Below are 115,343 nucleotides of genomic sequence, written 5' to 3'. Positions count from 1 at the left end.
GCAGGAAGTGGAATACGGTGCCGGTTATTCAGCCATCGCTCAGAATGACATTCAGTGGATGGCCGTCAGCTGGGACCCGCTGCACAATGCGACCTATAAAAACTCCGGCGGTGATGAAAAATTCGTTAAAAAGGGCTACTACATTACCGGTGCGGCGCAAGGCTATCTGATGGATAAAGCCACGGCCGAGAAATATAAAATCGACAGCATCGATGATCTGAAAGATCCGGAAATTGCCAGGCTGTTTGATGTCAGCGGTGACGGTAAAGCGGATCTGACCGGTTGTCAGCCAGGTTGGGGTTGTGAAAAAGTAATCAACCACCAACTGGATGCTTTTGAACTGCGTGATACCGTCAACCATGTACAGGGTTCTTACGCTGCGATTATTTCTGACACGATTACCCGCTACAAAGCCGGTGAGCCGATTCTGTATTACACCTGGACGCCGTATTGGGTATCCGGTGTGCTGGTTCCGGGGCAGGATGTGGTCTGGCTGGAGGTTCCGCGTTCTGAACATCCACAAGGCATTGATACCCGGTTACCGAATGGTAAAAATTATGGTTTCAGTGTGAACAGTGAACGTATTGTTGCTAATCGCAGCTTTGCCGAAGCCAATCCGGCGGCGGCCAAACTGTTCGAGGTGGCGACCCTGGACATTAATGCGGTGTCGGCGCAGAACAAACTGGTCGCCGACGGTGAAAATACCGAAGCGGATATCCAGCGCCATGCCGATAACTGGATTAAAAACAACCAGCAGGCATTTGACAGCTGGTTACAGCAGGCGCGTGCTGCAGCGCAGTAAATCAGCGTTACAGATACAACAAAGCCATTACCCGTTGCCGGGTAATGGCTTTTTTTATGCGTGCTTTTCGCGCTGTTCGGCTAAACGCAGCGATGGTTAACGGCTGGCCAGCTGTACCCGGTTACGGCCACGTTTTTTCGCTTCGTATAAGGCGTCATCTGCGCGTTTGAATAACTGTTCGATGGTTTCTCCGCGGCGTTTCTGTGCCACACCAAAACTCATGGTTACATGTAATGCTGCGCCGTTTTGGGTGTTATTTTTACGCTGTTTTTCACCTTGTTCATTGGAGGCCGGGCGATTCTTTTTATTACGCATAACCAGTGGATAAGCAGCGATACGTTCACGCAGTTCCTCAACAAAATCCTGGCAGCGGACGTCATCGGCGAGGGGAAAAATCAGTGTAAATTCTTCACCGCCATAGCGGTAAGCTTTGCCACGCCCTCCGGCTTTACTTAATTGTCGCGCCACAACCCGTAACACATCATCACCGACATCATGGCCGTAGCTGTCGTTAAATTGTTTAAAGTGATCGACGTCAGCCATTACCAGGCAATAACTGCCGATGCGGTGGCTGAGGTCGTTCATCAGTGCCCGGCGGGCAGGTAATTCGGTCAGTTCGTCTTTAAAGGCCAGGCGATGGTTATTGATCAGCAGAGTGACGAACAATAACGCCATGGCCGTCACGGTAATCAAGACCGATATATACGGCGTGGAAAAGTTATAAAACAATACGCCGTACATCAGGCTGAGTGCCAGCATCGCCAGATCGTTATTCCACGGCGGACGGATTAATAAAGCCGCCAGAAACATGCTCAGACTTAAGGAGATTAGCGGAATTAAACCGAGGTGGCCCTGTTGTAAAAAATGCTGTAAGCCGGGAGGTAAATCGGATTGCCAGCGAATGTCGCTGGCCCATAAATTCTGCAGCGCTGCGAACGGTTCCAGCAGTGCGGGTAACTGATTCAGCAGAGTGGCCTGCAGTAACAATAACAGCGGGTAACTCAGTCCCGCCAGTGACAGCGGCCGGCGGTCGGGTAATAAGCGGATCAATACCAGATTGGCCGGCAACAATACCGAAAACCAATAATACACTTCATAGTGCTGGGCAACCTGGCCGGCGCCGCCGAGGACGTTCTGGATAAAACCATAAGCGGCGGTAAACAGAATTGCCAGATTGGCCAGTCGCCCCTGGTTAAACACCTGGGCCAGGGTAATCAGCACGCCGGCCATCATATAGGGCAGCTGCTGGAACAGCGGCCAGTAGTCTTCGCTCCAGCCAGCCATTACCGGCACACAGAGGAGGGCGAATAATACCGCACTGATCGGCGCAATCGCCGATGAAACCCAAAGCTGCAAAGGATAGAACAAAGTGAAATCACTGACTCTTGTTATTGATTGCATTATTCATACTTAACGATCGTTATGCAAAAGACCGTTGTTGTTAACCTGTATCAGAATTGTTGTGTTATTTATCTGTGAATCGCGTGTGCCTGTCTTCGCTGTCGTTGTCCTGCCGCAGCGGGTTACCGGCCTGCGAGCCAATAAAACCGTGCTCTGCAGGGGAGCTGAACAAAATCCGGACAGTTGTATTTCAGCATGAATGAAATACGTCAGTTAGCGACTGGTAACGGCAATAGTTATGAAATAACGCGCAAAAATGTCTAAGCCTGTCATAGACTCAGATCAACTTTTGGCGCTATTTGTCGTCTTTTTGGTGTTGCTCGGAATAGCGAAAAAACGGCGTTGTCAGTGATCTGGCAACAATTTTTTGTAATTCTCTGTATCTGCTTGTAACGGACAGGCAGCAACGGCTGCGCAGTTGATGTGTTGCCGACACAAAAACGCCCGCATGCAATTGCGGGCGTTTTTTCGTTTATGGTCGCTCAGGTGCGCAGGGCATTGAGTTGCTGGTCGAGTACATCCAGCTGTTTGGTAACGTGATTACTGCTGTTGCTGGCGTCCTGCGCCAGACCCGCCAGTACCTGAGTGGCATCACCGATATTGGTCAGATGGCGCGAGATTTCTTCACTGACCGAACTCTGTTCTTCGGCGGCGGTGGCCACCTGGCTGATATGGTCGGTGATTTCGGTAATTGCCTGTACCACCTCATGTAATGACTGGTGAGCCTGACGGGTGGTTTCCATACTGCTGCTGGCCTGGTTACTGCCATCTTCAATAATCGCTACCGCTTTTTTCACTTCGTCCTGCAGGTTGACGATCATGCCGTCGATTTCTTCGGTGGATTCCTGAGTCTTGGACGCCAGGGTACGTACTTCATCGGCGACCACCGCAAAACCACGACCCTGTTCGCCGGCCCGGGCGGCTTCAATCGCGGCGTTCAGAGCGAGCAGGTTGGTTTGTTCAGCGATGGAGCGAATCACCACCATAATGCGGCTGATATCGTCGGAGCGTGCGGCAACCTGAGTAATGGATTCGCTGGCGGTGTTCATGCTGCTGGATAACTCCAGCACACTGTCGACTGCGGTGGATAAATTATGCTGCGAATCAAGCACGGTACTTTGGATGTTCTGAGCGCGGCCGGAGGCGTCCTGTGCGATCTGGGACACTTCCATCGCAGTGGCCGACATTTCCTGGGTGGCGGTTACCACGTTATCAATTTCGTGTTGCTGGTTGTCGGTATTCTGCCGGGTAGTGGCACTGATCGACTGATTGTTGGCCGATACACTGCGTACCTCACGGCTGACGCCTTTTAATGCCTCGATCATGTCGCGCAGTTTCAGTACAAACAGATTAAAGCCACGGCTCAGTTCGATCAGCTCGGCGTGGGTATCCAGTTCGATGCTCTGGGTCAGATCGCCGTCACTGCTGGCCAGCTGCTGGACCTGCTGATTCAGGCGCTGTAACGGTGTTACCAGACTGCGCACCAGAATCCCGATCACCACAAACGCCAGCGCCGATAACACCACGGCGGTGATCAGCTGGGTGCTGAGCAGCTGATTTTTTTCGTCGTTAATCAGTTGTTTCATTTCAGCCAGCTGGGCCAGGGCTACGTTTTCCGGGATTTCAATCAGCAGTGACCATTGGCTGCCCGCCAGCGGAATATTGAGGGGGGCTGCGACAAAAATCCGGCCATCGGTGCGTAACGCGCCGTCCCCCTGATGCAGGGTTTTAAGTTGCTCCCCCAGTTTGGGCATGGCTTCGGTCAGTGGCCGGGTCAGGGAATCGTTGTAATGGCTGGAAGCTGCCACAAATCCCATGGCGGATAACAGAGTCACTTTGGCCTGGCCGTCGTACAGCGAGGCGCTCAGTTCTTCCACCAGTTTCTGAAACAGCGGCAGATTGACGTCGGTACCGACCAGGCCACGAAAGGTACCGCGGATCATGACCGGCACCGTAAGGCTGGTCATCAGTTCGCTGTAACCTTCGCGGATTTCATACAGATACGGTTCCATAATGCAGGGTTTGCCACTGTCTTTGGCGCACAGGTACCACTCAGCTTCGCGGATACCAAACTCGTTACGGGTGGCGACGTATTTTTCGCTGGCGTCTTCGACCTGTTCCTGGCTCAGGCTGCCGTCCGGGTTTCGTACCCAATAAATTTCCAGTGAACCGCTGCTGTCGACGGAATGAATCAAGCCGGAGCCGACGTAACTGGCATCGCCGTCATCGTAACCGTCGGGCTCGAACTGGGCGTACATCGAGCTGACATCTTTATTGGCCCGTAACGCATCGCCCACCAGATGGCTGACCTGTTCACGGGTCAGTGGCACGTTGGTCTGGGTGCTGTCGGCAATCACGCCGGCCAGGGTTTGGGGAATGCGGTAACTGGCGTTGATGTAGCCGGCCATTTGTTCGCTGTAGGCACTGGCGGCGGAGCGGGCGTGACGGATGGCGGCCTGGGATAAATTCTGTTCTGCACTGGTGGCTACCTGTTCGCTCAGGGCTGCAATGCCCTGGCTGGTTTGCCAGGTGAGGGTCAGTGCCAGAAAGACAACGATCGACAGGGTTAACACAAACAGTTTGGTTTTAACGGACAGCGTTTTCATGATCAGGGCCTGATGAGTTTGTAATGCACTGCTTTCAGGTTAGTCGCTTTCTGTAAATGTGCTGTTGAATTGTTCGAGATGGACGGAAGCATGCATCGGTTGGAAACTCCCTCAGTGTATTAATCCTAATGCCTGTTTTAACCAGCGTGCGGCATATCCCTGAGCCGATCCCGGGGCGGTGGTCGCCAGCTGGTAGGCACCTTCGATACTGGCGATGGCAAAGGTGGCGGCTTCACTGGCCTGGCCGGCACTGATGGTTTCTCCGCGTTGCTGCGCCAGCTGCTGTAACAGCTGGCATAGCAGAGCCTGCTGCTGATCGATGATGCGGCGATACAGCTGGCGTACCTCTGTTAAGCGTACCGCTTCAGCCCCGATCATTACCCAGCTGGCGACTGCCTGGGGATCACTGCCTTCGCCGAGAGCCAGTGCGGCATCGATCCAGGCGCACAGCGTGGCCCGGGCATCGGCATTAGCCGGCAGTCGCTGCTGAAACCTCTGTTGTGCCTGCTGGCTGAGCTGCTCGGTCAGCGCCAGCAGGATGTCCTGTTTGGTTTTGAAGTGGTAGTGGATCAGTCCCGGCGATAATCCGGCGGCTTTGGCGATGCTCTGAATCGAGGCTTTTTCGTAACCTTTGTCCGCCATTGCAGTCATCAGCCCCTGGACGATTTGCCGGCGGCGCTGTTCGGTGTTGGACGGTCTTGGCATAAGGATGTTCCTGGCGGAGGTTATAATTTGGTTATTCAACCAAAATACTTGACGGCGGGAAAGAGGTTGCTCTATCTTGATTATAAGTTGGTTAACCAACCAATTTAAATGAGCGCTGGCTTATCGCTACCCGGATGGTTCGCCAGCAGGCCGGACAGAACAGCAGGAGAATACCGATGAAACATATGAATCAGGCCAACCCGTTAGCCGCTCAATGGCAGCAGATGGCAGGTCAGTGGGACGCCGACCAAGCGGATATCGAAGCGGTATTCCGCCTGTTGCTGACGACCTATAGCGACGTCAATCGCCATTACCACGGTATTGGCCATATTGAACAGATGTTGCAGCAGTTTGAGGTTCATCAGAGTGCGGTGTCACAACTGGACAGCTTTTATTTTGCCATCTGGTTTCATGATTTTATCCAGCAACACAGCGTTGATAACGAACAGCTGAGTGCAGAGCTGGCGGCTGAATACCTGCAACGTTTGTTGGTGCCGCAAGCCATTATCCGGCGTTGTCAGCAACTGATTCTGGCCACCCGGGAGCACCACTATGTTGACGATAGTGACGTCCAGCTGTTTATCGATATCGACTTGTCGATTCTGGCGTCTGAGCGCGCCGCTTACCGCAGTTATGCCTATCGTTGCCGCAAGGAATATTTTTTACCCCAGCCGGTGTATCGCTTTGGCCGGCGGCGTTTTCTTAAACAACTGTTAGCGCGGCGTTTTATTTTTGCCAGTGACGTGTTCCGCCATCAGGCCGAAGCCCGGGCACGCGCCAATATTCAGTGGGAACTGGAGTGCTGGTTATGACGTTCCGGTCGTTTTTTACCGTCTGCCGGCAGTGGTTACAGCAGCGTTCAGTGACACCCCGTCCGCCGCGGGAATGGCGATTTCAGGCCGCCGACGGGTACGCCTGGTTAACCTGTGGCGAACAGTGTTGCTGGAAAATTCGCCTTGCCGATGTACGGGCTGTGGCCATCATCACCACCGATCAGGGACCCTGGCAGGATGACCTGTTCTGGCGCTTTACGGTGGCAGAACGCAGCGTTGAAGTACCCGCCAGTGTGACAGGTTATGACATGTTACCGGCGTTGCTGAATGAGCATTTTCCCGACAGTGATATGAGCCAGCTGGTGGTTGCAATGGGGAGCACGGAGAATGCCTGTTTTCCACTCTGGGCGGCGGATTAAAAGCTGTTACTATCGCAGCCAGATCGGTGAATCAGGAAACCATCATGACATTGTTTATCCGTTTATTGGCATCAGGTTGTGCGCTGCTGGGGCTATTCTGCTTCACACTGGTTGGCGTGGGGTTGCTGGCGGGCAGCGTCAGCTGGTTGCCGCTGCTGGCCGGATTGTGTCTGGCGCTGATCGTGGCTGCGCTGCTGCACCGGGGTGGCAAATGGCTGCAGTGGCCGGGTTATCTGGCGGCATTGACCTTGCTGGTGTTGTTTGTGCTGCTGTTGCAGGCGCCGCTGGCACTGGCACCGGCGTCACACGATGCCTTTGGCGGCCTGGTTGTGTCGTCGGCGGGTATACTGCTGGCGGGCCTGGCACTGTGGGGAATTTACCAGGCCGGGCGCCGCTCAGAAAAAAATTAACTCAGTTGGCAAAGGTCAGCTTCATCTGTGCCGCCAGCTCAGTGGCATTAACAGCCTCCCCCTGTTGATTGGTGACTCCCTGCAGCCATTGGCTGACAACCTCAGGATTGCGGAACATCCAGTCGCGTACCGCGCGGTCGCCGGGAATAAATTCACTCAGCATCATATGCATCACTTCACCTTCCATGCTGAGGGAAAACTTCAGGTTATCCAGCAATCTGGCCACGTTCGGGCAATCGCGACGGAAGTCGGCCCTGGTGTTGGTGTAAACGGTGGAACCGCCTAAATCCGGACCAAAATATTTATCGCCGCCGTCGAGGTAACGGATATCGTGGTTTTCATTCATCGGGTGGGGGGCCCAGGCCAGAAATGCAATCCACTCGCCATCGCGGATATGGCGTTTTACCTGATACAACATCAACCGCTCCGGCAACTCAACCAGCGAAAAGTTACCCAGCGCAAAATCGTTTTTGGCAATCATATCCAGCAGCAGCGCGTTGCCGTCGTTGCCTTTTTCGATGCCGTACAGCTTGTGCTGAAACTTGTCTTTAAAACGGGCAATATCGGCAAACGACTGTACACCGGCGTCGTAGACATAAGACGGCACCGCCAGAGTGTATTTAGCACCGCTGAGGTTGGCGCCTAACACTTCAACACTTTTATTCTGGCGGTAAGGCTGAATAATCGGCTCCATGGTCGGCATCCAGTTACCGAGGAACACATCCAGCTCACCTTTGCTGAGCTTGTCATACACCTGTGGCACCGACAATTCAGTGCTGTTGACCTGATAACCCAGGTACTCCAGCAGGGTTGTGGCCGTGGCCGTGGTGGCCTGTACATCGGTCCAGCCAACCATACCAAAGTTAACCTGTTTACACTCGTTTGCCAGTGAGCTGACTGGCAGCAGCAAGGTTATTAGCAGAATCAGTTTCTTCATCATGTTGCTTCGCCGGGGGTTAAAAATCAGCGCGCGATTCTACCAATTGAATGATCATTCAAAACAGGGCAAAGAGCACAAATCCGAAGAAAGTGGCTGTCTTTCAGACAAAAGGTGTTGAGCGGTGCTGAAGAGAGGTTGCTGCAGCTGTATTCCCACGCGGAGCGCGGGAATGAGAAATTTTCTATCTGGCTCCCACGCTCTGCGTGGTAGCCTTGGCTGACTTGAGCAGTTACATTCCCACGCGGAGCGCGGGAACGAGAAGATAAGGAACTTACTTCTGCCTCCCACGCGCTACACCTGCCTCCCACGCGCTACACCTGGCTCCCACGCTCTGCGTGGTAGTCTTTGGTGGCGTAGAGTATCCTCACACGGAGCATAGGAATGAAGATTAGAACTTATCGGAAACAGGGAGTGTTTCATGGGGCGCAGTCGTTACAAATTTATTTATCCCGATCAACCGCATTTTATGACCCTGACGGTGCTGGGATGGTTACCTGTTTTTACTCGTCCTGAATCTGTAGAAATTCTGCTGCAATCATTTCGCTTTTTGATGAGTGAAGGCCTGCGAATCCACGCTTGGGTGATTCTCGAAAACCACATGCATCTGGTTGCCCAAAGTCAGCAGCTTGATAAAGACATTGCGCGGTTTAAATCTTTCACTGCCCGTCAGCTGTTGGATTATTTACATCAGAAAAAAGCCACGACCTTATTAGGCCAACTAGAGCAATTAAAACTGGCCCATAAAACCGACCGTCAATGGCAGTTCTGGCAGGAAGGTGTTCACCCTGAATGGATCAGCAGTTCTGAGATGATGAGGCAAAAGATTGAGTATGTTCATCAGAACCCGGTCAAGCGAGGTTATGTTGATTACCCTGAACATTGGTGTTATTCCAGTGCCAGAGACTACGCGGGTATTGAAGGATTGCTTGCGGTGGATAAAAGTTGGTGGTGAGTTTTTGTTGGCGCTGTTGCATTCCCACGCAGAGCGTGGGAACGAGAAATTTTCTATCTGGCTCCCACGCTCTGCGTGGTAGCCTTGGCTGACTTGAGCAGTTGCGTTCCCACGCGGAGCGTGGGAACGAGGATCAGTCCTCGTAATTCTCAATCGCCGGACAAGAACAAATCAGGTTACGGTCACCGTACACATCATCAATACGGCCAACGCTTGGCCAGAACTTATGAGCGCCCAGGTCTTTAACCGGATAAGCCGCCAGTTCACGCGAGTAAGGACGTTCCCAATCACCGGTAACCACTTCAGCGGTGTGTGGAGCGTTTTTCAGCGGGTTGTTTTCCGCGTCTAACTCGCCACGTTGCACCGCATCAATTTCGCCTTTAATGGCAATCATGGCGTCAGCGAAACGATCGATCTCAGCCTGAGACTCAGACTCAGTCGGCTCAATCATGAAGGTGCCCGCAACCGGGAACGACATGGTTGGCGCGTGGAAACCGTAGTCCATCAGACGCTTAGCGATATCCACTTCGGTGATACCGGTTTCGGCTTTGATCGGACGCAGGTCAACGATACATTCGTGCGCCACACGGCCGTTCTGACCGGAGTACAGAATCGGGTAATGCGTGCTCAGACGCTTCGCCAGGTAGTTGGCTTTCAGCAGTGCAGTTTGCGTCGCTTTACGCAGGCCGTTGCCGCCCATCAGAGTGATGTACATCCAGCTGATGTTGAGGATCGAGGCTGAGCCGTAAGGCGCTGCGGATACCGCACCGTTACCTTTGGATTCGTTATCGATCGGGCGTACCGCGTGGTTTGCCACAAACGGTGCCAGGTGGGCTGCCACACCAATCGGACCCATACCCGGGCCACCGCCACCGTGTGGGATAGCGAAGGTTTTGTGCAGGTTCATGTGGGTTACGTCAGCACCGATATGACCCGGCGAGGTAATGCCTACCTGGGCGTTCAGGTTGGCGCCGTCCATGTATACCTGGCCGCCGTGTTCATGAATCAGGTCGCAGATTTCACGTACGCCTTGTTCATAAATACCGTGAGTCGATGGGTAGGTCAGCATTAAGCAAGACAGCTGATCGCTCAGCTCTTCGGCTTTGGCTTTCAGGTCAGCGAAATCGACGTTGCCGTGTTCATCACAGTCAGTAACCACTACGCGCATAGACGCCATTTGTGCCGATGCCGGGTTGGTACCGTGGGCAGAGCGAGGAATCAGACACACGTTACGATGCCCTTCGCCACGGCTCTCATGGTATTTCTTAATCGCTAACAAACCAGCGTATTCGCCCTGAGCACCGGAGTTCGGCTGCATACAAATCGCCGGGAAGCCGGTCGCTTGTTTCAGGTAGTCGTCCAGTTCGGCAATCATTTGCTCGTAACCTTCGGTCTGAGACTGAGGGGCAAACGGGTGGATGTTGCTGAATTCAGGCCAGGTCACCGGAATCATTTCGGTGGTGGCGTTCAGTTTCATGGTACAGGACCCCAGCGTGATCATGCTGTGGTTCATCGCCAGATCTTTCGCCTCCAGACGCTTCATATAACGCAGCATCTCATGTTCAGTGTGATGGCTGTTGAAGGTCGGGTGGGTCAGGAATTCGGTATTACGGGTCACGTTTTCGGCGATGCTGGTACTGCCGTTGGCAACGATATCAGCGTCGAGTGCGTAAACGTCCAGGCCATGATCCGAACCTAAAATAACGTCGAACAATTCCGCAACGTCCGCCGCTGAGGTTTTTTCACTCAGGGTCACACCCAGAGTGTCAGCATCGATACGCAGATTGATTTCAGCCGCTTCCGCGCGAGCCAGAACCGCATCACGGTCAGCCACTTTAACGGTTAAGGTGTCGAACCACTGGTTGTTGGTGATTTCCACGCCTTTGGACTGACCCTGAGGTGAAGAGAGACCTGCCGCCAGAATATCGGTCAGGCGGTGGATACGGCCAGCGATGGTTTGCAGGCCTTTCGGACCGTGATAAACCGCGTAGAACGCCGACAAGTTGGCCAGCAGCACCTGAGCAGTACAGATGTTGGAGTTGGCTTTCTCACGACGGATGTGTTGTTCGCGGGTCTGCAGCGCCATACGCAGTGCCGGCTTGCCCTGAGCATCGATGGAAACACCGATAATACGGCCAGGAATCGAACGCTTGAAGGCATCACGCGTTGCGAAGAAGGCGGCGTGCGGGCCACCGAAACCCATTGGCACACCAAAGTGCTGAGCGTTACCCAGTACGATGTCGGCGCCCATTTCGCCCGGCGCTTTCAGCATCACCAGCGCCATCAGGTCGGAAGCAACGGCGGCCATGGCGTTGTTTTCGTGCAGTGCCGCAATGACGTCGCTGAAGTCGCTTACTTCGCCGTTTTTGCCCGGATACTGGAACAGTGCACCAAAGACATCGGCGTTAGCCGCATCGGCTGCCGGGCCTACCTGAACTTCCCAGCCAAACGCTTCGGCACGGGTTTTCACCACGTCGATGGTTTGTGGCAGGCAGTTTTCATCCAGATAGAAGGTGTTGGATTTGTTCTTACGTACGGAACGCTTGATCATCGCCATGGCTTCCGCCGCGGCAGTACCTTCGTCCAGCAGGGAGGCGTTAGCCAGTTCCATACCGGTGAAATCGATCACCATTTGCTGGAAGTTCAGCAGAGATTCCAGACGACCCTGGGCGATTTCCGGTTGGTATGGCGTGTACGCGGTGTACCAGCCCGGGTTTTCCATCACATTACGCAGGATCACCGGTGGAATAATGGTGTCGTGGTAACCCATGCCGATGTAGCTTTTAAACACCTTGTTTTTGGCCGCCAGCGACTTGAGGTAATTCAGCGCTTCAAACTCGGTGCGGCTGTCGGCGATCTCCAGGAACGGCTCCTGCAGAATATCCGCCGGTACAATTTCAGCCGTCAGGGCTTCGAGGGATTCCGCACCAATGCTCTGCAGCATGGCGTTTTCTTCGCTGTTATCAACACCTGCGCCGTTGGAGCCGATATGACGGCCAACAAAGTTATCGCGCTGTTCCAAGTCTTTTAAGGTGTGAGTTTTTAAAGACTGTTGAGTGATGGAAGTGCTCATGATTTGCTCGTCGTGTTTGAACAAAGGAAAAAAGAAAAGCCCCGGATAAATTAATATCGAGGCTTTTGAGTTTGCTGTAACAGGCGCTTAGTTGCACTCAGCTTCATACTGATCAGCGGTCAGCAGGCCATCGTAGTCGCCTTCGTTGGCTGGCTTGATCTTGAAGAACCAGGCTTCGCCGTATGGGTCTTCGTTGACTTTTTCCGGAGCGTCTACCAGATCTTCGTTGATCGCTACGATTTCACCAGAAATGGGTGCGTAGATGTCGGAAGCGGCTTTAACCGATTCAACAACAGCGATGTCGTCGTCAGCAGCGACTTCAGTGCCAACTTCTGGCAGCTCAACGAATACTACGTCGCCCAGTTGTTCTTGTGCGAAGTCGGTAACACCAACAGTGATGGTGCCGTCTTCTTCTTTACGCAGCCACTCGTGGGATGCAACGTATTTTAATTCTGTTGGGATATTGCTCATCAGTATTCTCCGTACGGTCTGACGCTTTTTTAACTTATGGGCTTAGTCAGTCAGATTGCTCTTCAACCGCCGCATCGAAGCCACATCCCTGTGATCACGATGCTAACGCGACATGCGCATTCAGTACTTCCATGTACTTCACCCTTTCGGGCAGCTGCGCTGTGCAAAAATGCCTTCCTGCATTTTTGTGTCGCTTGCTCTGAAGAGCAATCCGACTGGCTAAGCCGGATAATCTGCTAAACCGAATAATTTTAAAATTGCCCGGTCGAATTCCGGTGGTTTGAACGTCGTGTTTTATTCAAAGCAGCAACCGGATGTTGCGCTAGCTCGGCAGGGCCATGGACGGCCCTTCGGAGCGGCGGCTGAATAAAATACGTCGGTTAAACCACCGTATAAATTAGTTTAGGTTTATTCAAAAACCTTCTTACCGTTACGTACAAACGGTAATTTCACAACGCGGGCAGGAATCAACTTGCCACGCATTTCAATTTCACAGCTGTCGCCGGTACCCTTAGGTACACGCGCCATCGCAATCGAGTGCTGCAGAGTGGGTGAGAAGGTGCCTGACGTCACTTCTCCTTCACCGACGCCATCAACCACCACTTTCTGGTGAGAGCGCATCACACCACGGGTTTCCAGTACCAGGCCAACCAGTTTAGGAATGTCGCCTTTGGCTTTTTCAGCTTCCAGTGCCGCACGACCAATAAAGTCACGCTCGGCCGGTTCCCAGGCAATGGTCCAGCCCATGCCAGCCTGCAATGGGCTGATGGTCTCATCCATATCGTTGCCATACAGGTTCATGCCGGCTTCCAGGCGTAAGGTATCACGTGCGCCCAGACCCGCAGGCTGCACACCGGCATCAACCAGTGCTTGCCAGAAATCGGCAATGTCGGCTTCCGGAATCATGATTTCCAGGCCGTCTTCACCGGTGTAACCAGTGCGGGCAAAGAACCAGTCGCTTTGTGGCAGGCCCTGAAATACGTTCAGGTTGCCAACCAGCTCAGCGGATTCTGGTTTCACTTGTTGTACTTTGGTGATGGCATTTGGCCCCTGAACGGCAATCATGCCCAGCTCCGGACGTTCGGTCAGCGAGATTTCAAAACCTTTGCTCTGGCGTGCCATCCATTCCAGGTCTTTGTCGCGGGTGGCGCAGTTGACGACGGTGCGGTACCAGCCTTCCATGTTGTAAACGATCAGGTCGTCGATGACGCCACCATCTTCGTTCAGCATGCCGGTGTACAGGGCTTTGCCTTTAGTCTTCAGCTTATCGACGTCGTTGGCTAACAGCCGTTGCAGGTAGGCTTTGGCGTCACTGCCTTTTACATCAACGATGGTCATGTGGGAAACATCGAACATGCCCACATCTTCACGCACGGCGTTGTGTTCCTGAATCTGGGAGCCGTAATGAATCGGCATATCCCAGCCGCCGAAATCGACGATCTTACCGTTGGCTTCCAGGTGTTTATTATAAAGGGCGGTTTGTTTAGCCATATTTCCTGTATTCCTGCCTGCATGTGGCAGCCACTTAACGGGCGGCCGGACAATAAAAAGGGCGGGCAGTATAGCGCTTCATCCGCGGTTAATCACCCCCGTTCGTTTAAAAGTTGCACGATGGTACATAAATGGGTGTGAGGTCAGCCGGACCAGTCGTGGTGCGGCCTGGCTGGCGCCTAATGGCCACGGAAGTTGGTTAGATGGTCAGGTTTTCTGCCGGATTACGGCTGATAGAACGTACGGTCATACGTATCTGACCGTCGAGTAAGTCATCAAAAGCAATCGGTAATTGCTGACGCGCATAAAAGCCATCGATGGTCAACGAAGCAAAGCCATGAATACCCGACCAGCAACCGTTGGCTAACATCTGGGCGCAGCCATCAATAAATTCACCGGCTGCAATTCCCTGTTCAACCAGATTCATCAGGACTCCAAAGGAACGCATGCCGGCATTGATCAGCTCCGGGTAGCTGGCGCGTTGTTCAATGCTGGGACCAAACACCAGTTTGTAACGTTCGGGGTTGTTGATGGCGTAACGCAGATAGGCTTTGCCACAGCGGAAAACGTTTTCCCGGGCACTGCAGTCCGGATCGAGCGGTGCGGTGGTGGCGGCGGTCATTTCGGCAAAGGTTTGTTTGGCGATTTCGACCAGCAGATGATTTTTATCCTGAAAGTGACGATAAGGCGCGGTTTGTGAAACGCCAACTTTACGTGCCAGGCCACGCAGGCTGAGTTTTTCCACCCCGCCTTCACGAATCAGTTCCACAGCCGCTTGTAATAAGGCTTCCCGCAGATTGCCGTGGTGATACTGGCTGTGATGTTTGGCTTCAGAAGGCGCGCTCATGGGGGGTCCCGTCGGATAGTTACCCTGTCATTCAACCCAAGTCTGTTAGCAGCGTCAACTTACTTCCTGGCTTTTGTTGACGCTGTAAACATTGGCCGATTAAAATGTTCTCACTGTAAACATGAAATAACCATAATCACATCATCCCTTGCCCACAGTAACCGAGGCTTTATGCACATTCGCCCGATGATTCTGTCGTTTCTTTTTTTGCTGCTGAGCAGCGTCAGCAGCTTGTTATCCGCCCAGCAACCCCTTCCGGTGGAAGTGGTGCAGGCTCAGGTATCCGAATACGCCCGCAGCGTACATATCAGCGGCATGCTGGAAAATAAGTCGGAGCAGAACCTGGCATTTAAAATTGCCGGTCTGGTGCGCAAGGTGCGGGTTGATGAAGGTCAGTGGGTTAAAAAAGGCCAGATTCTGGCCGCGCTGGATCTGGAAGAAATCGACGCTCAGGTAGCCAAGGCGGAATCGGTGCTGGCGAATGCGGAACGTAACCTGGCGCGTTTCCAGTCGTTACAGGGTTCCAATGCTTTGTCGGTAGACCGCTTACAGCAGGCGGAAACCCAGGTTGATGTGGCACGTTCTGATCTGACCGTAGCACGTTTTAATCAGCGTCATGCGGTGATCCGGGCACCGGCGGCGGGCCGTATTTTAAAACGTTTTATCGAACCCAATGAGCTGGTAGCGACCGGCAAGCCGGCGTTTGTATTTGCCTCCAGCAAAACCGGCTGGGTATTACGTGCCGGGGTAACCGATCGCGATATCGTCCGGCTGCAGTTAAAAGATCACGCCGAAGTGCGGTTTGATGCCTACCCCGGCGAGGTGTTTAACGCCACCGTCAGTGAGCTGGCCGGACGTGCGGATGCCACCCAGACCTTTGAAGTGGAGCTGCGTTTAAGCGGCACTAATAACAGCGGTGAAGCACGCACTTTATTAGCCGGCTTTGTTGGCCATGCGGTCATTACTCCGGCCAATCGCCAGACTGTTACTCTGTTGCCGGTGTCCGCCATGGTGAAAGGTCAGGACGATGGTGTCGATATTTATACCGTGGTGGACGGCAAACCTGTGATGCGTCATCTGCCTCTGATTGGTCTGGACGGTGGTTTGCTGGTGGTCAGTGGTCTGCAGCCCGGTACGCAAGTCATTGTTGCCGGAGCACCGTATGTACAGCCCGGGCGAGAATTACACATTATTAATTCCACTGCGTCAGCGCATTAATTCAGACACGGCTGACGGAGAAAATTATGCAATTACCGGCGCTTGCAATTCGTAATCATCAGTTTACCGCGGTGATGTTTTTATTATTGGTACTGCTGGGGGTGGTGTCGTTTTTTACCATGCCCCGTTCTGAAGATCCGCAGTTCGATTTTTCGGCGGCTGTGATTAAGGTGGTGAATCCCGGCACCATTCCGCTGGATATGGAAAAACTGGTGGTTGATCCGCTGGAGTCGGCCATTAACGAACTGGATGATCTGCGGGAAATCAAAACCAGCGTGGAAGATGGCCTGGCGGTGATCCGGGTCGAGTTTTTATACGGCACAGACCCGGATGATAAATTCGACGATGTGGTGGCGGCGGTGGCACAGGTCCGCAATCAGTTACCGGAAGGCATTGTCGACCTGGATATCGATAAAATTTCGCCATCAGATGTCAGTATTTTGCAACTGGCACTGGTGTCAGAAACTGCCAGTTATCTGCAGTTAAAACACCACGCCGAAGCACTGGAACAACGTATTGAGCGGGTGGCAGGTGTTAAGCGGGTCGATATTGCCGCATTACCCAAACTGGAAGTTCAGATTCAGGTTGATCAGCGCAAGGTAAATGGTATCGGTATCAGCCTGGATGAAATTCATCAGGCGGTAGCCAGTGCGGCGCAGAATCTGCCTGGTGGCCATGCTCATGCCGGAGAACGGCGTTTTACTGTGCGCACCAGTGGTGATTATGAATCGCTCCAGGCCATTGGTGATACCGTGGTGCGTTCTGGTAGTGAAAAAGGCGTTGCCGGGCGTTTTATTTATTTGCGCGATATTGCTGATATTTCGTTAACTGAAAGCCTGCCCAGTTACCGCGCTAAATTTAATGGTCGCCGGGCGGTGTTTGTTTCGGTGGTGCAGCGCGAAGGCAGCCAGATTTTTAATGTGATGGCGGGTATTAATAAAACGCTGGAAAACTACCGCCAGCAGCGACTGGCCGAGGCGATCGAAATTGAAACCGTAATGGATCAGAGCGCCAGTGTGGAAAAACAGATCAGTGGCTTCTTTGATAATTTAAATCAGGGTCTGATTCTGGTGGCGGTATTGTCGGTGATTGTGCTGGGTTTTAAGCCGGCACTGGTGGTGGTGACGGCAATACCTTTGTCGATTTTTATTGCCATTGGTTGGGTCGATTTATCCGGCTTTGGGCTGCAGCAGATGTCGATTGTTGGTCTGGTGATTGCGCTGGGGTTATTGGTCGATAATGCCATTGTGGTGGTGGAAAATGTTGCCCGTCATCTGCGCGATGGCGACAGTGCGAATGAGGCCGCGATTAAAGGCAGTTCGCAGGTGGCCTGGGCAGTTGCCAGCGGCACTCTGACGACGGTGTTGTCGTTTTTACCGATGTTATTAATGCAGAACGGTTCCGGTACTTTTATGCGGGCGATGCCGGTCACAGTGGTGCTGACTTTATTTGCGTCATTATTAATTGCTCTAACACTGACACCATTAATTGCCAGCCGCCTGGGTAAAGCTGCGAGTAATACCACCCGTGCGCAGAGTAAACTGGAAGCCTTTTCCGATGGTGTTTACAGTCGCTGGTTAAATCGTGCCCTGCAACATCCGGCCAAAGTGTTGTCGGTATCCTTTATTTTATTATTTCTCAGCCTGTCGTTATTTCCGTTAATTGGTGTCAGTTTATTTCCTAAGGCGGAAAAGCCGATGATTCTGGTAAACATCGATATGCCGGAAGGTACCGGGTTTGATCAGACTCAGGCGATGGCCGATCGGGTTGAGCAGATTGTGCGTCAGCAACCGCTGGTGCAGCATATCGCCCAGAATGTTGGCCGTGGCAACCCGCGTATTTATTACAATATTATGCCATCGCGTCAGACGGTGAATTTTGCCCAGTTATTTGTCACACTGGAGCGTGGCGATTTGCCGGCAGTAGAACCTGTGGTGGCGGAATTGCGCCGTCAGTTAGGAACCATTGCCGGAGCGCAGATTATCGTTAAAGAATTTTTACAGGGGCCGCCTGTGGTGGCGCCGGTAGCCATCCGGGTAATTGGTGAAGACCTGAATCAGATTCAGGCAGTATCGCGCGAAGTGGCTGTTATTATGGATCGCACACCGGGGATTGTTGGTGTTGATAATCCGGTGGGCAAATATAAGGTCGACTTAAAAATCGATATTAACCGCGATAAAGCTGCCATGCTGGGAATCCCCCTGATGAACATCGACCGTACCATCCGCACTGCGCTGGTCGGTTTGCCGATGGGGGTGTATCGCGATGACGACGGGGAAGAATACGACCTGGTATTGCGGTTGTCGGAATATCCGCGTCCGGAACTGGCGACCTTTGACGATATTCAGATTGCCAGCGCCACAGGTTCACTGGTGCCGCTGCGTCAGATTGCTGATGTCAAACTGGAAACCAGTATCGCCCGTTTTCAGCATTATGATACCGAACGTATGGCGCGGATTACCGCCGATGTTTTACCCGGTTACACCACGGAAGCGGTGACTAATGCGGTGGTGGAGCAGATTGATCAATACGCCTGGCCTGATGGCATCCATTATGCCGTGGGTGGAGAGCAGGCGAATCGCAAAGAAGCCTTTGGTGGCATGGCGCAGGCATTGATTCTGGCGGTATTCGGTATTTTTGCCGTACTGGTTTTACAGTTCCGTTCGTTTGTACAGCCGTTAATCGTGTTTGCCGCCATTCCGTTTGCCTTAATTGGTGCGCTGCTAGCGTTATTTATCACCGGTTATACCTTCAGTTTTACCGCCTTTATCGGGTTAACCTCGCTGGTGGGCATTGTGGTGAATAATTCCATTATTCTGGTCGATTATGCCAACCAGATGCGGCGTGAAGGTATGGCGCAGCTGGAAGCCATTGCCGCCTCGGCACGCACCCGCTTTGTACCGATTGTGTTAACCACGTTAACGACCATTGGTGGTTTATTACCACTGACGTTGTCCGGTTCCAGTATGTGGTCGCCGATGGGCTGGGCCATTATTGGTGGCCTGTTGGTATCCACCTTATTGACGTTAATTGTGGTGCCGGTGTTGTACCACTATTTAGGACGAATGCCACAGCAGGATTAAACGGCTAAATATTATTCACTGGCGCTGGTCTGGCCAGCGTTATAACTGTCGAGATCCAGCGTCGGGCTGAACACATACGGCTGGGGTAAATGATCGGGTACCGGCGGAAACGGATTGGCTGCCAGTACCGCTTTGACCACCCAGTCGTCGGTGGCCGGATCGCCGGAACTTTGCAGCACTTCCACCCGGGTGGCAATTTGCTGGTAGCGGATGGTCAGTTGCAACCGTACCTGGCCATGCAATTGTGCCGGGGCCACCAGTTTGCGGTTTAAATGGGCAATTAATTGCTGCACATAACTGAGTTCCTGCGGATCATAAATCTGCTGGCGCTGGGCTTTACGTGTTTCCGCTGTTTTTACTTGTTGCGTTGGTTGTGTCGGATCGTTGTTGGTTGTTTTGCTGGCAGCGGCGACTGTGGACGTTGTTGTTGTGGTCGTTGCTGTTGTGGTCGTTGCTGTTGTGGTCGTTGCTGTGACTTCGCTGGCAGCGGTTGTTGCGGTTGTTGCGGTTGTTGTTACTTTTGGTGGTTGTGGTTGTGGTTGTGGTTGTGGTTTCACTTGCCGTTGGGCTTCTGCCGCCTGGCTGTTATCGGCCACGGCTTCGTTAACCGCAGGGCGCAGGTCGTTAGTCGCCGTTGCCTCTGGCTGGCTGCTGGCTTGTTGTGGCTGTTGTTGTATCTGATCACTGTGATCCTGAGCGATGACCGCCTGACTTTGCAGTCGGGCATTAAGTACCGTGGGGGGTTTTGGCGCTGGCTGGTTATGCCATAACCAAACGGGCAGAGCCAGCAGATGTAACACCACCGACAGCGCCAGGGTGGTCAGCAAACGACCATGGCGTGGGGCAAAAGAAGAAGGTGTGCTTAGCGTCAACGGCAAGGTATGATACCTGTCTTGAATCGGTTAGCGATCATAATCATAAAGGAGTTCTAACATGAGCGTATTGGTAGGTAAACAAGCACCGGACTTCACCGTTCCTGCGGTACTGGGCGATGGCAGCATTGTTGATGAGTTTTCTCTGTCCGAAACCATCAAAGGTAAATATGCCGTGGTATTTTTCTACCCGCTGGATTTCACCTTTGTGTGTCCGTCTGAGCTGATTGCTCTGGACCACCGTATGGACAAGTTCAAAGAGCTGGGTGTGGAAGTGATTGCAGTGTCAATCGACTCTCACTTCACTCACAACGCATGGCGTAACACCGATATCAATAACGGTGGTATCGGCCAGGTTAAATACACCATGGCAGCCGACATCGATCACGGTATCTGTAAAGCCTACGACGTAGAAACTGCGGGTGGCGTGGCTCTGCGTGGTGCTTTCCTGATCGATAACGAAGGTGTGGTTCGTGCACAGAACATCAACGACCTGCCTCTGGGCCGTAACATTGATGAGCTGGTGCGTCTGGTAGAAGCACTGCAATTCCACGCTGAGCACGGTGAAGTTTGCCCGGCTGGCTGGAACAAAGGTGACAAAGGTATGAACGCGTCTCCGGAAGGTGTTGCTGAGTACCTGGCTGCTGAATCTGACAAACTGTAAGTCAGTCCGGTAGTGCTAAAAAAACCCGCTACGGCGGGTTTTTTTTATGGCTTTAATATAATCTGTTTCTGTTGGCTGCCATTATTCCGGCGTCAGCACCTTAGCCTGGTAGCCGGCTTCGCTGAGAATATAAGCAGCGGCTTCTCCACGGCCTTCGCCGGTTACTACGTAGATAAACTCCGGTGCCAGCTCCGGCATATGGCTGCGCAATTGTGCCAGCGGAATATTTCGCGCCCGCAGAATCGGGTTAACGGCCGCTTCCTGCTGAGTGCGGACATCCAGTATAATGGTGCCGGTGTCGCCGTTTTCAATCAGTTGTTGCAGCTGTTGTTCGTTAATAAACTCCAGCACCGGATTTTTAAGCAGGGTATCGAAATCTTCTTTGGTTAATACCATCAGGACGCCGTCACTCGACATAGTGACTGTGGCGTTACGTGGCAGGGCGCTGACCAGCGCATCTTCACCAAACAGGGTGCCGGTGCCAATTGCGGCCAGCGTTTCCTCTTTACCACTGTTGCTGCGGCTGACCACGGCTTTACCGGATTTAATCACGTAACATTCGTTGCCTTCATCCCCTTCACGCACGATGGTGTCTCCGAGGCTGACTGGCCGCTCCTGAAAACGGGCCAGTAGTTGCTGGATATTGGCCGGTGGAATGCGGTTAAACAGGTTGGAGGTGAGCAGGGCTTCCAGCCAGTCGGATTGTTCGTCTTCCTGCTCATAGGAGTGACGCAGCTCAGCCCAGGTGGTAATCAGCTCCAGATACTGGCGCTTAATAGAAAAGAAACGACAGTCGCTTTGGGTGATCGCTGAGCAACGGTGTACCGGGTGGCTGCTGTCGAGCGCGAGAAAGTTCTCGTCATCCGCGCCGCTGAGCCGGGTGATATTGAAGTTGTCATCAGCCAGGTCGATGTTGCCCTGCAGCAGGAAATGACATTCCTCATCCTGTACGCCGCGCTTAAACAGGATCTTTTTCGCCTCCAGTTGATGGTGGCGAAAGTGGGGCTGCAGTTCTTCGATTGCCTGAGCGGAAAGCTCATCAAACGGCACAAAATGCTGGATCTGCTCAATGCTGATGCTGTCGGCCATGGATCATCTTCGGTTGATTGTTCGCGTTAAGCATAGCAAAGCGTGGATTTATTCGTCATCCGGCAAAAGGAGTGAATCCGCGACAAGTTGCAGTTGCTCTGGCTGGCTACGATCGATCGCGGCGACATAAGGTGTATGGCCCAACAAAGGCACGCCCTGGCGGGCGAACCCGTGTTGCAGATAAGCCAGATTATCTGCCTGGGCGTCCATATCGTCTGACAGGCTGTTGGCCACCCAGCCAACCAGGCGGGCGCCGGAATGCTGAATCATACTGGCGCTCAGCAGCGCATGGTTAATGCAACCCAGTCGCAGGCCAACCACCAGAATGATTCCGGCGTTAATGGCTGTCGCAAAATCGGCCAGCGTTTCGTGGGTATTCAATGGCACCAGCCAGCCGCCCGCGCCTTCGACCAGCTGAAACTGTGCGCTGCTGGCGAAAGCTGGCTGACAGGCGGTGATCAAAGCGTCGCAGGTTAACGTCCGGTTTTCCTGCTGTGCGGCGATGTGTGGTGCAATCGCAGCCTGCAACGCGACCGGGTTATGAATGGCATAGGGCTGTTGCTCGCTGCTGTACTGACGCAACAGCCGAGCGTCTTCATTTTGCCACTGCGGTCCGTGGGCGGTAGCCACGGTTTCACAGCCGGCGGCGACCGGCTTCAGGCCAAACGTGCTTAACCCCTGTTGTTGGGCTTTTAATAACAGCGCCGCTGACACCAGGGTTTTACCGGCGTCGGTGTCGGTACCGGTGACGAAATAGCGTTTCATATCTTCTCCTCAATCCTGCACCGCAGTTCACTCATCTAAAATGCTAACGCGGGTTTACGCAGCAACAGCCAATACACCTGGTAACTCAGCGGTAATTGTCCGGTTTGTGTGCGCGGGTACATCTGATTCAGTTGCTGCAGTGCTGCGCGGCCACCCAGGCCGCTCTTACGGCCGGTATTAACGTTGGTGGCACCAATGGCTTTTAAACCACGCAATAAATCGGTTAACGAAGGGTAGTGTTCGGTCAGGCATTGCTGTTGTTCGCTGACGATGTCGAGTTGCAGCTGCTGGCAAACAGTCAGCAGCTGTTGGCGTGGTGTAAAGCGGTTAACGTGTGGTCGCTGGTCAATCTGCTGCCAGGCATCACGCATTTGCTGGTGAGTACCGGGTAATAATGTGGCGATGGCGATCAGGCCTCCGGGTTTAACGACCCGTTGCCACTCGCTGAGTGTTCGTTGTGGATGTTCACTCCACTGCAGCATCAGGCTGGAGAAAATACCGTCGCAGCTGTTGTTGTTAAAGGGTAATTCATCGGCGTCCGCCAGCACGGTGGTGATGGGTTGTCGATGCCAGTGGCTGGCCTGTTGCAGGTTAATAAACTGCAACATGCCTTCGGCCAGGTCGACACCACTCAGGTGTTCCACACCACGTTTCAGCAGAGGATCAAAGGCGGCTCCGGTACCACAGCCAATATCCAGCCAGTGACCACCGAGCTGGTTCGGCATCCGCTGTATCAACTGCTCAATGGCCTGCTGCTGAATGGTGGCTGCCTGATCGTAACTGTGAGCCGCACGGCTGAATTGTTGCGCCACCTGTTGTTTGTTTCGCTGAGGTTGTGGTTGCTGAGGTTGTGGTTGCTGAGGTTGTGGTTGCTGGGGTTGTGGTTGCTGGGGTTGTGGCTGACTGCAACGCGGCGGCAGCGGCGAAACCTGGCTGTTCATAACGTTTCTCCACGCTGTTGCTCGGGCGGTACCTGCAGTTGGTCCAGCATCCGCTGAATCTGTTGCAGAATTTGTCGCTGGCCTGCTGCGGTTAAGAAAAAACTGTGGCTGGCGGCAGCAGCATAAAACGCCGGTGACAGGGCGGCGGGATTAAAGTCATCGCGGCTGGCGTAGCAGTGTTGCTGGACCCGTGCAGTGCTGGATAGCTCCGGGTAGTTCAGCCAGCCGAGCGAGTGATTCAGGATAGCCGGGTCGCGAATCTGCTGCTGGCTCAGCTGGCGCATTAATGGCCTTGGCTGCTGGCTGTGCCGGGCACACAATGCGGCAAATCGTTGCCGGGTTTTTTCCGGCGCCTGCTGCAGATCGCTGCTGAACGCGGCAAAGGTGTCTGCTGCCATTCCGGGGATGGGGTCAGCCGCGGCGGCGGTATTGTCCATGGTTTGGAGAAAGCGCCGGCCGGTTGCCAGGGTAATAAGGCCGGTGTTTTTTTGCCAGTGTGGCGGCAGCTGCTGTAAACAGTGTACTGCCAGAGCGCCCCCTAATGACCAGCCGATAAAGAGCAGGTGTTGTACCTGCGGCAGCCGTTGTTGCAGTTGCTGCACCAGCTCATCAGCCAGTTGCCGGGCGTTGTCGAACAGGGTGCCCTGGCCGTGGAAACAGGCGCCGAGGTGGTTGCCGGGTAATGCCTGATACAGAGGCGCAAACACCTGTGGCTGGAAGCTCCAGCCGGGAAACCAGCAGATGACGGTGTTGCTGTTACCGCCGTTGGGTTGTAATTCGCTCCAGTTCATTCCAGTACCCGGGCTAAGGCCGCCAATAACCGGTCGATCTGGTCACGGCTGTGACTGGCGGTCAGGGTGATGCGCAACCGGGCACTGCCGTCGGGTACGGTGGGTGGCCGGATGGCACTGACCCACAGGCCGCGCTGCTTCAGTTGTTCGCTGATGTGCAGGGCGCGTCGGGCGTCACCGATCAGCAGCGGTTGAATGGCCGACTGTGACGGCATCAGTGGCAGTGCTAACGCTGCTGCCTGCTGGCGGAAATACTGAATATGTTGCTGCAGCTGCTGGCGCCGCTGCGGCTGTTGCAGTAATTCCAGGTTGGCCAGCATGGCTTCGGCCAGCGCGGGGGGCAGTGCGGTGGTGTAAATATAGGGGCGGGCGAACTGGATCAAATAATCGATCAGTTCGTCACTGCCAGCGACAAAGGCACCGTATCCACCCAGGGCTTTGCCGAGTGTACCGACGTAAACCGGCAGTTGTTCCGCGGTTAAGCCAAAGTGTGCCCGGGCACCGCCGCCCGAGGTCTGATCTGCCGCTTCCAGAATGCCAAAACCATGGGCATCGTCGATCATTAATAACGCCTGGTGTTGCTGCGCCAGGGAACTCAGTTGTGCTACATCGGCCAGGTCGCCATCCATGCTGAAAATGCTGTCTGACACAATCAGCGTTTCGCCACCTTTGCCTTTACTCTCGCCAGCGCTGTGATCGCTAAGCAACTGCTGTAAATGTCGGTAATCAAGATGGCGGTAACGTTGCAGCCGGGCACGGCTCAGTTGTGCACCATCCAACAGCGAGGCATGGTTAAGTTTATCCTGCAGGATGTAATCGCCACGCTGGGCCAGGGCGGCAATGGTACCCAGGTTGGCCATAAAACCGCTGGAAAATAACAAGGCCCGGGGGTAGCCGGTATGCCGGGCTAATGCCCGTTCCAGTTCATCATGAGCGCTGGAATGGCCACATACCAGATGCGAGGCACCGCTGCCCAGCTGCCATTGCTGCGTCGCGGCTGCCAGTGCTTTGCCACCTGCGCCGGCCAGGCCAAGGTAATCGTTGGAGCAGAAGTTAATCAGCGCGTTACCATTCAACCTGACCACCGGCCCCTGGGCACTGTTCAGTGTCTGACGCTGACGTTGCAGATGCTGTTGCTGCCGTTGCTGCAGTGCCTGATGAATGCGGTGATTCCAGCTCATAGATCGATGGTTGAGGCTTGCCGGTTAAAAAACACCCATCATAGGAGTTGTCGATTATTGGTCAACCAGGTTTAAAGGTTGAGGTTTACTGATAGTGCGGTGGCGTTCATGATGGCGCTTTTGTTTTATCCGATGGGTGTTCTGCGAGGTATCTATGTCCCTGCCAACTGCTTCGTCCGTGCCTGGCGCTTCTCAAGCGACTGCCAGTGGCGCAAAAACAGACCTGGAATTTGATCGCCAGCATATCTGGCATCCGTACAGTTCGATGACCTCTCCGGGCAACATCTGGCCGGTGCAGAGTGCCAGTGGAGTGTATCTGCGGTTGGAAGATGGCCGCGAGCTGATTGATGGTATGGCGTCCTGGTGGTGTGCGGTGCATGGCTACAATCATCCACGTTTAAATGCCGCGGCGACGGAACAACTGCAGCACATGAGTCATGTAATGTTTGGTGGTATGACTCATGCGCCGGCGGTGGAGCTGGCTAAGCGGCTGGTGGCTCTGACACCGGCTGGGCTGGATAAGGTGTTTATCGCCGATTCCGGTTCGGTATCGGTGGAAGTGGCGATTAAAATGGCGATCCAGTATCAGCACGCCCGTGGCAAACCGCAAAAAAACCGCTTACTGGCACTGGAGCGGGGCTACCATGGCGATACGCTGGGGGCGATGTCGCTGTGTGACCCCACCCGGGGAATGCACCATTTATTTTCCGGTATTTTACCGCAGCAATTTTTTGTCGCAGCGCCACAGACCGGGTTCGACGAGGACTGGAATGATCAGGATAGTGAACCATTACGCCAGATACTGAGCCAGCACCACCAGGATATTGCAGCGCTGATTCTGGAACCGATTGTACAGGGTGCCGGGGGCATGCGTTTTTATCATCCGCAATATTTACGTCAGGCCCGTGCCTTATGTGATGAATTTGATGTGTTATTAATTGCCGATGAAATTGCCACCGGTTTTGGCCGCAGCGGCAGATTATTTGCCTGTGAGCATGCCGCTATTTCGCCGGATATTTTGTGCGTCGGTAAAGCCATTACCGGAGGATATATGACGCTGGCGGCAACGCTGGCCAGTACTCAGGTCGCGGAAACCATCAGCCAGGGTGAAGCCGGTTGTTTTATGCACGGCCCGACCTTTATGGGCAACCCGCTGGCGTGCCGGGTGGCCTGTGAGAGTATCGACTTATTACTGGAAAATAACTGGCAGACTCAGGTTCAGCGAATTGAACAGGGGTTGTTGCAGGGCCTGGCGCCGGCTCGTCAGCTCGACAGTGTTGCCGATGTGCGGGTACTGGGCGCTATTGGTGTGATCGAAATGAAACAGCCGGTGGACATGACGCGGTTACAGCCAGCTTGCGTTGAACGCGGCATCTGGATACGGCCCTTCGGCACTCTGGTGTATGTTATGCCGCCGTTTATTATGACCGATGATGAACTGGCGACATTAACTGCAGCGATGGTGGCGGCGATAGCGGTTTCAGGGTAGCAACAAGCTGAGCTGGTAGTGCATATCTAGTGCTGTAGCATGGCTTTATATCGAAGCTGTTGACCACGACTTTTTAGAACATTATGTTGCGCGCTTTATCAGGGACGATGCATGCCTGTTTTCAGGTCTGCTTCAACAACTCAGGGGCAACCGATGAACGTCTGGTTCAGAGTTTTCTATATTCTGGTGGCACTGCTGCCAGCCATGCTTCACGCACACACTTCCGCAACGTCTGACGATATAACCCGCGGACTGGCCTGGCTCAGTAGCCAGCAGCAGGCGGACGGATCCTTCCGCAGTAATATCATGGCAGCCACCGACTGGCAGGCCAGTACTGAGGCTCTGCAGGCGTTTGCCAGTGCCGGTCAGCTGGATCATCTCAATACCCAAACACTCGCAACCTATTTAGCCAGTCTGAACGCCACTGAAACCGAACTGCTGAGCCGGCGCATCAGCGCCAACCTGCGCCTCAGCCAGCCGTTCGCCGACGACCTGGCCACACTGGCGCTGCGGCAGAACAGTGATGGTGGCTTTGGTGACGAAAACGGCTTCGACAGCTCAGTTTACGACACCCTGTTTGCTCTGCAGGTTTTGGTTAACAATTCACAGAATAATCAGCAGCAGATTTACTACGCACTTGAATATCTCAAGAGCCAACAACAGGCAGACGGCAGTTTTCTGCTGGAGGAAAATCTTGGTTCTACGGCCCTGACAGCACAAACGCTGGTCAGTGTTCGGCCCTACTTGTTTCGGTTCGATGTCGGTTCAATGATGAGTAAAGCCCAGAGCTATCTTCTGACTCAGTTGAATAGTCAGAATTCAGCTGAAAGCTGGGACACAGCACTGGGGCTGTTGGCAATCACCCCTCTGACCACTGACCCAGCCCTCTACCAGGCTGCCCTCGATAGATTGCTTTCCAGCCAACTCCCCGATGGTTCATGGTCACAAGACATTTACAGCACAGCTTTAGCGGTTAAAGCGTTGCAGCAACTAAAAGACACTGATCGGATAACCGATCCCGCGCAATCTTCGCTGACCGGAGTCGTCCTCTCGCAGAGCACCCTTCAGCCAATGGCTAACGTTCGGGTAACGCTCACAGGGCGGAATATTTCTGTCTTGAGCAGCTCTGATGGTCATTTTTCTATGACAAATATTCAGCCCGGAGACTTTGCCCTGACCTATGAGTCGGATGGTTATTATCCGGCAACCCAAAGCGGTAAGCTTAACGAGGGGCAGCGTGTTGATCTTGGTTCTGTAGTGCTGACCCCGAGACCAGATACTGGCGTTATTCGTGGTCAAATTACCGATGCCAGTTCAGCTGATCCATTGCCCGGAGTACAGGTTACGCTAAGCGGAGAATCCAGCGGCTCCACTTCGACAGACGCTGAGGGGTATTTCCATCTGGTGAGCACTCCCGGTGAAATAACCCTGACAGCTTCGCTGACAAACTACTTTAGCGCCAGCGGTAATGCCACGTTACAGGCAGGAACAGAACTGGAATTTTCTCCAGCCTTGCACAGCACTGAGACAGAACCACCTGGGCCGCATGTAGAGGTAACCGGGTTGATTGTAGATAAATCGACAATGCAACCCATCGAAGGCGCTCTTATCAGCATAAATCAGAACAGTTTTACCACGCACTCCACTGCTGACGGTCGTTTCACAATGACCAATGTCCCTACCGGAGCGCTGCATATTCAGGTGAATGCCCAGGGCTACGCCTCTGTTAAAGCCAAAGTCCTCGCTGCTCAGGGAGGAGCTATCGATGTCGGTGTACTGATGCTGCAGGCGGATATCCCTACGACATTTACGGATCTGCAGGGACAGATTACAGACGCTGATTCGCAACAAGGGATTCCATATTCGCAACTTCAGATTACGCAACTTGATCAGACACAAGAGGCTGAACCACAGGTTATCGTCGTAACTACAGACGCTCAGGGCTTCTATCAGATTAATGACGTCGGCTTTCTGGCAATGGAGCTGTTTGCTCAGGCTGATGGATTTCATAGTCAGGTTCAGACACTAAAATTGAACGAGCATCGTCGCTTTACACAGGATATTACTCTGACGCCCTTCAGCGCCGGGGGAATTACAATTCCGTCACTGGCAACGGACGATTCAACTTATGGTGCCTATCGTCCGGTAAATCTGACAGCCACCCTTCTGAATAACGGAGATGCTGCTCGCCGGGTACAACTCCGGCTTGATATTCGTGATAGCAATAACGATATCATCCAGCAAATTTTTATCGGTACTGATGTGGATGCCAGCGGAGCTCCTTTACCTGTAACGCTTTTACCTGGAGTCCCGGTGGATGTCAGTGGACAGTGGTTTACTGGTATTAGTCCCGCTGCTGACTATCAACTTACGCTTTCCGTATTTGATGCAATGAACGGTCAGATCCTGGCAGAAAAGCTCAGGTATATCAGTATTGAGTCTGAGCAGTATATTGAATCTTCAGATTTACTGGCATCTCCACGTATTTCCAAAGTTGGAGCCAGTGAAACGCTGTCGCTTGCAGTCCGTATCCGTTACACCGGCAACACAGAGGCAACCTACGCACTGAACTACGCTTTGCTGGATCCAAACGATCAGCCTCTGCTGCAACGTAGCGAATCCCTTGATTTAAAACCGGGCGACACCACCCGATTAATCCAGCTGCCATCAGAGCCGTTGCTTTTCTCACAAAGCGGTCGCTTCCTTTTACAGGCTGAGATTGAAAACCAGTCGCTATCTATTAATCCGGTGTGGATAACCGTTGCACCCGCAACTCGTATTGAAATAAGTCAGGAACTGACACCGGCTGAGATTCTGCCCGGAGATGACCGCCTGCTGAATGTTGAAATTCTGCTGCAGGGAGTGGAGCAGCCATGATCAGATTTAAGAACTACATTTTTGCATTGTTGTGCATAACGACCTTTTCTTATTCCTCTCTGACTATCGCTGCGATGGATAGTCGGGGAACTGAGTTTATGTTCGCGTTCCCTCCGAACTACAGCAACTCCGGTAATTTAAGTTTGTTTATATCATCAGAATCAGATGCTTCCGGAACCGTAGAAATTCCAGGGCTCAGCTTTGTGCAGCCAATCAGCATTCAGGCGAATGAAGTTACTCAGGTAACGCTCCCCCGGAATGCGCAACATACGGCCGCCAACAGTATTAAATCGCTGGGAATACGGGTTGTAACCGATCAGGAAGTAACGGTGTATGGCCTGAATCAGTTCCAGTACTCTACCGATGCTTTTCTTGCTCTGCCTGTTGATGTTCTTGGCCTTGAGTATCTGAACATAAGTTATCAGGGATTAGGAAGGGGCTATCCATCACAAATGCTGGTTACCGGTGTTTATGACGGTACCGAAGTAACTATTACACCTACGACGGCTACAACTGGCAGAACTGCGGGAACGCCTTTTAATATCACCCTAAATGCTGGTGACAGTTACTTACTGCAGGCGATATCTGGAGACCTGACCGGCACAACGGTGAATGCTTCCTCGCCGGTATCCGTAATGGGGGCAGTAAAATGTGTGAATGTACCAGTTGGTTACGGTGCCTGTGACCATATTGTTGAGATGTTGCCACCAGTCGCAACATGGGGTCAGTCTTTTGTCACCATCCCGCTTGCGACACGCAAAAAAGGCGAGGTGTTCCGTATTCTGGCATCCGAAGACAATACCCAGATTACGGTTAACGGAGATTCGGTTGCCACACTGCAACGTGGTCAGCACCATGAAATAATATTGACAGCCCCCAGTGAAATTACAGCTAATGCCCCGGTGTTGCTTGCCCAGTATTCCCCCGGACAAAGCTTCGATGGTGTTATTTCAGATCCCTTTATGATGTTGATACCGCCATCAGAACAGTTTCTGAACAGCTACAATTTTGCCACTCTGACCCAAAGTGTTGGTTTCAGAAACAGCTTCGTTAATGTCATGGCACCAACCGGTGCACTCGACAGCATGATGCTGGATAACACCCCTGTAGACAAAACGCTGTTTCAGCCGGTTGGCCAGACCGGTTTCAGCAGCGCACAAATCGCACTTGAGCCAGGCTCCCACAACATCAGATCACTGGAGAGTTTTGGTATTTACGTATATGGCTTTGGCAGCTACGACTCTTATGGATATCCGGGAGGCATGTCATTTGATTTTATTAATCCCAGGGGGGATAGCTACCCGCCGAATGCCCGGCTTGAATTGTTGGGGGACTATATCATCGGGTATGCAACCGACAGCGAAGACCGTAATGCCAACGCTACGCTGGATGCGGGAGAAGACAGTAACGGTAACAACATTATTGACCGTCGCTCTGAAGACCTGAATGGCAATGGCCTGTTAGATGATGGTGAAGACTCCAATGGTAATGGCGTTCTGGATCGGGATACCGGTTTATTTCGTATTGAATTACAGAATGCGGTCAATCTTACACTGGAAGCATCGGCGTTTGTTCCGGGAAGTCTGGGTGTAAATTTTGTTGTTCGTCGTACAGATCCTTCTCTGCCTTCCTCTGGCGACCTTCGTCTGGCCGATGGTGCCGGGAATTACACACTGATTCCGGTGAATTTTTTCAATACGCCTTTACTCACTGATGTCCGTGTTATCAGTACCTTCAGTAATAATCAGATAGAGCTGATTTCCACATCATTCTCTGTTGAGCCGGTACGCATAGAAACTAAAAACAACCAGACGGAAGTAGAGTGGCAGTTCGATCAGTTTCCTTCTGACCAGGTTCAGCAGCTCACTTATCAACTCCTGTTACGCAATCCGGTTCCCGGCGAGACACGCCTTGTACTACATGAATTAGAGCTCACCTACGCTGATGTTAATGGCAACCCGGTCAGTATTTTCCTTGGAACACGAGCGGTAAAAGTAGCGCCGTCTGTTTTGACGCTATCCGTTAGCACTGACAAAATTCGCTATCGTGCAGGCGAAACTGTGATTATCGGCAGCATGCTTCGTAATGCCGGTGATACAACAGACAGTACCAATTTGATTGTGAAAATCATTGATAGCTCGGGGGCATTGGTTCAACAGCTGACAGAACAGAATGTAACCGTCGCCGCTCAGGATTCATTATTAATTAATGACACGCCTTTTTTTGTCGGCAATCTGGTAACAGGTAACTATCAGGTCATTGCCCAGCTGGCAGATAACCAAGGCAGAATTTTGCGTCAGGCAGAAGCACCTTTTGTTATTGTTACCGACTCGGATACTCTGATCGATCTCGCCTCCGCGGTATATACACAACAGCCTGTTTACGCCCCCTGGGACAAGGTCAGTATTACTGCCCGTATTCAGAATATCGCCAGCAACTCTGCGGTAACTGATGCCACTGCAGAACTCCGGGTTAAAGCACCGGATGGTCAGCTGCTATTACAGGAAAATCTGACGCTTGACCAGATTGCGCCTTCTGCATTGCGGCATTTTAGTTTCCCTTTGGAGCTCAATAACGCCCGTGAAGGTGCGTATCCAATTATCTGGACGATAAGAGATGCAGATCAGCAAGTCCTGAGCACCAGTCTTAATTCATTCAGTGTCGAACGCCAGTTACTACAGGAAATTATCGGTAGTGTTAAAACCGACTACAGCCGGATTTTCCACACTGGTAACAACCGCTGTCTATTTAAGGTTCACAATCGTGGCAATCTGGACATTACAGATATGGAATTTGCTTACAGCCTGATTCAGGCGGACAGTGAAACCCTGCTGCAGCGCACCGAAATCAGCGCCGATATCGGCCGCAATGATGAATTTACCTGGCACACCGACTTCAGCGCCGCAGGACAGGCTTACGGTGGTTATGCCTGTGTGCTGGAAGCCAACATCAACGGCACCTGGCAGGTTCTGGCCAGTGACAGCTTTGAAGTGCAGGCGCCTGAAGTATCCACGGCCATCAGTAGTGAAGGCCCTGGTCGCGTGCTGGTGCTGACCGATGCTCCGCGTCAGTGTTCTGCTCTTGAGGACATCCGCGTTGGCTTCGACTTCGGCGCCGAACTGAACACCTCTCAGCAGATTGAAATCCGCCTCTACGGCCCGGATGGCAAGCTGTTGGATACCGAGATCGTCAGCGCGCTGGATACCGAAATCAACCATCGCCACGGCAAGGCCAACACCGATCTCAGTGTGAAAGCTCAGGCCAGCGGTCAGTTCGAGGTGCTGGTGCAGTCATCATCCGGACTGGGCAAAGAGTACCGTGTTGAAGTATCGGTTAAACGTAACTGGCTGAGTAAGGTTGAGAAGTCCTGGACCTTCGACTGCAGCTGCGACCGCCCATTAACGCTGAATGAACTGTACGAAGACGTCAGCCTGCTGGCCTGGCATCCGTGGCACAGCGATGACGATCTGCGTAATGCCGATCCGTTCGGCCCGCTCAACGGTCCGGATGTGAATGAGCAGAACGACTTTATCGAACAACTGCTGCAGGACGCTGGCTGGGAATATACGCTGGTACACAGCGCCGATGACTTTGCCCGCGAGCACCGTATCGGTGGTTACAGCAGCTACCTGTTGCTGGCCGAACGTCCGCAGCTGCACTGGCAGGTACAGAAAGAGCTGCGCGAAGTGGTCTTCGCCGGTAAAGGCCTGATCGTCGCCGGTGGTTTCGATAAACGTAACCTGTGGCTGGAATCGGCATTGGGTGTGGCGGTGATTGGCCGTCATCCATGGGCGCGGGAATTACAGGTACACAACTCTGACCTGAGCAGCGCCTGGAATGCCCAGCTGCCGCTGGCCGATAAGGTTCAGGGTATCTGGCTGACCGGCGCCGAAATCCTTGCCGAATACGCGCTGGCCGGAGACGAGCAGCAGCATAACTGGCACTGGCTGGATAAAGGCGAGCATAAAGCGCACGACATTTTCGATGTTAAGCGCCGCGCCATTACCGGCTACGACTATGGCAAAGGGCGCAGCCTGTTCTTTGGTTTCGACCTGTTGCTGCAGGCCACTCAGGCCGGAGCTGACAGCAGCTATGCCGAACTGATTCTGCAGGCACTGCAACAGATCCAGCCAGATGAGCTGCCGACCCTGGGCTCTGCCGTACTGCCGCTGAACCTACAGTGGCAGAACAACCGCGGTGCCGTCAGCTTAGTCAGCGAACTGCTGCTGCCGGAAGGTGCTGAGCTGCTGGTTCCCGGCATCTTTGCTCAGCAGGATGAACACTGGCTGGCAACCCTGACGCTGGCAGAGCAGCAGACTCTGGCATCACGTCTGTACATCAAACTGGCCGACCGCGACGGTGAGCAGAGCATCGGCCTGCTGACCACCACCGTCGACGGCAATCAGCAACTGCAACAGGCGCAGGCCAGCTTTGCATTCGGCGCCAGCGCCACCCCGGAACTCGCGGCAACCCAGGCACTGCTCGACAGCCTGGCCTGGGACTACTGGTATCGCCTGAACTACCGCCATGCCTGGCTGAAGTTCAAGCTGGCCCGCGAAGCCATCAACAAAGAGCACTGGTATCAGGCGCAGACGCTGTTGCTGCTGGCCGCCGACCTGTTGCTGGTTGGCCATGAAGACGATGTCGCCAGTGCCCGTCAGCAGGTACAGCGTCATATTCAGTTTGTCGGCGAGAAGCTGGCGCAATGATCATGAAACGGAATTCAGTTATGACTTCAGGAACCCCTTCTATGCCTCTGCTGCAACAGGAGCTGCTGCTGGACAGCGCTCCACGTTCATCCCGCCCGTTACGCATCATTGCACGGCTGGTTTTGCTGTTATTTGTTAATTCTGTGATCTGGCCCAGTTGGGCTGTGGCAATAGAGAGCGAACAACAAAAACAGCTCCAGGCTGATCACGAATGGGATCAGAACAACCAGCAATTGCATCAGGTACTGGCCAATTTACAAAATCACATCCGCACCCAGACGGCGGAAGTGACTAAAAAAATCACAGCCGGCCGTGGCGTGATCAGCAGTGTGCTGAATTTTATGGGTCTGGGGGATGATGCACTGGCCGATGATGCCAGTATGCGTTTTTTACAACGTTTACAGTCTTTTCAGCAGGATGCACTTGATTCACTCCAACAAGAAACCCAAATGCTACAGCAGCGTAATTTGCCCGCCGCCATTTTAGAGCGGCAACAAGCTGTCAAAAATCAATTGATCGCTCAATACACGGATGTACTGAACAAACTTTCGGCGGTAGTGGAAGATCAATCGTTAGTGGATCAGCAACAAAAACTGGATGCACTCAATAGCCTATTAAAAAATTTAAAAACCCGTAAAAGCCATGAAGTATTGGATCCGGATAATCTGCCGTGGGGCACACCAGATCCGGAACTGACACCGGAACCAGCACAATCGGCTGGTTTATTAAGTCAGCGCTACGATCTGCCGTTATTTGAGCAGGGCGTACAGTTGGCCAGTAATATCATCACCCCGGACATGCTGGGTAATCCGGGAGGCCCAACTCAGGCCGACCTGGACGCCACCCTCGACGCGCCACTCAGCGAAATCATACGAGCCAAGGCCACCGAGCTGAATCACGACCCTGTGGCAATCTACCAGTGGGTACGAAACCACATCGAATTTATTCCCAGCTATGGCTCCATTCAGGGAGCGGAATACACTCTGCGATACGGCAAAGGCAACGCCTTTGATACTGCCAGTTTATTAATTGCCTTATTACGTGCCGCCAATATTCCAGCCCGTTACGCCTTTGGTACCGTGCGCATGCCTGTCGATACAGTCAAAAACTGGGTGGGTAATGTTCAATCCGCTTCAGCCGCTGGCAATCTGTTAGGCCAGGGTGGTATACCGGCCAAAGGATTAGTCAGCGGCGGGCAGGTTCAGCTATTTGAACTGGAGCACGTCTGGGTTGAAGCCTGGATCGACTATTTACCCAGCCGCGGAGCAAAACACAGCGTCGGTGACAGCTGGATTCCGATGGATGCCAGCTACAAGCAATATGAATATCAGGACGGTATGGGCCTTGATCAGGCCGTGCCTTTTGATGCACAAACACTGGTGGATAATATTCAACAAAACGCCACCGTGAACGAAGACGAAGGATGGGTGCAAGGCTTGCCACAACAGGACATTGAACAGGCACTGAACACGTATCAGCAACAACTGGAACACTACATCAACAACCAGAACCCCGATGCCACCGTTGGCGATGTATTAGGTACATCCAGCATCAAAACCGTGATCCGGGAATCGCTGGCCGCTTCTCTACCCTATGAACTCAGTACCCGAAAACTGGTGGCTTCCAGCTTAACCGATGCCCAACGCTGGAAATTTAAATATGAGCTGTCCGGCAGTTATAACGGCCAGCCAACCAATACCTTACTCAGCATCAATGAGCCGACCGTTAAACTGGCCGGTAAAGCTTTATCCTTATCGTACACGCCCGCCAGTGAAGACGACGAACAACTGATACTCAGCTTTCTCCCTGAACCCGATGACAATGGCGAGATTGACCCGGCAGCTATTCCCGATACCCTGCCAGGTTACCTGATCCATTTAAACGGAGAATTTGCTATTGGCGATACCGTTGTTGCCACCACCGACGAGCTCAGCATGGGCACCGAACTGATCTCCGAATCTGGCTTCTGGGAGCCGGTGCGCGGCTGGCAAACCAGCCGCAATCAACCCGTTGTCGGGGAGTACCGCGCCATCGCACTGGATTTACACGGCATCAGCCAAGCTCAGGCCGAAACGCTGAAAGATAACTTAGAAGTCACACAGCAAAATCTAGAAAGCGAAACCTACACCGATTTCACCAAACAAGATCTGGTCGGCGACCTGCTCTACAGCACCATCCTAAGCTACTTTGCGCTCAACAACCTGCAAGACACCCTGCAAAGCAAAAGTGCCAACATCATCGGCTACCGAGCTCCGAGTTATGGACTGTTTAAAACCAACATCGTCCCCCAATACTGGTTCGGGGTTCCGAGAAACGTACAACTCGGCGGCCTCACCATGGACGTGGATCGGGTGAGTAACCTCCAGGTGGAAACCAGCAACAACAGCGACAACTGGTTAGCCTACAACCGCGCCCAGGGTGCAAGAATGAGTGCGATGGAACATCTGGTGCCGGAGCAGATGTTTACAACAGCAGACAACCCCGCCTATGGCATCAGCGCCGTAAAGGCTATTCAACTGGCCACAGCGGAAGGGCAGAAAATCTGGACGATAACTCAAGCCAATATCGATATAGCACTCCCCAATATCAACCTGCCAGATGATGTGATGACTGAGATCCGACATGCCATCCGAACCGGTAAGGAAGTGACGACTCATGAGAAGCCGCTGGACTTCTACGGCAGCAGCCAGTTTGGGTATATTATCCTTGACCCTCAGACCGGGGCTGGGGCGTATAAGATCGGTGGTGGGGAGAATGGAGCATTCCTTGTTATTTTTGGGCTGTCCATCTTGCTTATTTTTGGGGTATTCGCATTTGTAACCGGAGGTGTAGGAGCATTATTTGCTTTTGCATTGATTAATTCCGCACTTGCAAATATTGCAGCAGGTGTAGCGCTTATAGCGAAGTCTCTAGGTCAGGATGGATTAGCTTATTTTGCTTGTTCGTTTGCTTTTGTAGCATTGAGTGCAGTACTTTCTGCGGTATTAGCTGCATTTACAGCATTGGGAGCTGTCGCTAGTGGGCTGGTTTCTGAGATAGCGAGCATTTTATCTATTTTCTCGGGGTGTTAGTATGGAAAGGATACTGTATTTATTTCCATTTCTATTTTTTTTTATGGCTGTGTGGAAAGGTTTAGATTATAAATACTCTTTAGTTATATTTATATTTATGGGTATAAATTTGTATTTCTTTTTGAAGTATGCAGATAGTAATAAATCATGAGTACGCGTTTGCTATTTGAATTTTCAAGGCCGCATCGCACGGTTATGATTTAAGGCAGCCTAGCGGCTCCTAATTCTGTGTGGTAAGGCCATGGTTGAACTAGCAGGAAAGGCACTCTCACTATCTTACTTGCCCGCGACCGAAGATGACGAAGCCGTGATTGCCAGTAGACTTCCGGAGCCTGACGAAAATGGTGAGATTAATCCTGAATATATTCCGGATACTTTACCGGGCTACCTGATCAACCGGATTGGCGAATTTAAAATTGGAGGTGATGTTGTAAAAACAACGACAGCGATGGCCATGGGCACGGAGCTTCTCACCGAAACCGGATATTGGGAGCCTGGCCGCGGCTGGAACACCAGCCGCAATGAGCCCATTGCTGGTGAATATCAGGCCTACGCGCTCGACCTTCAGGGCGTATCCTAAGGACGGGTAGAACAACTAAAACAAAGCCTAGAAGCCACACAGACCAATATTGAAACTGAAAACTACGACGCCCTCACCAAACAAGGTCTGGTTGGTGACACGCTATACGTCACCATGCTCGGCTACATGGCACTGAATAACCTGCAAGACAGTCTTCAGTCCAAAAGCGCAGGCATGATCAGTTATCGTGCTCCCAGCTATGGGCAGTTCAAAACCAAGGTGACCCCTCTGTACTGGTACGGTGTCCCACGTAACGTTGAACTGGGTGGTCTGACCATGGACGTTGACCTGATGATGAACTACCAGGTTGAAGAATCAAACGACACCGAAAAATTCCTTGCCTACAATCAGGCTCAAGGCGCACGGATGTCAGCGATGGAGCACTTAGTACCCGAACAGATGTTCAGCACCGAAGAGAACCCAGCAAGCGGCATCAGTGCGGTGAAAGCCCTGCAGATCGCTGGCGCTGAGGGCCAGAAGATCTGGACCATTACCTCAGAAAATGTTGAGTTTGCGATATCTAATCTGAGTTTGCCTATCGATATTATCACCGAAATAAGAAACTCAGCTATCGCAGGCATGGAAATCACCACACACGAGCGGCCTGTAAATTTTTATGGAAGTAGCCAGTTTGGGTATATTATCCTTGATCCTCAGACCGGGGCTGGGGCGTATAAGATCGGTGGTGGGGAGAATGGGGGAGATTTGGTATTTAGCATCTCAGATCTTTTTTTCAACTTGTCTGGGTTTATCTTTGGGTTTCAGGAAAAGCAGCAAGCAGGAAAAAAAGCCTCTGCTATATTTAAATATTTAGGTAAATTTTTTGGTGGGGTTGGCATTGTTTTCGGAACAATCGCATCAATAATTGATCTGGTTTTATCAATTCTAATCTCGTTGATCTCCGTGGGTGCGGGTGTTATTGGATTTCTTGTTTCTAATATAATTCAATCTGTTGCTTCTACGGTTGCGAAGCTGATGATGGACGTTGTCAAAAAAGACTCAGGATGTTAGTTGAATGGATTTAAATTTTACATTGCTATTTTTGTTGTTTTTGTTGATATTTTATCTTGGAATTTTTCTTTACCTTAATTTTTACAGGTCTCATGTTCTTATTAATAGAATTGAAGAAATATTTCCTGATTGGAATGAATCGGAAGATGAGGGTTATGACTATTTTTATAGTCTTGGTGTGACTTGTCAATTTCAGGTGGCAAGGGATCGTGCTGATGTTTCACTGCTTAGCTTTGGCCATAGTATCGTAATTTTTAATTATTACTACTTGGCATATCGAGAGCCAATTGATAGTGACATGTCATCCGCTTATGCCAACAAAAACAGCTTGTTAGCCTCTAAGTTGAGAGCAAGTGGAGTAGATTTTAATCATATAGAGCTGGAAGATTGGCGAGGTAATAAAAATTTGAAGGATATTTCTGAATGCATTCTTATAAATGGTGGCTATGTTACGTATTTCATAAAACTAAGCCCATTTTATGGTTCTGATAAAATAGATGAGCTATTTAGAAGAGTCCAATCAGATTGAGATTTAATGCTCCATTGGCATTGTGATTGTTCGCTCTTATGGGGAATGCACAGCGCCGTCAATCTTCAGTGCATGTTACAGATCACTCTCAGATCAGCCGCCACCAGTTAATGGTGGTGTGTTACACCCATTCGGCGCTCGATTTTATGCTGTCTCCTTTGTATATTGTCGTCTCACTGATGTGGCAACACTGAGCAGAATATGCTGAAAAACAGCCCAGTGAGGGGGTTATGCAAAAAAAGAACATTCTGCTGTTTGAAATCCTGCTCTGGTTGTTTATCGGCCTGTTGATTGTTATTGCCCGCCAAAGCTTATAACCGTTGAGTGCTCAGTCGTTGATGGCTTCATCTGGCAATGCCTGACTGGTCAATGTCGCATTGAGGAGCGGACTTGCAGGCTTATGATGACGCTGCGGTTAACTGCTTCAGCTTGTACAGCACCGGAATCACGCTGGCCAGTAACAGGAAATATAAGGCTTCCTGTACGACATATGAAATCTGCGCCAGTTCAGCAAATGCTTGTGGATCGCGGTAGATCATGGGTAAAGCGACGTTTACAATTTTGCTGGTAGATAGTAACACCACGCAGCTGGCGGTAACGGCTAACAGGTTTGCATGCAGTGTGGTCAGCTGCTTTCTGAAGCTGACGGCTAGGTGTATAAATAATACGCCAGGCAGAACAATAATGGCGAGAACGGCCATGATCATGGCCAGGATTTGTAAAATTGACATGAAAATTTCCTGTGATAATAACGCTGCGTCGGTATTTTCCGGACACTAACAATCACTGCACCGGCTTGCAATCCCGGCCGGATAAATGATGATAAGGTTCTCGTCAGTGCTGAGTGTATTTAAAGCAAAACCTTTGTTGGATCAGGCCAGTGCCGACTGGATCGTGGCGACCTTTGGCTGGGCGCTGCAATATTTTGATGCCGGCGAATTTTTTAACCGGACGGTGCTGATTCAGCCCAGTAACACGTTTTTTCCCGGGCGGGTGTCCAGCGTGGCGGAAAAAGCGACTAATATCTTTCATCACAGTCAGCGTTATGCCGGGCTATCGCACTGGCCGCTGCAGCTGGTATCGACTCAGCAACTACAGCGTCAGCCGGATTGCCTGCTTGCTCCGGCATCACAGCCGGAGCTGCGTGATGTCAGCAGAGACTCCAGTGTTGCTGCTGAGCTAACTGAGCAGAGCAGTCTGCAGCCGTTGCCGGTCTTTTATAATCCACAACAAACATTAAAGCCGGAAGATATGGCTGCCAGTTATGCCCATGTGATGGCGCAGCATCTGGTTATACAACGAGGGGTGTTGCCACCCGGCGGGCAGGCATTGTTTGCTGAAGCGAGTGAATTGCTGGCTGGTTTTATGGGCTTTGGCGTATTGCTGGCAAACTCCAGTTATACCATTCGTGGTGGTTGTGGCAGTTGTTATAATGCCCTGGCTAACCGCCAGCCGGCATTAACTGAATTTGATAACGTGTTTATCCTGGCGTTGTTCTGCCGGTTAAAACAGATTTCGGCTGCCGAGGCGTGCCGTTATCTGAAAAAGCACCTGCGCCGGCCATTTAAACTGGCGCAGAAGCAGCTCGATAATAACCCGCAGGTATTAATGAGGCTGGCGGCTTATCGTACACCCAGGCCGCCGATGACAAAATTACGTATATCCCCTTCGACACTCAGCGCTTCGTAAGCGGGTATCAGAACGCGCTGAGTTCGGCTTTGATCAGCTGATTTTCAACCCGTATCGATTTCAGCATGGTCTTTGCCAGTTTTTGTTTCAGGTCCTGGTCGTCCAGCTGGTACACCGGGCGTTTGGCCAGTGTCTGGCTGGCGGCGTTTTGTGCCAGTTGTTTGACTGTTGGCAGCAGCCCGGGGTCGAGCTGATCAATCTCCAGTTGGCGGATTACCGGATTATGCAGATAAAACGCACCTTGCTGAGCGTTATAACTGAGGTTGCCGCTGATGGTGGCCCGGCCGGTCGCACGGATATTGTTCGGCGCTTCCAGTGTGATTTCGCTGAACAGGCTGATCGGTTGCTGGCCTTCTGTCAGTTCGACCCGGGCATTGCTGAGGGTCACGGTAAAAAACAGCTTTTTCTTTTGCAGTGGCATCAGGGTGTCTACTTTTTGCTGAATCTGCTGCCCGGTAATTTCCAGCGTGTAACTGAAGCCCCAGCTGAGATTGCTGACGGCCAGTAGTGTGATAAGCAGCAGCTGTTGTAATACGGGTCGTGAGGTTGGCAGGGTGTTCATGGTGTATTGTTCTTTTGTTGTTCGCGGATCAGTTGTTTGAGCTCGCGGATTTCGGCCTGCAGATCTTCCAGAGTGATTTTACCTTCGGCTTCTTCCTGCTCGGCCCGTTCGCGGGCATGTTCATCTTCCAGTACATTGACCACGATGCCAATCACCATGTTCAGAAACGCGAACGCGGTCAGGAAGATAAAGGTGAGGTAATAAATCCACGACAGCGGGTAGGTGCCCATGGTTTCGTACATAACATCGGTCCAGTCCTCGAAGGTCATCACCCGGAACAGGGTTAACAGCGAAATCGAGATGTCGCCCCACAAATCCGGATTGATACTGGCAAAGAAGGTGGCACCGACCGCGGCATAAATGTAGAAGATGATAAACATCAGCAGCAAGACATAACCCAGTTGCGGCAAGGCCCGTAGCAGTGAGTTGAGCAGGGTGCGCAGCTCTGGAATGATCGACACCATCCGTAATACCCGGAATATCCGCACCAGCCGGCCAACCAGCGCCATCTCACTGTCTTCGATCGGCACCAGGCTGACCACCACCACTAAGGTATCGAATACATTCCAGCCATTGTGGAAAAACCGCCGCTTATTGGGTTCTGCGATAAAACGCACCACAATCTCAAACAGAAAAATCACTGTGATGCCGACGTCGAGCCAGGTCACTGCCTGCATCACTGCCTGTGGTATCGGGTAGGTTTTGGCACCAATCAACAGGGCTGACAGGATGATGATGGCAACCACGAACAGCTCGAACAGTTTGTTATCGCGCAGCTTTTGCGACGCCGCCTGAATGTCGGTAATGGTCATAGGGTTTCAATAAATCGGCTAGAGGACAAATCAGCGCGCATCATAAACCAGAGTGCAGTGCTGCGGCATACGACTTTGCGGTTTTTTAATCTTTACGGCGAGGGGGCTGATTTATCACGGTTTTTATCAGTCAAGCCGGATAAATGTGAGTGCCCGCTTACTGAACTTATGTTCTGGAAGTTAGTGTTTACTTTTCATCGCAATTTTTTTCATTTGTGATGTTAGTGAATACCAACCTCATAAATTACTTTAACTTTGAAGGCTAGATAAAACTGCTGGCTGGAGTTTTATTTGCCACTATTTCCCACCGCTTTCTCCCACCTGGCTAAGTCATTGTGAAATAACGCAAAATTCTTGGTAAACGGCCTGTCTGGCGGGTTGCAAAAGGCATAGGTGGTTTCTATAGTGTGGCGTAGTGGATGATAGTGGGGAATTGTGGAGTTTTGACCGGGAGTGTCGAAACCACAGGGACGGTTAGTACTCACTATCAATAACAACGACATCTACGGGACACTGCGCAATGTTTCGGGGGCTACATACGATCAATCTGGATGCTAAAGGGCGTCTGGCGATCCCGACTAAATACCGGGAACCGCTGGCTGAGCTCTGTGGCGCCCGTTTGGTGGCCACCATTGATACCGAAGAGCGATGTTTGTTGATTTATCCCGTTAACGAATGGGAAGAAATCCAGCAGAAAATTGAAGCCTTACCCAGCTTTAACCCGGTTGCCCGTCGTATTCAGCGCCTGCTGATTGGCCATGCAACCGATCTGGAGCTGGATGGCAGCGGGCGAGTGCTGTTACCGCAACCTTTGCGGGAATACGCCGGTTTAGAAAAAGAAAGCGTTTTGATTGGCCAGGGCAAAAAACTGGAGTTGTGGAGCAAGACGTTGTGGCAAAGCCGCCGCGATGACTACCTCGACATGGTGAGCCAGCCCGATCAGTTACCGGATGAATTACAGAGCTTGTCGCTATGAACCTAGAAGATTTTTTACACACCACCGTGTTGCTGCAGGAGACGGTTGATGGCTGTCTGACGGATCCGGATGGTGTGTATGTAGACGGTACCTTTGGCCGTGGTGGCCACAGCCGTCTGTTGTTAAGCAAATTGTCCGCTCAGGGGCGCCTGATTGGTTTTGACAAAGACCCGCTGGCGATCCGGTCGGGCAAAGAGTTAGAGCAGGAGGATAGTCGCTTTCAGATTGTGCAGGCCAGTTTCGCCGAGATGAAAACCGAATTAGCGCGCTTAGGTATTTCACAGGTGGATGGCATTTTGCTCGATCTGGGAGTGTCATCTCCTCAGCTCGATGATGCTGAACGGGGTTTCAGCTTTTTGCGTGATGGTCCGTTGGATATGCGCATGAATCCGGATGCCGGGCTCAGTGCTGCGCAATGGCTGGCGCAAACCCCGGAAAAAGAAATCGCCCGGGTGTTGAAGGAATACGGCGAAGAACGTTATGCCAAGCGTATCGCTAACTGGCTGGTCAAAGCTCAGCAGGAGGAGCCGATTACCACCACCCTGCGGCTGGCGGAAATTGTGAAAGCGGCCAATCCGAACTGGGAGCGTCATAAACACCCGGCCACCCGGGCCTTTCAGGCGATCCGGATTGCGGTAAATAACGAGCTGGGCGATCTGGAGAATGTGTTATCTGAGTCGGTGGAGCTGCTCAGCAGTGGTGGTCACCTGGCGGTGATCAGTTTCCATTCGCTGGAAGACCGGATGGTGAAGCGTTTTATCCGTGCTCAGGAAAAGGGCAAAGACGTACCCGTGGGGATTCCACTGACCGACGATCAGCTGGGCAAAACCATGAAGCGGGTGGGTAAAGCCATTATGCCGGGTAAAGAAGAAATCGATCGTAATGCCCGCTCACGCAGTGCGGTATTGCGGGTCGCTGAGCGGCTGGCCAGATGAACCCGGGGTGCTGGCCACACTGGCGGCCGTGGTTGGCGTTGCTGTTATGGCTGCTGGTGATGATCAGTGCTGCCATTCAGGTAGCCCAGGTGCATCAGCATCGCAGCCTGCTCAGTCAGTGGCAGCAACTGGACAGTCAGCGCTTGCGGCTGATGCAGGAACATACCCGGCTATTGCTGGAAATCAGCACGCTGACGGCCCATGGCCGGATTGATCAGCGTGCCCGCAAACAACTGAATATGACCGAAGCCAACGACATACAGGTACTACAACCATGACACGTCAGCCACAGACAACAAGCGGAATTGCCCGCTGGCGCTTTGCGCTGGTGATGGTGGCGTTTGCTGCGTTGTTACTGGCGGTGCTGGTGCGTCTGGTTATGTTGCATACGGTGGAGCAAACTTTCCTGTTCGAACAGGGAGAAAAACGGACCGTGCGCTCTGAGGTTCAGCCGGCCAGCCGGGGTAAAATCCTCGACCGTCATGGCCGGCCACTGGCAGTCAGTACTCCGGTAGTGACCTTATGGCTCAATCCGCAACAGGTGAATCTGCAGCAGCTGCCGGCGGTGGCTAAGTCGCTGCAGCTGAATACCCGGACGTTGCAGCGCAAAGTTGAGCGAGCGGCCAGTCAGGGCCGCTCTTTTATTTATCTCAAGCGTCAGGTTGAACCTGAGCTGGCACAACGGATTCTGAACCTGGGAGTCAGTGGTGTGTACGGCGATGACGATTTCCGCCGCTATTATCCTGCCGCTGAAGTGGCCGCTCACACGCTGGGTATTGTCAATATTGACGGAAAAGGTCAGGAAGGTCTGGAGCTGGCGTTTAACGATTACCTCAGTGGCCACGAAGGTTCACGTCAGGTGGTGAAAGACCTGTATGGCAATGTGGTGAAGCAGTTGCAGGTGAGTGACGTCCCGCAACCAGGACAGGACCTGCATCTGACGCTGGATTTACGGTTGCAGTATCTGGCTTACCGGGAACTAAAAGCAGCGGTGACTTCACATAATGCTAAAGCCGGCTCGGCGGTGTTACTGGATGCCCGTAACGGCGAGGTGCTGGCACTGGTTAATCAGCCGTCTTACAACCCTAATAACCGCGCCCAGCTGAAAGCCGAAAATATGCGTAACCGGGCGCTGGCAGACCTGATTGAGCCAGGTTCCACGATGAAGCCGTTTACCGTTGCCGCAGCCCTCGATAGTGGCCGTTACAGCCCTGGCACCGTGGTGGATACCAGCCCGGGTTATATGCGGGTTAAGTACAAAACCATCCGCGATCACCGTAACTACGGCAAGCTGGATGTCACCGGCATTATCACCAAATCCTCTAATGTCGGTGTTACCAAACTGGCACACGACCTGGGCGCTGAAAACATCTGGCGTTTTTTCCATGATGCCGGCATGGGCACGGCTTCGGTGCTGGGCTTCCCGGGCGAAGCGGTGGGCAGCTTGCCGTATCCGGAACAAATGGATGAACTGCGCCTGGCAACCATGTCTTATGGCTATGGCCTGTCATTAACACCGTTACAGCTGGCTCAGGCCTACACCAGCTTCAGTCAGCAGGGCTGCCGGCAACCGGTGCGGCTGTTGATGCAGGAAGCGGCTGAACAGAGTGCTCCTTGTCAGCGGGTGATGAAGGCCGCGACTGCAAGCCGGGTGCTGGCAATGCTGGAAACCGTGACCGGGCCACGCGGCACCGGCCGTCGTGCCCGGGTAAAAGGCTATCGGGTCGGTGGAAAAACCGGCACCTCGCACACGGTTGGCAGCGCGGGGTATGAAGATTCGGAATACACCGCGGTATTTGCCGGACTGGCACCTGTGTCAGACCCCGAGCTGGTGCTGGTGGTGGTGGTCGATCGTCCGCAGGGGCGTGAATATTACGGTGGCGAGGTGGCGGCTCCGGTGTTCTCCCGCATTATGGAGCAGGCATTGCGACTGCGTCAGGTCGCTCCCGACGATAGCAGTGTTGAAAAGCTGACGGTGAAACAAAACCGCCCATCGAGAAAAGGAGGTGCAGTATGAAGTTGTCTGTGCTGACTGAGGGTAACCCTTATATTCCACCGGAGTGGGATCGTGAAATAAACGACATCCGCATCGACAGTCGCGATGTATTGCCGGGGGATCTTTTTATTGCCCGGCGCGGTAGTCGTGGCGATGGCCGTGAACATATTGATGCCGCTCTGGCGAATGGTGCGGCAGCGGTGCTGGCGGAAGGGCCACTGGGGTTTGAATGTGGTGGTGCCGGAGTGCCGCTGTTTTTCTGCAGCGATCTGCCACAGCAATTGAACAGCTGGTTGTTGCGGCGTTATCCGCTGGCTGACAGTCTGGCGCTGATTGCCGTTACCGGCACCAACGGTAAAAGTTCGGTCACTCAGTATATCGCTCAGCTGGCGACGTTATTACAGCAGTCTGCGGGCCTGATTGGCACGTTGGGTAATGGCATCTGGCCAGAACTGCAGCCGACCCGTAACACCACGCCGGATTTATCGGTGATTTTGCAATCGTTAACGGTGATGCAGCAACAACAGGTCAGTACCGTGGCGATGGAGGTGTCTTCGCATGGTATCGATCAGCAACGTATTGCCGGTTTGTCATTTACCACGGCCGTGATGACCAATCTGACCCAGGATCACCTCGATTATCACGGTGATATGGAAGGCTATTTTGACGCTAAAGCCCGGTTATTCCGCGATTATCCATTGCAGCAGGCGTTAATTAATGTGGATGACGACTACGGCCGGCGCTTGTTGCAGGACAACCGGGTTCAGGCAGTCCGCTACAGCTATGGTCAGGCCGACGATGCCGACGTGTGTTATCAGACGCCGGAGTATCGTGATGGCTGGCTGACGACCTTATTGTCGACCCCGTGGGGCAGTGGCGAATTACGGTTACCGTTAATTGGTGATTTTAATGTCGCCAATGCCGTAGCGGCGATTGCGGTGTTGTGTTTACAGGGGCTGGATTTTACTGCACTGATTGGTGCAGCAAGCCGCCTGCAAGCCGTTGATGGCCGTATGGAATTGTATCAGCGTGAGGTGAATGGCCGGCGTCAGCTGGCGGTTGTGGATTTTGCCCATACCGCCGATGCCTTGCATAACGTGATGCACGCGGTACGTAATGTCGCTGCAAGCCGGGCACTGGTGTTTGGTTGTGGTGGTGATCGCGACCGCGGTAAACGGCCACACATGGCCGCTGCGGCACTGGCCAGCGGCGCACAGGTCTGGCTGACCGATGACAACCCACGCAGTGAAGACCCTCAGCAGATATTTAACGATGTGTTACAAGCACCCGGCAGTGAGGTGTTTCATTGTTGTCATAGCCGTCGTGAGGCGATTATTCAGGCCTGTGACAGCGACGCCGGACTGATTGTTGTGGCTGGTAAAGGGCATGAAAATTATCAGGAAATTGGCGCAGTTAAACACGATTTCAGTGATGCCGAAGTACTGATGTTACTGGGGTTCAGCAAGGCCGGAGGTCAGCATGCTTAACACGCTGGCGCTATCGCAATTAAGCGAACTGACCTCAGCTCACTGGCTCACCTCAGAGGTTGATTTTCATTGTGTGGGGGTGTCGACCGACAGCCGCAGCATTAAGCCGGGTGAATTATACGTACCGTTAAAAGGTGAGCGTTTTAACGGCCATGATTTTTTACCCCAGGTGCGTGATGCCGGGGCGGCGGCTGCGCTGGTCGATGAAATACCGGATGACGAGGTGTTAGCCGGACTGAGCGGTTTACCGCTGTTGCAGGTGTCTGACTGCTTAGCGGCACTGGGTGACATTGCCCGCTGGCAGCGCCGTCAGTTCGCTGGTCCTGTGGTTGCCGTAACCGGCAGCGCCGGAAAAACCAGTGTTAAACAAATAATGGCCAATGTGTTATCGCAGCAATACAACACCTGGATGACTCAGGGGAATCTGAATAATCACATTGGTGTGCCGCTGACCTTGCTGGCGCTGCAGCCGGAACATCAGGCAGCCGTGATTGAACTCGGCGCCAGTGGTTTAAGCGAAATTGCGTATACGGCTCAGTTTGTTGAACCACAGGTTGGCATTATCACCAATGCCAGCGCTGCCCACCTCGATGGCTTTGGCAGCCTGGAAGGCATCGTACAAACCAAAGGCGAGTTAATCGATTTTATTCAGCCAGGTGGTACAGCGGTATTGAATGCCGATGATGCGTTTTTTCCTGTCTGGCTTGCCCGGGCCCAGACCCGCAAGCTGAATATTATGACCTTCGGCCTGAGTGCCAATGCCGATGTCCGTGCCGGACAGATTCACACCGATTTACAGGGCTGCCATTTCAGCCTGCAAACTGCTGAGGGCGTTCACGAGGTATTTTTACCGTTATTGGGCGAGCACAATGTCCGCAATGCATTGGCTGTGGTTGCTGCGGCGCTGGCAGTGAATATGCCGGTCGGTAACATTATTGACGGCCTGCAGACAGCAGAAGCGTTTGCCGGACGTTTACGCTGGTGCGATGGAGCCGTCGGTCAGCGTATTCTCGATGACAGTTACAACGCCAGCCCGGCATCGGTACGGGCTGCAATTGACGTGTTGGCCGCGGCTGAAAACAGCTGGCTGATATTGGGCGATATGGCCGAGCTGGGTAAGGAAGCCGATACAATTCACCACGATATCGGGCGATACGCCAGAGAGCAGGGAATACAACACCTGGTAGCTACCGGCACGAAAACAAAAAACAGTGTGGCTGCTTTTGGTGACCAGGGAATCTGGTTTTCACAACGTGACGAGCTGGTCCGTTATTTACAACAACAGACCCGGGCAGACGACGTGCTGCTGGTAAAAGGGTCGCGCAGTGCGGGAATGGATAAAGTGGTTAAGGCTTTGCAGTCCGTGGTGCCTATTGGGGAAGAGGAAAACTGATATGTTGCTATGGCTAGGTGACTGGTTAGCACAATTTCAATCCGGCTTTGGCGTGGTGAATTACCTGACGCTGCGGGCTATTTTGTCGGTAATTACCGCATTAATGGTGTCGTTGCTGTTGGGGCCGTTGGTGATTCGTAAATTACGGCAATATCAGATTGGTCAGGCTATTCGTGAGGTCGGGCCAAAGTCACACCTGAGTAAAGCCGGTACGCCAACCATGGGCGGGGTGCTGATCTTATTGTCCATTGCAATCAGCACGTTGCTGTGGGGGAACCTGGAAAATCGTTTCGTCTGGGTCGTATTACTGGTGACCCTGTTTTTTGGTGCGATCGGCTGGGTCGATGATTACCGCAAAGTGGTGGAAAAAAACTCCCGCGGTTTACCCGGCCGCTGGAAATATTTCTGGCAATCGCTATTTGCATTAATTGCCGCCGGCTACCTGTTTTACAGTGCCCAGAGTCCACAGGAAACCCAGCTGGTAGTGCCTTTTATTAAAGACGTTATGCCACAGCTGGGGCTGATGTTTATTGTGCTGACCTATTTTGTCATCGTCGGTTCCAGTAATGCGGTTAATCTGACGGATGGCCTGGATGGTCTGGCGATTATGCCAACGGTAATGGTTGCCGCGGCACTGGGTGTGTGTGCGTATCTGGCGGGGCATGTGAATTTTGCCGATTACCTGCACATTCCTTATATCGCCGGTGCCGGTGAACTGGTGGTGTTTTGTGCTGCGATTGTCGGCGCCGGAATTGGTTTCCTGTGGTTTAACACCTATCCGGCCCAGGTATTTATGGGGGATGTTGGTTCACTGGCTCTCGGGGCTGCGTTAGGTGTGGTTGCCGTGATTGTGCGTCAGGAAATTATCCTGTTCATCATGGGCGGTATTTTTGTCGCAGAAACGGTGTCGGTCATTCTGCAGGTGGCCTCGTTCAAACTGACAGGCAAACGGATTTTCCGCATGGCACCGCTGCATCATCATTATGAATTAAAAGGCTGGCCGGAACCCAGAGTGATCGTACGCTTCTGGATCATCACCATCATTCTGGTGCTGATTGGCCTGGCTACGCTGAAAATCCGCTGAATGTAATATGGAACAACACATGACGACTGATAAAAACGCCAGGTTAAAACGCATGATTGTCGGGCTGGGCATGTCCGGCCTGTCCTGTGCGCGTTTTTGTCAGCGCCAGGGCTGGTCGTTTGATTTGTGCGACAGTCGTGAGCAACCGACCAATCTGAGCAGTGTACAGCAGGAGTTCAGTCACAGCCGGGTTGTTTGTGGTCCGCTGCAGGGCGAGTTATTAGCGTCTTACGATGAATTGATCGTCAGTCCCGGTGTTGCTTTGTCGGAGCCGGCAATACAGCAGGCAATTGCTGCTGGGGTAACAATCAGTGGTGATATTCAGCTGTTTAAGCAGTCTGTGAAAAAGCCGGTTATTGCCATCACAGGTTCTAATGGTAAAAGCACGGTAACCACGCTGGTCGGCGATATCCTGAATGCCTGCGGCTTAAAAGCGTTAGTGGGTGGCAATATCGGTTTACCCGCTTTGGATTTAACTCTGGATTCAGCGGCTGATGTCTATGTGCTGGAGTTATCCAGTTTTCAGCTGGAAACCACCACCGACCTGGGTGCCTGTGCTGCCACGATTCTCAATCTCAGTGAAGATCATATGGATCGTTATAGCGGGATGGCGGATTATCTGGCGGCGAAACAGCGTATTTTTCAGCAGGCGGCGGCTGCGGTAGTGAATCGCGATGACCAGGCAAGCCAGCCACAACAGGAGTTATCGCAGTGGTCTTTTGGTGAACAAACAAACGCCGGGCAACAGGCCTTTGGTTTATTACAGCAGGATGGTCAGGACTGGATCTGTTATGCCGGTGAGCCGTTATTAAGTGCGACAGATATTAAAATTAAAGGTCGTCACAATCTCGCTAATGTAATGGCGGCGCTGGCGCTGGTGGCGGCTGCAGCCCCTCAGCTGAATATCAACTGGCGTGATGGGCTGGAAGCCGTTCGTCAGTTTGCAGGTCTGGCACACCGTTGTCAGTGGGTCGCCAATATTAACGGCGTTGATTGTTATAACGATTCTAAAGGCACGAATGTCGGCTCTACCCTGGCAGCCATTAATGGCCTGGGTCACGCCGATGGAAAAATCTGGTTGTTAGCCGGGGGAGTTGATAAAGACCAGAGCTTTAACGACCTGGTTAAGCCGTGTCAGCAGTTTGTCGCTGAAGTGTTGTTGTTCGGTCGTGATGCCAGTGCCATTGCTGAAGATTTACAGGGTTGTAAAACCCGGGTTGTGAATACGCTGGACCAGGCGTTTGGTCTGGCGTTAAAAGCGGCACAACCGGGTGATGTTATTTTGTTATCGCCGGCCTGTGCCAGCTTCGATCAATTTAAAAATTACGCCGTTCGTGGTGAATATTTCTGTCAGCTGGTGAAAGATGCGGAGGTCAGTTATGTCTGAACTATCGCTGAATCATCTGAGCCAGCGGTTTAACTGGCAATTAAAAGACAGTTTGTTTATTCCCTGGTTAGGCTTGTTGTTTCTTGGTTGGGTGATGGTGGCGTCAGCATCGACGGGTATCGCCGAATATTACACCGGTAACGAATATTATTTTGCTATTCGTCACGCGGCGTATCTGCTGTTGGGAATTGTTGCCACCATGATGGTTAGCCAGATTCCACTGAGCTGGTGGAGCCGGTTTGAACTGAAACTGTTGTTGGCGGCTTTTCTGGCGCTGGGTCTGGTGTTCGCTCCGGGGATTGGCCACGAAGTAAATGGCAGCCAGCGCTGGCTGAACCTGGGCATTATTAAAGTACAGGCATCGGAAATCGCTAAATTAGCAGCTGTTTTTTATATATCCGGTTATCTGGTGCGGCGTAAAAATGAAGTCCAGCAACACTGGAAAGGATTCCTCATGCCGTTTGTGGTGCTGGGGCTGATGGTTATGCTGTTATTGCTGGAGCCGGATTTTGGTGCGGTGGTGGTGCTGATGGGTGCTGCTCTGGTACAGCTGTTTTTAGGTGGAGTAAAAGCCGGACAGTTTTTCCTGTTGTTAATCGGCACTTTAATCATCAGCGGTTTTGTTTTAACCGCTGAAACTTACCGAATGGAACGTTTACTTGCATATCTTGACCCCTGGTCGCCAGAGCATGTGTATGGTACCGGCTACCAGCTGACGCAGTCATTAATTGCGTTTGGCCGGGGCGACTGGTTTGGTGTGGGACTGGGTGAAAGTGTGCAGAAATTATTTTATTTACCAGAAGCGCATACCGATTTTGTGTTTGCTATCTGGGCAGAAGAAACGGGTTTATTCGGTGGTTTAATCGCATTAACCCTATTAAGTGTGATGGTTGGTTTTATCTGGCGCACCGCCTGGAAGGCTCAGCGGGTAGGTCAGGCTTATGGTGCTTATGTTGCTATCGGTATTGGTAGTCTGCTGGCGTTACAGATGATTATTAATCTCGGCGTTAATACAGGCTTGTTGCCGACAAAAGGTCTGACGCTGCCGTTTTACAGTTATGGTGGCAGCAGCTTATTGGTATGTTGTGCCATGGTTGGGATTGTTATGCGTGTTTCTTACGAAACGCGCCATCCTTCCATAGAAAGTGAGCCGGAAAAACCGGTCGCCGGCCGCAAAAGTCGCGTCAAGAGCAGCGCCAGCGCAGAATTGAATCCGGAGGTGTCGGATGTCTGATGTCATTCTGTTTATGGCCGGTGGTACGGGAGGACATGTTTTCCCGGCACTGGCGGTTGCAGCGGAAATGCAACAGCGCGGTTATCAGATTCATTGGCTGGGAACGGCGGCGGGTATCGAAAAAGATCTGGTACCACAGGCCGGTTATCCACTGCATTGTATCGACATCGCCGGATTGCGCGGTAAGGGTAAACTCGGTTTGTTAAGCGCACCGCTGCGTATCAGCAAAGCGATATTACAGGCGCGTAACATTCTAAAAAAAATCCGCCCCAAAGCTGTATTAGGTATGGGGGGATATGCTACCGGTCCGGGTGGGGTGGCGGCACGTTCGCTGGGTATTCCGTTGCTGATACACGAACAGAATGCCTACCCGGGGATGACCAATAAATTACTGCATAAAATAGCGACCTTTTCTATGCAGGCTTTTCCCGGAGCATTGCCCGGAGCTTTGGTTACCGGTAACCCGGTGCGTCCCGAGGTGTTTGCCGTGGCGCCGGCTGAACGGCTGCAGCAGCCACTGCGGGTACTGGTAATTGGTGGCAGTCTTGGGGCGGTGGCGCTGAATAATAGTGTGCAACAGGCGATGGCAGCCTTGCCGGTTCAGCAGCGTCCACAGTTATGGCATCAGGCCGGGAAGCGTAATTATGATGCGTTAAATCAGGCGTATCAGAATGCGGGAGTTGAAGCACGGGTAACGGCATTTATTGATGATATGGCGGCGGCCTATGAATGGGCTGATTTAGTGCTGTGTCGTTCCGGTGCATTAACTGTCTCGGAAGTGGCAGCAGCCGGAAAAGCCGCCATTTTTGTTCCTTTTCCGCATGCAGTTGACGATCATCAGACCGCCAATGCTGAATATTTAGCCAGTCGTCAGGCCGCCATTATTTGCCCGCAGGCTGAATTAACACCGCAGTGGCTGGCCGGGCAATGGCAGTTTTTTTCAGAGAACCGTGAGGTGTTGCAACAGATGGCCGTCAAGGCTCGTAAGTTAGCGATGCCGGATGCTACCCGTTTGGTGGCAGAACAGATTGAGAGATTAAGTTGTGGGTCTTAAAGCAAATACACTGACACATCTGATACCGGAAATGCGTCGTATCCGTTGTATTCATTTTGTTGGCATCGGCGGTGTTGGTATGTGTGGTATTGCCGAGGTATTACTGAATCAGGGCTATCAGGTTTCCGGTTCGGATCTGCGTCAGAGCGCGGCGACAGAGCGCCTGACCAATATGGGTGCCAAAGTATTTATCGGCCACGAAAGTGACAATGTTGAAGCCGCTGATGTACTGGTCGTGTCGACTGCGATCGATGAAACCAATCCGGAAATACAGGCGGCGATCGAGCGCCGTGTTCCTATTGTGCGGCGCGCAGAAATGCTGGCTGAGCTGATGCGTTTTCGCCACGGGATTGCCGTTGCCGGAACGCATGGCAAAACCACAACCACCAGTATGGTGACGTCTATCCTGGCGGAAGGAAATTTTGACCCGACCTTTGTGATTGGTGGCAAGCTGAACAGTGCCGGCACCAATGCCCGGTTAGGTGGCAGTCGTTACCTGGTGGCGGAAGCCGATGAAAGTGATGCCAGCTTTTTACATCTGCAACCGATGGTCTCGATTGTTACCAACATTGATGCCGATCATATGGATACCTATGGTGGAGATTTTGAAAAACTGAAAGACACCTTTGTCGAGTTTTTACATAACCTGCCGTTCTACGGTCTGGCGGTATTGTGTGTCGACGACGATAACGTTCGCTCAGTATTACCGCGCCTGGGACGTCAGTTTGTCACTTATGGTTTTTCCGAAGATGCCGATTACCGCGCGGTCGATCTGACCCAGGACGGTATGTATACCCGGTTTATTGTGAAACGTATTGGCGATAAATCCGATCTTGAAATTCGCCTGCGTATGCCTGGTAAACATAATGTCCTGAATGCCCTGGCGGCGATTGCAGTGGCTGATGACGAAGGCGTTGAAGACAGTGCGATTCAGTCTGCGCTGGAAAAGTTCGCCGGTGTTGGACGTCGCTTCCAGGTCTGTGGTGAATTTCCACTGGCCGATGGCAATGTCATGTTGGTTGATGATTATGGTCATCATCCGCGTGAGCTGGAAGTGACGCTGGAAGCGATTCGTAATGGTTTTCCTGATCGTCGCCTGGTGATGTTGTTTCAGCCGCACCGGTTCAGTCGTACCCGGGATTTATATGAAGATTTTGTCCGGGTGTTATCCCAGGCCGATGTGTTGTTATTAATGGATGTGTATCCGGCCGGAGAAAAGCCGATTGCCGGTGCGGACGGTCGTGCCTTATGTGGCTCGATTCGTCAGCGCGGTGCCGTCGATCCGGTATTTATTGGTCGTGATGAATCGTTACAGCAGCCGTTAAAAAATGTTTTACAACCCGGTGATTTGTTATTAACCCAGGGGGCTGGTGATATCGGTGCGCTTGCCATTCAGCTGACGCAGGATTTACCGCAATGGCTGGCACAAAGCGGGGAGCCATCATGACGGTAACCGAACTGGGAAAAATTGCTGTTTTAATGGGCGGTAATTCGGCCGAACGTGAGGTCTCGCTGAACAGTGGACGTGCGGTGTTTAATGCCTTGCAAAGTGTTGGCGCGGATGTTCAGGCGATCGATATTCAGGGTCATGCAATTGCACAGCTGACAGAGGCTGATTTTGATGTGGCGTTTATTGCGTTGCATGGACGCGGTGGTGAAGATGGCACGATTCAGGGTGTGCTGGAATGGCTGAATAAACCTTATACCGGTAGTGGTGTAATGGCATCGGCGTTAGCGATGGATAAATGGCGTACTAAACTGGTTTGGCAGGCTGCCGGATTAAATACCCCGAAAGCCGTATTGCTGGATCAGAATTGTGATTGGCAAAAGGTCATCGCAGATCTGAATTTTAATGCCATTGTAAAACCCGCACGCGAAGGATCCAGCATTGGGATGCGACGTGTACATAGTGCTGATGAGTTACGTCAGAGTTTTGAATATGCGGTGCAGTTTGACGCCATGGTGCTGGCGGAAGCCTGGGTCAGTGGCGGTGAATTTACCGTGGCAATTGTGAATGGTGAGGCATTGCCTGCTATTCAGTTAAAAACCAGTCATGAATTTTACGACTACGAGGCAAAATACGCGGCTGACGACACCCAGTATTTATTACCCTGTGGCTTATCACCAGAAAAAGAACGCGAATTACAGGCCCAGGCATTAAAAGCCTTTGAATTGCTTGATTGCCGCGGGTGGGGTCGTATTGATGTGATGCAGGATCAGGGCAGTGGTGAATTCTGGTTATTGGAAGCTAACACCAGTCCGGGGATGACGGATCATAGTCTGGTGCCGATGGCAGCGCGGGCGATGGGGATCGGTTTTGCTGAATTGGTGGTGACCTTATTACACGAAGCCCGTAGCAGGAAGCCGGGGTAATTATGGCAAAAAAAGGCAATCTTTCCGGAGCCACCCCACTGGTTGAAAAACCGGTGCGGCAGTGGCGTCTGCCGCGTATACCACTGTATTGGCTGATGCTGCCGTTAGTGATTGCCGGGTTGTTTTTTTCGGTTCGCTGGGTCTACCAGAGCTGGCCGATTAACAGCGTTGAAGTGACGGGTCAGTTCAGCTTGTGGCAACCCCAGCAAATAGCCCAGCAGATTGCCTGGTTGAAGCAGGAAAGTTTTTTTTCAGCGGATTTGCAGCAGGTATACGATCAGATAAACGATTTACCTTTGCTGAAGGTGGTTAAAGTAAAAAAACAGTGGCCCGGCACGGTCTGGTTGCAGGTGCATGAAGACATCCCGCTGGCAATCTGGAACGGCGATGAATTATTAACACTGGGCGGCGAAATGTTGCCGCGACCGGGATTCGTTCGTGGCGACAATCTGGCTCGTATGCGCGGCAATACTCAGTACTCCGAAAGTGCGATGCGCAATTACCGGCGGTTACATCAGATGCTGCAAGGCAGTGACGTGTCAGTTGTCGAACTGGAGGTCTCTGATGTCGGCTCAATCCGGGTATTGTTATCGAACCAGTGGTCGGTAAATTTTGGACGCCATTACTTTGAAGAACGTATGAGACGGTTGGGATTATTGTTAAGAACGCTGCCCCAAGAGCAGGTGGCAGGCATCGATTTACGCTATGGCAAGGGTGCCGCAATTAACTGGCATCCACCCGGGGAGATGGAATCATGAGTCAGGTACAGCAAAAAAATATGGTCGTTGGCCTGGATATAGGGACGTCAAAAATTGTTGCTGTAGTGGGTGAAGTAGCCGAAGACGGCAGTATTGAAGTGGTTGGTCTGGGAAGCAGTCCGAGTCATGGCCTGAAAAAAGGCGTGGTTGTGAATATCGATTCCACCGTGCAGTCGATCAAGCGCGCAGTAGAAGAAGCCGAATTAATGGCCGGCTGCCGGATTCATTCGGTGCATGCCGGAATTGCCGGCAGTCATATTCAGTCGATGAATTCTCATGGCATCGTTGCGGTACGTGATCGGGAAGTAACCCATATGGATATTGAACGGGTTATTGATGCGGCCCAGGCTGTTGCAATACCTCAGGATCAGCGAATTCTGCATGTTCTGCCACAGGAATATGTGGTCGATTTTCAGGAGGGGATTCGTGAGCCGGTTGGTATGTCGGGTGTGCGCCTGGAAGCGAAAGTTCACCTGGTGACCGGAGCCGTTAATGCTGCGCAAAATATTGAGCGTTGTATCGAACGTTGTGATTTGCAGGTTGATGACCTGGTGCTGGAGCAACTGGCTTCCAGCTATTCAGTATTAACCGACGACGAACGGGAACTGGGCGTTTGTGTGGTGGATATTGGTGGCGGCACAACGGATATTGCTATTTTTACCGAAGGTGCAATTCGCCATACCGCTGTGATTCCGATTGCCGGTGATCAGGTGACTAACGATATTGCCATGGCATTACGAACGCCGACGCAACATGCAGAAAAAATTAAAATTAAATACGCCTGCGCACTGACGCAACTGGCGAAAGCGGATGAAACCATCAAGGTTCCGAGTGTTGGCGACCGGCCGCCACGGGATTTGTCTCGTCAGGCGCTGGCAGAAGTGGTTGAGCCGCGTTACGACGAATTATTTACTCTGATTCAGTCCGAATTACGTCGCAGCGGATTCGAAGATCTGGTCGCTGCCGGCATCGTCTTAACCGGCGGTACTGCAAAAATGGAAGGTGTGGTGGAACTGGCGGAGGAAATTTTCCATATGCCGGTGCGGTTGGCACGCCCTCATGGAGTTTCCGGGCTATCGGATGTGATCAATAATCCGGTTTATTCGACCTCTGTTGGCTTGCTTTTGCATGCGGTGAAGCAACAGGAAAATAAGGCCCTGCGGCAGCAGGGAGAAAATGATGAAAAATCCACGTTTTACCGCATAAAAGATTGGATTAAAGTCAACTTTTAATATTAAATATTAATCGCGCGCGCGGAAGGAGATAATGCGATGTCTCAACAAAGAGAAGGGGATATGTTCGAACTAGCAGATGACTTACAGCAAAATGCCGTGATTAAAGTAATCGGTGTTGGTGGTGGCGGCGGTAACGCGGTTCAGCACATGGTGGATGGCCATATTGATGGCGTCGATTTTATTTGTGCAAACACTGACGCTCAGGCACTGCGTAATGTTGGTTCACGTTCGATTATTCAGTTAGGTAATGGCCTGACCAAAGGTTTAGGCGCCGGAGCGAACCCGGAAGTTGGCCGTCAGGCAGCTATCGAAGATCGCGAACGGATTGCCGAAGCACTGGAAGGTGCCGATATGGTATTTATCACGGCCGGTATGGGCGGTGGTACAGGTACCGGCGGTGCACCGGTGGTGGCTGAAGTTGCTAAAGAGATGGGAATACTGACGGTGGCCGTTGTCACTAAACCATTCCCGTTTGAAGGCAAAAAGCGCATGAGTATTGCTGACCAGGGGCTGAAGCAGCTGGCAGAAAATGTTGATTCCTTAATCACTATCCCGAACGAAAAATTACTGTCGGTGATGGGCAGCGGCACCACTTTGCTGGATGCTTTTAAAGAAGCCAATGACGTTTTGCAGGGTGCGGTGCAGGGAATTGCTGATCTGATCACCCGCCCGGGCATGATCAACGTCGACTTCGCCGACGTACGTACCGTGATGTCCGAAATGGGCCAGGCAATGATGGGAACCGGTATTGCTTCCGGTGAAAATCGCGCCCGCGATGCAGCAGAAAAGGCCATCGGCAGCCCGTTACTGGAAGATATTGATCTGCAGGGGGCGCGTGGCATTCTGGTTAATGTGACGGCTGGCTTTGACCTGTCTTTGGGTGAATTCAGCGAAGTTGGCAGCGTGATTGAAGATTTTGCTTCAGATAACGCGACTGTGGTTGTTGGTACCGTGATGGATCCGGAAATGTCGGACGAACTGCGGGTGACTGTCGTGGCGACGGGTTTGGGACCTGCAGGTGCTGAAGAAGCGCCGGCTCCTCAGCCTGCCACTGAAGCAAAAGTGGTGGTCGATAATACTGCGAAGACGGAACGTCCTGAACGTCAGGCGACCGCTGTCAGCGCTTCTGAAGGCAGTGCGGTTGCAAAACCAAAGCCTGAAGAGCAGCTGGACTATGACAGCATTATGGATATCCCAACCTTCCTTCGTCGTCAGGCCGATTGAGCCAGGTGGGACAGAAATGTAGTGAATTGCAAACCTGTACTGGCAGGTTTGCAATTTGCTGTTATAATCCCGCCATCTTAAAAATTGTTTGAAAAATGCCCAAGAGTGGCAGGAAAATCCAGATGATTCGACAGCGAACCCTAAAAAATACGATCCGCGCAACTGGCGTTGGCTTGCATTCAGGTGAAAAAGTATACCTGACGCTTAAGCCTGGGCCGGTCAATAGTGGTATCGTGTTTCGTCGCGTTGATCTGGATCCGGTGGTGGATATTCCGGCAAATGCATTGAGTGTGGGTGAAACCACCTTGTCGACCACCCTGGTTAAAGAGCATGCCAAAGTTGATACGGTAGAGCACTTGTTGTCAGCAATGGCAGGTTTGGGTATTGATAACGCCATTGTTGAGCTGAGTGCTCAGGAAGTGCCTATTATGGATGGCAGTTCCGGCCCCTTTGTGTTCCTGATTCAATCCGCCGGCCTGGCGGAGCAGGATGCGGCTAAACGTTTTATTCGTATTAAGCGCAAAATTGAAGTCCGTGAAGGGGATAAAGTTGCTACCTTCCAGCCTTATGAAGGGTTTAAGGTCAGCTTCGAAATCGACTTTGACCATCCGGTCATGAAACAAAGCGTACAAAAAGCCAGTCTCGACTTTTCTTCGACTTCTTATGTTAAAGAAGTCAGCCGTGCCCGTACCTTCGGTTTTACGAAAGATATCGAATACATGCGCTCTAAAAACCTGGCTTTAGGTGGCAGCGTTAAGAATGCCATCGTCGTCGATGACTATCGCGTGGTCAATGAAGATGGCCTGCGTTACGACGATGAGTTCGTGAAGCACAAAATTCTGGATGCTGTCGGTGACCTGTATCTGCTGGGTCATAGCCTGATTGGTGAGTTTATTGGTTATAAGTCGGGCCATGGTCTGAATAACCAGTTGTTACGCGAGTTGCTGGCACAGGAAGATGCCTGGGAATTCGTTGAATTCACCGAAGACAGTGCGCCGATTTCTTATATGCGCCCGGCCGCAGCGGGATAATCGCGGTTACTAACAGAAACAGGATTCCACTGGAGAATCTGCAATCAAAGGCCATACTTCTATGGCCTTTGTTGTGTTCAGCACAAGCAAAGTAAAATTGGATTTTCAGCTTATAGCTCGGTATTGTTTGAGCCCTTATGAATATTATCATCGTTGGTCGTCGTCACGGAGAGTCCCGCACATACACACTTAGCAACACGGCTAAGGCAGTGGTTGTGGGCTTTTTGTTCGCATTGCCATTTGCGATGGGCGCTTCCGGCTACTGGCTGGCTGAACGACTTGCCGACGAAGGTATCCTTGATCTGAACGCTGCCAAAGCCTGGGAGCGGGATCTCAGTATGCAGCGTCAGGAGCTGCAGCAAATCCGCAAACAAACCGATCAGGAACTGGAAGCCCTGACGCTCAAGCTGGCGGAATTACAAGCGAAGTTATTAAGACTGGACGCTCTGGGTGAGCGGTTGGTTGATGTCTCTGACCTGCAGGGGGAAGAATTCGACTTTTCTGCGTTACCTGCTGTCGGCGGTCCTGAATTAGCGGCCGGTGGCACAATTGGCGGGCCCGGAGTGTTAGGTGAGGCGTATCAGTCACCGGAAATCAGCCAGGTGCTGGACCAGTTAGCCGAACGTATCAACAGCCGGGAACAGCAGCTTGAAGTGCTGGATGATCTGATGTCGGCGAATAAGCTGAGCTCTGATACCTTCGTTGCCGGCCGGCCGATAACCAAGGGCTGGATGTCGTCACGTTATGGCAAACGCAGTGATCCTTTTACCGGTCGCCTCGCCTGGCATGCCGGGGTGGATTTTGCCGGTAAAATGGGATCGGATATCGTTTCCGTTGCCGCCGGTGTTGTGACCTGGTCAGCGCCACGTTATGGCTACGGCAATCTGGTTGAGGTCAACCATGGTAATGGCTACAAAACCCGTTATGCGCACTGTAAAGAGCTGAAAGTTAAAGTTGGCGATATTGTGCGCAAAGGTGACGTTATTGCCATTATGGGGAGTACCGGGCGTTCTACCGGACCTCATGTTCACTTTGAAGTTTACAAAAATGGCCGTACGGTCGATCCTGCCGCGTATATTCATCGCAAACCGCGTTAAATTCTTCTGCTCAATACGCTTGTCATTATTCTGGGTTATAAGTAGCCTTTAGCACTGCTTAGTAGCACCACTTAGGGCCCAGCGCCAGTTATTTTAGTTTCGGATAATCATAAAACCATGATCGGTAACCTGTTTCGTAAAGTCTTCGGCAGTAAAAACAGCCGCGAACTCAAGCGCATGGGCAAAATTGTTGCTCAGATCAATGAATTAGAAGAGGGCCTGAAGGCCTTATCAGACGCTGACCTAAAAGCCAAAACGGCAGAATTCAAACAGCGTTACAGCGACGGTGAAAGCCTTGATCAGCTGCTGCCAGAAGCCTTCGCGGTATGCCGTGAGGCCAGTGTACGGGTGATGGAGATGCGCCACTTTGACGTACAGCTGATCGGTGGTATTACCCTGCACGAAGGGCGTATTGCAGAAATGCGTACCGGTGAAGGTAAAACTCTGGTCGGAACTTTGCCCAGTTACCTGAATGCATTGTCGGGTAAGGGCGTTCATATTGTGACCGTCAATGATTATCTGGCTCGCCGGGATGCAGAGTGGAACCGGCCATTGTTTGAATTCCTTGGTCTGACGGTGGGTATCGTGGTTCCGGGGCAGAATGCACTGGAAAAACGCGAGTCCTATCAGGCCGATGTGGTGTATGGCACCAATAACGAATTTGGTTTTGATTACCTGCGCGACAATATGGCGTTTTCGCTGGAAGACAAAGCACAGCGTGAACTCAATTTTGCCATTGTCGATGAAGTAGACTCCATTCTGATCGATGAAGCGCGTACGCCGCTGATTATTTCCGGCCCTGCGGAAGACAGCTCTGAGCTGTACAAAGCGATTAACCTGCTGATTCCACGGCTGGAAAAAGGCGAAGAGAATGACGATGGTGGTGAGGCGATAGCCAGCGGTCACTACATTGTTGATGAAAAACAACGCTCCATTGAACTGACCGAAGAAGGCCATGAATTTGTTGAGGAGCTGCTGACCGAAGCCGGTATTCTGAAAGAAGGAGAAAGCCTGTACGCGGCCGGCAATCTGAATCTGTTGCACCATGTGCATGCAGCACTGAAAGCCCATGCGATCTATCAGAAAAACGTCGATTATATCGTGCAGCAAGGTCAGATTGTGATCGTCGACGAACACACTGGCCGTACTATGCCGGGTCGGCGCTGGAGTGAAGGTTTACACCAGGCGGTAGAAGCCAAAGAAGGTGTACAGATTCAGGCTGAAAGTCAGACGCTGGCATCGACTACCTTCCAGAACTATTTCCGTCTGTACAATAAATTATCCGGTATGACGGGTACCGCTGACACTGAAGCGTTCGAGTTTCATCAGATTTATGCGCTGGATGTGGTGGTAATCCCGACCAATAAAGCCGTACAGCGGATCGATTACAACGACGTTATCTATGCTACGCAGCGTGAAAAGTACGACGCAGTGGTTGAAGAAATCCGTGAGATCATTGCTCAGCAACGCCCGGTACTGGTGGGTACGGCGTCAATTGAGTCATCAGAGTATATTTCTCAGGTACTGAAAAAAGCCAAGGTTCCGCACAACGTACTGAACGCTAAAGAAAATGAGCGCGAAGCGGAAATTATTGCCCAGGCTGGTCGTCCGGGAGCAGTTACGATTGCGACCAATATGGCCGGTCGGGGTACCGACATCATGTTAGGCGGTAACTGGGAAGCGGAGGTTGCCGAGCTGGATAACCCGTCGAACAGTGAGATCGACAAAATCCGTTCAGACTGGCAAAGCCGTCATGATGCGATTCTGGAAGCCGGTGGTTTGCATATCATTGGTACCGAACGCCATGAGTCGCGGCGTATCGATAACCAGTTACGTGGTCGTGCTGGTCGTCAGGGTGATGCGGGTTCTACCCGTTTCTTCCTGTCTCTGGAAGACAACCTCATGCGCATCTTTATGTCCGAGCGTATGCGTTCGATGATGCAGGCGCTGGGGATGAAAGATGGTGAGTCGATCGAGCATAAGATGGTGACCAATGCTGTGGAAAAAGCCCAGCGTAAGGTTGAAGGCCGTAACTTCGATATTCGTAAGCAGCTGCTGGAATACGATGATGTTGCCAACGATCAGCGCCGGGTGATTTACGAGCAGCGTAACGACCTGATGGCGATGGATGATATTTCAGACATCATCACCACCATTCGTAAAGACGTCGTTTCGGAAGCCATCGACAGTTATATTCCTCCGCAAAGCCTGGCAGAGCAGTGGGATATCGCAGGCCTGGAAGCTCATCTGAAAGCGGAATTTGCGATTGAACTGCCGCTGCAGCAATGGCTGGATGATGAAGCAAAATTATACGAAGAGCCGCTGCGTGAACGTATTCTGGAACATATTCAGAAAGCCTATGAAGAAAAAGAAGCGGTGGTGGGCTCAGATCCGATCCGCACCTTCGAGAAGCAGGTCATGCTGCAGATTCTCGATAATTTATGGAAAGAACACCTGGCGACGATGGATCACCTGCGCCAGGGCATCCATCTGCGCGGTTACGGTCAGAAAAACCCGAAACAGGAATACAAGCGTGAATCGTTTGGCTTGTTCCAGGAACTGCTGAAGAACATTAAGCACGATACCATTCGTATTCTGTCGCACGTCAAAGTGCGCGAAGAAGAAGAGGTACGTGAAATGGAGGAGCAGCGTCGTGCCCAGGCTGAAGCTCAGGCTAAAGCTGCCAGTTATCAGCACGATTCCGCAGTGGCTATGGGGTCGGATGATCAGGCTGAAGTGGCCGATGAAGAAGCGGCACAACCTTTTGTGCGCGACGGCCAGAAAGTTGGTCGTAACGATGCCTGTCCATGTGGTTCTGGTAAAAAGTATAAGCATTGTCACGGCAAACTGAGCTGAAACACTGCGGAATAAAGGTGGCTGCGATGGCAGCCCTGGTGAGATAATAATATGCAGCCGCTGGCTGCATATTTTCGTTTATAAGAGGCAAATGATGGCCGTTAATTTTGAAGTGTTCAGTGATTTTTCTGCTGTTGCCGGCATCCGTATGGGGGTTGCTAAGGCCGGAGTACGTTACCCGAACCGCGATGACATGGTGTTGTTTGAACTGGCTGAAGGCAGCACAACAGCCGGTGTGTTTACTCAGAATGCCTTCTGCGCTGCGCCGGTGAGTATTTGCAAGCAACATCTGGCAGACGCAGCTCCGCGCTATCTGCTGATCAATACCGGTAATGCCAATGCCGGGACCGGCCCGCAGGGTTATCGGAATGCCGTTACCAGTTGTGAGCTGGTTAGCCGTACAACCGGTTGTGAACCGGTTGAAGTACTGCCGTTTTCCACCGGCGTGATTGGTGAGCCGTTAAATATGCCGGCGTTTGAACAGGGAATTCCGGCGGCCTTTGCGGATTTAGCCGATGATAACTGGGCTCGTGCGGCAACCGGTATTATGACCACGGATACCTTGCCTAAAGGTTACAGTCGTCAGCAGCCGATTGCCGGCATTAACACCACGGTAACCGGTATCTCCAAAGGGGCCGGTATGATTATGCCTAATATGGCAACCATGCTGGGCTTTATTGCCACCGATGCGGCGGTTGCACAACCGGTTCTGCAATCCTGGTGTAAGCTGCTGGCCGATGCCTCATTTAACCGCATCACCATCGATGGTGATACTTCGACCAACGATTCGTGTCTGTTAATTGCCACCGGCCAGTCCGGGCTGGAGATTAACGATGCTGCCGCTGAAGAGGCGCAACAACTGTTTGCCTTGTTAAAAGAGGCCTTTCAGAAGCTGGCTCAGGCGATTGTGCGTGATGGTGAAGGCGCAACCAAATTTGTAACCGTTGAGGTGTCCTCTGCCGCGAGCCAGCAGGAAGCACTCGATGTTGCATACACGGTGGCACATTCTCCGCTGGTCAAAACCGCACTGTTTGCCTCCGATGCCAACTGGGGGCGTATCCTGGCAGCAGTGGGTCGTAGTGGTGTTAAGGACTTCGATCTGGACCGGGTGCAGATTTTCCTGGACCAGGTACAGATTGTCGAAAACGGCGGTCGCTGTGACAGCTATACCGAAGCCGCGGGTGCTGCGGTGTTTGCTCAGAGTGAATTTGCCATTCGTATTCAGTTAGGTCGCGGCGACATCTGCGAGACTTTATGGACGACGGATTTGTCACACGACTATGTATCCATTAACGCCGACTATCGTTCATAAAGGTTGAATGATGAAAGAAGTACACGTGGCTGTTGCTGTGGCAGTGGTTAATGATGCTGAAGTGCTGATCGCCAAACGCCCTGATGACAAACATCAGGGCGGTTTATGGGAGTTCCCCGGTGGTAAAGTAGAGTCGGGTGAAACGGTGACTGCCGCGCTGGTGCGTGAACTGGATGAAGAGGTAGCGTTACCGGCATCGGAAAGCCAGATGAGTGAATTGCTGCAGATTCCGTTTGAATACCCCGATAAAAAGGTGTTTCTGGATGTCTATTGGGTCGCGGTGGGTATTAATGATGCCTTATTGGCCCATGGCGCCGAAGGGCAACAAGTGCGTTGGGTAAAAGTACACGAGTTATCCGACTACCGCTTCCCGGAAGCCAATCAGCCGATACTGGATATTATCCGGCAACGGCTGAGCTGACTAAGGCCGGTTAACAGGCTTAGTCAAAGATGGTTAAAAACGGCCATAACATGATGGCCAGAATTGCACTGATGGCAAACGCAACTGCGATGAAATCGACCGGGCGTTCGACTAAACGCTGGCGCCAGTCCGGGATCTCGCCGTTGCGAAGTTTTTCTTCAAATTCTTGGCGTAACTGAATCCGGCGTTGTTGCTGGCTGTCCAGAATCAACTGCCGCACGGCATCAAATTCGTCATCATGGCGCAGCCAGATGGCAGCCAGTGAAATTCCCCAGCGCCCGGCATGGGTCTCATAAAAGGCAACCTCATGTTGTTCCAGCAATTGCCGTATTTGCTGTGCTTCATCTTCTCCGACCCCATTCAGGCGGAATAATAATCTGGCCATACAAGACTCATTATCTCTTGATTTTGTAGTACGTTAGTTCTGAAAAAATCCAGTTTTTTGCCGCTTCAGGCTGATGATGCCTGCATCTTTACGATTTATTGTCAGTCTGTAAAAGACAGCTTGCCTTAACGTCTGAATTTGGCGAGACTGAAAGGGCATATCTCACTATTATGAAGAATAACAACAATGGCGAAAACATTGCCGGATCAGATCGCAGATCTGCTCCTTGCCTTTATTTTTACCGGCGAGCTGCGCGCTGGCGATAAACTGCCGCCTGAACGGCAGCTGGCTGAACTGTTATCGGTTGATCGTACCTCATTACGCATGGCTTTGCGTACTTTGGGGCGTATGAATGCCGTGCACAGTGTACAGGGTTCCGGTATCCGGGTGTGTGATATGCACACCGATATGGGGCTGGATTTCCTCGATAACCTGTACCGTATTCCTGAACTGGAACTGGGTGGTAGCTTTTTGTTGTCCGGCCTGGAATTATTTAACCGTGCTATTCCTACCGCGGTAAAACTGGCACTGGAAAAACGCTTACGGGCAGCAGAAGAAGGGCGTAGCCCGGTGCGGGATGATCGTATGCTGAGCATGGTACAAACCATGTATCAGGCGGTGGAGCAGGGAGCTGATACCCGGGAACTGGCACGTATGGAAGTGGAAATTATCGAGGAACTGATGGCCGCGACCGGCAATCAGGTGTTGCAGGCTTCCACTAACAGTTCGCGTCGCATTCGTTTGTTGTTAACCGAAAAACTGTTTGAGTTGATTGATGTAAAAAAACATCTGTCGTTTCAGGTTGGCATTATGATGCGTTCACGCAAGCTGGAAGGTGACCTGGATGCTCTGATCAATGAATATCTGCACTATATCGAACAACTGACTCAGCCACTTTATGAGCACTTGCGCAGTATTCCGGCCGGGCCCCGACTGGCGAGTTCTCCGCTACAGAACGGCCGGAATATCAGAAGTTGGCAACAGGTGCTGGCCGGCCCCGACGCACCACCTGAACGCCGGCCACTGATAAAACCAATCCGCTGAACAGCCATAGCGGCCAGAGCCCGAAACGCATGTAAGGCGTCTGGCCCTGACGCATTTCTGCACTCCCCGTCAGGGTGGCACGCTGTTCTGTTGCCAGGCGGGTGATAATTTCACCTTTATGATTCACCAGCGCCGTAATTCCGGTGTTGGTTGCGCGTAACAGGAAGCGGCCGGTTTCCAGTGCCCGCATCTGGGCCAGTGCCATATGTTGTTTGGGGCCGAGAGAATCACCAAACCAGGCATCATTACTGACGGTAATTAACAGGTCGGCCTGGCGTGCCATCTGGCTGACCAGTTGTGGGTAAGCAATTTCATAACAGATATAAGGGGCGATCAGGTAGAGCTGATCCTGATTATCACGCCGCTGGCTGACTTTTAGTAACGGTTGATCCGGCCGGCCGTGTAAAAAGCTCGACATCTGTAAGTCAAAGAATGGAATCAGGCCGCGGATCTGATCTTCCAATGGTACAAATTCACCAAACGGGACCAGCTGTTGTTTATGGTAAATCCCTTCGCCATTACCACTGGCGACCACACTGTTGTGGTATTCGCCGGCCAGTTCTGTACCCCGTGGATAACGATAGGGTACGCCGGTTATCAGAGTGGTGTGGTGTTTCTGTGCCTCACGTGAAAAAGCATCGAGATACGGCTGGAACTGATCCAGTAACATGGTTACGGCTGTTTCCGGCCACAATACCAGATCGGCATCCCAGTGTTCCCGGGTGGCGCTGTAATATTGCTCGATGGTTGGGGTGACCATTTCCGGTAACCACTTTCTGTCTTGAGGAATGTTGCCCTGTACGGCGGCGACTTTCAGCTCGCCGGTGGCTTCTGTCCATTCCTGTTGCTGCAATAACCAGCCAGCTGGCCAAAGTAGCAGTACCAGCAGATAAGCTGGTTGCCGGGTTTGCCAGGCCTGATAAGTGGCACTCAGGCTGAGCACCACAATCAGGGAAATACCGTAGCTGCCAATCACCGGAGCCCAGCCGGCCAGCCAGCTGAAGAGATGGGCATCGCCGGCAAACAGCCAGGGAAAACCGGTCATAAACCAGCTGCGGAACCATTCGTGCAGAAACCAGAAGACGGCAATGGTAAGCCAGGCCAGATGCTGGCCAAACACTTTCTGACGTAAGGCAAACCAGCTGGCTGGAAAGGTCGCCAGGAAAGCGGCGAATAAGCCGACCAGCAAGGTTGCCAGGATGGCAGGCGTTCCACCGTGATCGTGCATGCTGACGTAAATCCAGGACACACCGGTGGCAAATTTGCCGAAACTGAACCACCAGGTTCGCCAGAAGGCCTGTTTAACCGATTGGCTGTGCCAGATGGCGTGGACGAATACGGCAATACTGAGTAACCCCACCGGCCACCATAGCAATGGCGCCAGCGCAACAGGAAATAACGCGCCGGCGAGCCATAAAAGAAGTGGGCTGAGCCAGCGTTGCTGGCTCTGGCCGGTATGAAGGTAGGTAAACAGCTGTGACATACACCACCGCAGGGTTTCAGTTAATGTCGGCGACGGCGGTCACTTCCAGCAGATTGATCTGGCGGCTGGTACCGTTAACCACTTTAAAGGTCCACTGGTCGATCTGAATGCTTTCGTTACATTCCGGTACCCGGCCAAAATGATGCACCACAATCCCCCCGATGGTATCGAAATCCTGATCGGCAAAACGGCTTTGGAAATGCTGATTAAAATCATCGATCGGGGTCAGTGCTTTGACCATGGTAATGCCGTCTTCCACTTCCTTGATCATGCTGTCGTCTTCGTCGAAATCGTGTTCATCTTCGATTTCGCCAACGATCTGCTCCAGTACATCTTCAATGGTAACCAGACCGGCAACGCCGCCAAATTCGTCCACGACAATCGCCATGTGATTGCGGGTGGCGCGGAACTCCTGCAGCAGGACGTTAAGACGTTTGCTTTCCGGTACAAAAGTGGTTGGCCGCAGTACTCCCTTCAGACGGAAGTCTTCACGGTTATCGTTAAGAATGAGTGGCAGCAGATCTTTTGCCAGTAGGATGCCCAGTACTTCGTCCTGATCGTCGCCCATAACCGGGAAACGGGAGTGGGCGGATTCGATGATACGTGGCAGGTAATCTTTGATGGAGTCGTTCAGGTTGATGGAAATCATCTGCGAACGCGGAATCATAATATCCCGCACCTGCATTTCCGATACCTGCAGAGCGCCTTCCAGAATGGCCAGGGTTTCGTTGTCGACGATGCTGCGCTGGGCCGCCTCGCGGACAATTTCTTTAATATCCTGACGGCTTTGAGGGTCGTCAGAAAACAAGTCGGTAAATTTTTCCAGCCAGCTTTTCTGCTGGCTGCTCGATCGGTCTTCGCTCATACGTTCTCTTCGGAGTAGGGGTCGTTAAATCCCAGGCTGGCCAGGATGTCACGCTCCAGATTTTCCATCACCTCGGCTTCGTCGTCCTTTATATGGTCGTACCCTAATAAATGCAAGCAGCCATGCACTACCATATGCGCCCAGTGAGCACGAGGGGTTTTGTGTTGCTCGATGGCTTCCCGCTCTACGACTGCGACGGCGATGATCAGATCGCCAAGCAGGGGTAACGGTACTTCTGGCGGGGCTTCAAACGGAAAAGATAAAACATTGGTGGGTTTGTCTTTACCGCGATATTCATGGTTCAGCTGCTGGCTTTCGTGGTTATCAACCAGCCGGATCGTCAGCTCAGGCTCATCGAAACGACAGCGCCCGGCTAAGGCCGCTTCTGCCCATTGCTGGAAATCGCTTTCGTCGGGCAGATTGTTATGGCCGGCGATTGCGTCTGCGATCTGCAGATCAACAAACAGGTCCATTTCATGATTCATGGCGGTCGTCCTGTTGACGGCGTTCTCGCTGCTGTTGTTCTCGTTGGTGTTGTTCTCGTTGGTGTTGTTTTTCCTGCTCGTCGTGTTTGTCGTAAGCATCAACAATTTTTTGCACCAGAGGGTGACGCACCACATCCTGATTGTTAAAGCGGGTGATGCCGATGCCTTCAACGCCATCGAGCACACTGAGGCCATGCTTCAGACCAGAGTACACGCCTCTTGGCAGGTCCACCTGAGTAACGTCGCCGGTGATCACGGCTTTGGAGCCGAAACCTACCCGGGTGAGGAACATTTTCATCTGCTCTTTGGTGGTGTTCTGGCTTTCGTCGAGGATGACAAACGAGTGGCTCAGTGTACGGCCACGCATATACGCCAGAGGTGCAACCTCAATGACATTGCGCTCCATCAGTTTGGCAACCTGCTCGAAGCCCAGCATTTCGTACAGCGCGTCGTACAGTGGACGCAGGTACGGGTCAATTTTCTGCGCCAGGTCACCCGGCAGGAAGCCGAGTTTCTCGCCGGCTTCTACCGCCGGGCGCACCAGCAGTATGCGTTTGACCTCATCGCGCATCAGCGCTTCTACGGCCGCAGCTACCGCGAGGAAGGTCTTGCCGGTACCGGCAGGGCCAATACCAAAGTTAATATCGAACTGGCGTACCCGTTCGAGATATTCCAGCTGATGGGGACCACGCGGTTTAATCAGGGCTTGTGGTGTTTTGATGACACCGCTTTCCTGACCTTTTTTGGCGCGTGCATAGGCCGTTTCCGCAGCGTCTTCCTGTAACAACAGATGAATCAGGTCCGGGGTTATGTCGGTGCCGTTGTGGGTTTCTTTATACAAGCGCTGAATCAGGTGAGCAGCCCGTTTGCTGGCTTTGGCGCTGCCTTCCAGTTTAAAGCGGGCACCACGATTGTAGATAGTCAGCTGAAAGTGATCAGCAATCTGGCGAATGTGGCTGTCGAGGTGGCCACACAGGTTAGCGAGGCGTAACGCATCATCGGGTTCCAGGGTAAAACTGGTGCTGTGTTGGGCGCGCGCCGGTGCCTGACCGGCGGCTTGTGATTCATGCAACGATGTATCGGTAGTCAAAAGTGTCTCTGTTGCCTCTTTTTAAGACTTGGCTGACCGTATCAATAGGCCAGCTCAGGATTTAACACCAGGCCACGTAAGCTGTTCGGGTAGGCGTCTTCAATTTTTACTTTAACAAATTTCCCGATCAGAGAGTGGTCGTCGTGACGGAAATTTACCACCCGGTTGTTTTCGGTACGGCCCTGTAATTCGCCCGGGTCTTTCTTCGACACGCCGGTAACCAGAATGGTTTCTTCATTGCCGACCATGCGGCGGCTGATTTGTTGTGCAAATTGCACAATACGGGCCTGCAGAATGCGCAGCCGTTCTTTTTTCAGTGTTTCGGGGGTGTCATCCTCCAGTTCTGCAGCCGGTGTACCGGGACGGGCGCTGTAGACAAAGCTGAAGGAGGTATCAAAGCCGATCTGTTCGATCAGTTTCATGGTGTCTTCAAAATCTTCCTGGGTTTCACCCGGGAAGCCGATAATAAAGTCCGAAGAGATGGATATATCGGGACGAATCTGTTTCAGGCGCTCGATTTTATCAATGTACATATCGATTTCGTGACCACGTTTCATCGCCGCCAGAATACGGTTTGAACCACTCTGTACCGGCAGGTGAATGTGACTGACCAGTTCCGGCACTTCGGCATAGACGTCAATCAGGCTGTCACTGAATTCCACCGGGTGAGAGGTGGTGTAACGAATGCGGTCAATACCGTCAATCTCAGCCACCTGAGTGATCAGTTCAGCCAGGTCGGCAATATCACCGTCACTGGTATCGCCACGGTAGGCGTTGACGTTCTGACCCAGCAGGTTCACTTCTCGTACCCCCTGATCAGCCAGCGACTGGACTTCTTTCAGTACGTCGTTCAGCGGCCGGCTGACTTCTTCACCACGGGTGTACGGCACCACACAGAAGGTACAATATTTTGAGCAGCCTTCCATGATGGAAACAAATGCCGAACAACCGTCTACCTTGGGTTGTGGCAGGTGATCGAATTTTTCGATTTCGGGGAAGGTAACGTCAACAATTTTGATGGCGTTATCCGCCTGATTCACCATATCCGGCAAACGGTGCAGGGTTTGTGGGCCGAATACCATGTCGACAAACGGCGCCCGTTTCATGATGGCATCACCTTCCTGGGAGGCGACACAGCCACCGACACCAATTTTCAGGTCCGGATTGCTGTCTTTCAGTCCACGCCAGCGGCCCAGTTCGTGGAAAACTTTTTCCTGGGCTTTTTCACGGATCGAGCAGGTATTGAGCAGAATCACATCTGCTTCTTCCGGGTTATCCGTCAGTTCCATCTCATGGCTTTCACCCAGCATATCCGCCATCCGAGCGGAGTCGTACTCGTTCATCTGGCAACCGTGGGTTTTGATAAAAAGCTTTTTCGCCTTTGCTGTCATAGCCTGCTCTGTCATCTGGAATCTGTGGTGTATGGTCTGATCGTCGGCGTCTGGTTCGCCGAAGCACCAGACTGCCGAAAAAGCGCGGTATTATACGGTGTCAGGGGGGATGATTGCTACTTTTCGGACCACCGGAGTCGTGACTCTCTGGTGGTCCGGGATTAACCGGCCAGGGTCCAGACGGTTATTGATTACGCATAATCGCTTCGATAGCAGCGGCGTATTCCGCGGCCTGATCAGCCAGCGGCTGATGGCGGATGTCGTCGTGTTTCAGCGCCACACTGATGCGGTACAACCAGCGTTCCGTACGCAGTGCAATGGCTTCTGCACTGTCACCACTGGCATCCGCAATTTCATTACTCAGATTCGTGATCACTTCAGCATGCTGCGCTGCGCGTGTCGCCGCGACGGTGGCTTTGGCGATGGCACCTTTGGCACGTGGCGTTTTGGCGATCAGCGCCTGGGCCTGCTGCAGTGCTTTCTGAGCGGTTTGCCAGCTGATCGGAGCAACGGAAGAGCCATTGCGGGCATCAATGCGCGCCAGGTGATCTTTCACCGGTTTCAGCTGGATGTATTCAATGGTATTCACTTCTACCTGATGCATACGTGCCAGCAGTTGTTTCTGGCCTTTGGTCACTTTGATGGTCTGGCTGTCTTCCATCAGATCGATCAGCTGGCGCAGGGTTTGCTCCAGTCCGGCGAAGTCGGTGGGGAAAAACTGATCGGCTTTGATCTCCAGCAATACCTGACGGTGATCGAGCGACGGCTTCAGCAATTTCAGGATGTTTCGTTTGGTATCCAGTCCGGCTTCCAGGGTTTTGATCGACGTCATGGCGACAGTTTTTACCACGCCGTCCGGTTCGCCACTGGTGTGCATTTCCTGAGCTTCTAACAGCTGTTCTTGCGCCAGCTTCAGATGGCGTGGAGCATAAAAAGCCAGCTGCTCTGTATCGCCCAGTTCTATTTTTGACTGCGCGTGCTGGATAGTCCGGGCGGCGGACTCATCAGCCAGTGCGGCATCACGTTTGGCGCTTTGGCTGATGGCTTCGTAATTGGCAATCGGGGTGGCGCATCCACCCAGTGCCAGCAGGCTCAGTGCGGTTACGGTTATCTTCGCGATAGACGTCATAATATTTCCCGTTGATAGTCCCTGAAAGAGGCATGAATGCGGCTGATATTACCATTCAGGTATCAGAAAGCGAGCGATCAGCAATGACGGCGGACTTGTTTCTGGCTGGCTGCGCTGATATACAGAAAACAGGTCATCGGCAAAGGAGCCCGTTTTCAGCTACCTGATTGTGTTTTCAACTAAGGAGTGATTCGGATGAATGCAGAGATGCAACCGTTATTCTGGCGTATCAGCCACACAGATCAGCAGGGGATTGACGCCGTCAGCCTGCTGATGCCCGCTTCTGAACCTGGTCAGGCGACCGAATTCCCCACCGATGTCAGTTTTCCTGCCAGTAGCGCAGGGTCTGCTGTACGCGATTTACGCTGGTCGGACGAAGACAGTGAATTATTCCTCGACCTGGTCGATCGGGTAATCGATACCGATGACAGTCCGGACATTGAACTGGATCTGAACGATGATGTGATACAGGGCATTGTGCAACTGGTTGCGCTGCGGCGTTTTCGTACACCGAGGCCGTTGGATGAATGGCTGGGTGATGATGTTTTAACCGAGCGCGAAGAACTGGAAATCGGTGATCTGGTATCGCTCAATACACTGGCAGGCAGTCCGGTGGCGATTATTGTCGGACTGGATTCTATCGATGCCACCTGCATTCTGCTGGAAGATCTGTATCAGGCAGAGCAGCTGATTGCACCGATGCACTCAGTTCTGATGGTTAACCGGCTGGCCGTTCTGCCATCCGCATTTGCCGTCAGTGATGACGGTGAAGGGGCGGTTTTCCACTGATTCCGTTACAACAACAAAACAGGCGCAGATTACGCCTGTTTTGTTGTCCGGCTGCGTTTATGGGTTAACGCAATCTGAGTTAATACATCATAAAAGCCGGTATTCAGCTGCACTTTCGGGCTGGCTTGCAGAGATTGTGGTTTGTTAACACGTTGCTCTGGTGCGGGTGCTGCATTCATCAGATTTCTCCTGTGTGTCACTCTGGGTAAGAGTGAATGTTCATTCCGGTTGTAGCCAAATAAAAATGCCTTGTGGGCATTGTTTGTGTCGTTCAGAACCTGAAAATCAGGCTTTTACTGCATCCCAGCACAGATTGAGCAGGTTCTGTGTTTCATACACATTCGCCGGCCGGCACTGTTCTGCCATGTTGTGCTGCTTCTTGGCAATGCTGGCCAGGCTTCCGAAAGTAAACATGGCCAGCGTTTCGTTGGGCAGCTCTTTAAACAACTGTTGCTGTTTGCCTTCGTCGATCAGCTGATCCACTTCCTGGCGTAACGGCTCCATGGCCTCGTCTTTGAAGTGGCAACAAATTGCAGGAGACGCCGAAAGCTGTTCCATCAGTGCGCAATCTCTGGGGTTCGACGACATGTGCCGGTAGAAGTTCCCCCAGATGGTATAAAAGCGAACCTTGATACAGGCTGTGCGATCATAGTCTTGCAAACATGCCTGATTCATTTGGGTTATCAGCTCTTTATACAGTTCACGCACCAGATCTTCTTTGGTTTCAAAGTAGCGATAGATGGTACCGGCACCACAACAGGCGCTTTTGGCCACTTTGGACATCGGGCTGGCCTGTAAGCCACATTCGGCAATCAGGTTAGCGGTGGCCTGCAGTATTTGTTCGCGTCGATCCATAGTATGTCTGGGCTGTGACTGAATGTTCATTCTGCTCTTTTTACTCCACCCTCACAATAAAGACAAATGGATCATATTGTTGCAGCTATGCAACTTTGTCTGAGTGCTGAACCCGACGTGCCAGTAAAACACACAATAATGCCAGGCAGGCGCTGACAGCCATCATCAGCATCATTGGCAGTGGTGTGTGATTATGCAGCAACGACCACAGGTAGCCGAATAACGCGCCCAGGCAAAACTCGCTGACTCCGATCAGTGCTGTTGCTGAACCGCTGATGTGGTGAAAGTAATGCAGCACCAGGCTGATGGCGTTTGCGGCAACCAGGCCAATACTGCCGACGGAGAAGGCAATCAGGGTGACGGTTGTTGCCAGGCTTGGCTGGCCGCTGGCAAACAGCAGGGTCAAGGCCAGAGTAGCGCCCAGTTGTAACAGTATTCCGGCAAATAATAACTGTGGGCTGCTGAAGCGGCGCAGCAGTATCATATTCAGGCGGTTCATCGTCATCATCACCACAACGTTCGCGCCGAACAACCAGGGGAAGGCATCGGAACTTTGTCCGAAGTGATCAAGGTACAGATAGGATGAAGCGGTAATGAACACAAACATGGTGGTGAAGGCAAAAGCCAGTGCCAATACGTAATAACGTGCTACCGGATGGCGAATGATGCTGAGATAGTTTCCCCAGGGGGATGATTTCTGACGTTTTTCGGGAGGATGACTTTCTTCCAGCTGCCAGCTGAGAATCATCAGTACAACAAAAGCATAGGCTGACAGCAGAGTGAAGATATCGCGCCATTGGCCGAAACGAACGACCAGCGAGCCCAGCAAAGGTGCGATCAGGGGAGCCAGCATCATGATCATGGCGACCAGCGACAAGGTCTTGGCCACATCTTTACCCTGATAGCGGTCACGTACAATGGCAGCGGAGTTAACCGATGCCATGCCGCCGCCAATGGCCTGCAAGACCCGCAGCAATAGCAGCTGGTCGAGGTCCTGCACATTAATCAGGAAAACACTGGTTAAAGAAAATAAGGCGATACCAAACAGGATAACCGGCCGGCGCCCGATGCGATCGGATAACGGCCCGCCAGCAATCTGGCCAACGGCAAAACCAATCAGAAATGCGCTGACGGAAAGTTCTACTTTATGAATATCGGTGGCCAGATCATTGGCCATCAGTGCCATGGCTGGCAGGTACATATCGATGGCTAAAGGAGGGATGGCGGTAAATAACGCCAACAGCAGGGGCAGAGGCAAGCGTTTCATAACAACTTCTGGCAATCAAAAGACGATTATAACGCGAATGCTGCTCATTCACCTGAGATAAAGTGTTGTGCTGACTGACCAATGGCCGGCCAGCACAAACGGGATGGATCAGACGTTAAACAGGAAGTGCATGATATCGCCGTCTTTAACGATATAGTCCTTGCCTTCAACCCGCAGTTTACCGGCACTTTTACAACCGGATTCCCCTTTGTGTTCAATGAAATCATGGTACGACATGGTTTCCGCACGGATAAAACCGCGTTCAAAATCGGTATGAATCACGCCGGCGGCCTGAGGGGCTGTTGCGCCTTTTTTCACTGTCCAGGCACGGACTTCTTTTACCCCGGCAGTGAAGTAGGTCTGTAAACCTAACAGCTCGTAGCCGGCGCGGATAACCCGGTTCAGACCCGGTTCGCTCTGACCCATTTCTTCCAGGAACATGGCGATGTCTTCGGCATCTTCCAGTTCAGAAATTTCCTGCTCGATCTTGTTGCATACCGGAACAACAACCGCATTTTCCTGTTCGGCAATGGCTTTAACGACGTCCAGATGTGGGTTGTTCTCGAAGCCGTCTTCCGCCACGTTGGCAATGTACATGGTCGGTTTGACCGTAATCATATGAAACATACGCAGACGTTTCTGTTCGTCTTCATTGAGTTCCATGGTGCGGATCGGCCGATCGGATTCCAGATGTTCGACCATTTTTTCCAGCAGTGCTTTTTCTGCGACGGCATCTTTATTACCACTTTTGGCGGTACGGGTAACCCGCTGCAGTTGCTTCTGAGCGCTGTCGAGGTCGGCCAGAATCAGCTCCAGATTGATAACGTCGATATCGTCAGCCGGATTGATAGTGTTTTCAACGTGAATCACGTTAGGGTCTTCGAAGCAGCGCACCACGTGGGCGATGGCGTCGGTTTCGCGGATATTCGCCAGGAACTGGTTGCCCAGTCCTTCACCTTTGGAGGCACCCTTAACCAGGCCGGCAATATCAACGAATTCCATGGTGGTCGGAATCACTTTTTCCGGCTCAACGATGGTCGCTAACGCATCCAGGCGCGGATCCGGCATGGGAACGATGCCACTGTTTGGCTCAATGGTACAAAAAGGGAAGTTTTCTGCGCCAATGCCAGATTTCGTTAACGCGTTAAATAATGTCGATTTACCCACGTTTGGTAAACCAACAATGCCGCATTTAAAGCCCATATCAGATTCCTGCTTCTAGAAAATTGGAAATTCGGTTTAAAAATTGCCGGGTATTTTACCCTTTATAGGAATGAAGTCGATTCATTGCTTTGGCCAGGTCGCCATCCAGTGCCAGGGGGATGACCCGGATCGCTTCATCGATGACGTTGTCGATTGCCTGTTGTTCGGCTTTGCTGGCTTTGCCTAAAACATGGCCGGTTACCTGGTTTTTATCGCCCGGATGATCAATACCGATGCGTAACCGATGAAAGTTTTTATTATTACCAAGCTTGGCAATAATGTCGCGCAGGCCGTTCTGGCCACCATGGCCGCCACCTTGTTTAAACTTGGCGACGCCGGCCGGCATATCCAGTTCGTCATGAACTACCAGAATCTGTTCTGGCGTCAGTTTATAAAAGTTGGCCAGTGCCTGGACGGCTTTGCCACTGAGATTCATAAACGTGGTAGGGATCAGCAGCCAGACGGTTTTACCGTCGATCACCCCTTTACCGGTTTTACCAAAAAACTTTTTATCGGCACTCAGAGGAATGCGGTAGTTCTGGGCCAGGCGTTCTACCACCCAGGCTCCGGCGTTATGGCGGGTGTGTTCGTATTCACTGCCCGGGTTTCCCAGGCCAACAATTAACTGAATATCCGTCATACGTCTGTCTCTGACAAAATAAGGTTGTTATTGCGGGGCATGAATGTTCAGGCAATAAAAAAGCGGAGGCCAGCTCCGCTTTTTCTGATGAGCGTCAGAAGGCTGAATTATTCAGCAGCTTCTTCGCCTTCTTCAGCAGTATCACCACCTTTAGGCGCCGCTACGGTTACTACCGCAGTGTCGTGCTCTGGGCCGTGAGACAGTGCCTGAGATTCAACACCTTTAGGCAGTTTCAGGTCGCTCAGGTGGATAACGGTACCCGCTTCCACGTCAGCCAGGTCGATTTCGATGAACTCTGGCAGGTCGCCAGCGTTACAGATGATGTCCAGGCTGGTCAGTTGGTGAGCAATTTTACCACCGCCCATTTTTACGCCCACGCAGTTTTCTTCGTTCAGGAAGTGCAGTGGAACGTGTGCTTTGATCTTGGTGCTTTTGCTTACGCGCAGGAAGTCAGCGTGCCAGATCAGCTGTTGAGCCGGGTGGCGTTGCAGGTCTTTCAGGATAACCTGTTCAGACTTGTCACCGATGTTCAGGGTGATCATAGAGCTGTAAAACGCTTCGTTTTCCAGCAGCTTGTTCAGCTCGTTTGCGGCCAGGGTGATTGGCGTTGGCTTACGGTCGTTACCGCCGGCTTTACCACCATAAACGATGGCTGGTACGCCGTTTTCGCGACGCAGGCGGCGGCTCGCACCTTTCCCCGCATCTTCGCGAACTACTGCATTCAGAGTAAATTCTGACATGGTTCTTTCCTTTCAGGTTAACAGGTACTTTCAGTACCTTTAAATGTGTACTTTGCAGTACATAAAAACCGCCGGAGCTTGCGACCAGCTCCGGCGGCGTAAAAATTTCTGCTATTTCGAGCGTTTGTTCCTAGCGGAACATTGCACTGATGGATTCTTCGTTATTCACCCGACGAATCGATTCAGCCAACAACCCGGCAATGGTCAGCTGGCGAATGTTGCCAGTGCCTTTGGCGGCTTCTGTCAGTGGAATGGTGTCGGTAACAACCAGTTCATCCAGTGCTGCGGATGTCAGGCGCTCAACCGCGGGGCCGGATAATACCGGATGAGTGCAATACGCGACAACCTTTACTGCACCAAATTCTTTTAATGCTTTGGCGGCCTGGCACAAGGTACCGGCGGTATCGACCATATCGTCTACCAGGATGCAGGTACGATCTTTTACGTCACCAATAATATGCATCACTTCGGAAACGTTGGCTTTCGGACGACGTTTATCAATAATGGCCAGGTCGGCACCTAACTGCTTGGCGATGGCCCGTGCACGTACGACGCCGCCGATATCCGGAGAAACCACAACAACGTTTTCGTAGTTCTGGCGTTCCATATCGTCGATCAGGATAGGTGAGCCATAGACGTTGTCGACCGGTACATCAAAGAAGCCCTGAATCTGGTCGGCGTGCAGGTCAACCGTTAATACACGGTCGATACCCGAGCCGGACATCATGTCGGCTACAGCGCGGGCGCTGATTGGCACACGTGCAGAACGCGGACGACGATCCTGGCGAGCGTAACCAAAATACGGAACAACAGCGGTAATCCGGCTGGCGGAAGCGCGACGCAGAGCATCGGCAAACAGCAGAATTTCCATCAGGTTGTCATTGGTCGGCGCACAGGTAGGTTGCAGAATAAAAACGTCTTTACCACGCACATTTTCGTGCAGCTCGACGGTAATCTCACCATCGCTGAATTTGCCAACGGTGGCTTCACCGAGGGGAATATCAAGACGCTCAACGACCAGTTTGGCCAGTTCAGGATTGGCATTGCCAGTAAATACCATTAACTTAGACACGTTCGTCCCCTTGGGTACAAAAATTTCAGCTATGGAAAGAGTAGAATAAAATAAAGATGGCTGGGGTGGCAGGACTCGAACCTGCGGATGACGGGATCAAAACCCGTTGCCTTACCACTTGGCGACACCCCAACTTTTAAGACGGTCTGAATAATATCTTGTGTGCTGGAGAAGTGTTAACTCCTTTCGCCACAAATGACACATATTCAGCCGGTAACTGGTCAGAAACTCTGATAGCTTCTGCCTCAGAACCGAAGCTTGAAAATATGCAAGCTCCAGTGCCCGTCAGCTTAGCATGAGAGAAATTGTTTAGCAAATTCAATGCTTTACCAACTTCAGGATAAAGCGTTGAAACAACTGCTTGGCAGTCGTTGTTTCCCTCTCGCCTCAGCGCGGTGCGTATATTAATGATCTCAGTATCCCGGGTCAAGCATTTATTTGAAAAAATTTTCCCTGTATTAACATGGACTTGCGGAACCACGACCAGATACCAGGGTTCATCCAGCTGAGGGGTGGGAGTCAGCTGCTCACCAACACCTTCTGCAAAGGCTGCCTGGCCACGGACAAACACCGGGACATCGGCACCCAGACGCAGACCAATGTCGGCCAGTTCATTAAATGACAGCTGCAGCTGCCATAACGCATTTAACGTTAATAATGTGGTGGCGGCGTCGGAGCTGCCGCCACCCAGGCCACCGCCCATCGGCAGAATTTTTTTCAGCCGGATATCCGCTCCGGGCAAGTTGCCGTGTTGTTGCAGACCGATTTGTTGCAAGGCGCGGGCCGCGCGGATAATCAGATTGTCTTCAAACGCTACGCCATCTACCTGTGGCTCAAGTGTTAACTGATCATCGTCGCGTAAGCGGAAACTCAGTTCATCGCAACGGTCGATAAACTGAAACAGGGTCTGCAGGTTGTGATAGCCGTCATCACGCTGGCCGGTGATGTGCAGGAACAGATTTAACTTAGCCGGTGCCGGTACGTGCAGCCAGCCGGATGGGTCGTCAGCCATTAATGGTCCACTCTTTAATCGCAAAAACAAAACGGAAGTTATGACCGGAAACTTTGATCAGCCCTGGCAGCCAATATCCCTGATGACGGCTGTAGCGTGAATACCGTACCTGCCAGCCATGTTGCTGCAGTTGTTGCAGCAGGCCATTGTCATCAAACTGCAGCTCACTGACCTGGCCCGGCGCGGGTTGCCCTTTGACCCAGTGGCGGATATCACTGACCGGAAAGTTCCAGCCCATATGAGCCAGCATCAACTGTTCTGCATTATCGGCTCGTTGTGGCGATTGCCAGCCGGGTAATAATAATTCGGCGAAGTCAGCTGAGCCACTTAAGCGGGAAGAGCCCTGACCGAACGGGCCGGTAATAAACAGCTGGTAATCCTGCTGTTGCTGTTCCCAGGTCAGATAACCGGTCACGCTGTCTTGTGGTGAGCGTACTGACAGTTTGCCACGCACCTGCCAGCTGTCGATGTGGCTGAGTTGGTTCTGTAGTTGTTGCTGGCCGCCTTGTGGCGTTAATAAAGCACAGCCGCTGAGCCACAGGCTCAGCAATAATAAAGAAAAATAACGCATCATTTGTCGTGGCTGTCAGCCTGGGGTGGGTTATCGACGTTTAAGCGGTCCATGGTGCGGTGAATAACATCGCTGTCGGGGTTGTTCTCCAGGCCGCTGGCCCAAACATCCCGTGCCTGGTTTTTATCACCACTGATCCACAGGATCTCACCGTAGTGGGCGGCAATTTCGTGATCGGCAAGAATGTCAAAGGCCTGCTTTAACAGTGGCAGGGCTTTTTCTATTTTGCCGGCGCGAAAATAAATCCAGCCCAGACTATCGATAATGGCCGGGTTGTCCGGCGACAGCGATAATGCCTTTTCTACCAGCGGCAGGGCTTCCTGCCAGCGATCGGTGCGGTCAGCCAGGGTGTAGCCGAGTGCATTCAGCGCTTCGGCATGATCGGGTTTCAGACTGATCAGATAGCGCAGGTCGGTTTCCAGTTGTTGCAGATCATCCAGCTGTTCGGCCAGCATCGCGCGGGTATATAGCAGGTCGTGATCATGTGGTACTACGCCCAGAGCCTGATTCAGCAGTTCCATGGCCGAATGTTTCATATCGGCTTTGCTGAGCAATTCAACCTCGATACGTGTCAGTGGGCTGGTTTGTTGCGGAAACTGAGCGCGCAGCTGGTTGAGATAGTCACGTGCGGCCTGTAACCCCTGTTGCTGGTTAATCAGTTCAGCGGCCCGCAGGTGTGCAGCAAGAAATTCGCGCCCGGCACCGACCTGGCGAAAATGTTCAATGGCCGTCTCATTATCCTGCTGTTCGTCGGCGATTTGGCCTAAGTAGAAGTGAGCTTCATTCTGATGTGAGCCATTGGCCAGCAAACTCTCAAAATGCAAAGCGGCCTGGGATGACTGACCAACTTCTTCTTCCAGAAGTGCGAGTGATAATAAAACGGCCATATCCCGCGGGAAATTCTGATGCAGCTGATTAAATGCCAGCAGGGCATCCTGCATGCGGCGTTGTTTCAGTAACAGCCGGGCACGCAAAATTGCGATACCTTTGTGGTCCGGGTGTTGCTGTTCCAGTGTTTGCAGCCATTCAATCGCATCATCATCGCGGCCCATTTCTGCCAATAGCCGGGCGCGCTGAATGCGGGCGCTGAGAAATTCCTGATTCAGCTCCAGTGCGCGATCGTTATGCTGCAAAGCCGGGTCATAACGCTTCAGCTGTTGTTCCAGAATTGAGCGTGCCTGATACAGGTTGGCATCCTGCGGATAACGCTGGCTCAGTTGTTCGAGCTGTTGCAGCAGCGGTTGTTTAACGCTGTCCGGCTGGCGTACGACGCTGGCTGCGAGGTAATCAAACTGGCTGATGCCGCTGAGTTGCAGCACCTTTTCCATATGTTGCAGCGCCAGCTCATACTGACCGGTTTCCAGTGCCAGCTGAGCTGCTGTCTGGTGTGCGCCCGGGGACTCTGGTTCAGTTTGCAACCAGATATCCAGTGCTTCCTGAGTCAGCTCGGCACTGCCAACGTATTGTGCGATGCGGGCGGTACGTTCCGCGATTTCAGGATCGCGGGTTTTGCGTGCCTGGGTCATATAATGGTACAGCGATATATCGTAGCGCTGGCGCTGGCCAGCCACTTCGGCCACTAATAATGAATACAGGGTATCGGCGGGTATCGGCCGGTAATCCTCAACGGCGGATGGTGTCGCCGAAGCGTTGCTGTTGTCCGTCTGCGGCTCAGCGGAGCGGCTCTGGAATCCGGCACAGCCGCTGATTAACGACGCTGCGGTAAAAAAAGCGATCAGGCGTAGGGTCACAAACGGCCTCAATTGAATAATGCATGTCCGGCCCGCTGTGACGGGGCGGTTGTTACTGTTCTGGGTCATATTTAGAGTCAGATGACGAGCTAAGTCAAAGATTTCAGCAGCAAAGCGTTAAATAGGTGTTTATAATCGGCGCTTTTTCCACCTTTTCAATATCGGGACTCTGTGAGCAGTATGGGCATTTGGGCACTGGGGGTTAATCACAAAACGGCACCGGTTTCGGTACGCGAACGGGTGGCGTTCGATCCGGTCAGTATGCCGCAGGTGCTTAATCAGGTGCAGCAGCTGGAGCAGGTATCTGAGGTGGTGATACTGTCGACCTGCAACCGCACCGAAATCTATTGTTCGTCACCCGACGGTCAGACAGAGCCGGATCAGCCCGTCGCGTTGCAGCAGGCAGCCCTCAGCCAGTGGCTGGCTGACCATCATCAGATCGATCCTCAGGAACTGAATGACTCGCTGTATTGCCTGGGTCAGGATAAGGCGGTGCAACATACCATGCGGGTGGCTTCCGGACTCGATTCTCTGGTATTGGGCGAACCTCAGATTCTCGGCCAGATGAAGTCGGCGTATGCCGTAGCACAGGAAGCCGGCACCGTTGGTAGCGAACTGGGGCGTTTGTTTCGCCAGACCTTCAGCATCGCCAAACGGGTGCGTACTGATACCGCCATTGGTGAAAATCCGGTATCGGTGGCCTTTGCTGCGGTGCGCATGGCGCAACATATTTTTGCCGATTTAAGCCGCAGTCATGCGTTATTGATTGGTGCCGGAGAAACCATCGAGTTGGTTGCCCGTCATTTGCATCAGGCCGGGGTCAGTCAGATGACGCTGGCAAACCGAACGCTGGCCCGGGCGCAGAACCTGGCGCAGGAATTTCATGCGGATGCCGTGTTGCTGGAAGATATTCCGACGGTGTTACCACAAGCCGATATTATTATTTCTTCCACTGCCAGTCCGCTGCCGATTCTGGGCAAAGGGGCGGTGGAAAAAGCCTTAAAAAAACGTCGTCATAAACCCATGTTTATGGTCGATATTGCCGTGCCCCGGGATATCGAAGAAGAAGTGGCCGAACTGGCGGATGTCTATCTGTATACCGTTGATGATTTGCGCGGCATTATCGAAGAAAATGTCCGTTCACGCGAAGATGCGGCGCGCCAGGCAGAAGATCTGATTTTGTCCGGGGTTGAGCATTATATGCGCGAACTGAAAGCGCTGGATGCTGTCAGCACCCTGACCGACTTACGCGGCCACGTTGATGACGTCAAAGAAGAGCAGTTACAAAAAGCGCTGAAACAATTAAATAACGGTGCGGATGCGGAAAAGGTATTACGCCAGTTTGCCCACACTTTCAGTAATAAGTTGCTGCATGCACCGACCAAAACCCTGCGTAAAGCCGGCGCAGAAGGTCGCCTGGAAGCACTGGACTGGACCCGTGAGCTGTTCCAGCTGAATAACCCGTCGTCATCTGATCATTAGCCGGGCCTGGCGCCCGGCTGTTATCGCAGCTTCTCCGTAGTGTCATGCTACTGACATACACTGTTTAAACCTCTGACCTGAAACTGAGCACCATGAAAGAATCCATTCTGCTAAAACTCGAACAACTGCGTGACCGTTACGAAGAGGTCGGCCATCTGTTATCTGACCCGGATGTGATTGGTGATCAGGATAAATTCCGGAAATTATCCAAAGAATACGCCGAGCTGGAGGAAGTGGCGCAGACCTTTTCTCACTATCAGCAGGCTCAGGAAAATCTTGAAGAAGCCCAGCTGCTGGCACAGGACAGTGACCCGGATATGAAGGCGATGGGGGAAGAAGAGCTGCTGAGTGCCAAAGCCGAGATGGAAACCTTAACCAGCCAGATCGAAATTCTGCTGTTGCCGAAAGATCCGGATGATGGCCGCAACGTGATCGTTGAGATTCGTGCCGGTACCGGTGGTGATGAAGCGGCAATTTTTGCCGGTGACCTGTACCGGATGTACAGCCGCTACGCCGAAACTCAGGGCTGGCGTGCGGAGTTGTTGAGCGCCAGCGACGGTGAACACGGTGGTTTTAAAGAAGTCATTACCCGTATTTCCGGCGTCGATGTGTATTCGCGGCTGAAATTTGAATCCGGTGCGCACCGGGTACAGCGGGTGCCGGAAACCGAAAGTCAGGGACGTATTCACACCTCAGCCTGTACGGTTGCTGTGATGCCGGAAGTGGAAAGTGAAGACGAGGTGGATATCAATAAGGCCGATTTACGGATTGATACGTTCCGTGCTTCCGGGGCCGGTGGTCAGCACGTCAATAAAACCGATTCAGCGATTCGTATTACTCACCTGCCGACCGGTGTGGTGGTGGAATGTCAGGACGAACGTTCTCAGCACAAAAACAAGGCCAAAGCGATGGCGCTGCTGGCTACCCGCTTACGTGATGCTCAGTTGCAGGCGTCCCAGGCCGAACAGGCAGCGACCCGTAAAAGCCTGGTTGGCTCCGGTGATCGTTCGGAGCGCATCCGTACCTACAATTATCCACAAGGGCGGGTCACGGATCACCGTATCAATCTGACGTTGTATAAGCTGGATGAAATTGTGCAGGGTGACCTGGCGCCGGTCATTGAGCCTTTGATTCAGGAACATCAGGCCAATTTGTTGGCTGAAATGGCGGGACAATAACACCATGGCGGCGTTCAGCATTGATCAGTGGTTACAGCAGGCGCGTCAGCAACTGGTGGCTGGCGCCGATGATGAACATGCAGCAAGCAGCGCAGCGCTGGATGCCCGCCTGATCCTTGCCCATGTGTTGCAGCAAAGTTACACCTATTTATACACCTGGGGTGATCGACTTCTCACGGCTGACCAGCTGCAGCAGGCGGATGGCTTATTACAGCAGCGTTTGCAGGGCCAGCCGCTGGCTTATATCGTTGGTGAGCGAGAGTTCTGGTCGTTACCGCTGCAGGTGTCACCGGCAACACTGATTCCGCGGGCCGATACCGAAACCCTGATCGAATGGGTGTTGGATCTGGCGGCGGAACAGCAGATTCCAGCTCGGGGTTCAGCACTGGATTTAGGTACCGGCACCGGCGCCATTGCGTTAGCCATTGCCACTGAATTTCCCGACTGGCAAGTGACGGGGGCTGATTTTCAGCCCGCAGCGGTGACGTTAGCGGGCACAAACCAACAACGCCTGGGCCTGAATAACGCCCGCATCATCCGCAGTGACTGGTATCAGGCCGTCGCTGATGAAACATTCGATCTGATTGTCTCCAATCCACCCTACATTGATGGTGACGATCCACATTTGCATCAGGGTGATGTCCGTTTTGAGCCAACCTCCGCACTGGTCGCTGAAGATGCTGGAATGGCGGATCTGGCACATATTATTGCTCAGGCACCGGCGCATCTTAACGCCGGCGGCTGGCTGTTACTGGAGCACGGTTATCAGCAGGCAGACGCTGTCTGTGAGCTGCTGACTCAGCGGGGGTTTACCCAGGTTGGCAATCGTAACGACCTGGGTGGTAATCCGAGAATCTCGGGTGGTTGTTGGCCGGCTCACTAGCTGCTTATATTAATCGCGCTTGCCCATTAGCACGGGTTTTTCAGCCGCACCCATCGCAAGGCACCTCCCTGTGCCTGCGATAGGCCCGCAACATCCTGTTGCTGCTATTGAAAAACCGTCCGAATGTACAATCGCTAGTTCTGAATAATACGGATACACCATGAACGACCAACAACTGCTGCGTTACAGCCGTCATATATTGTTACCGGGGATGGATATTGAAGGCCAGCAGGCGTTGCTGGATGCCCATGTGCTGGTGGTTGGGGCCGGCGGCCTGGGTTGTCCGGTTATTCAGTACCTGGCCGCGGCAGGTGTTGGTGAGCTGACGCTGGTGGATGATGATCTGGTCGAATTATCCAACCTGCAGCGCCAGACCGCGCATGGATCTGATGATATTGGCAAAGCCAAAGTGATGTCTGCCCAACACGAGGTGTTACGGCTGAATCCGGATTGCCGGGTGAATGCGGTACAGCAACGGGCTGATTCTGCCTGGCTGCAGCAAACGCTGTCGCAAACACCTATCGATCTGGTGCTCGACTGTACCGATAACGCCAGCATTCGTTATCTGCTGAATCAGGTTTGCCTGGAGCGTAAAATTCCCTGGGTGTCGGGGGCTGCTGTTGGCCTGAGCGGTCAGGTTACTGTGTTTGATCCGCGTCTGCCGGATTCCCCTTGTTATCGTTGTTTGTACCCACAACTGGATGATCAGCAACTCAGCTGCAGTGAAAGCGGCGTGTTATCGCCACTGGTGGGGGTCGTGGGGAGCATGCAGGCGCTGGAAGCGATCAAGCTGCTGGCGGATATTGGTCGCCCGCTGGTTGGCCGTTTATTGACACTGGATGCCAGCAGCAGTGAATGGCGCTGCTGGACGCTGAAGCCCGCTGCGGATTGTCCAGACTGTCGCTGATGGCAGTCTCTTCCTTCTTTGTCGGTTGTTTCTGGCAGTTTGATGCTTTCCCGGACTAACGGCACAAGCGGTTATTTGGCAAAAACTATCCTGGAATCAACCGGTTAGTACCCTTCTTTAATTCTATATTGTTACTTGGTTATATTGGCCCTGACTTTGCTCTGTTATCAGAAAACAGTAATAACAAAGCAGTGAGGTCATTATGGCTAGAGTCATCGTGTTAGGTGCAGGAACCGGTGGTATGGCAGGTGCTTACGAAATCCGTGAGTTGCTGACCCGAGAACATCAGGTCACCGTGATCAACAACCGTGAAGATTTCCAGTTTGTGCCATCCAACCCCTGGATTGCCGTGGATTGGCGCCAGCGGAATGAAGTCAGTTTTCCGATCCGGCCGTATCTGGAAAAGAAAGGGATCGAATTTATCGCCTCAGCGGTGGTTGATATCGATGCTCAGAATAACCGCCTGAAACTCGAAAATGGCCGTCTGGAAGACTATGACCGGCTGGTGATTTGTACCGGCCCCAAGCTCAACTTCGCGGCAGTAGAAGGTGCCGGCCCACATGATGGTTTTACCCAGTCCGTTTGTACACTGGATCACTCAGAAACCTGTCGCGATAACGTTAAAGCTTTAATCGAAGAGCCGGGTCCTGCCATCGTAGGTGCGATGCCGGGGGCTTCCTGTTTTGGGCCGGCCTATGAATACGCGTTTATTCTGGATCGCGAATTATGTAAGAAAAAAGTGCGCGACCGGGTACCGATGACGTATGTCACCAGTGAGCCTTATATTGGCCATCTCGGTCTGGGTGGCGTCGGGGATTCCAAATCCATGCTCGAAAGTGAATTGCGTAATCGCCATATTAAATGGATTACCAATGCCAGCGTTACCCGGGTTGGTGATGGTCTTATGTATGTTGATGAGCTGAACGATGATGGCTCAGTAAAAAAACAGCATGAATTGCCCTTTAAGCATTCAATGATGTTACCGGCGTTTGCCGGAGTGGATGCGGTGGCCGCCGTTGACGGGCTGGTCAACCCCAAAGGGTTTGTGATCATTGATGAATACCAGCGTAACCCGACTTTTCCGAATATCTTTTCCGCCGGGGTTTGTGTTGCTATCCCGCCGGTGGAGGAAACCCCGGTGCCCACCGGTACGCCAAAAACCGGTTATATGATTGAGTCGATGATGACGGCTATTGCCCACAATCTGGCAGCGGATCTGGACGGCAAGGGGGAAGCCAATCACCGTGGAACCTGGGCGGCTATTTGTCTGGCGGATATGGGGAACAGTGGTGCGGCGTTTGTCGCCATTCCGCAGATTCCACCGCGTAATGTCACCTGGTTTAAGCAGGGCAAGTGGGTGCACCTGGCGAAGGTGGCGTTTGAAAAATATTTTATGCGTAAAATGAAAACCGGCTCAAGTGAGCCGATTTATGAAAAGTACACGCTGAAAGCACTGGGAATTAATCGTCTGAAAGACGAATAAACCACCCGGGCGCGTTATTCCTCGCCGAATAACGCGCAGTCGATAAAGTCACACAGGCAATGAATTACCAGTAAGTGGACTTCCTGAATCCGGGCTGTGATGTCGCTGGGGACGCGAATTTCAACATCATCGGCGGTCAGCAGGGAAGCCATGCCTCCGCCGTTTTTACCGGTTAACGCCACCACCGTCATTTCACGTTCGTGTGCGGCCTGAATGGCCTGAATGACGTTGGCAGAATTACCACTGGTGGAAATTGCCAGCAACACATCACCCGGATTACCCAGTGCCCGGATCTGTTTGGAGAACACTTCGTTATAGCTGTAGTCGTTAGCAATCGAGGTGACGGTGGATGAATCCGTGGTCAGGGCGATGGCGGGCAGGCTTGGACGTTCGCGTTCAAACCGGTTCAGCAGCTCAGACGAAAAGTGCTGACTGTCGCCGGCGGAGCCACCGTTACCACAACTGAGAATTTTACCGCCACTCAGCAATGACTGGACCATCACCTGGCCCGCCTGTTCGATATAGGCCGGTAATTCTTCAGCGGATAACATTTTGGTTTCGATACTGGCGCCAAAGTGGCCGATGATTCGTTCTAACACAGCGGAACTCCGTAAATGCGAACGGCAATCATAATTCAGAAGGCATTTTCTATCCACTCAAACTGCACCGGATTGCCACTGGCAGAAATCACATCAAAACGACAATCCGGGGGTGTGTTGGCGAAGTGTTTCTGCAGGTAATGTTCGGCGGTTTTGCGTAATTTGCGTTGTTTCTGGTAGGTGATACTTTCTGCACCGCTGCCGTGCTGATCATCGGCCCGGTAGCGTACTTCAACAAACACCAGTACCTGGCCCTGTTGCATAATCAGGTCGATTTCACCGGCGCGGATGCCATAGTTACGCTCAATTGGCTGTAACCCCTGTTGCATCAGCCATTGTTCGGCCTGTTGTTCTATCCCTTCACCATAACGGCGTTTCTGTTGCGGGATGCGGGCGTCCGGAAAAAAGTCTGACATAACACCTCCTTGTGTTACGACGGGTTAAAGTGATGCTGGCGTCAGTGATGGGCCAGTTGCCGGGGTTGTCCGTTGGAAAAACGGGTGCACTGGGTTTTGCGGTGAATACGGCGCTGGTTATCCAGCGTTAAAGCGCCGGTAGCCCCAAATACCTGGCTGTTCGGGAAAGCTTCCAGCTGCTTTAACCGTGGTAACAAGCGGAAGGCATCAACACCCATGGCGTATAAGCGGGCATAACCACCCTGACCATTTTTCAGTGTGTTATCAATGCGGTGGTGCAACTCATCCGGGTTCAGCAGCCAGGGCACATCACAAAAACGGATACCGTTTAAATCACGGTCTTTGCGGCGGTTGATGGTGCCGGAAAACACATGAGAGGTCGCATAAACCGGTAAATCGCCGGCAAAGTTAAAGGCCAGTGTGGGTTTGATCTGACGTGCCTGTTTTGGCAGAGCCACCATAAATACCCAATCAGCGTCCTGGCGACGGCGGGGTTCGAATTCCGTAGGCTCACGCATCAGCTGGCGCATGGTTTTAAAACGTTGCTGGCTGTCGTCGACGTTCAGCAGTGCTTTGATTTCCGGGTTGTAATCTTTGCGGTTGCTGTAATAACGCAGCTCGCCGATTTCTCCACCCAGCTGACGCCAGTGTTGTTCGAAGGCGGCATAGATACGCTCACCCCAATTGCCTTTGGGCATCATCACCAATGCCCGGCGATGGCCATCAGCCCAGGCCTGCTCAGCGATTTGTACGGCTTCGTCTTCCGGTGCCAGGCCATATTGATACAGATTGTTCGCTATTGGCTGTTCCAGTTGTTGCGCCAGTGACTGCTGTGCAGACGGACGTTCACCATAATTAAGCGCCAGGGTTGGCAGTGGCAGACTGGGACGTTGTTGTAACGCCTGAACAGTCAGTTTATCGAACGGACCAATCATCCATTCAACGCCATCCAGTTGCGCTGCGGCATAAACGTCGTCGACCTGCTGAAAACGCTGGCTGTCGTAGACATTAATACGTGGAGTGTCGGAACCTTTGTTCAGGGCATCGTAATAGGCAGCCATAAAACCATCACGGATGGCGCCGCCGGTTTTTCCCAGCGGCCCGGATAACGGCAGCATCAGGGCAATATGTTGTGGCCGGCTGGCGGCGATATCCGCCAGAATGGCGAGCCCACCGGGCGGGGTGACCGCCGCAGGGTGCCCCGGGTTGTTGTTACGCCACTGAGTCACGGCGGCCAGATGTTCATCCAGCGTCAGGCGTGAATTTTTACCGATAGCAGCCAGTTGCAGCCAGCGACCAAACTGAGTATCGGGCGATTTTTCGGCACGGCTTAACAGTTCAGTTTCCGGCAGCTCCATAAGATCCTGCCAGATTTGCTCGTGGTTGATGGCCTGTTGTTGGGGTTCAAGAATAGCGGCGAGAAAATCCCGCTCCCGGGCCGCAGCCAGAAACTGTTGTTGTGCTTCCAGTACCCGGACTTTTAATAAACTGTACTGCAGTTCCTGCTGGACACTCGCCAGATGCTGCTGTTGCTGAAACTGCTGCAGATACTCCTGAGCAATTTCACCCTCGTTCTGTGCCAGGCGCAATTGTGCCATTAACAACAGATATTGCATTTGCTGACCATCGTCGAGGTCGCGCTCAGCTAACAGTTGCAATTGCAGCCCAGCATTGCGAAACTCGCCGTCTTTCAGATTCGTGGCCACACTGGTCAATAATTGTTGGCTGCTTTGATTACCACTGCTGGCCAGTCCTGATTCCGGACGACTGGTTGTGGTGCTGCAGCCACTGAGTCCGATACAGCCGCAGACCAACAGAATGTTGAGTCGGCGTAACCAGTTTACAGAAGAGTTTCCCCGCATGACGTCTGTTCCAATATTGCAACCCGGTACCCTGTTTGTGGTTGCCACTCCGATAGGCAATCTGGCCGATCTGAGTGAGCGTGCGCGTCAGGTACTGGCCGCGGTTGATCTGATTGCCTGCGAGGATACCAGACATACCCAGAAATTACTTCAGCACCTGGGGCTGAAAAAGCCGTTATTGTCGGTTCATGACCATAACGAAAGAGACCGTATCGACCAGGTTGCTGAACAGTTACAAAATGGTCGTACCATGGCACTGGTATCCGACGCCGGCACACCGCTGATTTCGGATCCGGGGTACCCGCTGGTACAGGCACTGCGTGAAAAACAACTGCGTGTCACGCCGGTACCCGGAGTCAGTGCATTAATTACGGCGTTATCGGCCGCCGGGTTACCGACCGATCGTTTTGCCTTTGAAGGTTTTCTGCCACATAAAAGTGGCGCTAAAAAAGAACGCCTGGAAGGTCTGCAGCAGGACACCGCCACGCTGGTGTTTTACGAATCAAAACACCGCATTCTGGATACATTGCAGCAGATGGCAGAAATTTTTGGCGAACAGCGCGAAGCCTGTGTGGCGCGTGAACTCACCAAAACCTTCGAAAGTTTTTATCACGGCACTTTGCCGCAGATTATCGAGCAGCTGAATGCCAACAGCGATCAGCAAAAAGGTGAATTTGTGGTGATGGTCAGTGGAAATAAAGACCCAAAAAGTGCCGCTGCCGTCAACAGCGATAAGTTGTTCCGGTTATTGCTGGCAGAACTGCCACCGAAAAAAGCTGCGGCTATTCTGGCGGAAGTCAGCGGCGAAAATAAAAAAGCGCTGTATCAGAAAGCGCTGGAAATACAGGGTAAGACCTGACCTTTCTCTCATCGAATGCGTAAGCCGGATGGGAAACCCTTCGGCTTTTTTAGTGACTTATTGAAGTTGTTGATATGATTAAAAACAATCAGGTTCGTGCTCATGCGGCTTTGCTTCTGGCGATGCTGATCTGGGGCAGTACGTTTATGGCGATGAAAGTGGTGGTAACAGAAATTTCCCCGATGGTGGTGGTTTTTCTGCGCATGATCATCGGCAGCGTGGTATTTCTCGGGATGTGGAAATGGATCCGTACCCGGGTGGAATATCGTCAGGGTGACTGGAAATATCTGTGTGCCATGGCACTGTTTGAACCCTGTTTGTATTTTGTGTTTGAAGGGCTGGCACTGCAATATACCAGTGCCGGTCAGGCCGGCATGGTGACTGCGATGATGCCACTGATGGTCGCGGTTGGGGCCTTTATTTTTCTTCAGGAAAAAATGAGTAAACGTCAGCTGAGCGGTTTTTTACTGGCGATGGCCGGAGTGGTGTGGATGACTCTTGGCAGTGTGAAAAATGAACACGCCAGTAATCCCTGGTTAGGAAACTTTCTCGAGTTTCTGGCGATGGTCGCGGCGGTGGGATATACCCTGATGATGAAACGCCTGACCGAACGTTATCCGGCGATTTTCCTTACCGCGATGCAATCGTTCGTTGGGGCCGTGTTCTTTTTACCGCTGGCAGCCGCATCGGAGTGGCCGGAAACCATTACTACCGAACAATGGGGAATTTTATTCTATCTTGGGGTGGTGGTGACCTTGTGGGGGTACGGTTTATTTAATTATTCCCTGACCTATGTGAAAGCCACTGTGGCGGTGGCGTACATTAATTTATTGCCGGCCATTTCGCTGATGTACGCGATGGTTTTCCTCGGCGAGCGGCTGAATATTGAACAGTGGATGGCCATTGCTGTGATTTTCCTGGGTGTGTATCTCAGCCGTGGTGGGGCAGAATCTGAGCCGGACGATAAAGACAATGATGGTGAGGTTAAAACAGAGATTAATCCGGCGGTAGGTTAATCCAGAAGAGTTTGCTTCAGGAAACCGGAAAGCAATCTCTCAGATATACCCCTGCAACACGCAGCAAGTCCTTCCCTGGATGCTCTGCTGCCACATCCATGTGGCAGAAGGTTGCAGAAATATATCTCAGAGCTCGCTTTTATGGCTGCAACTATTGTATGGCTTTGATAGAATCCGCCGCCGAGATGCCCAGGCAATCGTCGCCTGCGTTAACTTCGGTTATCGCGGGGGGAGGAAAGTCCGGGCTCCACTGGGCAGGGTGCCAGCTAACGGCTGGGCGGCGTGAGCCGACGACAAGTGCAGCAGAGAGAAGACCGCCGGTTTCTTCGGAAACGGGTAAGGGTGAAAGGGTGCGGTAAGAGCGCACCGGGCCACTGGTAACAGTTGGTTGCAAGGTAAACTCCACCCGGAGCAAGACCAAATAGGTTCCCTACAGGCGTGGCCCGCGCTGGGAACGGGTAGGTCGCTTGAGCCTGTGAGCGATTGCAGGCCTAGACGAATGATTGTCGCCTTCGCAAGAAGGAACAGAACCCGGCTTATCGGGCATCTCACATCATTCCTGAAAAACCGCTGGAGCGAGAGCTTCAGCGGTTTTTTTATTGGCCGTAATTGCTATAAACTTACGCAAAACTTATACAGACCACTGCGAAAGGTACTTTTGTGACTGCTCCTTCCCGTCCTCCATTTGGTGTTTTACTGGTCAACCTGGGTACTCCGGAGGCGCCAACCGCAAAAGCGGTGCGCAACTACCTGGCTGAATTTTTGTGGGATAAGCGCGTGGTGGACGTACCACGACCACTCTGGTGGCTGATTCTGCACGGCATTATCCTGCGTTTTCGCCCGGGACGGGTGGCCAAAGGTTATGCCAGCATCTGGACCGATGACGGTTCGCCGCTGATGGCGATTTCGAAAAAGCAGCAGCAGGCGCTGAAGCAGCAGCTGGCAGCGGCTTATGGTCAGGACATTCCGGTGGCGCTGGCAATGACCTACGGCCAGCCAACGATGGAGCAGGCGGGCCGTGAACTGCGCCAGGCCGGTGTGGAAAATATGTTGGTGCTGCCGCTGTATCCGCAGTTTTCTTCATCGACCACGGCGGCGGTGTACGACCGCCTGGCGTCTGGCCTGAAGGCGTGTCCACACTTGCCACAGACCCGCTGGGTCAACGAATACCATCAGCACCCCGGTTATATTCAGGCGCTGGCTAACTCAGTGAAAGAGTATTGGGCGGAGCATGGTCAGGGCGATAAATTGCTGATGTCGTTCCACGGTATTCCACAGCGTTACGAAGACCGCGGCGACCCGTATCCGTCACAGTGTCGCGCCACGGCGAAGGCGCTGGCGGCCGCGCTGCAGCTGAATGATGACCAGTGGTACTGCGCGTTTCAATCGCGTTTTGGCCGCGAAGAGTGGGTCAAGCCTTATACCGATTTTACTCTGAAAGAGTGGGGCGGTGCCGGCGTGCAGCGGGTTGATGTGATCAGCCCGGCATTTTCCGCCGATTGCCTTGAGACTCTGGAAGAGCTGGAAGAAGAAAACCGTGAGAACTTTATCGAGGCGGGCGGTCATCAATACCACTATATTCCGTGCTTAAATGACCGTGATGATCATATCCAGATGATGGTTGATCTGGTGAAAGAACACACGAAAGGCTGGGATTGAGCGGCAATGTGGGAGTGCTCAGCGCTGATAAAGCGGTGTGAATTAAAAAAGCGCTGGTTATTCAGCGCTTTTTTGAAGGTCGACTGGATGACCAGATCGACCTGTAAAATTTAGCTGGCACAGAATTTTGAACACCCACGCTACGGATGAATCACGGTCGCTTGTTAGAACACTTAGGGTTAATCAACGGAATTTCCATCCCATTTATGCTCTGGGTCTGGGATAAAAGTAGCTCCACTGCCATCGTAGGTTGGTCCCCACCAAATAATAAAAAGCCAACCGCCAGGTATTTTTGCTCGATAAGCATTTCGCGGGACGCCATCATTCTTTATCTCTTCCCACTTAAGCGTTCCCGCATATTCCGTTTTGCTAAAAAATCCCATAATGATCCTTTTCGTTTTGTGGTTGGTCTAACGCTTCGCGTAACCGGCTGCCCAAAGCTGCAGAGCGAAGCGGCGCAGCTTTGGGCAGTCCGAGTTTACGCGATTGTTAGGCGCTTACATTTTGTCGTAGTCATCCAACCACGGCGTTCCAGAAAGCTTTGGATAACCCTCCAGGTAGGCAACTTCTGCGCCGGCTGCTTTACGAATAGAGCGCACAATATCGAGGAATGTTTTCTCTGTCCATTCCTCTGGTGTTCCTACCATGGCACTGGCCATGTTTCGGCTAATTTGCATCAAACCACCCTCGGCCTTCTGGAAAGTTGCATATGTGTCAAGATGGTAACCATCCTTGTATTGCCAAAGGCAGGCGGTTAGGCGTAAGTCTGAGCTTCCGCTTATACTTCTATTTGCGCTTGCCGTCCATATAGCACCTTCGCAGGTAGCAACTTTAAATCCAATAGACCCACCACTTGCAGCCAGTGCTGCTAACTTTGATCCGGCAAATGGATTTGTAAGTGTAAATCGCCCAGGTTTTTGCGGCGGCTCTGAAAAATTAGGGATTGGAGTTGCTTCATTTGCCGAGTTTACGTTTCTTCCTAACCCATTACTGGCAGCTTCAGCTACTGTATAGCGATCCGCGCTCGTCTTGATGTCAAAGATACGGTAATACTCTACAGTCTTTTTCTTCTCCACAAGTGCGTTATTCATGGTTCCGCACCCAGTCAAGGCAAGACTGACACCAATAGCGACTATTGCTTTTTTCATTCACTTCTCCTTTTTGATTACGACAATGCCTCTCGGCGCCTAACGCCCTGTTAAGGTGTGAGCAACGCAATACCGAAGCCTCCGCATACCACCTTAAACACTAAACGCAACGCATAGTAAAAATGCCACGCGTTGCGAATCACTCTTAAACAGATTGTTAGCCCTTTGCCCAAATTTGGTACGTGTAATCAATATTTGAACTGAAACTTTGCTCAAATGTTTGCTTGAAGCCCTGTGGAACTGGAGGAAAAAACACATCGCCAGAGATATGCTTGTGAATCACTGAAAGATGGATAACATCTGCTTGATCGATTAAAGCTTTATATATTTCACCACCACCAGAAACAAAGATATGTGCTGTCGCATTGTTTAGGTAAGCTAATGCCGATTCAACACTTGCGAAATACACAACATCAGGGTCATTCGAGATAATTTTAGAACGAGTAACCACTGCATATTTTCTATTCGGAAGTTTACCCATTGAGTCGAAGGTTTTACGACCAACTAGAAGCCATTGATTGTAAGTCATGGCTTTGAATAGGAGCTGCTCGCCTTGTACATGCCAAGGTATATCCAATCCAGAGCCAATTACTCCATTCTCGGAAACAGCTGCCATAAGAGATATTTTCATTTTTCCTCCTGAGGGCTAACAGCTTATTCGTGTGCGTGCATGATATCTTGGCGAGAATCTTTCAAGCTTGTAGCAGCAACTAACTGATTTCATTAAGAAACCTTCCTTAGCAAGATCATTCCCTTCCAGAAAAGCGTGCGTGCACACTATCTCGGTCATCAATGGCATATAAACTTGTAAACTAGGTTTGTAAGCCGCTGATTTTATTGGTGTTTAAATTATCACCAACCATAAAAACAGGCAAGCCTGAAACAAAGTGTGCCTGTTATAAGGCATTTACAGAAATCATACTGTTTATAACCCATGTTTCTGTCATACATGGATAACCGAAAAATCTCAGCCATACCAGGGAGTGTATGGCTGAGTGGGCCTGTTTCAGGCTTAAAGGGCTTCCCTGGGAGGGCGCATGATCAGTACTTGCTTCTGTGTGCTTGCTAAGCGAGTGGGTTAGTTACTTAACCCGGTCTCTTCATCAAAACCATCCAGCACAGGTATCGGGCGTTTGTCGTCGCCGATAGCGACAAAACTGAACACTCCGGTAATGGCTTTTTGTACGCCGTCACGATACATGTCTTCAACAAAAATATTGACCTCTACTTTCAGAGAGGTGCGGCCAACGTGAATAATGTCGGCCACCAGTTCGACCACCGAACCTTCCGGAATCGGATGAGTAAAGTCGACTTTATCTGAAGAGACGGTAACCAGGCTTTTACGGCTGAAGCGGGTAGCGGCAATAAACGCGGTTTCGTCCATCCAGCTTAACGCCTGGCCACCAAACAGGGTTTCGTGATGGTTGGTGGTAAACGGAAAGACTGCTTTAACTACATGCGTTTTGGCCGCGGCGATGCGTTTGGCAATCAGTTCATCACGCAGGCGTTGTTGCTGTGGACTCATAATGCTGGGATCCTCTGACAGGGACGATTGGATAAATCGACCTTGGTATAGGTCAAATCGGGTCAGGGAGTATAATCGAGTCGATCGGCCGGAGCACCTGAGAATCTTTCATAGCCAGGTTAAAATTATTTAAAGGTCTGCGTAATTGATCATTTTGGCCAGTGAATCGTGCAGATTGGTCATAGTATCCCGCCGTTGGCTGTGGAATTATGCGCTTTGAACGCCGCCAGGCTAACCCGATGGATACACCCGCCGACTGCTGTGAGAGCATCATGACCGATAAACCGCGCGTATTATTAGAAGTAAAAGATCACATCGCTTACGTCACCCTGAACCGGGAAGAGAAGCTGAACGGCCTGGATATGCCGATGTTTCGCCAGATGATCGCCACGGCGAAAACGATCCGCAAAGACCGCAGCATTCGCTGTGTGATTTTGTCAGCGAATGGCCCGTCTTTTTGTGCCGGACTGGACTTCGGTGCGTTGAATAAAGAACCCAGTATGGTGGCCAAGGTATTTCTGAAATGGCCATGGACTAAACTAAACGTGGCACAGGAAATTGCCCATTGCTGGCGTGACTTACCGATTCCGGTGATTTCTGTGGTACACGGCAACTGCTTTGGTGGTGGTATGCAGATTATTCTGGCGAGTGATTACCGCATTGCCACACCGGATGCCAATTTGTCGATTATGGAGATGAAGTGGGGCCTGATTCCGGACATGAGTGGCATGGTGACTCTGTCGCGCTTAACCCGCATTGATATTGCTCAGGAGCTGACCATGACCGGCCGGCAGTTCAGTGCGCAGGAAGGTTATGACTACGGTCTGATTTCAAAACTGGCTGAAGATCCGATGGCGGAAGCCCAGGCGCTGGCTGCAACCATTGCCAGCAAATCGCCGGATGCCATTGCTGCCACCAAGTACCTGTTTAAGAAAACCTGGAAAGCCGATACCTGGAAAGCATTGCGCTGGGAGCGCTGGGTACAGGCGCGTTTGCTGGGACGTAAAAATCAGATGATTGCGATGAAAAATGGCCTGGCAAAAGGTAAAGAGGCAAAACCTTTTGTTGATCGTAAGTCGTTCCGCTAGCGCAGTGAAAGAGATTCGCAGTATGGGACAGGTTTTCCAGCGTTAGCCGGGTGTTTATTTTGTGCACTGCTTTACCTTTTGCCGTTATTTGCCTTTTGCGCCCGGTTTGACTCTGATAGCATCGGCTTTTTGCTAAGTCTGTCAATAAATGCAAGGAGAAGCGCATGTCTGAACAGCACCATAATCGCCTGGATCACAGTGAACTGACCAACTCGGGTTTCTGGGTGGGGCATATTCTGATGATTATAGCTACCATCGCCGGTGTGTATCTGGCAGCTCAGACCGGTCTGCGTCAGGCGATTGTGTTTGAAGAAGTGACCTCCACCGAAAATAACTTTTATCTGCGTCAGTCCTTGTATCAGGAAGTGCGGGACAATGTTGAAATTCTGCGTGAGTACGATGCAAACATCCTGCGCCGCCGTCTGACTGTAAACCAGGTAAGAGATAATTCTCCCCGTATCAGTCATTATATCTGGGAAACTATGAAATATTCTCAGGCAACGCTGGAAACCCCCAGTTACCTGTTAGGATCTGTGCGTCGCTTTTACGCCCGGGTTGACGATATCGTTGCCAAGTGTGAAGCGTTTGTGATTGGACCGACATATGGCTCTAAATTGTTGAATGCTGAGCTTGATAAAATCGAACAAGAACTGTTGCCAAAGTTAAAAGCCAATGTTGATGAGTTGGCCGTCACCTTGGCGGGTTATGGGGTTGAGGTTGAAGTTGAACCTTACGTTACCGAAGCCGATCAAGTTGCGAAAACAGAATCAACAGATACTCCGGCAGCCGCGAAAAAGGAATCAGCCGGAAACTGATCATGAGCTACAAATATTGCCCCCACTGCTATAACGAAGTACTTGATATCACCCATTACCACGGTGAGGAGCTGGACGTCTGTCGTCGTTGCGCCGGTGCCTGGTTTGAACGGGGGGAGCTGAATGGTCTGATTGCTGAGGTTAATCAGCAACCCGACCATGAAGGCTTTGAACAGATATTGGGTGAGCGGCTGGGGCGTACGGAATTACGCTGCCCCAGCTGCGATGATGTCCATTTACACAATTTTCGTCTGTTGCATGACTATGATGTGGAAGTGGATATCTGTCCGGAGTGTGACGGCGTTTGGGTTGACCACGATGAAATGGATAAAGTGGAACACTCGCCACGTATCCGCCAGGCGCTGGATGATCTAAATAAAAAGGTATCGGTAAAAAGCTGGTTGTTTCAGGCCGTGTCGCGCTTTCCGGTGGAATATAATGTAAAACCACACCGCTTACCGCTGGTTACCTGGTTTTTATTATTGGCGAATACCGTTATTTTCCTCGCTTACGCATTCGATATCGATACCCAGTTGTGGTTGTTTGATCATTTTGCCAGCCGGCCGCTGGACCTGGCTGCTGGGGATGAATGGTGGACCCCGCTGACGGCCACTTTTTTACACGGTGATTTCCTCCATCTGCTGGGCAATATGTATTTTCTGTACATTGTTGGCGATAACCTCGAAGACGTCCTTGGCCGTTTCCGTTTCCTGCTGTTGTATCTGCTGTGTGGTATTGGTGCCAGTCTGGTCAGCGTCGCCATGAACTGGAACAGCCCGGTGATGAGTGTTGGTGCCAGTGGTGCCGTTGCTGCATTATTTGGTATGTATTTAATCTGGTTCCGGTTTGCCAGTCTGACCTTTATGTTTCTGGTGTATCAGAAAAAATTATCACCGCTGTGGTATTTCGCTATCTGGTTATTATTGGATAACGTGTTTGCCATGATTGTTGATGGCCGTGGTGTTGATTATTGGGCGCATATTGGTGGTTTTGCCGTTGGTGTGGGTGTTGGCCTGTTGCTGAAAGACTTTGTTCACCGGCGTAACCCGATGGTGCGGTTTTTATCGGAAGAAAGTGTTGGTATCCGTCGCTGACAACCGATTAAATATCGGAACCTGGCAGGGGATTTATCTGGGTGAGCACCGTGACCATGCGAGTGCACGGCGGCTGCTCATAACTCTGCAGGGAGAAACCTTATGATTGTTCGTGATCGCCCCAGTGCGCTGGCCTTGTTATTTATTGTGCGTGGCTCTGTGGTGCCGCGTATTTTGCCGCATCTACTGGTGCTGGCGTTGTTTGCTACGGCTGTGGTGGTGTTACATCATCAGCAGTGGGTTGTGCTGCCGGAGTTTTCTCTGGCGCCGTTTGCATTGTTAGGGATCGCGTTATCGATTTTTCTCGGTTTTCGTAATAACGCTGCTTATGACCGCTGGTGGGAAGGGCGTAAGCAGTGGGGCGAAATGGTTTATAAAATCCGTAGCCTGGCGCGCTCCAGTGAAACCTTACTCGACTTAGAGGCGGAAAACGGCCGTGCCGGTGAATTACGGCGTCAGTTATTACATTGGGCAGTGGCACATTGTCATGCGTTACGGGCAGCGGTGCGTAATGAACAATGTGAGGCGGCACTGATCGAGTGGCTGGGGGAAACCGATGCCGAACAGGCGCTGACACATAAAAATGTTGCGGATTATTGTTTGCGCCGTGCCGGCCGGGTTGTTGGTAAATTATATCGTGATGGCAATATTGATGCGATTGGCTTGCGTATTCTCGACGAACACCTGACGCGTTTATCCGGGGTTCAGGCGGCCAGCGAACGTATTGCGACAACGCCGTTACCGTTTGCTTATACTTTGCTGACCCATCGTACGGCGTATTTGTATTGTTATTTATTGCCGTTTGCGCTGGTGACGGCAATGGGAGGTTATGCCGTGTTATTCACTCTGGTGGTGGCGTATACCTTTTTTGGTCTGGATGTTTTGTCTCAGGAAATGGAGGACCCGTTTGGCCGCGAAGCGAATGACTTGCCGCTGGATGCGTTATGTCGGGTGAACGAAATATCAGTGGCCGAGTCACTGGGCCGGACACCACCGGAGATATTAATGCCGAAAAATCACCGCCTGGAATGATGCTGTTCTTTTACCCGACTGCGGCAGCAAACAGAGATAAGCCCCGCTGAAAGCGGGGCGGAATCAGCCGGGTAATTACACCAGTTGCATCAATGACTGTTTGGAATAATCTTCCAGTTCGTCATAACGGCCGGCTTTAATTTTTAATACCCACTCAGGGTCCTGTAATAACGCCCGGCCAACCGCAACCAGTTCAAACTCGTTAGCGGCCATACGTTGGTTGAGTTCTTCAAACGACGCCGTTTGTACTCCGGAAGCATCAACCATATCGCGTTTTTCTTCATCGATAAACGACGCGTTCAGGCCCACGCTGCCAACCGTAATGGCGGGTTTGCCGGTGAGTTTTTTCGTCCAGCCAGCCAGATTTAATTCAGAACCTTCAAATTCGGGTTCCCAGAAACGGCGGGTAGAGCAGTGAAAAATATCAACACCGGCTTCCACCAGGGGTTTCAGAAATGCCCCCAGTTCTTCCGGGGTATTTGCCAGGCGCGCTTCATAATCCTGTTGTTTCCACTGTGAAAAGCGGAAAATAATCGGAAACTCGTCACCCACCCGCTCGCGGATTGCGGCAACAATTTCGCAGGCAAAGCGGGTACGGGCGACTAAATCACCACCGTACTGATCTTCACGCAGGTTGGTACCGGCCCAGAAAAACTGGTCGATTAAATAGCCGTGGGCACCGTGTACTTCGACGGCATCAAAGCCGACATCTTTGGCATCCGCCGCTGCCTGAGCGAAGGCTTCAATGACTTCCTGAATATCTTCCTGCGTCATTGCCACGCCATTTTCTGTCCCCGGTTTGACCAGGCCAGACGGGCTGTAACCCGGCACTGATTCGTCCGGTTCCACACCTTCTTTACGAATAGCGCCGACGTGCCACAGCTGAGGTGCAATTTTGCCACCTTTGGCATGGACGGCATCCACCACTTTTTTCCAGCCTGCCAGTGCGTCTTCACCGTAAATAAAAGGCACGCGTGGGTAGCCGTTAGCCGCTTTATGACCAACACAGGTGCCTTCGGTAATAATCAGGCCAACGTCGTTTTCGGCCCGGCGCTGATAATATTGCACCACCATATCGTTCGGTACATTGCCCGGCGAATAGGTACGGGTCATCGGTGCCATAACGATGCGGTTTTTCAGGGCCAGCGGGCCCAGTTCGATGGGTTCAAATAATGCGGGTGTATGGGTCATAACTTTATCCTGTTGCGGATGGCCATCAGGCCGTTTGCCATTGTGATAACAGTAATTTCATACTGTGCTGAAAATAGGATTGTCCTTGCTGAGCGCTGTGTGACTGGCCATTCTGGTGGCTGCCGTAAGCACTTAAGCGGGCGTAATAGAGCGCACCTTTACAGCTGTGAATAAACAGCCGGGCCATCTCTGCGGGGCTGGCCAGAGCGTGAATTTCGGCGTTTTGCTGGGCCTGGCGGATAACCTGCTCAACCCAGTGCAGTTCAAATTCGGCCAGTCCGGCCAGTCGTTGCTGCATGCTGTCCGGCAGGCGTAATAACTCGCTGTTGAGGGCGCTCACCGGGCATAACTTCTGCTCGCTGAAGGTGTGGCGGGCGGCGGTGGCGAGGTAATGATTGAGCTTTGCCAGGGGGGAGTCATTACTGGCATCAAAGTGATCGAAGCCCTGTTGCAGCCATTGCTCGGTCCAGTCACACAGTGCCAGGCCGAGGTCCTCTTTCTGGGCAAAGTGGTGGTGCACACTGGCCTTGTTAATACCCAGTGCCCTGGCCAGGTCCTGATAACTGAAACCACTGAAGCCTTTTTCGCGCAGCAGGTCAGCGGATAGCTCCAGTATCTGCTGTTTGCGGTTTGGCTGGGTGGCGTGATTTGCGGACATAAGGTTGCTCGTTGTTCGGTGTACCGACAGCCTACCTACTGGTAGGTAGGCTTGAAACGAGTCAAAAGTGCCAAGATAAGAGGTGAGAACGGTTAATCCGATGTAATTAAGCGGTCAGTTGGATTGACCGCACCTGTTAACTGGTGCTAATTGTTGGTCTTATTGTAGGAGATACCCCATGGTTGTTAAATTCTCAGAAGATGTTGTGCCATTGTCTGACCTTAAGGTTAATCCCGGAAAGGTTGTTGGTCATGTTCAGGAAACCTGCAGGCCCGTGTTGCTAACCAGTCGTGGTCGCGGTGTAGCCGTGGTTCAGGGGTTGGACGAATACGAAAAAACAGCTGAAGAGCTGGCATTTGTAAAAGCCGTTGCCCAGGGATTGATGGATGTTAAAGAGGGCGATACCGTTTCCTTAGACGATGCAAAGGCGGCACTGGGGATCGCATAAATGCACGTTCGTATCGCCAATTCGGCGTTGCAGGATCTAAAAGCGATTCAGCGCTATTACCGCGAACAGGACGCTGCCAGTATTGGCCAGCAGTTTGTGACAGACATTGTTCACAGGCTGGAAAGGCTCAAAACGCATCCGGAATCAGGTCGTGTGGTACCTGAGTTTGAAGCGCAGCATATTCGCGAATTAATCCATCCACCGTTTCGGGTGGTGTATCTTCTTGATAGTGATGACATTGTTCTGATTCGGGTCTGGCGTAGCGAAAGGCGGCTGCAATTACCGGAATAGGCTTGTACCGAACTAATCGCTGGCAGAACTCTCGATTGACTTCATGGCAGGCTGAAAGCGTACCTTAAGTGCAGGTCGGCAGGCGAAAATGATGAAGGTGAGGAGGGTGTATGAGCGACGATTGTAACGTTATTCCGTTTCCGGCTGACAGCCGACATTTAACCGATGAATACAGCCGGCTGTTTCTGGCGCTACTGCTGAACAATATCAGTCAGGCCTATCACCTCAATCATCAGTTTGCTGCTGAGCAGCTAGTGGCGTATCTGCCCGGGCTGCACAGTCTGACCAAAGCGGTTATTCATCAGATTCAGACCGAGCCTGCGACGGCAAAGCTGGCTAATACGTTATTGGCGGAGTCGATAATTAATAGTTTCACAGAGGCCGGGTTGGTACAGCAATAGCGCTGATAAACCGCTATTGCTGCCAATCCGGCGTTTGTACGTCACTGAATCCGCGGCGCCGCCGCCAGCAGCTCTTTAGTGTACGCATGTTGAGGATTGCGCATCACTTGCTCGGTCGCGCCCTGTTCCACAATTTCACCATTTTTCATCACTGCCACCTGGTGAGCCAGGTGCGGGATAATGGATAAGTCGTGGGTGATAAACAGATAGGAAACGCCCAGCTCCTGTTGCAGCTGACGTAACAGTTCCAGCACCTGGCCTCTGATAGAAACGTCCAGTGCTGAGGTGGGTTCGTCACAGATAATCAGTTTGGGGTTGACCGCCAGTGCCCGGGCGATAGCAATACGCTGGCGCTGGCCGCCGGAGAATTCATGGGGGTAACGATCCAGGTGCTCCGGTAACATGCCGACCTTCATCAGCAGGCTTTGCATCAATTGCTCACGCATGGAGGGGTCTTTTTCTACGCCCAGCGATACCATGCCTTCTTCGATGATTTCACGAATACTCATCCTTGGATTCATCGATGAAAACGGGTCCTGAAAAATAATCTGAATATCTCGCCGTAACGGCAAAAACTCACGCCGGGTCATCTGATCAATGCGTTGCCCACGGAAATACAGACCACCATCGTACACCGGGTTAAGGCGTAAAATGGCTTTGCCGGTGGTTGTTTTACCACAACCCGATTCACCCACCAGTGCCAGGGTTTCACCGGCATTAATACTGAAGCTGATATTGTTAACCGCCTTAGTGTGGCCGACTGTCCGTTGCAGAATGCCTTTTTTCTGGGCAAACCAGACTTTCAGTTGTTCAACTTTCAGCAGTTCGTTGCCGTTGTCTGTGGTGGTCAGAAACTGGTCCTGTTTGGGTAATGAATGAATCAGACGCCGGCTGTATTCATGTTTGGGGTCAGAAAAAAACTGATCGCGGGTGGTTTGCTCAAGGATTTTCCCCTGTTGCATCACGGCCACCTGATCGGCCATTTCATGCACCACACCCATATCATGGGTAATTAATAACACGCTGAGGTTGCGTTTTTTACGCAACTCATTCAGTAACTGCAGCACCTGTTTCTGAATGGTAACGTCCAGTGCGGTGGTGGGCTCGTCAGCAATTAATAGCTGCGGCTCACAGGCCAGTGCCATGGCGATCATAACCCGTTGCTTCTGTCCGCCGGACAGCTGGTGTGGGTACCAGCTGAGGCGTTTTTCCGGCTCAGGAATCCCCACTTCCGTCAGCAGCTCAATAATATGCTGTCGCACATCGCCAGCGGCGACCACCTGATGCAGTTCCACCACTTCCTGTAACTGCCGGGCAATGGTCTGCACCGGGTTCAGGGACGTTTGCGGTTCCTGAAAAATCATCGCAATTTTGCGGCCACGAATCGTATTCATGCCTTGTTCGGTGCGGGCGAATAAATTGTCATCTGTCAGCCAGATCTGGCCCGCCTTGATCGCCAGCGCATCATCCAGTAAACGCATGATCGCCAGTGACGTCAGGGATTTTCCCGAACCGGATTCACCGACCAGGGCAAAAATTTCACCGGGATTAATCGCAAAGCTGATGTTGTCGACCAGTGTTTGCTGTGTTGCGCCGCTCAGGCCGACGCTCAGATTTTCTACCCGCAACACGGCCTGAGGCGCTGGAGTCTGAGACGTCATGATACACTTCCTTCTGTTGTAGCGGGCGAATGTCCGGCTTTATCCTGCTGTACCAGTCTCGGGTCGAAGGCATTGCGAACCTGATCAGAAAATAAATTGGCTGCCAGCACCAGGCTGAACATAAAAACAAAAGCCGCCGATACCGACCACCAGACCACCGGATCCCGTGACAGTTCTGAGCGGGCGGCATTAATCATATTGCCCCAGCTGCTCATACTGGCATCGACCCCCACTCCAATGTAAGACAACACCGCTTCGGCCAGAACAAAGCCGCTGAAATCCAGTACCAGGGCGATCAGAATAATATGAGTAACGTTGGGTAAAATGTGTTTGCCGATGACCCGTGGGTGAGACACACCAAAAGCATGAGCGGCCTGGACGTAATCGAGCTGGGAAATTTTTAATGTTTCCGCCCGCAATAACCGGCATAAACCGGTCCAGCTGGTTAAGCCGAGAATGGCGCACAACGCCAGAAACTTAAAGTCGGCACGAATCACAGTGAGGTTAAACTCTTCGGCGTGGGTTTCGATATACACATCGATTAACAACACCGAGGCCGCGATTAATAAAATGCCGGGAATGGAACTTAACGTGGTGTAAATATATTGCACCACATCATCGACCCAACCTTTGAAATAACCGGCGCTGATGCCGAGAACGATGGCCAGCGGTAAGGTCAGCAGTGTTGCCAGAGTGCCAATCAGAATACCGGTACGTACGGCTTTAATACTTTGCACCAGAACGTCCTGGCCAACTTTATCGGTACCGAAAATATGGTACACGCTGCCCAGCTCCAGCAACCAGCAACTGCTGACACTGAGAATGGCAAAGGTCCAGTAAGCACTGCGCCAGGGAACGGCAGTCTGGCGATGGCGCATTACCCAGCGGTGAACGGAAATCAGCAACAAAGCAATGGCCAGACCTTTTACCAGCGCCAGCGCGCTGCGGCTGATGATATCCGTCAGTTGTTCATCGTCGTGGTTCAGGTGCTGGCCGGCATGCACCAGACGGGGGTAATCACGAATGATATTGCCGGCTTTATCCTGGGTATTTTCTTTGGCAAAGGAATACAGCGAGAAGGGGGCTGAATAGGTGGTTTCCTGATTGCTGTTGATATCCGCCAGAATAACATCCAGCAGTGAACGGACTTCGCTGTCGTAAGCGGTTACGCTGAAGTCAGCCGTGTTGTTGTCTGCCGTGTTGTTGTCAGCCGTGTAGTTGTCAGTTTGTGGTAATGCTTCGCGAAAGTGTAAAGAATCGAGCAGAGCGATGGTGACATAAAATAAAATCACCATAAAACTCGACAAGCCAACCCGGGAGTGGAATACCAGGCTCCAGCGCTTTTTTGCCTGCGGGTTATTACGCAGCTGCAGTGCAAATAAGCCCAGCGCCAGTACCAGCAGGAAGATCAGGGTATCACTCCATAATAAAACCGGTTTAATCATGACAGGCGCACCCTTGGGTCAACTAAGGTGTAGGAAATATCGGTTAACAGCAGGCCAATGATATACAGCACTGAACCTAAAAAGACCATGGAACGGACAATGGCGAAGTCCTGAGCCTGAATCGCATCCAGGGTGTAGCTGCCCAGTCCGGGAATACCAAAAAAAGATTCCATTAATAATGATCCGATAAATAACGAAGGAATCACCACCACCACGCTGGTGAGGATCGGAATCATGCCGTTGGGCAATAAGTGTTTAAATAACACGTTAAATTCGGATACCCCTTTAGCCCGGGCGGTGCGGATATAATCGCGGGTGGCTTCCTCAAGGAAAACCGTGCGGTATAACCGGGTACCGGAACCGATACCGGCGATCACACCAATGATGATGGGGAGAATCAGAAAGCGCAGGCCATCAAGGCCACTGAGGTAACCTGAAATCGGTACCAGGTTCCAGGTTTTGGCAAACAGATACTGGCCACCAATGATATAAAACACGCCTGAAATTGACAGCAGTACGACACACAATGTAACGGCGGCAATATCAAACACGCTGGCGCGGAACATAACGATCAGTAATGCAAAAATAATATTGACCGACACACCGATAACAAAAATCGGCAGCTGCACGGCCAGCGACGGCCACATCCGTTGCTGGATATCTGCACCGATACTGCGGCCTTCATCGGACTTGCCAAAATCGAATGCCAGCAACCGTATCGACTTGTCAAAGAAAATGGTGTCCGTCAGCGGGTTTTCACTGTCTGAGTTGATAAACAGCGGTTTATCGTAACCCCGTTGTGCTTTCCAGTTATCAATAGCTTGTTCGCTGATGTGTTTGTCGCCAAGGTGAACCCGGGCCATCTGGTCCGGTGAATTAACGACAAAAAACAACGCAAAAGTAATGATGTTAACACCGAGAAGAATCGGCAGAGCGTATAACAAACGACGGATAATATAGGACAGCATCAGTGGTTATCTCCTTGTTTGTTATTATGTTCTGAGGTGATTACCCGTGTTTGACGCTGTTTGAAGGCACGGTAACCCGGGATAGCAACGGCCAGGAAAATCAGCGTTAACAGCACCAGTGGCCAGATAACCGGCTGGTTCCATTGCTGTTGTTGCTGGCGGCGTAATTCGGTGTCAATGCGGCGGTATTTAAAACTCATCTTTGAAATACCGTGTGGTTTGGTGTTCTTCACCCAGGCATTGCTTAAGGCATAGGAATGGATATGGAAACCGCTGGCCCAAGGCATGTCATGATGCAACAGCGCTTTCATTTGCTGAATAATTTCCAGTCGCTCCGGTGAGTTTTCCATTAACTGCATTTTTTCAAACAAGCGGTCGTATTGCGGATTTTTATAGTTGGCGGAGTTCACTCCGGATTTAGAGCCAACCTGGGCATTGGGGCCGTATAATAAAAACAGAAAGTTTTCCGGGTCCGGGTAATCGGCCAGCCAGCCCCAGTAATACAGCTGTGCGTTGCCGTTTTCCATCTTGTCTTTAAAGCGGTTGTAGTCGGTACCGCGGATGTTCAGCTGCAGGTTGAGTTTCTTAAACTGTTTTTTAATCCATTGCAGCCGTGCCTGGTCGCCGGAGCGAGTGATGGTATCCAGATTAATAACCAGCGGTTCGCCGGTTTCAGCATCGCGACCGTCCGGATAGCCGGCTTCGGCCAGCAGTTGCCGGGCAACGTCAATTGATTTGCGCACCGCACGGTATTCGCCGTCCGGCCCCTGGCGCCAGTCAAATACCTGCTGATTGATGCCCAGTGGCCCGGGCTGGTAGCCAAAAATTCCCGGTGGTATCGGACTCATTGCTGTTTCACCCCGGCCATTGAGGAAGATCGCGATGTATTCTTCTTCCTGATAGGCGATAGCGATGGCCTGGCGTAACTTACGCCGTTTGTCATCATAGCCGCCCACGATCGGATCGAGCATATTAAAACCGAGATAATAGGTGCCGGGCTGAACCGCTTTATCCAGGCGGATACCACGCTCTTTTAACTCATCGCTGAGATCAATACCGCTGCTGCCGACGTTAACCGCCTGATCAAAGCTGTCGCTGCCAATGCCGGAGCGATCGTAATAGCCCTGCAGAAATTTAGTCCACACCGGGATCGACTCTTTTTCCAGCCGGAAGACGGCTTTGTCGATAAAGGGCATGGTTTTACCGGCATCGTCGAGTAAGCCTTTTTCCGCATCACCGGGTTCTCCGGAGGTGGGGTAAGGTTCACCGCGAAAGTTCGGGTTGGTTTCAAGAATGATTTCGGCGTTGGGATTGTTTTCCGTCATCATAAAGGCGCCGGTACCCACCGGGTGCCAGTCGAGGGTGATGTTTTTTTCCGGTAGTCCGGGCAGGTGATAAAAACGATCGACCTGCCAGGGAACCGGGGCAAAAAAGTGGAACGCCAGCCAGTATTGAAATTGTGGGTATTTGCCTTTCAGGGTGATGCTGAAGCTGAGGTCATCAATCTTTTTGACACCCGCCATATCAAACTGACGTAAGTCCAGCCAGGCGTTTTTATCCAGCGTTTCCCGGGCTTTGGCGATTGCCGCGCTGGTGTCCGTCATGCCAACAATGTACTGGCTTAACAAGCCACGCAGCGGAGCCAGGCGTTGTGGATCGGCCAGTCGTTTTATCTGATAAATATAATCGTCCGCGATTAAGGTCTGGCTGCCACTCTGGTCGAAGTCTTTCAGCGTACGGTATGCGGCGGACTCTTCGGCTGACTGAAACCGATAAACAAAGTCGCCGTTGTTGTCGCGGGCGAAAGCCGGGTGTGGCTGATAACGAATACCCGGGCGGATTGTAAAGGTATAACGGCTGAACGCCGGTTGTTGTGCATCGTCTGGCAGAGGCTGTTGTTGCTCATCCAGATAACGGATATCCGGCATCCTGGTTAACGTCAGCGGGATCAGCTGATAGGGGCGTTTTAAGTAATGGTACTGCAGTGGTGGTTCGTAGATCTGGTCGATAAACACCGATTCATCAGCGCTGTAAGAGCGGGCCGGATCAAGGTGTTTCGGGCGTTCGGCAAAGCTGGAATAAAGAATAATGTCGTTATCCGGGTTGTCCGGGTGAGGGTTGTTCCAGTTGTTGTCTGAACAGCTGGTCAGGCTAACCAGGCATATCAGAATAAACAGGTGGTGCAGATTAGGTAGCGCTGCGGATAAACGTCTGGCCAGATTCATCATTGTTCTCAGTTTGGTCAGGACTTGATCGAATGCTATTCGGTTTGGTTGTTTTTTGTTGTCAGCCTGACTTTACCACAGAAAAATTGCTTGTCAGGCGTTACACTGTCGCGGTTTTCAGACAGCAGTGCTAACCGGACCCTGATTATGGAATTGAAACAGATCGATAAATGTTTGTACAAACGTCGCCTTAACCGCTTTCAGGCGGCCCTGGTGGCGGGGTTATTTATACTTGGACTGGGGTTTTCCAGCTTGTATATCGAGCTGTTCAGCCAGCCCGGCGAGTCCAACTTTGTGCTTAACCTGGCCGGAGTGATCAGTGCGCTGTTCGTGGTGGCGGTGGCGGCGAACCTGGTTAAAAACAAACCCTGGATGGCGGAAATCCGTTATGTCTGGCAGCTGAAGCAGGAACTGAACCGGATATATCGTGCCAGCCGTAAGCTCGAAGCGGCACTGCAGCAGGATGACGATGAGGCGTTATTACAGCGGGCGCTGGTTATCCGTTATTTCAGTTTGCACGGCTCGAAACATCTGTACCAGCTGGAAAACAATACCCTGACGCTGGATGATCTGAACCTGCAGATAGCAGAGTTTGATCAGCGTCTGGCTGCGCTGGGCAAAACCATCCGCCCGGAAGACTATCAGCCACAGCTGCTGGCGGGCCTCTGACGCCCGGCTGGCTCTGTGGTGCTGAGGAAGGTGGGTGCTTTATAGCAGCGCTCGCGTTAGAATACGATGAATTATTTTCAATGATTTGGCCTTGTGAGCATGATGAAATACATCTCCACCCGTGGTAATGCCCCGGAACTGACCTTTGAAGAAGTGCTGCTGACCGGACTGGCAGCCGATGGCGGCCTGTACGTGCCGAAAGAAGTACCTACCTTTTCAGCGGAAGAAATCGCGTCCTGGCGTGACCTGCCCTATACCGAGCTGGCGCACAAAGTGTTGTACCCGTTCGTGGAAGGTTGTGTGGATTCAGCGGCGCTGAAAACCATGCTGGATGAGGTGTATTCCGGCTTTGGCCATAAAGCCGTGGCGCCGTTGCAGCAGATTGATCATAACGAATATGTGCTGGAATTATTCCAGGGGCCAACGCTGGCATTTAAAGATTTTGCACTGCAGCTGTTAGGCCGGTTGCTCGACTACGTGCTGGAACGTCGTCACGAAAAAGTGGTGATTATGGGCGCCACTTCGGGTGACACCGGTTCTGCTGCGATTGAAGGTACTAAAGCCTGCCGCAACGTGGATATTTTTATTCTGCATCCACACGGCAAGGTGTCCGATGTTCAGCGTCGTCAGATGACGACTGTGGTGGGCGACAATATCCATAATATCGCCATCGAAGGTAATTTCGATGATGCTCAGGATATGGTGAAAGCCAGCTTTGGCGACCAGAGCTTCCTGCGTGGTGAGCGTAAACTGGTGGCGGTAAACAGCATCAACTGGGCACGCATCATGGCTCAGATCGTGTATTACTTCTATTCGGCTCTGAACCTCGGGGCACCAGAGCGCGCGGTAGCTTATTCCGTACCGACCGGTAACTTTGGTGATATTTTTGCCGGTTATATGGCGAAAAAGATGGGCCTGCCGATTGAGCAGTTAATCATTGCCACCAACAGCAATGACGTTCTGCACCGCTTTATGAGCAAAAACCAATACGAAGTCCGGCCGCTGAAACACACCATCACGCCGTCCATGGATATTGCGGTTTCCAGTAACTTTGAACGCCTGTTGTTTGATTTGTACGATCACGATGGTCCGGCTCTGGCAGAGCTGATGGCGCGTATGAATGCCAAGCAGGACATAGTAACGCTGGACGAAGACAAGCTGGCCAAAGCCCGTGAGCTGTTCGACAGCCAGGCGGTGGATGAAAATGAAACTATCGCCACCATGCAACAGGTTTATGATGAAACCGGTTACCTGCTGGATCCGCATACCGCTGTGGGTGTTAAAGCTGCACGGGATTGCCGCCGCAATCAGCAAATTCCAATGATTACCCTGGGGACAGCACACCCGGTGAAATTCGAAGAAGCGGTCAAACGCGCAGGCTTTGATGTTCCGGCGCTGCCTCATCACCTTGCGGATCTGATGGAGCGTGAAGAGAAGCTGGATGTGTTACCGGCAGAGCTGGCCACGGTACAAGGTTTTATCGCGGAAAAAACCTTCCACGACTAAGCCGTCAGTGAGCCGTGTCTGCTAACGGCGTTACCAACAGGCCGTCCCCGGGCAACCGGGGGCGGCTTTTTTATGCCCTGGATTTATGGTGCATAATACCGACTCGCAAAAACGGCTGGAGCATAATGAACCGGCGGTGTCGCAGGGCACCACCAATCACATTATTAAAAAGCTGGTCAGAGAAGCCGACAGTGCGCTGTACCAGGCCAAAGCCGGAGGGAAAAACTGGGCGGTCAGGTTCTGACGGTGATGTGGTTTCTTCGTCCGCGGCCGGGTGGTACTCTTGCGCCTCTGAGAGGGTATTATGAACTATATTCCACTACAAGATTATAAACAGGGCTGGATTTTCCGGCATCGTGAAATGCCGGTTGATAGCGCCGACCTGG

104 protein-coding genes, 1 tRNA gene, 1 other RNA gene and 1 pseudogene (2 of these 107 cut by a window edge) are annotated in these 115,343 nt (G+C 52.1%); 59 read left to right on the top strand and 48 right to left on the bottom strand.

The features are described 5' to 3' along the window. A protein-coding gene (proX, locus tag ACFOMG_RS13890) for a glycine betaine/L-proline ABC transporter substrate-binding protein ProX (RefSeq protein WP_376867449.1) crosses the window boundary here: on the top strand, positions 1 to 802 show its 3' portion. The gene continues 236 nt to the left of window position 1, outside the view; only the last 802 of its 1,038 coding nucleotides appear in the window; its start codon lies off the left edge, out of view; it ends in the stop codon at positions 800 to 802. A gap of 96 nt (positions 803 to 898) precedes the next feature. Here proX and ACFOMG_RS13885 read toward each other — a convergent pair whose 3' ends face one another. The 3 genes from ACFOMG_RS13885 to ACFOMG_RS13875 all read right to left on the bottom strand — a co-directional run bounded on the left by ACFOMG_RS13885 (position 899) and on the right by ACFOMG_RS13875 (position 5,514). Continuing rightward, the gene (locus ACFOMG_RS13885; RefSeq protein WP_376867447.1) at positions 899 to 2,203 is read right to left on the bottom strand and encodes a GGDEF domain-containing protein; all 1,305 of its coding nucleotides are present in this window, start codon (positions 2,201 to 2,203) and stop codon (positions 899 to 901) included. A gap of 482 nt (positions 2,204 to 2,685) precedes the next feature. Next, positions 2,686 to 4,809 carry a methyl-accepting chemotaxis protein gene (locus ACFOMG_RS13880; RefSeq protein WP_376867445.1) on the bottom strand — a complete coding sequence of 708 codons (2,124 nt, stop codon included), beginning with the start codon at positions 4,807 to 4,809 and terminating at the stop codon, positions 2,686 to 2,688. 111 nt (positions 4,810 to 4,920) lie between these two features. Further along, positions 4,921 to 5,514: a TetR/AcrR family transcriptional regulator gene (locus tag ACFOMG_RS13875; RefSeq protein ID WP_376867444.1), complete on the bottom strand. Its 594-nt coding sequence runs from the start codon at positions 5,512 to 5,514 to the stop codon at positions 4,921 to 4,923. Between the two features lie 176 nt (positions 5,515 to 5,690). On the opposite strand from ACFOMG_RS13875, the gene ACFOMG_RS13870 reads away from it, so the two are divergent. The 3 genes from ACFOMG_RS13870 to ACFOMG_RS13860 are packed head-to-tail and all read left to right on the top strand — an operon-like array spanning position 5,691 to position 7,116. Beyond that, positions 5,691 to 6,326 (top strand): HD domain-containing protein, encoded by a 636-nt coding sequence (locus tag ACFOMG_RS13870; RefSeq protein WP_376867442.1) that lies wholly within the window; start codon positions 5,691 to 5,693, stop codon positions 6,324 to 6,326. Further along, positions 6,323 to 6,706 (top strand): hypothetical protein, encoded by a 384-nt coding sequence (locus tag ACFOMG_RS13865; RefSeq protein ID WP_376867440.1) that lies wholly within the window; start codon positions 6,323 to 6,325, stop codon positions 6,704 to 6,706. Before ACFOMG_RS13870 ends, ACFOMG_RS13865 begins: the two co-directional genes overlap by 4 nt. 44 nt (positions 6,707 to 6,750) lie before the next feature. Next, entirely contained in the window at positions 6,751 to 7,116 is a 366-nt protein-coding gene (locus tag ACFOMG_RS13860; RefSeq protein WP_376867439.1) for a hypothetical protein, read from the top strand. 1 nt (position 7,117) lies between these two features. Here ACFOMG_RS13860 and choX read toward each other — a convergent pair whose 3' ends face one another. Beyond that, complete coding sequence (gene choX, locus ACFOMG_RS13855; RefSeq protein WP_376867438.1) at positions 7,118 to 8,056, bottom strand: choline ABC transporter substrate-binding protein; 939 nt, start codon at positions 8,054 to 8,056, stop codon at positions 7,118 to 7,120. 418 nt (positions 8,057 to 8,474) lie between these two features. Between choX and ACFOMG_RS13850 the strand changes: the two genes are divergently transcribed. Further along, the gene (locus ACFOMG_RS13850) at positions 8,475 to 9,008 is read left to right on the top strand and encodes an REP-associated tyrosine transposase (RefSeq protein ID WP_376867436.1); all 534 of its coding nucleotides are present in this window, start codon (positions 8,475 to 8,477) and stop codon (positions 9,006 to 9,008) included. 133 nt (positions 9,009 to 9,141) lie between these two features. Here ACFOMG_RS13850 and gcvP read toward each other — a convergent pair whose 3' ends face one another. The 4 genes from gcvP to ACFOMG_RS13830 form a co-directional block, all read right to left on the bottom strand. Further along, a complete protein-coding gene (gene gcvP, locus ACFOMG_RS13845; RefSeq protein WP_376867434.1) occupies positions 9,142 to 12,081 on the bottom strand; it encodes an aminomethyl-transferring glycine dehydrogenase in 2,940 nt (979 codons plus the stop codon). An 87-nt stretch (positions 12,082 to 12,168) separates the two neighbouring features. Continuing rightward, entirely contained in the window at positions 12,169 to 12,552 is a 384-nt protein-coding gene (gene gcvH, locus ACFOMG_RS13840) for a glycine cleavage system protein GcvH (RefSeq protein WP_068658004.1), read from the bottom strand. A gap of 408 nt (positions 12,553 to 12,960) precedes the next feature. Continuing rightward, positions 12,961 to 14,043, bottom strand: coding sequence for a glycine cleavage system aminomethyltransferase GcvT (gcvT, locus tag ACFOMG_RS13835; RefSeq protein WP_376867432.1), 1,083 nt, complete (start codon positions 14,041 to 14,043; stop codon positions 12,961 to 12,963). A 199-nt stretch (positions 14,044 to 14,242) separates the two neighbouring features. Continuing rightward, entirely contained in the window at positions 14,243 to 14,890 is a 648-nt protein-coding gene (locus ACFOMG_RS13830) for a TetR/AcrR family transcriptional regulator (RefSeq protein WP_376867431.1), read from the bottom strand. A gap of 171 nt (positions 14,891 to 15,061) precedes the next feature. Between ACFOMG_RS13830 and ACFOMG_RS13825 the strand changes: the two genes are divergently transcribed. Together ACFOMG_RS13825 and ACFOMG_RS13820 are read left to right on the top strand one after the other, a co-directional pair. Beyond that, positions 15,062 to 16,108, top strand: coding sequence for an efflux RND transporter periplasmic adaptor subunit (locus ACFOMG_RS13825; protein WP_376867430.1), 1,047 nt, complete (start codon positions 15,062 to 15,064; stop codon positions 16,106 to 16,108). A gap of 26 nt (positions 16,109 to 16,134) precedes the next feature. Next, complete coding sequence (locus ACFOMG_RS13820) at positions 16,135 to 19,191, top strand: efflux RND transporter permease subunit (RefSeq protein WP_376867427.1); 3,057 nt, start codon at positions 16,135 to 16,137, stop codon at positions 19,189 to 19,191. Between the two features lie 11 nt (positions 19,192 to 19,202). Here the strand turns inward: ACFOMG_RS13820 and ACFOMG_RS13815 are convergent, their stop codons facing one another. Beyond that, entirely contained in the window at positions 19,203 to 20,069 is an 867-nt protein-coding gene (locus ACFOMG_RS13815) for an energy transducer TonB family protein (protein ID WP_376867426.1), read from the bottom strand. 55 nt (positions 20,070 to 20,124) lie between these two features. Here ACFOMG_RS13815 and ACFOMG_RS13810 point away from each other — a divergent pair, with 55 nt between their 5' ends. Then, positions 20,125 to 20,727 carry a peroxiredoxin gene (locus ACFOMG_RS13810; protein ID WP_376867424.1) on the top strand — a complete coding sequence of 201 codons (603 nt, stop codon included), beginning with the start codon at positions 20,125 to 20,127 and terminating at the stop codon, positions 20,725 to 20,727. An 81-nt stretch (positions 20,728 to 20,808) separates the two neighbouring features. On the opposite strand, the gene ACFOMG_RS13805 is transcribed toward ACFOMG_RS13810, so the two are convergent. Genes ACFOMG_RS13805 through bioF form a run of 5 tightly spaced genes read right to left on the bottom strand, consistent with a single transcriptional unit; the run spans position 20,809 to position 25,494 of the window. After that, positions 20,809 to 21,816, bottom strand: coding sequence for a cyclic nucleotide-binding domain-containing protein (locus ACFOMG_RS13805; RefSeq protein WP_376867422.1), 1,008 nt, complete (start codon positions 21,814 to 21,816; stop codon positions 20,809 to 20,811). Between the two features lie 48 nt (positions 21,817 to 21,864). Next, positions 21,865 to 22,581: a dethiobiotin synthase gene (gene bioD, locus ACFOMG_RS13800; RefSeq protein ID WP_376867420.1), complete on the bottom strand. Its 717-nt coding sequence runs from the start codon at positions 22,579 to 22,581 to the stop codon at positions 21,865 to 21,867. Between the two features lie 35 nt (positions 22,582 to 22,616). After that, positions 22,617 to 23,522, bottom strand: coding sequence for a malonyl-ACP O-methyltransferase BioC (bioC, locus tag ACFOMG_RS13795; protein ID WP_376867418.1), 906 nt, complete (start codon positions 23,520 to 23,522; stop codon positions 22,617 to 22,619). Beyond that, on the bottom strand, positions 23,519 to 24,313 hold the full coding sequence (locus ACFOMG_RS13790) for a thioesterase domain-containing protein (protein ID WP_376867416.1): 795 nt from the start codon (positions 24,311 to 24,313) through the stop codon (positions 23,519 to 23,521). The genes bioC and ACFOMG_RS13790 overlap by 4 nt, the downstream gene beginning before the upstream one ends. Then, positions 24,310 to 25,494 carry an 8-amino-7-oxononanoate synthase gene (bioF, locus tag ACFOMG_RS13785; protein WP_376867415.1) on the bottom strand — a complete coding sequence of 395 codons (1,185 nt, stop codon included), beginning with the start codon at positions 25,492 to 25,494 and terminating at the stop codon, positions 24,310 to 24,312. Before bioF ends, ACFOMG_RS13790 begins: the two co-directional genes overlap by 4 nt. Positions 25,495 to 25,648: 154 nt before the next feature. Here bioF and bioA point away from each other — a divergent pair, with 154 nt between their 5' ends. From bioA to ACFOMG_RS13750, 7 genes are all read left to right on the top strand, one after another. Continuing rightward, positions 25,649 to 26,983: an adenosylmethionine--8-amino-7-oxononanoate transaminase gene (bioA, locus tag ACFOMG_RS13780; protein WP_376867413.1), complete on the top strand. Its 1,335-nt coding sequence runs from the start codon at positions 25,649 to 25,651 to the stop codon at positions 26,981 to 26,983. Between the two features lie 153 nt (positions 26,984 to 27,136). Then, positions 27,137 to 29,860: a carboxypeptidase regulatory-like domain-containing protein gene (locus ACFOMG_RS13775; RefSeq protein WP_376867411.1), complete on the top strand. Its 2,724-nt coding sequence runs from the start codon at positions 27,137 to 27,139 to the stop codon at positions 29,858 to 29,860. A gap of 203 nt (positions 29,861 to 30,063) precedes the next feature. Next, complete coding sequence (locus ACFOMG_RS13770; protein WP_376867409.1) at positions 30,064 to 34,569, top strand: IgGFc-binding protein; 4,506 nt, start codon at positions 30,064 to 30,066, stop codon at positions 34,567 to 34,569. 233 nt (positions 34,570 to 34,802) lie between these two features. Continuing rightward, positions 34,803 to 37,640 (top strand): transglutaminase domain-containing protein, encoded by a 2,838-nt coding sequence (locus tag ACFOMG_RS13765; protein WP_376867407.1) that lies wholly within the window; start codon positions 34,803 to 34,805, stop codon positions 37,638 to 37,640. A gap of 241 nt (positions 37,641 to 37,881) precedes the next feature. Beyond that, complete coding sequence (locus ACFOMG_RS13760) at positions 37,882 to 38,220, top strand: hypothetical protein (protein WP_376867405.1); 339 nt, start codon at positions 37,882 to 37,884, stop codon at positions 38,218 to 38,220. Between the two features lie 126 nt (positions 38,221 to 38,346). Continuing rightward, the gene (locus tag ACFOMG_RS13755) at positions 38,347 to 39,231 is read left to right on the top strand and encodes a hypothetical protein (RefSeq protein WP_376867403.1); all 885 of its coding nucleotides are present in this window, start codon (positions 38,347 to 38,349) and stop codon (positions 39,229 to 39,231) included. A 4-nt stretch (positions 39,232 to 39,235) separates the two neighbouring features. Beyond that, complete coding sequence (locus tag ACFOMG_RS13750; RefSeq protein WP_376867400.1) at positions 39,236 to 39,760, top strand: hypothetical protein; 525 nt, start codon at positions 39,236 to 39,238, stop codon at positions 39,758 to 39,760. A gap of 398 nt (positions 39,761 to 40,158) precedes the next feature. On the opposite strand, the gene ACFOMG_RS13745 is transcribed toward ACFOMG_RS13750, so the two are convergent. Beyond that, positions 40,159 to 40,491, bottom strand: a complete 333-nt coding sequence (locus tag ACFOMG_RS13745; protein ID WP_376867399.1) for a hypothetical protein — start codon at positions 40,489 to 40,491, stop codon at positions 40,159 to 40,161. 85 nt (positions 40,492 to 40,576) lie between these two features. On the opposite strand from ACFOMG_RS13745, the gene ACFOMG_RS13740 reads away from it, so the two are divergent. Beyond that, complete coding sequence (locus ACFOMG_RS13740) at positions 40,577 to 41,449, top strand: hypothetical protein (RefSeq protein WP_376867398.1); 873 nt, start codon at positions 40,577 to 40,579, stop codon at positions 41,447 to 41,449. Between the two features lie 7 nt (positions 41,450 to 41,456). Here ACFOMG_RS13740 and ACFOMG_RS13735 read toward each other — a convergent pair whose 3' ends face one another. Beyond that, positions 41,457 to 42,011, bottom strand: a complete 555-nt coding sequence (locus ACFOMG_RS13735) for a DUF1439 domain-containing protein (protein WP_376867397.1) — start codon at positions 42,009 to 42,011, stop codon at positions 41,457 to 41,459. Then, the gene (locus ACFOMG_RS13730) at positions 42,008 to 42,823 is read right to left on the bottom strand and encodes an ion transporter (RefSeq protein ID WP_376867396.1); all 816 of its coding nucleotides are present in this window, start codon (positions 42,821 to 42,823) and stop codon (positions 42,008 to 42,010) included. The genes ACFOMG_RS13735 and ACFOMG_RS13730 overlap by 4 nt, the downstream gene beginning before the upstream one ends. A 520-nt stretch (positions 42,824 to 43,343) precedes the next feature. On the opposite strand from ACFOMG_RS13730, the gene mraZ reads away from it, so the two are divergent. The 20 genes from mraZ (at position 43,344) to mutT (ending at position 66,676) form a co-directional block, all read left to right on the top strand. Beyond that, a complete protein-coding gene (gene mraZ, locus ACFOMG_RS13725) occupies positions 43,344 to 43,799 on the top strand; it encodes a division/cell wall cluster transcriptional repressor MraZ (RefSeq protein ID WP_376867395.1) in 456 nt (151 codons plus the stop codon). Beyond that, the gene (gene rsmH, locus ACFOMG_RS13720) at positions 43,796 to 44,734 is read left to right on the top strand and encodes a 16S rRNA (cytosine(1402)-N(4))-methyltransferase RsmH (RefSeq protein ID WP_376867394.1); all 939 of its coding nucleotides are present in this window, start codon (positions 43,796 to 43,798) and stop codon (positions 44,732 to 44,734) included. Before mraZ ends, rsmH begins: the two co-directional genes overlap by 4 nt. After that, positions 44,731 to 45,012 (top strand): cell division protein FtsL, encoded by a 282-nt coding sequence (gene ftsL, locus ACFOMG_RS13715; RefSeq protein ID WP_376867392.1) that lies wholly within the window; start codon positions 44,731 to 44,733, stop codon positions 45,010 to 45,012. The genes rsmH and ftsL overlap by 4 nt, the downstream gene beginning before the upstream one ends. After that, positions 45,009 to 46,751 (top strand): peptidoglycan D,D-transpeptidase FtsI family protein, encoded by a 1,743-nt coding sequence (locus ACFOMG_RS13710; protein WP_376867391.1) that lies wholly within the window; start codon positions 45,009 to 45,011, stop codon positions 46,749 to 46,751. The genes ftsL and ACFOMG_RS13710 overlap by 4 nt, the downstream gene beginning before the upstream one ends. Then, a complete protein-coding gene (locus tag ACFOMG_RS13705; RefSeq protein WP_376867389.1) occupies positions 46,748 to 48,217 on the top strand; it encodes a UDP-N-acetylmuramoyl-L-alanyl-D-glutamate--2,6-diaminopimelate ligase in 1,470 nt (489 codons plus the stop codon). The genes ACFOMG_RS13710 and ACFOMG_RS13705 overlap by 4 nt, the downstream gene beginning before the upstream one ends. Then, positions 48,210 to 49,610 (top strand): UDP-N-acetylmuramoyl-tripeptide--D-alanyl-D-alanine ligase, encoded by a 1,401-nt coding sequence (locus ACFOMG_RS13700; RefSeq protein WP_376867387.1) that lies wholly within the window; start codon positions 48,210 to 48,212, stop codon positions 49,608 to 49,610. The genes ACFOMG_RS13705 and ACFOMG_RS13700 overlap by 8 nt, the downstream gene beginning before the upstream one ends. Before the next feature lies 1 nt (position 49,611). After that, positions 49,612 to 50,694, top strand: coding sequence for a phospho-N-acetylmuramoyl-pentapeptide-transferase (mraY, locus tag ACFOMG_RS13695; RefSeq protein WP_376867385.1), 1,083 nt, complete (start codon positions 49,612 to 49,614; stop codon positions 50,692 to 50,694). A 19-nt stretch (positions 50,695 to 50,713) separates the two neighbouring features. Next, complete coding sequence (gene murD / locus ACFOMG_RS13690; protein WP_376867384.1) at positions 50,714 to 52,081, top strand: UDP-N-acetylmuramoyl-L-alanine--D-glutamate ligase; 1,368 nt, start codon at positions 50,714 to 50,716, stop codon at positions 52,079 to 52,081. Next, positions 52,074 to 53,315 (top strand): putative lipid II flippase FtsW, encoded by a 1,242-nt coding sequence (gene ftsW, locus ACFOMG_RS13685; protein WP_376867382.1) that lies wholly within the window; start codon positions 52,074 to 52,076, stop codon positions 53,313 to 53,315. Before murD ends, ftsW begins: the two co-directional genes overlap by 8 nt. Continuing rightward, positions 53,308 to 54,369 carry an undecaprenyldiphospho-muramoylpentapeptide beta-N-acetylglucosaminyltransferase gene (gene murG / locus ACFOMG_RS13680; RefSeq protein ID WP_376867380.1) on the top strand — a complete coding sequence of 354 codons (1,062 nt, stop codon included), beginning with the start codon at positions 53,308 to 53,310 and terminating at the stop codon, positions 54,367 to 54,369. Before ftsW ends, murG begins: the two co-directional genes overlap by 8 nt. 31 nt (positions 54,370 to 54,400) lie before the next feature. Continuing rightward, positions 54,401 to 55,816 (top strand): UDP-N-acetylmuramate--L-alanine ligase, encoded by a 1,416-nt coding sequence (gene murC, locus ACFOMG_RS13675; RefSeq protein ID WP_376867501.1) that lies wholly within the window; start codon positions 54,401 to 54,403, stop codon positions 55,814 to 55,816. Further along, positions 55,786 to 56,742 (top strand): D-alanine--D-alanine ligase, encoded by a 957-nt coding sequence (locus ACFOMG_RS13670; protein ID WP_376867378.1) that lies wholly within the window; start codon positions 55,786 to 55,788, stop codon positions 56,740 to 56,742. The genes murC and ACFOMG_RS13670 overlap by 31 nt, the downstream gene beginning before the upstream one ends. A 2-nt stretch (positions 56,743 to 56,744) precedes the next feature. Further along, a complete protein-coding gene (locus tag ACFOMG_RS13665) occupies positions 56,745 to 57,500 on the top strand; it encodes a cell division protein FtsQ/DivIB (protein WP_376867377.1) in 756 nt (251 codons plus the stop codon). Beyond that, the gene (ftsA, locus tag ACFOMG_RS13660; RefSeq protein WP_376867375.1) at positions 57,497 to 58,732 is read left to right on the top strand and encodes a cell division protein FtsA; all 1,236 of its coding nucleotides are present in this window, start codon (positions 57,497 to 57,499) and stop codon (positions 58,730 to 58,732) included. Before ACFOMG_RS13665 ends, ftsA begins: the two co-directional genes overlap by 4 nt. Before the next feature lie 63 nt (positions 58,733 to 58,795). Further along, positions 58,796 to 59,959, top strand: a complete 1,164-nt coding sequence (gene ftsZ, locus ACFOMG_RS13655) for a cell division protein FtsZ (RefSeq protein ID WP_376867373.1) — start codon at positions 58,796 to 58,798, stop codon at positions 59,957 to 59,959. Between the two features lie 122 nt (positions 59,960 to 60,081). Beyond that, a complete protein-coding gene (lpxC, locus tag ACFOMG_RS13650) occupies positions 60,082 to 60,990 on the top strand; it encodes a UDP-3-O-acyl-N-acetylglucosamine deacetylase (protein ID WP_376867371.1) in 909 nt (302 codons plus the stop codon). Between the two features lie 215 nt (positions 60,991 to 61,205). Next, a complete protein-coding gene (locus tag ACFOMG_RS13645) occupies positions 61,206 to 62,087 on the top strand; it encodes a M23 family metallopeptidase (RefSeq protein ID WP_376867370.1) in 882 nt (293 codons plus the stop codon). 117 nt (positions 62,088 to 62,204) lie between these two features. Next, positions 62,205 to 64,943, top strand: coding sequence for a preprotein translocase subunit SecA (gene secA, locus ACFOMG_RS13640; protein ID WP_376867368.1), 2,739 nt, complete (start codon positions 62,205 to 62,207; stop codon positions 64,941 to 64,943). 94 nt (positions 64,944 to 65,037) lie between these two features. Next, on the top strand, positions 65,038 to 66,255 hold the full coding sequence (gene argJ, locus ACFOMG_RS13635) for a bifunctional glutamate N-acetyltransferase/amino-acid acetyltransferase ArgJ (RefSeq protein ID WP_376867499.1): 1,218 nt from the start codon (positions 65,038 to 65,040) through the stop codon (positions 66,253 to 66,255). A 7-nt stretch (positions 66,256 to 66,262) separates the two neighbouring features. Then, entirely contained in the window at positions 66,263 to 66,676 is a 414-nt protein-coding gene (gene mutT, locus ACFOMG_RS13630) for an 8-oxo-dGTP diphosphatase MutT (protein ID WP_376867367.1), read from the top strand. A gap of 19 nt (positions 66,677 to 66,695) precedes the next feature. On the opposite strand, the gene ACFOMG_RS13625 is transcribed toward mutT, so the two are convergent. Continuing rightward, positions 66,696 to 67,061, bottom strand: a complete 366-nt coding sequence (locus ACFOMG_RS13625) for a DUF6164 family protein (RefSeq protein WP_376867365.1) — start codon at positions 67,059 to 67,061, stop codon at positions 66,696 to 66,698. Between the two features lie 186 nt (positions 67,062 to 67,247). On the opposite strand from ACFOMG_RS13625, the gene ACFOMG_RS13620 reads away from it, so the two are divergent. After that, positions 67,248 to 68,105: a FadR/GntR family transcriptional regulator gene (locus ACFOMG_RS13620; protein WP_376867363.1), complete on the top strand. Its 858-nt coding sequence runs from the start codon at positions 67,248 to 67,250 to the stop codon at positions 68,103 to 68,105. On the opposite strand, the gene lnt is transcribed toward ACFOMG_RS13620, so the two are convergent. From lnt to ACFOMG_RS13590, 6 genes are all read right to left on the bottom strand, one after another. Further along, on the bottom strand, positions 68,029 to 69,588 hold the full coding sequence (lnt, locus tag ACFOMG_RS13615; RefSeq protein WP_376867361.1) for an apolipoprotein N-acyltransferase: 1,560 nt from the start codon (positions 69,586 to 69,588) through the stop codon (positions 68,029 to 68,031). The two genes, ACFOMG_RS13620 and lnt, sit on opposite strands and share 77 nt — an antisense overlap. A 16-nt stretch (positions 69,589 to 69,604) precedes the next feature. Continuing rightward, positions 69,605 to 70,453 (bottom strand): HlyC/CorC family transporter, encoded by an 849-nt coding sequence (locus ACFOMG_RS13610; RefSeq protein WP_376867360.1) that lies wholly within the window; start codon positions 70,451 to 70,453, stop codon positions 69,605 to 69,607. Beyond that, entirely contained in the window at positions 70,450 to 70,938 is a 489-nt protein-coding gene (gene ybeY / locus ACFOMG_RS13605) for an rRNA maturation RNase YbeY (RefSeq protein ID WP_376867358.1), read from the bottom strand. Before ybeY ends, ACFOMG_RS13610 begins: the two co-directional genes overlap by 4 nt. Then, positions 70,928 to 72,028, bottom strand: coding sequence for a PhoH family protein (locus ACFOMG_RS13600; protein ID WP_376867356.1), 1,101 nt, complete (start codon positions 72,026 to 72,028; stop codon positions 70,928 to 70,930). The genes ybeY and ACFOMG_RS13600 overlap by 11 nt, the downstream gene beginning before the upstream one ends. 41 nt (positions 72,029 to 72,069) lie before the next feature. Further along, on the bottom strand, positions 72,070 to 73,419 hold the full coding sequence (gene miaB, locus ACFOMG_RS13595) for a tRNA (N6-isopentenyl adenosine(37)-C2)-methylthiotransferase MiaB (protein ID WP_376867353.1): 1,350 nt from the start codon (positions 73,417 to 73,419) through the stop codon (positions 72,070 to 72,072). 184 nt (positions 73,420 to 73,603) lie between these two features. Then, entirely contained in the window at positions 73,604 to 74,548 is a 945-nt protein-coding gene (locus tag ACFOMG_RS13590; RefSeq protein WP_376867352.1) for a hypothetical protein, read from the bottom strand. A gap of 195 nt (positions 74,549 to 74,743) precedes the next feature. On the opposite strand from ACFOMG_RS13590, the gene ACFOMG_RS13585 reads away from it, so the two are divergent. Continuing rightward, positions 74,744 to 75,337 carry a hypothetical protein gene (locus tag ACFOMG_RS13585; protein WP_376867350.1) on the top strand — a complete coding sequence of 198 codons (594 nt, stop codon included), beginning with the start codon at positions 74,744 to 74,746 and terminating at the stop codon, positions 75,335 to 75,337. 29 nt (positions 75,338 to 75,366) lie between these two features. Here the strand turns inward: ACFOMG_RS13585 and ACFOMG_RS13580 are convergent, their stop codons facing one another. The 11 genes from ACFOMG_RS13580 to ACFOMG_RS13530 form a co-directional block, all read right to left on the bottom strand. Further along, positions 75,367 to 75,516, bottom strand: a complete 150-nt coding sequence (locus ACFOMG_RS13580; protein WP_376867348.1) for a hypothetical protein — start codon at positions 75,514 to 75,516, stop codon at positions 75,367 to 75,369. A gap of 106 nt (positions 75,517 to 75,622) precedes the next feature. Further along, on the bottom strand, positions 75,623 to 76,192 hold the full coding sequence (locus ACFOMG_RS13575) for a TetR/AcrR family transcriptional regulator (protein WP_376867346.1): 570 nt from the start codon (positions 76,190 to 76,192) through the stop codon (positions 75,623 to 75,625). 85 nt (positions 76,193 to 76,277) lie between these two features. Next, positions 76,278 to 77,459 (bottom strand): Bcr/CflA family multidrug efflux MFS transporter, encoded by a 1,182-nt coding sequence (locus ACFOMG_RS13570; RefSeq protein WP_376867345.1) that lies wholly within the window; start codon positions 77,457 to 77,459, stop codon positions 76,278 to 76,280. Between the two features lie 108 nt (positions 77,460 to 77,567). Next, complete coding sequence (gene ychF / locus ACFOMG_RS13565; RefSeq protein WP_376867343.1) at positions 77,568 to 78,662, bottom strand: redox-regulated ATPase YchF; 1,095 nt, start codon at positions 78,660 to 78,662, stop codon at positions 77,568 to 77,570. Positions 78,663 to 78,717: 55 nt separating this feature from the next. Beyond that, positions 78,718 to 79,302 carry an aminoacyl-tRNA hydrolase gene (pth, locus tag ACFOMG_RS13560; protein ID WP_376867341.1) on the bottom strand — a complete coding sequence of 195 codons (585 nt, stop codon included), beginning with the start codon at positions 79,300 to 79,302 and terminating at the stop codon, positions 78,718 to 78,720. Between the two features lie 107 nt (positions 79,303 to 79,409). Further along, positions 79,410 to 80,042: a 50S ribosomal protein L25/general stress protein Ctc gene (locus tag ACFOMG_RS13555; protein ID WP_376867339.1), complete on the bottom strand. Its 633-nt coding sequence runs from the start codon at positions 80,040 to 80,042 to the stop codon at positions 79,410 to 79,412. A gap of 130 nt (positions 80,043 to 80,172) precedes the next feature. Beyond that, the gene (locus tag ACFOMG_RS13550; RefSeq protein WP_376867337.1) at positions 80,173 to 81,114 is read right to left on the bottom strand and encodes a ribose-phosphate pyrophosphokinase; all 942 of its coding nucleotides are present in this window, start codon (positions 81,112 to 81,114) and stop codon (positions 80,173 to 80,175) included. A 57-nt stretch (positions 81,115 to 81,171) separates the two neighbouring features. Then, positions 81,172 to 81,246, bottom strand: a tRNA-Gln gene (locus tag ACFOMG_RS13545). A 4-nt stretch (positions 81,247 to 81,250) separates the two neighbouring features. Continuing rightward, on the bottom strand, positions 81,251 to 82,126 hold the full coding sequence (gene ispE, locus ACFOMG_RS13540) for a 4-(cytidine 5'-diphospho)-2-C-methyl-D-erythritol kinase (protein ID WP_376867335.1): 876 nt from the start codon (positions 82,124 to 82,126) through the stop codon (positions 81,251 to 81,253). After that, positions 82,119 to 82,700 (bottom strand): lipoprotein insertase outer membrane protein LolB, encoded by a 582-nt coding sequence (gene lolB / locus ACFOMG_RS13535; protein ID WP_376867333.1) that lies wholly within the window; start codon positions 82,698 to 82,700, stop codon positions 82,119 to 82,121. The genes ispE and lolB overlap by 8 nt, the downstream gene beginning before the upstream one ends. Further along, complete coding sequence (locus ACFOMG_RS13530; RefSeq protein ID WP_376867331.1) at positions 82,697 to 84,448, bottom strand: tetratricopeptide repeat protein; 1,752 nt, start codon at positions 84,446 to 84,448, stop codon at positions 82,697 to 82,699. Before ACFOMG_RS13530 ends, lolB begins: the two co-directional genes overlap by 4 nt. 180 nt (positions 84,449 to 84,628) lie before the next feature. On the opposite strand from ACFOMG_RS13530, the gene hemA reads away from it, so the two are divergent. The 5 genes from hemA to ACFOMG_RS13505 all read left to right on the top strand — a co-directional run bounded on the left by hemA (position 84,629) and on the right by ACFOMG_RS13505 (position 90,381). Continuing rightward, a complete protein-coding gene (gene hemA / locus ACFOMG_RS13525; RefSeq protein WP_376867330.1) occupies positions 84,629 to 85,930 on the top strand; it encodes a glutamyl-tRNA reductase in 1,302 nt (433 codons plus the stop codon). Positions 85,931 to 86,022: 92 nt separating this feature from the next. Then, entirely contained in the window at positions 86,023 to 87,108 is a 1,086-nt protein-coding gene (gene prfA, locus ACFOMG_RS13520; RefSeq protein ID WP_376867329.1) for a peptide chain release factor 1, read from the top strand. A 4-nt stretch (positions 87,109 to 87,112) separates the two neighbouring features. After that, positions 87,113 to 87,991 (top strand): peptide chain release factor N(5)-glutamine methyltransferase, encoded by an 879-nt coding sequence (prmC, locus tag ACFOMG_RS13515; RefSeq protein WP_376867327.1) that lies wholly within the window; start codon positions 87,113 to 87,115, stop codon positions 87,989 to 87,991. 160 nt (positions 87,992 to 88,151) lie between these two features. Next, positions 88,152 to 88,898 (top strand): HesA/MoeB/ThiF family protein, encoded by a 747-nt coding sequence (locus ACFOMG_RS13510; RefSeq protein WP_376867325.1) that lies wholly within the window; start codon positions 88,152 to 88,154, stop codon positions 88,896 to 88,898. A gap of 202 nt (positions 88,899 to 89,100) precedes the next feature. Further along, on the top strand, positions 89,101 to 90,381 hold the full coding sequence (locus ACFOMG_RS13505; protein WP_376867324.1) for an NAD(P)/FAD-dependent oxidoreductase: 1,281 nt from the start codon (positions 89,101 to 89,103) through the stop codon (positions 90,379 to 90,381). A 14-nt stretch (positions 90,382 to 90,395) separates the two neighbouring features. Here the strand turns inward: ACFOMG_RS13505 and ACFOMG_RS13500 are convergent, their stop codons facing one another. From ACFOMG_RS13500 to ACFOMG_RS13490, 3 genes are read right to left on the bottom strand one after another with little or no spacing between them, the layout of a single operon-like run. Then, entirely contained in the window at positions 90,396 to 90,980 is a 585-nt protein-coding gene (locus ACFOMG_RS13500; RefSeq protein ID WP_376867321.1) for a phosphoheptose isomerase, read from the bottom strand. A gap of 35 nt (positions 90,981 to 91,015) precedes the next feature. After that, positions 91,016 to 91,396, bottom strand: coding sequence for a YraN family protein (locus ACFOMG_RS13495; protein WP_376867320.1), 381 nt, complete (start codon positions 91,394 to 91,396; stop codon positions 91,016 to 91,018). Positions 91,397 to 91,437: 41 nt separating this feature from the next. Further along, a complete protein-coding gene (locus ACFOMG_RS13490) occupies positions 91,438 to 93,258 on the bottom strand; it encodes a penicillin-binding protein activator (RefSeq protein WP_376867318.1) in 1,821 nt (606 codons plus the stop codon). On the opposite strand from ACFOMG_RS13490, the gene rsmI reads away from it, so the two are divergent. The 4 genes from rsmI to hemH all read left to right on the top strand — a co-directional run bounded on the left by rsmI (position 93,257) and on the right by hemH (position 96,792). Beyond that, positions 93,257 to 94,117 (top strand): 16S rRNA (cytidine(1402)-2'-O)-methyltransferase, encoded by an 861-nt coding sequence (gene rsmI, locus ACFOMG_RS13485; RefSeq protein ID WP_376867317.1) that lies wholly within the window; start codon positions 93,257 to 93,259, stop codon positions 94,115 to 94,117. The genes ACFOMG_RS13490 and rsmI overlap by 2 nt on opposite strands. A 74-nt stretch (positions 94,118 to 94,191) precedes the next feature. After that, on the top strand, positions 94,192 to 95,133 hold the full coding sequence (locus ACFOMG_RS13480; RefSeq protein WP_376867316.1) for a DMT family transporter: 942 nt from the start codon (positions 94,192 to 94,194) through the stop codon (positions 95,131 to 95,133). Positions 95,134 to 95,314: 181 nt separating this feature from the next. Beyond that, positions 95,315 to 95,688, top strand: an RNA gene (gene rnpB, locus ACFOMG_RS13475) — RNase P RNA component class A. 105 nt (positions 95,689 to 95,793) lie between these two features. Beyond that, on the top strand, positions 95,794 to 96,792 hold the full coding sequence (hemH, locus tag ACFOMG_RS13470; protein WP_376867315.1) for a ferrochelatase: 999 nt from the start codon (positions 95,794 to 95,796) through the stop codon (positions 96,790 to 96,792). A gap of 179 nt (positions 96,793 to 96,971) precedes the next feature. Here hemH and ACFOMG_RS13465 read toward each other — a convergent pair whose 3' ends face one another. The 4 genes from ACFOMG_RS13465 to ACFOMG_RS13450 form a co-directional block, all read right to left on the bottom strand. Next, the gene (locus ACFOMG_RS13465) at positions 96,972 to 97,175 is read right to left on the bottom strand and encodes a hypothetical protein (RefSeq protein ID WP_376867313.1); all 204 of its coding nucleotides are present in this window, start codon (positions 97,173 to 97,175) and stop codon (positions 96,972 to 96,974) included. 114 nt (positions 97,176 to 97,289) lie between these two features. Further along, entirely contained in the window at positions 97,290 to 97,940 is a 651-nt protein-coding gene (locus ACFOMG_RS13460; protein ID WP_376867312.1) for a hypothetical protein, read from the bottom strand. A gap of 157 nt (positions 97,941 to 98,097) precedes the next feature. Then, a complete protein-coding gene (dfrA6, locus tag ACFOMG_RS13455; protein WP_063844458.1) occupies positions 98,098 to 98,571 on the bottom strand; it encodes a trimethoprim-resistant dihydrofolate reductase DfrA6 in 474 nt (157 codons plus the stop codon). 447 nt (positions 98,572 to 99,018) lie between these two features. Beyond that, entirely contained in the window at positions 99,019 to 99,465 is a 447-nt protein-coding gene (locus ACFOMG_RS13450) for an acyl-CoA thioesterase (RefSeq protein WP_376867310.1), read from the bottom strand. A 209-nt stretch (positions 99,466 to 99,674) separates the two neighbouring features. Here ACFOMG_RS13450 and ACFOMG_RS13445 point away from each other — a divergent pair, with 209 nt between their 5' ends. The 5 genes and pseudogenes from ACFOMG_RS13445 (at position 99,675) to ACFOMG_RS13425 (ending at position 103,494) form a co-directional block, all read left to right on the top strand. After that, complete coding sequence (locus ACFOMG_RS13445) at positions 99,675 to 100,553, top strand: crotonase/enoyl-CoA hydratase family protein (RefSeq protein ID WP_376867309.1); 879 nt, start codon at positions 99,675 to 99,677, stop codon at positions 100,551 to 100,553. A gap of 164 nt (positions 100,554 to 100,717) precedes the next feature. Next, positions 100,718 to 101,368: a hypothetical protein gene (locus ACFOMG_RS13440; RefSeq protein ID WP_376867307.1), complete on the top strand. Its 651-nt coding sequence runs from the start codon at positions 100,718 to 100,720 to the stop codon at positions 101,366 to 101,368. Positions 101,369 to 101,370: 2 nt separating this feature from the next. Continuing rightward, positions 101,371 to 102,462, top strand: coding sequence for a rhomboid family intramembrane serine protease (locus tag ACFOMG_RS13435; RefSeq protein WP_376867305.1), 1,092 nt, complete (start codon positions 101,371 to 101,373; stop codon positions 102,460 to 102,462). Continuing rightward, positions 102,461 to 102,568: pseudogene (locus ACFOMG_RS13430) on the top strand (secondary thiamine-phosphate synthase enzyme YjbQ); the annotation flags it as partial. The gene ACFOMG_RS13435 and the pseudogene ACFOMG_RS13430, both read left to right, overlap by 2 nt. Beyond that, positions 102,565 to 103,494 (top strand): bestrophin family protein, encoded by a 930-nt coding sequence (locus tag ACFOMG_RS13425; protein WP_376867304.1) that lies wholly within the window; start codon positions 102,565 to 102,567, stop codon positions 103,492 to 103,494. The pseudogene ACFOMG_RS13430 and the gene ACFOMG_RS13425, both read left to right, overlap by 4 nt. A gap of 75 nt (positions 103,495 to 103,569) precedes the next feature. Here the strand turns inward: ACFOMG_RS13425 and ACFOMG_RS13420 are convergent, their stop codons facing one another. Then, the gene (locus tag ACFOMG_RS13420) at positions 103,570 to 104,685 is read right to left on the bottom strand and encodes an NADH:flavin oxidoreductase (protein ID WP_376867302.1); all 1,116 of its coding nucleotides are present in this window, start codon (positions 104,683 to 104,685) and stop codon (positions 103,570 to 103,572) included. Positions 104,686 to 104,710: 25 nt separating this feature from the next. Then, a complete protein-coding gene (locus ACFOMG_RS13415; RefSeq protein WP_376867300.1) occupies positions 104,711 to 105,343 on the bottom strand; it encodes a TetR/AcrR family transcriptional regulator in 633 nt (210 codons plus the stop codon). 178 nt (positions 105,344 to 105,521) lie between these two features. On the opposite strand from ACFOMG_RS13415, the gene ACFOMG_RS13410 reads away from it, so the two are divergent. From ACFOMG_RS13410 to ACFOMG_RS13400, 3 genes are all read left to right on the top strand, one after another. Beyond that, a complete protein-coding gene (locus ACFOMG_RS13410) occupies positions 105,522 to 105,791 on the top strand; it encodes a type II toxin-antitoxin system Phd/YefM family antitoxin (RefSeq protein WP_376867298.1) in 270 nt (89 codons plus the stop codon). Next, on the top strand, positions 105,792 to 106,082 hold the full coding sequence (locus ACFOMG_RS13405) for a type II toxin-antitoxin system RelE/ParE family toxin (protein ID WP_376867296.1): 291 nt from the start codon (positions 105,792 to 105,794) through the stop codon (positions 106,080 to 106,082). Positions 106,083 to 106,192: 110 nt separating this feature from the next. Continuing rightward, the gene (locus ACFOMG_RS13400) at positions 106,193 to 106,483 is read left to right on the top strand and encodes a hypothetical protein (RefSeq protein ID WP_376867293.1); all 291 of its coding nucleotides are present in this window, start codon (positions 106,193 to 106,195) and stop codon (positions 106,481 to 106,483) included. Between the two features lie 41 nt (positions 106,484 to 106,524). On the opposite strand, the gene ACFOMG_RS13395 is transcribed toward ACFOMG_RS13400, so the two are convergent. Genes ACFOMG_RS13395 through ACFOMG_RS13380 form a run of 4 tightly spaced genes read right to left on the bottom strand, consistent with a single transcriptional unit; the run spans position 106,525 to position 112,785 of the window. Then, a complete protein-coding gene (locus ACFOMG_RS13395; RefSeq protein WP_376867291.1) occupies positions 106,525 to 108,144 on the bottom strand; it encodes an ABC transporter ATP-binding protein in 1,620 nt (539 codons plus the stop codon). Beyond that, entirely contained in the window at positions 108,141 to 109,589 is a 1,449-nt protein-coding gene (locus ACFOMG_RS13390) for an ABC transporter permease (protein ID WP_376867289.1), read from the bottom strand. The genes ACFOMG_RS13395 and ACFOMG_RS13390 overlap by 4 nt, the downstream gene beginning before the upstream one ends. Continuing rightward, positions 109,586 to 110,557, bottom strand: coding sequence for an ABC transporter permease (locus tag ACFOMG_RS13385; RefSeq protein ID WP_376867287.1), 972 nt, complete (start codon positions 110,555 to 110,557; stop codon positions 109,586 to 109,588). The genes ACFOMG_RS13390 and ACFOMG_RS13385 overlap by 4 nt, the downstream gene beginning before the upstream one ends. Beyond that, positions 110,557 to 112,785 carry an ABC transporter substrate-binding protein gene (locus ACFOMG_RS13380; protein ID WP_376867286.1) on the bottom strand — a complete coding sequence of 743 codons (2,229 nt, stop codon included), beginning with the start codon at positions 112,783 to 112,785 and terminating at the stop codon, positions 110,557 to 110,559. Before ACFOMG_RS13380 ends, ACFOMG_RS13385 begins: the two co-directional genes overlap by 1 nt. A gap of 144 nt (positions 112,786 to 112,929) precedes the next feature. Here ACFOMG_RS13380 and ACFOMG_RS13375 point away from each other — a divergent pair, with 144 nt between their 5' ends. From ACFOMG_RS13375 to ACFOMG_RS13360, 4 genes are all read left to right on the top strand, one after another. After that, positions 112,930 to 113,451, top strand: a complete 522-nt coding sequence (locus ACFOMG_RS13375; RefSeq protein ID WP_376867284.1) for a DUF3087 family protein — start codon at positions 112,930 to 112,932, stop codon at positions 113,449 to 113,451. A 102-nt stretch (positions 113,452 to 113,553) separates the two neighbouring features. Continuing rightward, entirely contained in the window at positions 113,554 to 114,957 is a 1,404-nt protein-coding gene (thrC, locus tag ACFOMG_RS13370; protein ID WP_376867497.1) for a threonine synthase, read from the top strand. 85 nt (positions 114,958 to 115,042) lie between these two features. Further along, complete coding sequence (locus tag ACFOMG_RS13365; RefSeq protein ID WP_376867283.1) at positions 115,043 to 115,201, top strand: hypothetical protein; 159 nt, start codon at positions 115,043 to 115,045, stop codon at positions 115,199 to 115,201. Between the two features lie 60 nt (positions 115,202 to 115,261). Continuing rightward, a protein-coding gene (locus tag ACFOMG_RS13360) for a DUF2947 domain-containing protein (RefSeq protein ID WP_376867282.1) crosses the window boundary here: on the top strand, positions 115,262 to 115,343 show its beginning. Its footprint extends 392 nt past the window's final position; only the first 82 of its 474 coding nucleotides appear in the window; the start codon lies at positions 115,262 to 115,264; its stop codon lies off the right edge, out of view.

The organism is Bacterioplanoides pacificum (genome assembly GCF_042648445.1).
In the GTDB taxonomy this organism is placed as follows: domain Bacteria; phylum Pseudomonadota; class Gammaproteobacteria; order Pseudomonadales; family Oceanobacteraceae; genus Bacterioplanoides; species Bacterioplanoides pacificum.
Note: the sequence above shows the minus strand (reverse complement) of the source record. Positions and strands in the feature narration are given on the sequence as shown.

Bases quoted from the DNA above. Each gene is read 5' to 3' on its own strand.
- ACFOMG_RS13885 (WP_376867447.1), bottom strand. From the start codon at position 2,203: ATGCAATCAATAACAAGAGTCAGTGATTTCACTTTGTTCTATCCTTTG.
- ACFOMG_RS13880 (WP_376867445.1), bottom strand. From the start codon at position 4,809: ATGAAAACGCTGTCCGTTAAAACCAAACTGTTTGTGTTAACCCTGTCG.
- ACFOMG_RS13875 (WP_376867444.1), bottom strand. From the start codon at position 5,514: ATGCCAAGACCGTCCAACACCGAACAGCGCCGCCGGCAAATCGTCCAG.
- ACFOMG_RS13870 (WP_376867442.1), top strand. From the start codon at position 5,691: ATGAAACATATGAATCAGGCCAACCCGTTAGCCGCTCAATGGCAGCAG.
- ACFOMG_RS13865 (WP_376867440.1), top strand. From the start codon at position 6,323: ATGACGTTCCGGTCGTTTTTTACCGTCTGCCGGCAGTGGTTACAGCAG.
- ACFOMG_RS13860 (WP_376867439.1), top strand. From the start codon at position 6,751: ATGACATTGTTTATCCGTTTATTGGCATCAGGTTGTGCGCTGCTGGGG.
- choX (WP_376867438.1), bottom strand. From the start codon at position 8,056: ATGATGAAGAAACTGATTCTGCTAATAACCTTGCTGCTGCCAGTCAGC.
- ACFOMG_RS13850 (WP_376867436.1), top strand. From the start codon at position 8,475: ATGGGGCGCAGTCGTTACAAATTTATTTATCCCGATCAACCGCATTTT.
- gcvP (WP_376867434.1), bottom strand. From the start codon at position 12,081: ATGAGCACTTCCATCACTCAACAGTCTTTAAAAACTCACACCTTAAAA.
- gcvH (WP_068658004.1), bottom strand. From the start codon at position 12,552: ATGAGCAATATCCCAACAGAATTAAAATACGTTGCATCCCACGAGTGG.
- gcvT (WP_376867432.1), bottom strand. From the start codon at position 14,043: ATGGCTAAACAAACCGCCCTTTATAATAAACACCTGGAAGCCAACGGT.
- ACFOMG_RS13830 (WP_376867431.1), bottom strand. From the start codon at position 14,890: ATGAGCGCGCCTTCTGAAGCCAAACATCACAGCCAGTATCACCACGGC.
- ACFOMG_RS13825 (WP_376867430.1), top strand. From the start codon at position 15,062: ATGCACATTCGCCCGATGATTCTGTCGTTTCTTTTTTTGCTGCTGAGC.
- ACFOMG_RS13820 (WP_376867427.1), top strand. From the start codon at position 16,135: ATGCAATTACCGGCGCTTGCAATTCGTAATCATCAGTTTACCGCGGTG.
- ACFOMG_RS13810 (WP_376867424.1), top strand. From the start codon at position 20,125: ATGAGCGTATTGGTAGGTAAACAAGCACCGGACTTCACCGTTCCTGCG.
- ACFOMG_RS13805 (WP_376867422.1), bottom strand. From the start codon at position 21,816: ATGGCCGACAGCATCAGCATTGAGCAGATCCAGCATTTTGTGCCGTTT.
- bioD (WP_376867420.1), bottom strand. From the start codon at position 22,581: ATGAAACGCTATTTCGTCACCGGTACCGACACCGACGCCGGTAAAACC.
- bioC (WP_376867418.1), bottom strand. From the start codon at position 23,522: ATGAACAGCCAGGTTTCGCCGCTGCCGCCGCGTTGCAGTCAGCCACAA.
- ACFOMG_RS13790 (WP_376867416.1), bottom strand. From the start codon at position 24,313: ATGAACTGGAGCGAATTACAACCCAACGGCGGTAACAGCAACACCGTC.
- bioF (WP_376867415.1), bottom strand. From the start codon at position 25,494: ATGAGCTGGAATCACCGCATTCATCAGGCACTGCAGCAACGGCAGCAA.
- bioA (WP_376867413.1), top strand. From the start codon at position 25,649: ATGTCCCTGCCAACTGCTTCGTCCGTGCCTGGCGCTTCTCAAGCGACT.
- ACFOMG_RS13775 (WP_376867411.1), top strand. From the start codon at position 27,137: ATGAACGTCTGGTTCAGAGTTTTCTATATTCTGGTGGCACTGCTGCCA.
- ACFOMG_RS13760 (WP_376867405.1), top strand. From the start codon at position 37,882: ATGGTTGAACTAGCAGGAAAGGCACTCTCACTATCTTACTTGCCCGCG.
- ACFOMG_RS13755 (WP_376867403.1), top strand. From the start codon at position 38,347: ATGGCACTGAATAACCTGCAAGACAGTCTTCAGTCCAAAAGCGCAGGC.
- ACFOMG_RS13750 (WP_376867400.1), top strand. From the start codon at position 39,236: ATGGATTTAAATTTTACATTGCTATTTTTGTTGTTTTTGTTGATATTT.
- ACFOMG_RS13745 (WP_376867399.1), bottom strand. From the start codon at position 40,491: ATGTCAATTTTACAAATCCTGGCCATGATCATGGCCGTTCTCGCCATT.
- ACFOMG_RS13740 (WP_376867398.1), top strand. From the start codon at position 40,577: ATGATGATAAGGTTCTCGTCAGTGCTGAGTGTATTTAAAGCAAAACCT.
- ACFOMG_RS13735 (WP_376867397.1), bottom strand. From the start codon at position 42,011: ATGAACACCCTGCCAACCTCACGACCCGTATTACAACAGCTGCTGCTT.
- ACFOMG_RS13730 (WP_376867396.1), bottom strand. From the start codon at position 42,823: ATGACCATTACCGACATTCAGGCGGCGTCGCAAAAGCTGCGCGATAAC.
- mraZ (WP_376867395.1), top strand. From the start codon at position 43,344: ATGTTTCGGGGGCTACATACGATCAATCTGGATGCTAAAGGGCGTCTG.
- rsmH (WP_376867394.1), top strand. From the start codon at position 43,796: ATGAACCTAGAAGATTTTTTACACACCACCGTGTTGCTGCAGGAGACG.
- ftsL (WP_376867392.1), top strand. From the start codon at position 44,731: ATGAACCCGGGGTGCTGGCCACACTGGCGGCCGTGGTTGGCGTTGCTG.
- ACFOMG_RS13710 (WP_376867391.1), top strand. From the start codon at position 45,009: ATGACACGTCAGCCACAGACAACAAGCGGAATTGCCCGCTGGCGCTTT.
- ACFOMG_RS13705 (WP_376867389.1), top strand. From the start codon at position 46,748: ATGAAGTTGTCTGTGCTGACTGAGGGTAACCCTTATATTCCACCGGAG.
- ACFOMG_RS13700 (WP_376867387.1), top strand. From the start codon at position 48,210: ATGCTTAACACGCTGGCGCTATCGCAATTAAGCGAACTGACCTCAGCT.
- mraY (WP_376867385.1), top strand. From the start codon at position 49,612: ATGTTGCTATGGCTAGGTGACTGGTTAGCACAATTTCAATCCGGCTTT.
- murD (WP_376867384.1), top strand. From the start codon at position 50,714: ATGACGACTGATAAAAACGCCAGGTTAAAACGCATGATTGTCGGGCTG.
- ftsW (WP_376867382.1), top strand. From the start codon at position 52,074: ATGTCTGAACTATCGCTGAATCATCTGAGCCAGCGGTTTAACTGGCAA.
- murG (WP_376867380.1), top strand. From the start codon at position 53,308: ATGTCTGATGTCATTCTGTTTATGGCCGGTGGTACGGGAGGACATGTT.
- murC (WP_376867501.1), top strand. From the start codon at position 54,401: ATGCGTCGTATCCGTTGTATTCATTTTGTTGGCATCGGCGGTGTTGGT.
- ACFOMG_RS13670 (WP_376867378.1), top strand. From the start codon at position 55,786: ATGGCTGGCACAAAGCGGGGAGCCATCATGACGGTAACCGAACTGGGA.
- ACFOMG_RS13665 (WP_376867377.1), top strand. From the start codon at position 56,745: ATGGCAAAAAAAGGCAATCTTTCCGGAGCCACCCCACTGGTTGAAAAA.
- ftsA (WP_376867375.1), top strand. From the start codon at position 57,497: ATGAGTCAGGTACAGCAAAAAAATATGGTCGTTGGCCTGGATATAGGG.
- ftsZ (WP_376867373.1), top strand. From the start codon at position 58,796: ATGTTCGAACTAGCAGATGACTTACAGCAAAATGCCGTGATTAAAGTA.
- lpxC (WP_376867371.1), top strand. From the start codon at position 60,082: ATGATTCGACAGCGAACCCTAAAAAATACGATCCGCGCAACTGGCGTT.
- secA (WP_376867368.1), top strand. From the start codon at position 62,205: ATGATCGGTAACCTGTTTCGTAAAGTCTTCGGCAGTAAAAACAGCCGC.
- argJ (WP_376867499.1), top strand. From the start codon at position 65,038: ATGGCCGTTAATTTTGAAGTGTTCAGTGATTTTTCTGCTGTTGCCGGC.
- mutT (WP_376867367.1), top strand. From the start codon at position 66,263: ATGATGAAAGAAGTACACGTGGCTGTTGCTGTGGCAGTGGTTAATGAT.
- ACFOMG_RS13625 (WP_376867365.1), bottom strand. From the start codon at position 67,061: ATGGCCAGATTATTATTCCGCCTGAATGGGGTCGGAGAAGATGAAGCA.
- ACFOMG_RS13620 (WP_376867363.1), top strand. From the start codon at position 67,248: ATGGCGAAAACATTGCCGGATCAGATCGCAGATCTGCTCCTTGCCTTT.
- lnt (WP_376867361.1), bottom strand. From the start codon at position 69,588: ATGTCACAGCTGTTTACCTACCTTCATACCGGCCAGAGCCAGCAACGC.
- ACFOMG_RS13610 (WP_376867360.1), bottom strand. From the start codon at position 70,453: ATGAGCGAAGACCGATCGAGCAGCCAGCAGAAAAGCTGGCTGGAAAAA.
- ybeY (WP_376867358.1), bottom strand. From the start codon at position 70,938: ATGAATCATGAAATGGACCTGTTTGTTGATCTGCAGATCGCAGACGCA.
- miaB (WP_376867353.1), bottom strand. From the start codon at position 73,419: ATGACAGCAAAGGCGAAAAAGCTTTTTATCAAAACCCACGGTTGCCAG.
- ACFOMG_RS13590 (WP_376867352.1), bottom strand. From the start codon at position 74,548: ATGACGTCTATCGCGAAGATAACCGTAACCGCACTGAGCCTGCTGGCA.
- ACFOMG_RS13585 (WP_376867350.1), top strand. From the start codon at position 74,744: ATGAATGCAGAGATGCAACCGTTATTCTGGCGTATCAGCCACACAGAT.
- ACFOMG_RS13580 (WP_376867348.1), bottom strand. From the start codon at position 75,516: ATGAATGCAGCACCCGCACCAGAGCAACGTGTTAACAAACCACAATCT.
- ACFOMG_RS13575 (WP_376867346.1), bottom strand. From the start codon at position 76,192: ATGGATCGACGCGAACAAATACTGCAGGCCACCGCTAACCTGATTGCC.
- ACFOMG_RS13570 (WP_376867345.1), bottom strand. From the start codon at position 77,459: ATGAAACGCTTGCCTCTGCCCCTGCTGTTGGCGTTATTTACCGCCATC.
- ychF (WP_376867343.1), bottom strand. From the start codon at position 78,662: ATGGGCTTTAAATGCGGCATTGTTGGTTTACCAAACGTGGGTAAATCG.
- pth (WP_376867341.1), bottom strand. From the start codon at position 79,302: ATGACGGATATTCAGTTAATTGTTGGCCTGGGAAACCCGGGCAGTGAA.
- ACFOMG_RS13555 (WP_376867339.1), bottom strand. From the start codon at position 80,042: ATGTCAGAATTTACTCTGAATGCAGTAGTTCGCGAAGATGCGGGGAAA.
- ispE (WP_376867335.1), bottom strand. From the start codon at position 82,126: ATGGCTGACGACCCATCCGGCTGGCTGCACGTACCGGCACCGGCTAAG.
- lolB (WP_376867333.1), bottom strand. From the start codon at position 82,700: ATGATGCGTTATTTTTCTTTATTATTGCTGAGCCTGTGGCTCAGCGGC.
- hemA (WP_376867330.1), top strand. From the start codon at position 84,629: ATGGGCATTTGGGCACTGGGGGTTAATCACAAAACGGCACCGGTTTCG.
- prfA (WP_376867329.1), top strand. From the start codon at position 86,023: ATGAAAGAATCCATTCTGCTAAAACTCGAACAACTGCGTGACCGTTAC.
- prmC (WP_376867327.1), top strand. From the start codon at position 87,113: ATGGCGGCGTTCAGCATTGATCAGTGGTTACAGCAGGCGCGTCAGCAA.
- ACFOMG_RS13510 (WP_376867325.1), top strand. From the start codon at position 88,152: ATGAACGACCAACAACTGCTGCGTTACAGCCGTCATATATTGTTACCG.
- ACFOMG_RS13505 (WP_376867324.1), top strand. From the start codon at position 89,101: ATGGCTAGAGTCATCGTGTTAGGTGCAGGAACCGGTGGTATGGCAGGT.
- ACFOMG_RS13495 (WP_376867320.1), bottom strand. From the start codon at position 91,396: ATGTCAGACTTTTTTCCGGACGCCCGCATCCCGCAACAGAAACGCCGT.
- rsmI (WP_376867317.1), top strand. From the start codon at position 93,257: ATGACGTCTGTTCCAATATTGCAACCCGGTACCCTGTTTGTGGTTGCC.
- ACFOMG_RS13490 (WP_376867318.1), bottom strand. From the start codon at position 93,258: ATGCGGGGAAACTCTTCTGTAAACTGGTTACGCCGACTCAACATTCTG.
- ACFOMG_RS13480 (WP_376867316.1), top strand. From the start codon at position 94,192: ATGATTAAAAACAATCAGGTTCGTGCTCATGCGGCTTTGCTTCTGGCG.
- ACFOMG_RS13465 (WP_376867313.1), bottom strand. From the start codon at position 97,175: ATGGGATTTTTTAGCAAAACGGAATATGCGGGAACGCTTAAGTGGGAA.
- ACFOMG_RS13460 (WP_376867312.1), bottom strand. From the start codon at position 97,940: ATGAAAAAAGCAATAGTCGCTATTGGTGTCAGTCTTGCCTTGACTGGG.
- dfrA6 (WP_063844458.1), bottom strand. From the start codon at position 98,571: ATGAAAATATCTCTTATGGCAGCTGTTTCCGAGAATGGAGTAATTGGC.
- ACFOMG_RS13450 (WP_376867310.1), bottom strand. From the start codon at position 99,465: ATGAGTCCACAGCAACAACGCCTGCGTGATGAACTGATTGCCAAACGC.
- ACFOMG_RS13445 (WP_376867309.1), top strand. From the start codon at position 99,675: ATGCGCTTTGAACGCCGCCAGGCTAACCCGATGGATACACCCGCCGAC.
- ACFOMG_RS13440 (WP_376867307.1), top strand. From the start codon at position 100,718: ATGTCTGAACAGCACCATAATCGCCTGGATCACAGTGAACTGACCAAC.
- ACFOMG_RS13435 (WP_376867305.1), top strand. From the start codon at position 101,371: ATGAGCTACAAATATTGCCCCCACTGCTATAACGAAGTACTTGATATC.
- ACFOMG_RS13425 (WP_376867304.1), top strand. From the start codon at position 102,565: ATGATTGTTCGTGATCGCCCCAGTGCGCTGGCCTTGTTATTTATTGTG.
- ACFOMG_RS13420 (WP_376867302.1), bottom strand. From the start codon at position 104,685: ATGACCCATACACCCGCATTATTTGAACCCATCGAACTGGGCCCGCTG.
- ACFOMG_RS13415 (WP_376867300.1), bottom strand. From the start codon at position 105,343: ATGTCCGCAAATCACGCCACCCAGCCAAACCGCAAACAGCAGATACTG.
- ACFOMG_RS13410 (WP_376867298.1), top strand. From the start codon at position 105,522: ATGGTTGTTAAATTCTCAGAAGATGTTGTGCCATTGTCTGACCTTAAG.
- ACFOMG_RS13405 (WP_376867296.1), top strand. From the start codon at position 105,792: ATGCACGTTCGTATCGCCAATTCGGCGTTGCAGGATCTAAAAGCGATT.
- ACFOMG_RS13400 (WP_376867293.1), top strand. From the start codon at position 106,193: ATGAGCGACGATTGTAACGTTATTCCGTTTCCGGCTGACAGCCGACAT.
- ACFOMG_RS13395 (WP_376867291.1), bottom strand. From the start codon at position 108,144: ATGACGTCTCAGACTCCAGCGCCTCAGGCCGTGTTGCGGGTAGAAAAT.
- ACFOMG_RS13390 (WP_376867289.1), bottom strand. From the start codon at position 109,589: ATGATTAAACCGGTTTTATTATGGAGTGATACCCTGATCTTCCTGCTG.
- ACFOMG_RS13385 (WP_376867287.1), bottom strand. From the start codon at position 110,557: ATGCTGTCCTATATTATCCGTCGTTTGTTATACGCTCTGCCGATTCTT.
- ACFOMG_RS13380 (WP_376867286.1), bottom strand. From the start codon at position 112,785: ATGATGAATCTGGCCAGACGTTTATCCGCAGCGCTACCTAATCTGCAC.
- ACFOMG_RS13375 (WP_376867284.1), top strand. From the start codon at position 112,930: ATGGAATTGAAACAGATCGATAAATGTTTGTACAAACGTCGCCTTAAC.
- thrC (WP_376867497.1), top strand. From the start codon at position 113,554: ATGAAATACATCTCCACCCGTGGTAATGCCCCGGAACTGACCTTTGAA.
- ACFOMG_RS13365 (WP_376867283.1), top strand. From the start codon at position 115,043: ATGGTGCATAATACCGACTCGCAAAAACGGCTGGAGCATAATGAACCG.